Here is a 113,821-nt window from a genome sequence, read left to right on the forward strand (position 1 = left end):
CTGCACCGCAGCAGCTTCACTCATGGACGGACCTCAGCGACGAGCGACCGGATTGGAACGCCGACAGCATGTGGTCGGCGCTCCGGTCGTCGAGCAGGAGGCACGCCGCTGCGCCGAACATGATGTCGGGGAGCAGCTCGGGGCGCTCTTCGCCGAGGCTTCCCGCGAGGTCGCGCGCGGCGATCTGCTCGTGCACGGCGTCGGCCTCGACGTGCTCATCGAAGTAGTCGGTCACCTCGCCGCCGAAGCCCAGCCGCCGGAACGCATCACCGTACAAGCGGTTGGGAATCGACGACGTCATCTCGAACGCGGCGAGATGCCCGACGATCGCGCCGAGCAGACGACGATTCAGGCCGAACATCGACATCGCGTTCAGCGGTGCGAGCGTGACGGCGGGCACGACATCGACGTAGGAGCCATAGGTGGGGTCGAGGCCTGCGCCGCGCATCGTGCGCCCGAAGATCTCGGCGTGCATGCGCTCCGGACGACCGCCGCCGTATTCGTCGGACTGGATCTCGACCAGGGCGGCCTTCGCTCGTCCGGTCAGCCGCGGAATCGCCCACGAGTGCGGGTCTGCTTCGCGGAGGGTGTAGATGCTCCGCTGCACGAGGAACTCGCGCGCGTGCTCGATCGTGGCCTTCTTCGCGAGGAATCGCGACAGCGACGGACCGGGCGAGGGCGCGGTCAGGTCGAACAGGGCTGCGGCGATGACGGATGCCTCGGCCTCCGGCACGGCGAGCACCTCCGCGTCCCGGCGCAGCGACGCCTCGAACCCGGCCTCGAGGATTCCGCGCGCCTCGACGAGGACCGGATGCCACTCCCAGCCCGGATCGATCCAGTCGAGCGAGCCGTACGCGCTCGCGTACAGCAGGAAGAGCGAGAACTGGATGTCCTCGTCATTCGGCACGTCATCGCTCGCCAGCACGGCGTCGCGGGCGGCGCGCACGAGCGCGTCGCGGCGGTGGGCGAAGTCCGCGTGCATCAGGATCGCGAGCGTCGTCGCGCTCAACGGCCCGCGGGGCGACAATCCTGACGGCGCGGTGGTCTCGACGTCGGCGATCGTCATGGCGTCCTCCTCGGCGCGGCATCGTGGAACCCGCGGGATGCCGCGGCGATCACGTCCGACCTTCTCAGCCGACCGCGGGAGTGTCGCGGGGGTTGACGCCGGCGCGGACCCTCGCTACCCGGTCGGCGAGCAGGCGCGCCCAGCGCCAAGGCGGGAAATCGTGAGGCCAGTGCATGACCACGGTCCGCAGCCCGCGGACCATGCGGCGACCGAACGCGCCGGCATCGCCGAAGGGGCGCATCGACATCCCCATGCGCAGCCCGCGGCGGTACCGGATCGTGTGACGGGCACCGACGTGGAATGACAGATCGAGGTCATCGTGCACCTCGGGGTCGGATCGATGCACGGACGACCGCACGTCGAGCCAGACCGCGCGGCGCAGCCCCATGTTCGAGCCGAACAGCGGCAGATGGCCGAGCGCCGGAGCGGTGGCCGCCGAGTAGGCGAGGAGGTAGACCGCGGCGAGCGGCGCGCGCAGCCACGGCGGCCCGTCCACGAACCGGGAGCCGCCGGTCACTGCGCCGATGTCCGGCGCGGCCTCGAACGCCCGCACCATGTGCTCGACCCAGTCCGGCGACGGCCGGCAATCGGCGTCGAGCCGCAGGATGATGTCGCCGGTCGCGGCGTCGTAGCCCGCGGCACTCGCGGCGGGGATGCCCGGTTCGTCGCATCGGACGATCCGCGCGCCCGTGACTGCCGCCACGCGGGCGCTGTCATCGGAGGACCGGTTGTCGACCACGATCACCTCGTCGGGCGCCCGCGTCTGAGCCGAGAGAGCGCGAAGGCACTCCGCGAGATTCCCCGCATCGTCTTTCACAGGGATGACGGCCGACACCCGCATCCGTCTGCCTTCCGGATGTGCCAGCGTGGCCGTCGATTTCTGCGCCCGCTCCATGACTTCTCCCCACCCACCGGCGGTGCGGGGGTTCAGCTCAGCGCGCGCAGGCGCTCGAGCAGCGGCTCGGCGACCTCGGCGAGGAAGCGCTCCTGCTGCTCGTCGCCGACCTGCACGATCGCGATGTCGGTGAAGCCGGCGTCGACGAACGGCTGAACGCTCTCGGCGAGCGCATCGAGGTCCGGCCCGCACGCGATCGATTCCGCGACGTCGTCGGTGCGGACGAACCGGCTCGCCGCCTCGAACCCGGCCGGCGTCGGCAGGTCGGCGTTGACGGGCCAGCCGCCCCCGAACCACCGGAACTGATCGTGGGCGCGGTCCACGGCGGTCTGCATGTCGGGGTCCCAGGAGATCGGCACCTGGCCGATCTTTCGCGAGGGCTCGTCGTGCGCGGCATCCCATCCCTCCACCAGCGCGGCGTCCGGTTCGACGGCGATCATGTGGTCGCCGAGCGGTGCGAAGCGCTCGATGGACTCCTCGCCGGAGACGGCGATCCCGATCGGAACCCCCTCGCCGGGAACGTCCCACACCCGTGCGGAGTCGACGCGGAAGTACTCGCCGTCGTACGTCACGAGCTCGCCCGTGTGCAGTGCGCGGATGATCTCGACGGCCTCGACGAGCATCGCCTGACGGGTGGCGACCGAAGGCCAGCCGTCGCCGACCACGTGCTCGTTGAGGCTCTCGCCCGACCCGAGCCCGAGAACGAACCGGCCTTCCGAGAGCAGCTGCATCGTGGCGGCTTTCTGTGCGACGACCGCAGGGTGGTACCGCATCGTCGGGCAGGTGACGTACGTCATCAGCTCCACGCGCGACGTCGCCTGTGCGACGGCACCCAGGACGCTCCACGCGTAGGGGGCGTGCCCCTGGGAGGTGAGCCACGGGGAGTAGTGGTCGCTCGACACCTCGAAGTCGAATCCGGCGTCCTCGGCCGCCTGGGCGTAGCGCACGAGGGCCCGAGGACCGCTCTGCTCCGTCATGAGGGTGTAGCCGAATCGCACCATTCTCGTCTCGCTCTCGTCGCGGTTCCGCCGCCGATCGCGGCACCCTTCGAGCCTGGCGAGGCGATCCCGCTGCCGCGACGGGCTTGACAGCCCGAGGGCCGCTGTCTAGTCCGACGACGGCGCGTCGAGCTCGACCGTGTACGCCGGAACGAACTGCGCGGTCACGCGGGAGGGGTCCACTCCGGCGTCCTCGAGCGCCGCCGTGAGACTCGATGTCTCGGGCTCGGACGAGGCCCCGGTGAACAGCACCTCGGCCGTATCGTCGTTCACGGTGATCCCGGCGATCAGCCAGCCGTTCTCCTCTGCCCATGGCGTGGCGGCCGAGCGGATCTGCGACTCCAGGTTCGTGTCCTGGGTCGCCTGCAGCGACGTGACGGTGAGCGGCACGGCGATGATGAGCAGCGTCACCGCGATGAACGCGATCGACCGCCGCGGCGAGCGCGGCCGAGCCGCAGGCGTGACGCCGGCCGACGCATCCGCCCGCGCACGCACGCGATAGACCGCGAGCACCACGACCCCCGACGCGAGGATGGCGGCGACGTTCGTCACGAACAGCAGGAGCGCCCCGAGGGACTGGTCCCATGCCTGCGACTGGGCCGTCAGGCCCACGACGGTCAGGGGAGGCACGAGCGAGATGGCGATCGCGACGCCCGGGAGGGTGTCGGAGATGTCGGACCGCACGAGCGCGATCACGCCGACCGCCCCGGTGGCGAGCGCCGCGAGCAGGTCGATGAGGTCGGGCGAGACCCGCTGCGCGACCTGCGGGTCGGTGGCCGCGATGACGGGTGCGGCGACGAAGAATCCGACGCCGTAGCCGATGGCGATCGCGGTGAGCCCGCCGGCGAACACGAACGCCCACGATCGCAGGAGATTGATGCGGTCGCCGAGGACCGTCGCGAGCACGATTCCGAGGATGGGCGTCATGAGCGGGGCGACGATCATGGCGCCGATCACCGTCGCATCGGAGTCGGCCACGACGCCTGCTGCGGCGATCACGCTCGACAGCACGAGCAGGAGCCAGAACCTGCTGCGCCGGTGGGGCGCCTCCTCCCCCTCGAAGAAGACGGAGTCGCGCATGTGCGCCACAGTGTTCATACAGCCCTCGCTCCCCCGGCCCGAGTACGAGTCGTGCGACAGGATGAAATCTACTGTCGGGCGCCGTTGCGGGCGAGACGGCGCGGCGGCGGTCAGCCCAGAAGCTCGGCGGCGGGCACGACCCGGGCGTACGCGGAACCGAGCGCGGCCATGAATGCGGCGTGCACCTGAGCGCCGCCCACGCGCACGCCGTCATGCTCGAGGTCGGGCGCGGCGCAGGCGTCCGCGGCGACCGTGACGGTGAACCCGAGGTCGGCGGCAGCCCGAACCGTCGCGTCGACGCACATGCTGCTCATCATCCCCACGATGAGGAGATCGGATGCCCCGGTCTCGCGCAGCCGGTCGTGCAGCGTCGTGTCCAGGAAGGCGTTCGGGTGCGTCTTGCGCACCACGGTCTCGCCCTCGAGCGGGGCGACCCTCGCGTCGATCTCGCCGCCGGGCGTGCCCGGCACGAGCATCGACGCCCCCGCTTCGCGGCTCTCGTGCTGAACGTGCACCACCGGCTCCCGGTTCGCCCGGTGGCGGGCGAGCAGCGCGGCGGCACGGTCGGCCGCGGCATCCGATCCCACCAGCGGATACGCCCCGCCGGGGAAGTAATCGCGCTGGATGTCCACGATGACGAGGGTCCGGGTCATGCGTCGCCTCCTGAAGCGTGCGAGATGGTGCGGCCTTCCACCGTAGCCGCGCGCGATCCCGACAGGCTCACACGGGGCTCAGGCCGACCAGTGCGCCCGCCGGCAGGTCGAGCATCGCCTCGACCGACGTCAGCAGGAGTCGCGTGCGCTCGGACGCGTCCTGCCATGCCACGAGGGAGTGGGCGTTGAGTCCGTCCACCATTCCGAGGATCTGACCCGCGATCGCGGCGTGGTCGGCGCAGCGGAACTCGCCGGCGGCACGGCCCTCGTCGATGACGCCGGCGAGGAAGCCGCGCCAGGCGTCCATCTGCTCGCGCACCCGCTCGGCGAGCGTCTCGTTCCGGCCGCCGAGCGACCAGCTCTGCACCCAGATCAGCGTGACCTCGCGGCGGCTCTCGTCGAGGAGGGTTGCGAGCACCGCGGCGAGCGCCGCGGCCGCCGTGCCGCGCGAGCGAGCGAGCTGCGCCACCTCGGCCAGTTCGTCGCCGACGATCGCGGCGAACGTGTCGCCGACCAGCTCGTCCATGCTGGGCACATAGTGCGCGACGAGAGCCGGGGCGACCCCGATCTCGGTCGCGACGGCGCGCAGCGTGACGGCGCTCAGCCCCGCCTCGCGCGCCAGGTCCTGGGCGGCGGCGGAGATCTGCGCGACGCGCTCCGAGGCGGATCGGCGGGTGACTGTTGACGGCATCACCGTCGATTCTGTACCGTGATCCCGAATTGATCAAGTGATCAACAAAGGACGAGAGGACGGCACATGGGCTGGCGGATGCCCTCCGAGACGGCACGACACGAACGCACGTGGATGGCCTTCCCACGCGCCGGGCAGACTCTGGGCGACACCCCCGCCGAGCAGGAGGAGTGCTACGCAGCCTGGACGGCGACCGCCCACGCGGTTGCCGAGTTCGAGCCCGTCACGATGGTGGTCGACCCGACCGAGCTCTCGCGCGCGCGTCGGATGCTGTCGAGCGAGGTCGAGATCGTCGAGGCTCCGCTCGACGAGTTCTGGATGCGCGACTTCGGCCCGACGTTCGTCGTGGACGACGATCGCCCGGGGATCCTCGGCGCCGTCGACTGGATCTTCAACGGCTGGGGTGCCCCGGCGTGGGCCGAGTGGCGGCAGTCGGCCGAGATCGGCCGGTTCGTGGCGGCCGAGGTGGGCGCTGAGCTCATCAGCTCGGTGCTCGTGAACGAGGGCGGCGGCATCCACGTCGACGGCGAGGGGACGGTCCTCCTCACCGAGACGGTGCAGCTCGACCCCCGCCGCAATCCGTTCGCCGACCGAGCGCGGGTCGAGGCAGAGCTCGCTCGCACGATCGGATCGACGCGCGCGGTCTGGCTCCCGCGCGGGCTCACGCGCGACTACGACGACTTCGGGACGAACGGGCACGTCGACATCGTCGCCACGATCCCGTCTCCGGGGCGCCTGCTGCTGCATCACCAGCCCGACGCCGCACACCCCGACTTCGAGGTGACGCGCGAGCTTCGCGCCCTCCTCGCGAACGAGGTCGACGCGGCAGGACGACGGTTCGAGATCATCGACGTCCCGGCTCCCGCCACCCTCCGCGACCACGAGGGCTTCGTCGACTGGAGCTACATCAACCACCTGGTCGTCAACGACGGCGTCATCGCGTGCGGATTCGGCGAGGACGAAGCGGATGCCGCGGCCCGCGGCATCCTGTCGGACGCGTACCCCGGCCGACGCGTCGTCACCGTCGACGCCCGCCCGATCTTCGCGCGCGGCGGCGGCATCCACTGCATCACGCAGCAGCAGCCGGCGGTGTCGTCGTGATTCCGGCGCCCGTGCGCGTTTCGCCTCGCTCCGCTCGCTCGACGACCGGACACGGCCCGGCCCTTGAGCGAGGGAGCACAGCGACCGACGCGAAACGCGTCAGCCGAGGAGGACGGCCGTGATCGAGGTCACCGAGGCGACCATCGCCGAACTGCGTGCCGCGCTCGAGAGCGGCCGGGTCACGAGCGCCGATCTCGTCCGCGCCTACCTCGCGCGCATGGAGGCGTACGACGGGCCCGAGAGCGAGACGAAGCTCAACGCCGTCATCGTGCACAATCCCGAGGCGCTCGCCGACGCCGAGGCATCCGATTCGCGTCGCGCCGCCGGCCGCACGCTCGGCCCGCTCGACGGCATCCCGTACACCGCGAAGGACAGCTACCTCGTGCGCGGGCTCACCGCCGCGTCGGGGAGCCCCGCCTTCGCCGACCTCGTCGCGCAGCGCGACGCCTTCACGATCGAGCGGCTGCGCGCGGGCGGCGCGATCTGCCTGGGCCTCACGAACATGCCGCCGATGGCCAACGGCGGCATGCAGCGCGGGCTCTACGGCCGGGCCGAGAGTCCGTACAACGCGCAGTACTTGACCGCGCCGTTCGCGTCGGGCTCGTCGAACGGATCCGGAACAGCCACCGCGGCGAGCTTCGCCGCCTTCGGTCTGGGCGAAGAGACCTGGTCGAGCGGCCGCGGCCCCGCCTCGAACAACGCCCTGTGCGCCTACACGCCCTCTCGCGGGATCATCTCGGTGCGCGGAAACTGGCCGCTCGTGCCCACCATGGACGTCGTCGTCCCGCACACCCGCAGGATGGCGGACCTGCTCGAGGTGCTCGACGTCGTCGTCGCGGACGACCCCGAGGTGCGCGGTGATTTCTGGCGCGCGCAGCCGTGGGTCGAACTCCCGCGGGCGTCGGAGGTGCGACCGGCGTCGTATCGCGACGAGGGGGAAGCCGCGGCATCCGACCCCGGCGCGACCCTCGCGGGTCGCCGCATCGGGGTGCCCCGCATGTACATCAACGCCGATCCGGATGCCGGCACCGGCGAGTCCCCGGGAATCGGAGGTCCGACCGGCACGCGCATCGACACGCGCCCTTCGGTCATCGCACTGTGGGAGGCGGCACGGAGTGCCCTCGAGGCACACGGCGCGACCGTGGTCGAAGTCGACTTCCCCGTCGTCTCGAACTACGAGGGCGACCGTCCGGGCGCGGCCACCATCTCGAGTCGCGGCTTCGTGACGCCGGAGTTCCTTCGGCGCGAGATCATCGACCTCTCGGCGTGGGCCTGGGACGACTTCCTGCGCGCCAACGGCGACCCGGCGCTCTCGCGTCTCGCCGACGTCGACGGCGCGCAGATCTTCCCTCACCCGGAGGGCGCCCTCCCCGACCGCTACACCGGGTTCGATGACGACATCGCCGAGTACCCCGAGCATGTCCGCCGGCACCCGGTGGAGCACTTCACCGAGATCCCCGAGCTCGAGGGCGGCCTGCGCGGCCTGGAGCACACGAGGCGCCTGGATCTCGAAGACTGGATGGACGCCCTCAGGCTGGACGCCGTCGTCTTCCCGGCAGTCGCCGACGTCGGACCCGCCGACATGGACGTGAACCCGGCATCGGCCGACCTGGGGTGGCGCAACGGCGTGTGGATCGCGAACGGCAACCTCGCGATGCGCCACCTCGGCATCCCGTCCGTCACGGTGCCGATGGGGCGGATGGCCGACATCGGCATGCCGGTCGGACTCACGTTCGCCGGCCGCGCCTACGACGACACGGCGCTGCTGCGCCTCGCTGCGGCCTTCGAGGCGACGGGTGCGCGCCGGCACGCTCCGCCGCGCACTCCGCCACTGGGCGGCTGATCACGAACCGAGCCCGGATGCCGCGGCTCGTGCTCACTTCGGACCGGCGTCGAAGGGCGACGCTGCGCGCGTTCTGAGATAGGTCCGCATGACGCGCTCGGTGACACCGAGATCGAGTGCGACGACGGCAGCATCGTCGGTGACGACGGCCGACTCGGCGACGCGCCGCGGCCGAACCAGCCGGCGCGCTGCGATGCGGTCGGCGCGGTCCTCTTGCATCTCGTCGGCACCGACGTCGCCGTATTCGAAGTGCACGATCTCGTGCGCGATCGCGCACGTCTCCACCGCTCTTCGCAGGTTCGGTCTGACGAAGATCGCACGGTATTCGTGCGCGTAACAGGCGACCATCTCGGGGTCAGGCAGGTCGTCCCGAAAGACGATGGGTATGCCGAGCATGCCAGCGTGAATCCAGGGATCGTAGTCGGACGCTTCGGGATCGTCGTCGAAGCCGGGAACGCCGTACATCCGTGGCGCCGACGAGGCAGGCGAAGGATCGTCCCGGCCCGGCCGCGCGGGGATCGCGTCCTGCGCGATACTCATCTGCCGCTCCCTCAGTTCTCCCCGCGGGCGGGATCGACCGCCGAATCGTCCGTCGACGCCGCGAGTGCGGCGGGGTCGAGCGGCGCCGTCTCGAGATCCTGTCCGCCCCTTCCGACATCGGGCGGAGAGATCTTCGTCACCCGAGCGAGGACGGCCTGGTCGGGGTGTGCGAGGGCAGCATCGGACAGCACCCCGATCGCATCGGAGACAGCCGCGGCTCGGTGTTCCCCTGCGATGCGTCGAATGACCTGCGCCAGCATCTTGGTGTACGGACGCACGTCCAGGTCGTCGTCGCCGTCGACGTCGACATCGAGTGCTCGCAGGAGTGCCAGGATCTTGTCCGCCTGGGGGGCGCTCTTGCCCTGGACGATGTTCCGGATCGTCCGCGCCGTCACGCCCGACGCCTCGGCGAGTTCCTTCTGCAGAAGGCTGCTCCGCTGGATCAGATCCGCGAGCACGGCCGCATAAGACAGTCGCTCGCGGTGATCCGCCTTCTCGATCGCGTACCTGGTGAGAGCCAGGTCTTTCCGCTCTTCGTCGGCCGTCATGTCCGCAAAGCTAGCACTCTTTCCCTTGTGCCGTGGAAATCGGCAACTTCCTTCAGATATTTTCTCCACAGGCTGGGTTCCGAAGAGGAAAAAGCTATATTCTCTTTCCTGTCATGAACCAGACGCCAGGGACCGTGCTCCGCACACTTCGGGAGCGCGCTGGCCTCTCCACGGCGCGAGTCGCGGAGCTGACGAACGTTTCGGAGTCCTACCTGGTTCGCGTGGAATCCGGCGACACGCACGCCTCTGGCGCATGGCTCGGATTCGCTGCATCGGTGCTGTCCGACGCGCTGTTCGACAGCCCCGCAGAGGGGGCCACGCCTCGATCGACGGAGGGAGGCACGACGACGCACTGACCGAACATCCACTTCATGCTCGCGGCCGACGCCGCACACGACACCGCCCACCACATCGAACGAAGAGAGCGCACGTGAACCACCGACGAACCAAGCTGACCACTGGCATCTGCCTGACGACGACCCTCCTGCTGATCGGGAGCGGATCCGCCTACGCCACTCCCGCACCCCCGCCCGGCTTGGGGGTGGCCGACGTGGTGGCCGCCCACGTCGCGGATGTGGCACCCGATCCGGGTCACGTCGTAGACAACCGCGTCTCCGGCGGCGCGTCGGTCACCGAACTGGCCCCGGCAACAGTGGAGGTGCCCTTGGGTGCTCCCGACGAGGTCGTCGTCACGGTGGAAGGGCTCGACGGCGAGATCGAGACCAGCATCGAGCTTCCGGAGGGGTTCGTCTCGGGAGCGGGAGCGGTTGCAGACGACGGCACCGTGGTGTTCGGCGGTGAGGGGTCCACTCGCGGATCCCTCGAAGACGCGATCGCGATCCAGACGCTCGCCGACGGCTCGACCAGGGTGCAGACGATCCTCGCTGACGCCCAGAGCGATCACGAGTTCGGCTATCGCCTGGAGGGATTCGTCCCGCATGTCGCCTCGGACGGCAGCGCATACTTCATCAGCGACGCGGGAGACGTCGTGCCGGTGGGGGCGGCGTGGGCCGTCGACGCGAACGGCGACCCGGTCAGCACCCGCTACGTCGCGCGCGGCGATGAGTTGATTCAGGTGGTGGATGCCCCGGCCGATGTCGCATACCCGATCGTCGCGGATCCATCCTGGCGGTGGATCAACGCAGGATGGGGCATGAAGCTCACCCGCGACGAGACGCGACAGTCCGCGAACTACGCCATGGCGGGGACGATGTGCGCGGCATTCGTGAAGAACGCACCGGCGCTCGGAATCGCGTGCGGAGTCTATGCCGGCTATATCGCAGCGCAGGCCGCGATCGCCAACGGCGAGAATCCCAAGACCTGTCTGTTCTTCAACGCCGTGCCGGCCCCGGGCACGATCTGGCGAGTGACCTGCTGACGAGGCCCCAGCGGGCCGAGCTGAAGGGACTGACACGTGCACCAGCTTCTTGATGCATGGGGCGTCTACACCGCCACCCTCGTTCTGGGGGTGTCGGTGGGGATCAACGCCGCATACGGCGAGCGATGGCCGCAGACCGTGGCCAACGCGGGCACGGTTGCCGTCTTCGTCGCGCTCGCCGTCCCGTGGTCGAACTCCCGGCCGTGGATCGCCCCGATCTTCATCACCGTGGCGATCCTCTCGACAGTGCTCATCACAGCCGCGCGCCTGCGTGACCACCCGCTTCTCCAGGGGGTCGGCTACTGGCGGCGCGCAGCGATGTGGATCCTGCACCCGAGGCGGTTGGCCGAGGTGGACAAGGCCTGCCCCTGACGAGGCCCGCCGAACTGCCGGGTGGGCGGGTGCCGCGGCATCCGCCCACCCGTTCGATCACATGCGGGCGTACCGAGCGCGCGCGAAGCAGAAGAGCCCGTAGATCACGAGGCCGCCGCCGACGACCCACAGGATCAGCACACCGAAGGGAAGCTCGGCGAGCGTGTGAAGAGCGGAGTCCAGGCCGCCCGCCGCCTGGGTATCGTGCGTGAGGGCCGCGACGACGAACAGCACGCCGGTGACGCCGACAGCGATCCCCTTGGCGACGTAGCCGACCGTGCCGAACGCGACGATCCCCTTGCGGGTCTTGCCGTCGGGAAGGTCGAGATGCTTCTCGAACGCCTGCGTGAACCCTCGCACGATGAACGCGATGCCGATCGCCAGGACGCCGAGCCCGACCAGGACGAGCAGCGCGACCCCGCCGGGGGTCGCCATCAGCTGGGCGCTGAAGGTCTGCGTCGAGGAGGAGGAGTCCGATCGCCCGCCGAGCGCGTACACCAGCGCGGTGACCGCGATCGCGATGTAAGCCAGGGCGGTGCCGATGAACTTCGCCCGCCGTCCCCACTTCTTCTTGGTGTCGGGGTCGCGCTCGACGACGGCCTCGGCGATCTGCCACAGCGCGAGGGCGAACAGTCCGAGTGCGATGACCCACAGCAGCAGGACGCCCAGAGGGATGCTGCGGATCTGCTCCATCGCCCCACCCTGGTCGGCGTTCTGTCCTCCGCCCGCGGTGATCGAGACCGCGAGGACCCCGATCACGATGTGGACGATCCCTAGCACGACGTATCCGATGCGGGCGACGGTGCGGAAGACGGTGGAGCTCTGCACGACGTGTGCGGCGGACTTCGCGTTGGTCATGCGGGAACTGTATCCACCGTGAGGATCATGGCGCGAGGACTTGCTTTTCCGCGGGTTTCAGGGGTGACTCCGTCACGCCTCACGCGTGCTGGTCGAGCGGACCGCTCGGCGGTCCCGGAGCGCCTCGACCGCGACCCAGACGAGGGTTGCCACGGCGATCCCCTCGAGCAGACCGGCGATCACGTCGCTCAGCCAGTGGGCGTGCAGGTAGGTCCGGCACCACATCATGTAGATCACCCAGATCACGCCCGCCGCCCACACATACCAGCGGCGCAGCAACAGTCCGAGCGTGACCGCGACCGTCGTCGCGACAGCGGTGTGACCGGAGGGGAACGACGTCGGCACCTGCTCGGCGAGCGAGTCCTGCGGTCGCAGCCGGGCGATGACAGCGGCCATCGGCGCACCGATCGCCACGACGAGCACGATCGCGCTCGCGAGTGTGATCGCGTCCCAGGGCCGTCGACGCCAGAGGAACAGCCCGACGAGCAGGATGCCGATGACGATCATGCCGACGGTGCCGCCGACGATCGCGGGGATCCACGCCAGAAACAGCCCGGCATCGCTCGCGGTGGACTCCATCACCCCGTTCCACCACACATCCATGGGCAGGGGCTGATGGTCCCCCAGCGCGACGACGGTGCGAAGCACGACGAAGGCGACGGTGGCCGCAACCCCGACGACGAGCGCGATGGTCCGCCGCTCGTCGATCTCGGCGATCGTCTCTTCCTGCTCTGCGTCGGCTGCGGCGGCATCCGTCGTCGGACGCCCCGGCCCCTGCGGACCCTCACCCATGGAGGAATCGTCGCAGGCCGCGGGCCGCTCGGCAAACGCCTCCGGCTCGACACGCTGATGTGTATGATCCCGCTCCCTGACCGCGGGCGCGGGCGTCGTGTTACATCGCGGTGTGCGGGAATCGGCGGAATTCATTAGGGTAGGCATGCCTAACCTGAAGGAGAGTCTCGCCGTGCTCGACCTGCTCACGCGCCCCACTGCCGCGGTCTATGGCTCACTCATCGCCGAGACGTCGGCGAGAGTGGCTCACCGGTTCGCGACGACGGACCAGCCCTTCTCGGGAGCCTCGCGCGCCGAGCTTCAGCGCCTGGTCGACGACGTCGCCCTTGACGGCGCGGGTGTCGGTTCGTCCGCCGCCATCCGCGAGATCGACGAGCTGTTCCTCGAGAACGCCGTCTGGTTCCACGACCCTGCGTACGCCGCGCACCTGAACTGCCCGGTGGCGCTTCCCGCCGTGGCCGCCGAGACCGTGCTCGCCGCCGTCAACACGTCCGTCGACACCTACGACCAGTCCGCGGTCGGCACCCTCATGGAGCGCCGCCTGATCGACTGGGCCGCCGGGCGGGTGGGGTTCACGCACGGCGGGGGCGTCTTCACGTCCGGAGGCACGCAGTCCAACCTCCACGCGCTGCTCCTCGCCCGCGAGGCCGCGCTCGGCGAGACCGACGCCCCCCGGCAGCGGACTCTCGGGCGGCTCGTGATCTTCGCCACCGCGTCGAGCCACTTCAGCGTGGCCAAGTCGGCGCTGCTGCTCGGCCTCGCAGACGACGCGGTCATCGAGGTGCCGGCCGATGCCGACGGCCGCATGGGCGCCGCTGCTCTCGCTCACGCGCTGCGGGCGGCCGAGGCATCCGGCCGCGTACCCATGGCTGTCGTGGCGACCGCCGGCACGACCGACCGCGGCGTGATCGACCCGCTGCCGCCGATCGCGCAGGTCTGCGAGGCGCACGGCGTGTGGCTGCACGTCGACGCGGCGTACGGGTGCGGCCTCCTCGTCTCGCGACGCAGGCGCCACCTGCTCGCCGGCATCGAGCGTGCCCGCTCGGTGACGGTCGACTTCCACAAGAGCTTCTTCCAGCCGGTCTCGTCGAGCGCACTGCTCGTGCGCGAACCCCGCGACCTCGCCGCCGGGGCATGGCACGCCGACTACCTCAATCCGGTCGAGAACGACGAGCCGAATCAGGTCGACGTCTCGCTGCAGACCACGCGGCGCTTCGACGCGCTCAAGCTGTGGGTGACGCTCCGCGCCCTCGGCGCCGACCGGATCGGCGAGCTCTTCGACACGGTCATCGACCTCGCCGAGGCGGTGAGCGATGAGATCGACGCCGATCCCGAGCTCGAGCTCGTCGGGCGCACCCAGCTGAGCACCGTGCTGTTCCGCGTGCGGCCGGACGGCGCCGACGACGCGACGCGCGACGCCCTCGTCGCCGGCGTACGGCGCGTGCTCTTCGAGTCGGGCCGCGCGCTCGTCGCGAAGACGGTCATCGACGGACGGCCCTGCCTGAAGCTCACTCTCCTCAATCCAGCGACCACGCTGAGCGACGTCCACCGCATTCTGAACATGGTGAAGGATGCCGCGACCACCCTCGCCGGCATCGCCCCCGACCTCGACGAGGCCTTCGCCGGTGCCGAGGCGACGGCATGAGCGCCCGCGTGCACGACGTGGTCGGCGTCGGCATCGGCCCGTTCAACCTCGGACTTGCGTGCCTGAGCGAGCCGACCGGGCTGGATGCGGTGTTCCTCGACCGCGCCGACGGCTTCCGCTGGCACCACGGGATGATGATCGAGGGCGCCACGATCCAGGTGCCGTTCCTCGCCGACCTCGTCACGATGGCCGATCCGACGTCGCGGTTCTCGTTCGTCAACTGGCTGAAGCACACGGGTCGGCTGTACCCCTTCTACATCCGCGAGAGCTTCTACGCCCTCCGCGCCGAGTACGACGCGTACTGCCGCTGGGCCGCCGCGCAGCTGCCGAACCTCCACTGGAACCAGGAGGTCGTCGCGATCGAGCACGACGCCGCCCTCGACGTGTACGTCGTGCGCGCGATGCGCACCGACACCGGTGAGGAGAGCGAGTTCCTGGCCCGCCACGTCGTTCTCGGAGTCGGCACGCGGCCCGTCATCCCGCCCGCCCTGCGGGGCCTCCGCGGGCTCGCGATCCACAGCTCGGAGTACCTCGACCACCGTGACGCGCTGCGCGCCTCGGGATCCATCACCATCGTCGGCAGCGGGCAGTCGGCGGCGGAGATCTACCGCGATCTGCTCGACGCCGTCGGCGACGGATGCCGCGTCGACTGGATCACCCGCTCGCCGCGGTTCTTCCCGATGGAGTACACCAAGCTCACCCTCGAGATGACCTCGCCCGAGTACACCGATCACTTCCACGCCCTCCCTCTCGGCATGCGTCAGCAGCTCGGTCGCGAGCAGCGCAGCCTGTACAAGGGCATCTCCGCCGACCTCATCGACGACATCTACGACACGCTGTACCGCCTGAGCGCGGGCGGTCCCGTGCCGACGACGCTGCTGACCGACACCGAGGTCACGAATGCCGCGTGGGACGGCGAGCGCTTCCGGCTGCGCCTGCGTCACGGTCAGCTCGACCGAGAGCATGAGCGCGAGACGGCGTCGATCGTGCTGGCCACCGGCTACGCCGCCGAGACACCGCCCTTCCTGGCGCCGATCGCCGAGCGGCTCGACCACGACGCGCTCGGCCGTCTGGAGGTCGCGCGCGACTACACGGTGGACGGCGGGCGCGGCCGCGTCTTCGTGCAGAACGGCGAGGAGCACACGCACGGACTAACGGCGCCCGATCTCGGCTTCGGCGCGTGGCGCAACTCGTCGATCCTCGCCTCGATCCTGGGCCGCGAGGTGTACCCGATCGAGCGGCGCATCGCCTTCCAGGACTTCGGGGTGCCCGTCGACGCGATGGCCGCCGCGGGGGCGTCGCGGTGAGCCGAACACCCACGGCGGCCATCGAGATCGTCGCCGCCGATCCGTCGCGCGACGCCGCCGTCGTCCACGGCTGGCTGACCGACCCGCACGGTGCGTTCTGGGGGATGAGCGACTCCTCCCCCGGCGCCGTCCGTTCCTACCTCTCGTCGATCGCCGCCCACCCGCATCAGAGCCCGTGGCTGGGGCTCGTCGACGGCGCTCCGGCGTTCTACGCCGAGACGTACGATCCTGCCGAGGTGCTGCTGCGCGAGGTCCACGACGCACTGCCGGGCGACCTCGGCATGCACATCCTCATCGCGCCGCCCGGCGGCGACCCGCGCCACGGGTTCACCGACGCCGTGTTCGCCGCCGTCATGTCGTGGTGCTTCGACGAGCTCGGCGCGCGGCGTGTGGTGGTGGAGCCGGATGCCCGAAACGACCGCATCCGCCGCAAGAACGTGCGGGCGGGCTTCGTCGAACGGCGATACGTGTCGATCGACGAGGGCGGCGGGCACCTCAAGACCGCCGTGCTCTCCACCTGCACCCCCGATGACCACCGCCGTTCCGAGTTGGCGGTCGCCGCCAGGAAGTTCTTCGCATGATCTCTTCCGCTTCCCACCTGTCCCCCGCGAACCTCGAGCGCGCACAGCGCCACCTGGTGGCGAAGGCGATCGCCGAGTTCACCCACGAGCGCCTGCTCACCCCCGAGCCGGCCGCGGCGGGCTGGCGCATCGCTCCGATCGCGGGCGTGGAGTACCGTTTCTCGGCGGTGCGCACGGCTCTGGAGCACTGGATCATCGACGAGGCGAGCCTCGCCCGCTTCGTCGACGGACGGCCCGCCGATCTCGACGCGCAGGCGCTCATCCTCGAGCTCCAGCCCGTGCTCGGGCTCTCGGATGCCCTGCTGCCGATCTACCTGGAGGAGATCGCCTCGACCCTGGCGGCGGCATCCTTCAAGATCGCCCGCGGCGGCCCGGCGGCCGACGCGCTCGTCGGCGCCGACTTCCAGACGATCGAGGCCGCCATGACCGAGGGGCACCCCGGGTTCGTGGCCAACAACGGCCGCATCGGCTTCGGGGCCTCGGACTACACTGCGTACGCTCCCGAGGCAGGCCGCCCGTTCCGGCTGGTGTGGCTCGCGGCGCGCCGGTCGAGATCGCACCTCGCGCTCGGCGCCGGGACGGACGAGGCATCCCTCGTCGCGGGCGAGCTCTCCGGGGCCGAACGCGCCCGCTTCACCGCGCGCCTCGAAGAGCTCGGCGAAGACCCGTCCGCCTACCATCTGCTGCCGGTGCACCCGTGGCAGTGGGAGAACCGCATCGCGGTCACCTTCGCCCCCGACCTCGCCCGGCGCGACCTCGTGCTGATCGGCGAGAGCGACGATGAGTACGCGGCGCAGCAGTCGGTGCGCACGATGTTCAATGTCAGCACGCCCGGCCGCATGTACGTCAAGACTGCTCTCGCCGTACAGAACATGGGGTTCCTGCGGGGTCTCTCTCCGGCCTATATGCGCGTGACCCCCGCCATCAACGACTGGGTCGCCGAACTCGTGGCGGCCGATCAGACGCTGCAGGCGGCGGGGTTCCGCGTGCTGCGCGAGTGCGCGTCGATCGGCTACACCGGCGACGCGTATCACCGCACGCCGGCGCCGTCGGCGCACCGCAAGATGCTGGCGGCGCTGTGGCGCGAGAACCCTGTGCCGCGCCTCGCGGCCGGGGAGCGCCTCGCGACGATGGCGTCGCTGCTGCACCGGGACGCCGACGGCCGGTCGTTCGCGACGGCGCTCATCCGGGCATCCGGCGTCCCCGCAGCCGACTGGGTGCACGCGTACCTCGCCGCGTATCTGCGACCGCTCGTGCACTGCCTGCTCGCGCACGACCTCGCCTTCATGCCCCACGGCGAGAACCTCATCCTCATCCTGCGCGAGCACGTTCCGGTGGGCGTGTTCATGAAGGACATCGGCGAAGAGGTTGCGCTCCTCGCCGACCGCGCCGTGCCCGACGAGGTGCGCCGAGTCGTGTCGCCCGTCGATGACGACGAGAAGGCCCTCGCGATCTTCACCGACGTGTTCGACGGCGTGCTGCGTCATCTCGCCGGCATCCTGCACGTCGACGGCACGCTGCCGGAGGCGGAGTTCTGGCGGATCGCCGCGGCGATCATCGACGAGCATGCGGCGGAGCATCCGGATCTGGACTCTCGTGTCGATCTGCGCGCCGAGCGCTTCTCGCACTCGTGCCTCAACCGTCTGCAGCTGCGCAACACACTCCAGATGGTCGATCTCGCGAACCAGTCCGCATCGCTGCTGTACGCCGGGACGATGCCGAACCCGATCGCGCGCTCGCGCGTGCCTGTGCGCCGGCCCGCCGCTGTGGGAGCCTGACCGCATGGCGCAGGTCTATCGCGACGATCTCGGGATCCCGCACATCCGGGCGGCGAACGCCGAAGATCTGGCTGAGGCTCAGGGCAGGGTGACCGCTCGCGACCGGGGCTGGCAGATCGAGGTCGACCGGTTGCGCGCGTCGGGTCGGCTGTCCGAGCTCATCGGCGCGGCCGGGATCGGCTGGGACGTGTTCGCGCGCCGGGCGCGGATCGACGACACCGCTCGTCGGGCGATGGAGAGGACGGATGCCTCGACCCGCGCCTTCGTCACCCGGTACGCCGACGGCGTCCGCTCCGGCATGGCGGCGGGCGGCGGCGCGGCGCCGGAGTTCGGCGAGCTCGACCGGCTCTTCGGCGACTCCCGGCCGCTCGAACCGTGGGACGACCACGATCCGCTGGGCGTCCTCCACGTCGCACACGCCCTGTTCTCACCTTTCACGGTCCTGCTGTGGCGGCAGCACGTCGCCTCGTCGCTCGGCGACGAGTGGGTCGACGTGTTCGCCGGCTACGGCGACACCGGCGGCGAGACGTTGCCGGCATCCGGCAGCAACGCGTGGGCGCTGCACGGGTCGAGGACGGAGAGCGGGATGCCCCTGCTCGCCGGCGACCCGCACCGCATCTTCGAGCTGCCCGGCGTGTACCAGCAGGTGCGCCTCGCGTGCGACGAGTTCGACGTCGTGGGTCTGGCGTTCCCGGGTGTGCCGGGAGTCCCGCACTTCGGCCACTCGGGGAAGGCGGCGTGGGGCGTGACGAACGCGATGGCCCACAGCGTCGACGTGTTCCGGGAGCGGCTGCGCCCCATCGGCGACGGGTACGAGGCGCTGGGCGCCGACGGCTGGCGCACGGTCGACGTCGAGCACTCCACCGTGCGCGTGCGCGGCGGCGATGACGTCGACGTCGAGGCGCTCGAGACCGAGCGCGGCACGATCGTGACCGACCTGCACCACGAGGGGGACGAGCTCGTCGGGTGGAGCGTCCGCATGCCCGCCCGATACGACGGCGATCTCGGGGCGGGCGCTCTGCTGCCGTTGCTGCGCGCGCACACCGCGGAGGACGTCGCGGCGGCGTTCTCGCGCTGGGTCGATCCCGTCAATCGCGTGCTCGCCGCCGACCGCAGCGGCACGGTGCTCTCGGTGACGGTGGGCGTGACACCCGATCGCCCTCGCGCCGAGCGGCGGCTGCCGCTGCAGGCGGACGTCGCGAGATCTGCGGGCGCCCGGGCGGCGGTGGCTGCGGCATCCGTCCCCGACTCCGCCGTGGACGCGAACGAACACCCCGCCCGGCCCGAGATCGACCTCGGCTGGGCCTACCCGGCACCGCATCGCGCGAACCGGATCCGCACACTGATCGCCGAGCTGCAGCCGCGTGCCGTCGAGGACTTCCCGCCGATCTGGGGCGACACCGCGAGCGGGTCGGCCGCCGCGCTGCTGCCGTTCCTGCCGTCCGTCGAGCTTCCCGCCCGCGCCGCGGCGGTGCGGGAGCGGCTCGCCGCGTGGGACCGGAGGATGGATGCCTCGTCCCCCGCCGCCGGCGCGTTCGCCGCGTGGCGCGCGGGGCTGGTTCGGCGAGTGGTCTCGCACCCGGCGCTGGAGCCGCTGCGGGCACCGCACGGGATGGGGGCGGCCGTTGCGCCGTGGCTCGATGTGACGACCCAGGTTGCCGCGGCGCTTCCCCGGCTGCTGGCTCATCCCGCGTTCGCCGGCGAGGTCGACGCGATCGTCTGCGATGCGCTCGACGAAGCCGCCGACGCGGCGGAGTGGGGCGAGACGCATCGCCTTCTGCCACTGCACGTCCTATCGGGCCTGCCGGGCGCGCCGGGCGCGGCGGATCCGGCCGCGGCGCTCGACGTGGCGCTGTCCGGCGACGGAGACACCGTCCGCTGCACGGGGTCGGTTCCCGGCGCGACCGACCGCAGCTGGCGCGGATCGGTCGCTCGATGGGCGTGGGACCTGGCCGACCGGGAGCGGAGCGTCTGGAGCGTGCCGTTCGGCGCATCCGGCGACCCCGCCTCGCCGCACTTCGCCGACCAGCTGCCGGCCTGGGCCGAGGTGAGGCCGCATCGCGTCGTCACCGACTGGGAGCGGCTGCACCTCGACGACGCGGCCGGCGAGTCATGACCGGGACGTCGACCGGCCGCCTCGTGACCGGCGCGGCGGGTGACGTGGTCCACACCGCTGAGGACCCCGCGCTCGGGCGCATCGAGATCAGTGTGCTCGACCCGGTGACCGACCTGGACGTGATCCACCGGTGGGTGACCGCACCGGCCTCCCGTTTCTGGGGCCTGAGTGAGCTCTCTCGCACCGAGCTCCGCGACCTGTACGCCTACGTCGACAGCCTCTCCAGCCATCACGCGTTCCTCGTCCGGCGCGACGGGCTGCCGATCGTGCTGCTCCAGACGTACGAGCCCGAAAACGATCCGCTCGGCTTGGTCTACGAGGCCCAGCCCGGCGATGTGGGCATCCACTTCCTGCTCGGCGATCGCGGAGCGCCGGTGCGCGGCTTCACCACGCGCGTCGGCCAGGCGCTGGCCGCGTTCGTGTTCGCGGCGCCGGGAGCGCAGCGGGTCGTGATCGAACCGGATGTCGACAACGAGCGGGCCGTCGCCCGTGCACGCCTCTTCGGCTTCACCCTCGGCCCTCGGGTCGAGCTGCCGGACAAGTCCGGCCGGCTCGCCTTCCTCACGCGCGGCGACTGGGAAGCGCGGCAGGCTGCGGACGAGCCGGCCACCCGGTCAGCCGACTGAAGCAAGCCTGAAGCGGGTGGCTCCGGATCCCGATTTGCCGGGCTCCGGGAGCTGGAGACGCCACCCGGAGCCCAGCCGACCGTTGTATCCCTCCCCCATGGAGAAGATCGCGGTCTACGGAGCCGGTTCGGGGTTCGGACTCCGCTGCGCGTGCTGGGGACACCCGCGATGCGAACCTATCGGGTCGCAAGCCGGTAGCCCGGCATCCGCGCCACGGCGCGTCGCGCGCCGGCTGATCGCGTCACCCTTGCGAGCGTCCGTCGTCGACGAGTAGCGTCTCGGCTCAACGCTCGCTTCGCACCAAGGGAGAGCGACGAGGATGAGACCGCTTCGATATGCGATCAACGTCACGCTCGACGGCTGCTGTCATCATGAGGCCGGAGTCGCCCCCGACGAGGATTCGATGCGCTACTGGACGGAGAAGATGGGATCGGCCGACGCGCTGCTGTTCGGCCGGGTGACCTACGAGATGATGGAGTCGGCGTGGCGCCGGCCGGACTCGGGCACATGGCCGGACTGGATGCGCGAGTGGGAGGTCCCGTTCGCCGAGACCATCGACCGCGCGAAGAAGTACGTCGTGTCGAGCACCCTGTCCGAAGCCGACTGGAATGCCGAACTGGTGCGCGACGACCTCAGCCAGGCGGTCCAGCGGCTCAAGGACGAGCCGGGCGAAGGCCTGTACGTGGGTGGCGTGACCCTCCCCACGGCGCTGGCGGATCTGGGCCTGATCGACGAGTACGAGTTCCTCGTGCAGCCGGTACTCGCCGGACACGGGCCGACCCTGCTCGCGGGGCTGCGCGAGCGCATCCAGCTCGAGCTCATCGGTCGCCACGAGTTCCGTTCGGGCGCGGTCGCCCTGCGATACCGACCCCGCGAGTGACGCCCTCCTCGTGCCGGAAGTCGTGCCGGCACGCCGGGTCACCGACTCCCTCGTCATCGATCACACGGGGGGACGTCGCACGGTCGGCATACCGTGGGAACCATCGACGAGAGGACATCCCGTGAACCTGACGAGTCTCTATCCGGTGCTGATGACGACGGATGTCGCGACCACCGCCCGCTTCTATCGAACGCACTTCGACTTCGAGGTCACCTTCGAGTCGGACTGGTATGTCAGCCTCAAGCGAGGTACCCACGAGCTCGCCGTCCTGGATGCGACCCATCCCACGATCCCGGAGGGTTTCCGCGGGAGCCCCGCCGGAGGCCTACTGCTGAACCTCGAGGTCGACGATGTCGACGCCGTGCACGCTCGCCTCGTCGACGCCGGGCTCACGCCCGCGCTGCCCCTGCGCTCGGAGGATTTCGGTCAGCGCCATGCCATCTTCGCCGGCCCCGACGGCGTCCTCATCGACGTCATCACCCCGATCCCGCCGACAGGCGAGTTCGCGGACCAGTTCTCGGAATCGGCCCTCGCCGAGACTCGCCGCGGCGACGACGCATAGCCCCGCCGCCCCGCGGCGGCCTATGGCGACAACCGCCGCTCTCCCGGGGTGCGCAAAACAGAGAACCCCCGGAAATCCGGGGGTTTCGACCTGTAGCAGGAGCGGGGCTTGAACCCGCGACCTCACGATTATGAGTCGTGCGCTCTCACCAACTGAGCTACCCTGCCGCGAGGCATCCGGTCGCGAAACTGAATGCTGCGAGCCCCGAGTCAGGATTGAACTGACGACCCCTTCCTTACCATGGAAGTGCTCTGCCACTGAGCTATCGGGGCGTGCTGCCCGCATGCGGGCAACTAGAAGAGGATACCAGAGCAACGGCGCCTCTCTGAATCGGCGTCAGCCTCCGGCGTAGGTGCGCAGCCAGGGCATCGGGTCGATCGCGGTGGTGCCGTTCGCGAGGATCTCGAAGTGCAGGTGAGCTCCGTACGAGCGGCCGGTGTTGCCGGTGAGACCGAGCACCGTTCCCACAGTGACGTGCTGCCCGGGCGTCACCTTCAACGAGCCGTACTGCATGTGGCCGTAGTGGCTCGACACCAGCTGACCGTCGATGACGTGGTCGATGATGACGTGCACGCCGTAGTCGCCGCCGGCCTCGGTCGCGATGCGCACGGTGCCGTCGGCGATGGACTGGATCGGAGCGCCCGACCCGGGCGTGAAGTCGATTCCCTTGTGCAGGCGGCCGTCACGCATGCCGTAGCCGTACGACATCGGAACGCCGACGACGAAAGGCCACTGGATGGCCGCGTTCGGGTCGTTGTGGAACAGGCTCGAGAAGTTGCGGATGCCCGCCTGAGACGCGAGCTCGGCGACGGTCGTGGTGTCGTAATTGCCGCCGCGGTCGAGGGTCTCGGCCTCCACGCTCGCGGGCGCGACGTACGCCTGGATCTCCTCGGCATCGATGCCGGCGACCGACACATCGCCGGGGGCGAGGATCGACGCGGTGAACTCGGTGCCGCTCGCGGCCGCAACGGCCTCGGCGGGAGTCGTCATGCCGACGGTCATGAGACCGACGATGCCCATCACTCCGACGGAGAACGAGGCGGCCGTCACGCGCTTGAATGCGACGCCGCGGCTCACCCGCGGCTTACGGGACGCCTTGTGCGCCGGGGTCGCCTCGGCGGACTCGGACTCGGCCTCCGCTGCGGCCACAAACACCTGGACATCCTCGTCGGATGCGACGGGGAACTCACCGGTGAAGGAGAACAGCCGGGCGGCGGCTTCGAATTCGTCGACGCCGGATGCCTCGGCATCCGTCGCCTCCCTGGTCTGCGCGGCGGGCGCGACGACGGTCGGCACCGCGGCGGTGTCGACCGTCGGCTCGTCGATGATCAGCGTCTCGACGACCTCGACGGCCGGAACCTGCCGGGCCTCGGCCGGAGCAGCCGGGCGGGGCGTGCGGATACGGCGCGACGGACGAGCGGGGGCAGCCTCGACGGTTGCCTCTGCGGGCGCGGGCTCGGCCGCAACGGGCTCAGCCGCAACCGGCTCGGCCGCAACCGGCTCGGCCGCAACGGGCTCATCCACGACAGGGCTCATCGCGACCGTGGACTGCTCCGCGAGGACGGCGGTCTCGGCCTCGACGGGGACGATCTCGGCGGACGCGACAGGAGCGGACGGCGCGACGATCCGCGGAGTGCGTCGTGCGCGGCGGCTGGAGGGCGTGGATGCGGCCTCCACGCTCGCGGCAGCCGCCACCACCGTCGAGACGGCGGCGACCACGTCGACGATCGGCGAGGATTCCTCGACCGGAGCGGGCTGCTCATCCACGTTCGGGGTGATCGGCGCGGCTTCTTCGGCCGCCTTCGGCGCGATGGGCGCGGCAGGAAGATCCGTCAGCGGGTGGGCCGATCCGGCACCGACGGCCCGTCGGCGCAGCTCTGCTCGCGAGAGCCCCAGGGTCTCCGACGACGCCTGAAGAGGCGCGGGGGAGGTGCGGCTGGATCGGCGCGTGCGCGCAGGTTCAGCCATCGGGGCATCAAAAGGCAAGCGGATTGCTCTCGGTCGTGTCGCTTCGGGGGCAACGGTACGGTCGTCGGGCAAATGACCACTTCCGCCGTTCGGGAGGCGAAAGTAACGATCGGGTAAACACTACCTCGACCGTCCTGGGAATGCCATCAACGCTGTGGAAACTGCCGTGCTTTTGTGGCGATTCTTAACAAACCTTCAGGTTCCGTCGGCCAGCGCAACGTCGACGAGGCGCTCGAAGATGGCCGGGCTCGCCGCCACCGTGAGCGGGCGCGGCGTCACCTCGTCCCCCGGAACGAAAAGGAACGAGCCCCCTGCTTCCGTGACGAGCAGCGCTCCCGCGGCGTGGTCCCAGGGGGCGAGCCCCCGCTCGAAATAGCCGTCGAGCCGGCCGGCCGCCACGTAGGCGAGATCGAGGGATGCCGCTCCTCCGCGCCGCAGGTCGCGCGCCATCGGCATCACGCGGGCGACGCGGGCCAGGTCGCCGGCATGGGTCGCCGGGTCGTAGCCGAAGCCGGTCGCGAGGAGGCCGCCGGCCGCCGACACCTCGCCGTTGACCGTGAGCCTCTCGTCGCCGAGCCACGCCCCACCGCCGCGCGCCGCATGGAACACCTCGCCGGCGACCGGCGCGTACACCGCCGCAGCGATCGCCTCCCACTGTCCGGCAACCGGCTCGCCGATGACGGCGGCGATGCTCACCGCGTACAGAGGGATGCCGTAGGCGTAGTTGACGGTTCCGTCGATCGGGTCGACGACCCACGTCACGTCGCTCGTCCCGCGCTCCGCGCCCGACTCCTCTCCGAGGAAGCCGTCGTCAGGCCGGGCCTCGGCGAGCCGTGCCCGGATCAACTCCTCGACCTCGCGGTCGGCGAGCGTCACGATGTCGGCGAGCGCGGACTTCGTCGCGGCGATCGACACTCCTTCGCTGCGACGCGTGCGCGCGAGCTGTCCCGCATCCTGCGCGATGTCGATGGCGAGTGCTTCCAGCTCATGCGCAAGGCTCATGCGTCCACGCTATCGGCCCCGGGTCCGCGGCAACGGGCGAGGCCGGCGTGGTCCGCCGGAGGATATTCGACAGTCGGGGTGGCCGACGGCCGAGGCATCCGTCCCGCCCGGCTAGCGTGGAGGGATGGCCGCTGAAGTCCGCACCGCAACCCATGACGTCGTCATCGTCGGAGGCGGGCACAACGCCCTGGTCGCCGCCGCCTACCTCGCCCGCGCCGGGCGCTCGGTCGTCGTGCTCGAGCGGCTCGACCATCTCGGCGGCGCTGCGGTGTCGGAGCGCCCCTGGGCCGGCGTCGATGCCCGGCTCTCGCGCTACTCGTACCTCGTGAGCCTGCTCCCCCAGCGCATCATCGACGACCTCGGACTGCGCATCGACCTCAAGCGACGCCGCTACTCGTCGTACACGCCCGACCCGAGCGATCCGTCGCGCGGAATCCTGGTGGACACGGCGGATGCCTCGGCCACCGCCGCGTCGTTCGCCCGGGTCACCGGCGGCACGCGCGAGGCCGACCGCTTCGCCGCCTTCTACGACCGCATCGCCCCCATCGCGCGGCAGCTGTTCCCGACCGTGACGGAACCGCTCGCGCGACGCGGTGACCTGCGCGCGGCGCTCGGGGACGACCGGCTGTGGGACGACCTCTTCGAGCGTCCGCTCGGCGAGGTGCTGCGCGATTCGCTCGACACCGACATCGCGCAGGGCATCGCGCTGACCGACGGGCTCATCGGCACCTTCGCTTCCGCCGACGATCAGAGCCTGCGGCAGAACCGGTGCTTCCTGTACCACGTCATCGGCGGCGGCACCGGCGACTGGGACGTCCCGGTCGGCGGCATGGGACGTGTGAGCGGGGAGCTCGAGCGCGCCGCGCGCGAGGCGGGCGCCGAGCTGCGCACCCGTGCAGAGGTGACGGCGATCTCACCGGACGGCGTCGTCGAGGTTGCGCACGCCGACGGACGCACGGAGACGATCGAGGGAAGACTCGTGCTCAGCGGGGTCGGCCCCGCGGTGCTCGCCCGCCTGATGGGAGAGGAGAGCACCGGGCGTCCCGCGCCCGAAGGCGCTCAGGTGAAGGTGAACATGCTGCTGCGCCGGCTCCCGCGGCTGCGCGATGCGAACGTCGCACCCGAGGCAGCCTTCGCGGGCACGTTCCACATCAACGAGACGCTCACCCAGCTCGACGCGGCGCACCGGACGGCCACCGCAGGCGGGATCCCCGATCCGCTCCCGGCCGAGATCTACTGCCACTCCCTCACCGACCCGTCGATCCTCGGGCCGGAGCTGCGCGCCTCGGGCGCCCAGACCCTCACGCTGTTCGGCCTGCAGGTGCCGCATCATCTGGTGAAGGGAACGGATCCGGATGCCTCGCGCCACGCGCTCCTCGAGGCCGCGCAGCGCTCCCTCGACTCGGTCCTCGCCGAGCCGATCGCCGACGTGGTCTACCAGGCCCCTGACGGCCGGCACTGCATCGAGGCGCGGACGACGGCCGACCTCGAGGAGTCGCTCGGGATGGTCGCCGGAGACATCTTCCATGGGCCCCTGTCGTGGCCGTGGGCCGATGACGACGCGCCGCTCGAGACGCCCGCCGAGCGGTGGGGCGTGGAGACGGGGCACGAGCGTGTGCTGCTGTGCGGTTCCGGCGCTCGCCGCGGCGGCGCTGTCAGCGGCCTCGGCGGACACAACGCCGCGATGGCCGCGCTCGAACTGCTCGGGCGCTGACCCGCTCCCCCGCTGAGCAACGTCGCTTCGCGCGCGGCTACGCGGAGCAACGGGCGCGAGAGACAACCGCGAGACTACGGGCGCGGCGGAAGCGGCGGCGGAGGCGGGTAGCCCTCGTACCCCGGATGCGCCGCCGGATCAGCCGATGGCGTGTGCTGCTGCGGGGCAACGAAGACGTGCGCGCCGGGAGTCGGATACCCCGTGTAGTACGCATTCCAGTCGGGCGAGCCGTCGGGCAGCATCGGCAGAGGGGTCGCCCCGTCGACGTAGGTCGGCCACGGGAGGAGCTCCTGCGGCGCGGGCTCGGCGGGGATCGCCGGTTGCGGCGTGGCGGGTGCAGATGCGGTCGCGACGGCCGGAGCGGAGGGCACGGACGCATACGGCACCGGGTAGGGGGCGACGGCCTGGGGCTTCTTCGGAGCGAAGAGTGCGTTCACGAGTGGGAGCAGTGCGGTGCCGACGGCGGCGAGAATCGCGACGGCGACCATCACGCGCCAGTAGATCTCGGGGAGGTCGAGGTACTCGCCGAACATCAGCGGGAGGATCAGCAGCGCCGCCAGCGTCCCGACGAGCACCAGCGTGACGATCGCGACGGCGCGGGTGAAGGCGGTGTCATAGCGCTGGAGCGCCTTCAGGTAGAGGCGCACGTGCAGCAGTCCGAGCTGAAGAATCAAGACGATCAGCAGGAACTGGATGAATCGCGAGAAGCCGCCCCACGTGTAGCGCTCCGGCATCCAGATCATGACGGCCCCGATGAGCAGCGTCGCGATCCACACGCCCATGCTCGCCAGCGCGAACCATGCCGGGCGCCGCGGTGCGAGGTGCGCGTCGAGGATCGTCGCGCCCGCGAAGGCCACCAGAAGGAGGATCGTGAGGAACGCTCGCCCGATGATCCCGTTCTGTTCGCCGATGAGCACCCACACGACGCACACGACCGCCGCCGCGATCAGCGCACCGATCGCCACCCAGATCGCGGCGCGCAGAAGCGACGCGCTCGCCCCGTCGGCACGCTGCGGCGCCGGAGCCGGATACTGCGCGGTCGCGAAGTCAGCCGGCTGGTAGGGAGCGGCGACCTGGTGGTGCGGGGCCGTGACACCCGCCGGCTCGTGGGGCGCCGCGGGATGGGGATCGGGCAACGTCATGGCGGTCCTCTCTCTCGCGGACGTGCGCCCGCATGCTCATCCTGGCACGCGGCCCTCGGTCGCCGGGAGACCGTTCACCGGCCGGTGGGGTCCCCTTCCTCAGCGGCGGCGGGGAGGGATGCCACCTCCGATAAACGCAGAAAGCGCCCCGCGAGGGGCGCTTTCTGCGTTGGTGGCGAGTGAGGGATTCGAACCCCCGAAGTCTAAGACGGCTGATTTACAGTCAGATCCCTTTGGCCGCTTGGGTAACTCGCCAGGCGCACCCGTCCGACTTTTCCAGACGACCGGAGGCGCGATCAACCATCTTACGCTGTGTCGGGCGGTGCTCGAAATCGAGCCGCCGGCCGATCTGCTCAGGTGCCGATGCGGTCGAGATCGAGTCCCTCGAGCACGGCCGGGGTGCGCAGCAGCGCCCCCTCGAACCGGCAGGTCGCCGCTGCCATGTCCATGGCGGATTGCAGCACTTCGCCCCACTCCTCCTCGGTCGCCGGCACGCGTTCGACGAGGGCGGCCACGGTCGCCGCGAAGGCGGCATCACCGGCGCCCATGGTGTCGACGATCGGCCCCGGCAGGTTCGAGATCGGTCGCGTGACGACGACCTCGCCTGCCTCGATGGTCGCGCCGGCGGCGCCCTCGGTCGCGAGCACGGCACGCGCGCCGAGGTCGATCAGCCGGGCCCGCAGCGCGTCGAGCCGCTCGTCGTAGAGGAGCGACGCGTCGTCTTCGCCGACCTTCACCAGCACGCTCCCTCGTGCGAGCGCTTCGAAACCGCGCGCGAACTCGGCCTTGTCGTGCATCATCCCGGCGCGCGGGTTCGGATCGATGGCGACATCGGCGCCCGAGGCGGCGATGGTCTCGGCGAGTTCATCGGACTGCTCGCGGTCGTCGAACGCCACACAGCTGACGACGACGAGCGAGGCATCCGTCATCGCCTGTCTCTCGGCGTCGCCATACCGGATGCGCCGTCGCTGCGCCGCTTCGTTGAAGACGTACTCCGGCTCGCCGCCGCCGCTGCGCGTGCTGACCGCGCGCGCGGTGCCGAGGGCCGACGCCGTCTCGATCAGCTCGACGCCGTAGTCGGCGAGGTACGAGCGGATGTGCCCGCCCGGCTCGTCGTGGCCGACCATCGCGATGAGGGTCGTCGGCACGCCGAGGCGCGACAGCCCGACCGCGACGTTGAGTGCGGCGCCCCCGACGAACTCCCGCACGCCGTTGTCGTCGCGCAGTTCGTCGATGAGCGCGTCGCCCACGACGACGACGCGGGTCATCGGCGGCTTCCGGCGGTCTCGAGAATGCGGCCGACGAACGCCTCGGTGCGCCGCCGTGTGCCGTCGATGCGCAGGTCGACGCTCGCGCGCACTTCGTTCGGTGCGAGCGGCATCGCGAGCCGCACGTTCTCATGGCACGACAGATCCGTGCAGATGTAGGTGCCGACGCTGTCGCCGTGCTCACCGGCGGCGCCGGCCTTTCGCGCCGTGAAGAGCGCCACCTGGTCGGCGGGCTGCATCGTGTGACACAGGTTGCACATGGCCGAGCGGGCGCTCGACGTGCCCTCCGCGGCGCGCATCACGACCCCCCGCGGCTCGCCGTCGACCTCGGCGATGAGGTAGCCGCGTCCGCGGGTGCGCGGATCGCGCCACGCATAGAAGTCGAGGTGATCCCAGTCGGCGAGCAGGAAGTCGGTCGGCATCGCGACGATCCGCAGCTCATCGGGTGAGGCGTTCACGAACGTGGAACGCACATCTTCTTCGGTCAGTGGGCGCATGGCACCTCCTCGCGCCCCCAGTCTACGAACGACGGATGCCTCCGCTACCCCGCACGGGCGGCTGAGGCATCCGCCCGCCTTCACTCTCGGGCTGATGCGGCAGGCTTCGCGGCCGGCTCGGCCGGAAGCTCGTCGGATGGCTCGACGGCGCCGCGCTCGCGGATGAGGAACCCGAAGCCGAAGGCGATGAAGAACATCAGCACGCCGTAGACCGCCGCAGGCAGGCTGAGCTCAACCGAGTTCAGGACGGTCTGCGCGATGACGATCGCGAGCGTCGCGTTGTGGATGCCGATCTCGAAAGACGCCGCGATGGCCTGCCGCTTGCCGACCTTGAGCAGGCGCGGCACGAGATAGCCGACGGTGAGGCTGATCACGCAGAAGAGGACCGTGATGAGCGACAGGCGCGCGAAGTTCTCGACGAGGAGCGCCCAGTTCGAGGCCACCGCACCGGCGATCACGACCACGAGGATCACGATCGACGCGATCCGCACCGGCTTGTCCATCGCCTTGGCGAAGCCCGGCCAGAGATGCCGCACGACCATTCCGATCGCGACGGGCACCAGCACGATGGCGAACACCTCGAGCACCTTGGACCACTGCATGCCGAGCTGGCTGTCGAACGGGTCGAAGTACACGATCGCGAGGTTCGTGATGATCGGCAGCGTCACCACCGAGATCACCGAGTTCACCGCGGTCAGCGAGATGTTCAGCGCGACGTCCCCGCGGAACAGGTGGCTGTAGAGGTTCGCCGTCGTTCCGCCGGGCGACGCGGCGAGCATCATCATGCCGACGGCGAGCACCGGCGGCAGCTGGAAGGCGAGAACGAGGCCGAAGCAGATCGCGGGGAGCAGGATCAGCTGGCACAGGAGCGCGAGGATCACCGCCTTGGGCTGCTTCAGGACGCGCGCGAAGTCGCCGGGAGTGAGGCTCAGTCCGAGCCCGAACATGATGATTCCGAGGGCCACGGGCAGGCCGATGGTCGTCAACGCTGACATGGGACTCAGTGTGCCGGATGCCGCGACCCCGTGTCACGCGGCTGTGGAGAGTCCCGCCGCCTCACCAGCCGAGCCGGCGGGCCACGGCGTCCGCCGCGGCCGTCGGGAAGTCGTCCCACCCCGGCTCGAGGATCTCGCGCGCAAGGCCGAACACGGCGCGAGCCGCCTCCTCCGCCGGCTGAGCGACGGCGTCGGCGATCCGAGCACCCCACTCGGGAAAGTCCCGCTCGAAGCGCCGCATCGGGTCGATCGTGTCGCGCAGCGAGGTGGATGCCTCGGCGAACCGCCCGCGGATCGCCCGCACCAGCAGCTGGACCGCCCACTGACGGATGAACTGCCCGCCGTTGAGCTCCTCGCCGCGTCGCACGCGCCCGACGCCGATCAGGAGCTTGACGAGCACGAGCCGCACGTCGTTCGACGGATCGAACCGGTCCCCCGCCTCCGCACGCGCGCGGGAGGCCGCGATGAGCGTCGCCGTGGTCCCGGCCGCATCGTCCACGACCACGGTCGCCTCGCCCGCGAGCGCGCCGGCGAGCTCCGAGGCATCCGAGAAGGCGAACTCGAACACGTGCCCGTCGTCGTACACCGCCGCGAACCCGATCTCCCCCTCACGAGCCGTCAGCACCAGCCGGTCCTGGTCGGGCAGCCACGCCAGGTCGGGGCGGATCTCGTGACCGAGTCCGGCTTCGGTGATCGCGAAGAAGTCGTGATCGGACCATTCGTCGCGACGAGCGGATGCCTCATCCGACGCCGACCCGAGCAGCACGAGACCGATCAGCCCGTCTCGCTCCCTCACGCCGCGCGCCAGGGCGGCGCTGAGCTCGTCGAACCGCTCGGGCGAGGTCACGAGGCCTTCACCTCGTCGGCGGGCGTCACGTCGCCTGCGTCGACCACACCGCGCGAGACCTCGGCGACTTCGGGCTCGGCGCTCGTCGGCGGGGCGTCCACGCCGGGAAGCGTCCACACGGCGAACGCCGGACCCTCAGCGGACAGCAGCACGGCGCCGTCCTCCGACACCGCGAGCATCGCGTCGCCGAACAGCGCCTCCGCGGATGCGGCACCCGGGAGCGAGCCGGCCGGGATCGAGGCATCCGTGTCTCCTCGCGCGGCCAGCACGAGAAGGGTCTCGTCGGCCGACTCGCGGACGAAGGCGACACCGTCGTCGTCGATGTGCACCCAGCGGAAGCCGCCCGTCTGCAGCGCGGGATGAGCGGTGCGCAGAGCGATCAGGTCGCGGTACAGCGCGATGCGCTCGGCGACCGCCGGCTCGCTCTCGGTCCCCCACGGCATCGGCGTGCGGCTCGCCTCGCCGTCAGCCCCGGTGAGCCCGAACTCGTCGCCGGCGAACACGACCGGCAGGCCGGGCATCGTCAGCGACAGGCCCACGGCCACCGGGATGGCACCCGGCGCGGCGTTCGTCGCGAAGCGGCCGGTGTCGTGGGTGTCGAGCGGCTGCATGTTGCCGAGCCTCACGCGCCACGGGATGCCCGCCGTGAACCGGGTCACCGCGTCGGCGAACTCCCGCGCGGTGTACCGCGGGATGCCTCCGATCGGCTGGCCGAAGAACCACGACTCCGTGACCTCCGCCCCGTCGGCGTCCTGGTAGGGCGTGCCCGTCGGCTCGCTCAGCCAGCCCCACAGCGGGCGGGTGAAGGACGGGTAGGTCATCGCGCCGTGCCAGCCGTCGCCCTGAAGGTCGCTCGCCGCGTCGTTCGTCGACTCGCCGAGCAGGATCGCGTCGGGGTTGATGCGCAGCATCGTCTCTCGCAGCAGCTGCCGCACCTCGGCGTTGAGGTCGACGCTGCCGAGGCGACCGGTCATGTTCGCCACGTCGATGCGCCAGCCGTCGGCGTTGTACGGCGGGTTGAGCCACTTCGCCACCACCGAGTCGTCGCCCGACACGAACCGGCGGCGCAGCTCCTCCGACGACCAGTCGAACTTCGGCAGGCTCGCGTAGCCCAGCCACGAGACGTACTCGGTGTTGCCTTCGTCGGTGAAGTAGTAGAACTCCTCCTCCGGTGCCCCGGGGTTCGCGTACGCCGCCCGGAACCACTCGTGGCTGTCGCCGGAATGGTTGCTCGTGAGATCTCCGATGACCCGGATGCCCCGGGCGTGCGCCGCCTCGATGAGCCGGACGTACGCGTCGTCCCCGCCGAGCAGGGGATCGATGCGGTCGAACGTGCTGGCGTCGTAGCGGTGATTCGACTCCGCCGGGAAGACGGGCGTCAGGTACAGCAGGTTGACGCCGAGCGAGACCAGGTGGTCGAGCTTGTCGATGATCCCCTGGATGTCACCGCCGTAGAACTGCTGCGACCGTGCCGGCATCACCGGGTCCACCGGGTCGGACCAGGTCGCGGGGATCGCCCACTCCGGCGTGGGGTGCGTGTCGGCCTGCGCCGAGCGGGCGAACCGGTCGGGGAAGACCTGGTAGAGCACGGCCTCGTTCAGCCACGCCGGCGGCGCCGGGTACGCCACGAGCGCGAAGTCCTCGGCGTCCAGCGTCTCGATGCGGTGGAGCCCGGTCTGGTTGAGCCACTCGACGCGACCGTCGGCATGGCGCAGCATCCATCGATATCCGTGCCGCGGATTGCGCACCGTGAGGGGCGCCTCCCACCAGTCCCACCCGTCGACCGTGCCGATGCGGCGCGCATCGGTCCACTCCGGCTCGTGATCGGGGTTGGAGCGGGTGCGCACCGCGTCGAGCGGTCCGTACCCTTCCGGAATGCGCAGGCGCACCCGGACGACGTCACCCAGGGCCGGCGCCGCGTCGGAGACATACAGCGCCGAGCCGTCGTGATGGGGAGCGAGGGTCATGACAGGCCTTTCGTGGGTCGGCAGCGCGCGCCGCCGGATGCGACGTGGTTGCACGGCACGAGGCCATGACAGAGCCCTTGAGTTATCTGATTCAGGATGCCGCGGCTCGCGGCATCCGTCTACTTCACGCTGCCGGCGACGAGACCACCCGCGATGTAGCGCTGCAGCAGCAGGAACAGGATCATGACGGGAAGCGCGGCGAGCACTGCACCGGCGGCGAAGATGCCCCAGTTCTGCGACTGGAAGCCGGAGACCAGCTGGAAGAGGCCGATCGCCAGCGTCTGGTCGCGCGGATCGGTCAGCAGAACGTTCGCGATCGCGAACTCGCCGATGAATCCGATGAAGCTCAGGAGCCCGATCACGGCGAGCACCGGCGTGACCAGCGGCAGCATGATCGTGAAGAACACGCGCGCATGGCCGGCGCCGTCGATCTTCGCGGCCTCGTCGATGGCGGTGGGGATCGTGTTGAAGAACCCGTACATGAGGAACGTGTTCACGCCCAGCGCGCCGCCGAGGTAGACCATGATGAGGCCGGCGTGGGTGCCGAGGCCGACCGCCGGGAAGACGTCGGTGATCCAGATCATCGTGAGGAAGATCGCGACGATCATGAGCAGCTGCGGGAACATCTGCAGGATCAGCAGCGCCAGGAGGCCCGTGCGACGGCCGCGGAAGCGCATGCGCGAGAAGGCGTAGGCCCCCATGGCGCACAGCAGAACCGTGAAGGCGCTCGAGACGATCGAGATGACGAGGGCGTTCCAGTACCAGGTGAGGTAGATGCCGCCGTCGCGGGTGAGGATCTCGATGTAGTTGTCGAGCGTGAAGGCGCGGAAGAGCTGGTTCGAGCCCGTGAGCGTGCCGATCGGGTTGAGAGAGGCCGACAGCACGTACGCGAGGGGCAGCAGCGCGAAGATGATCGCGGCGATGGCCACGAGGTGGCGCCACCCCTTGTCGACGAACCACTTGCCGAACGGCTGGCGCCGGTCACCGCGCACCGGCTTCGGCGGCTGGGAGGCGAAGTCCGCCATTCCGGCCATCGTGGTCACGCCGTCGGCGCGGCCCATGCGGTTCTCGAGGAGCTGGTCCTCTTTGATCTGGCGATCGATGGAGTCGGACATCAGTGCAGATCCTCCAGTGACTTCGTCGAACGGAAGGAGATGGCCGCGATGATCGCGACGATGATGAAGATCAGGATCGACAGGGCGCTCGCGAGGCCGTAGTCACGGCCGCCGCCGCTGCCGAACGCGATCTTGTAGACCATCGTGATCATGATGTCGGTGGCGCCGATCGGCAGCGTCGTGTCGGGGAACCTCGGATTACCGCCGGTGAGCATGAAGATCACCGCGAAATTGTTGAAGTTGAACGCGAACGTGGCGATCAGCAGCGGGGCGACCGCGACGAACAGCAGCGGCAGCTTGATCGACCGGAAGATGCGCCAGGCGCCGGCGCCGTCCATCTTGGCCGCCTCGATGACGTCGTCGGGGAGCGACTGCAACGCGCCCGTGCACACCAGGAACATGTAGGCGTAGCCGAGCCACATGTTCACCAGCAGCACGCTCAATCGCGCGAGCCAGGGATCGCTGAGCCAGGGTATGTCTGCGCCCCCGAAGAGCACTTCGTTGATGAAGCCGAACTCCTCGTTCAGCATGCCCGCCCACACCAGGCCCGTCAGGTACGTCGGGAACGCATACGGCAGGATCACCAGGATGCGGTAGATCTTCTTGCCGCGCAGGGTCGGGTGGTTGAACACGATCGCGAGGAAGAGTCCAAGGGCGAAGCAGAGCAGCGTCGAGAAGAACGCGAACGCGAAGGTCCAGATCGTCACCCGGATGAGCGGGTCCCGGATCTGCTCGTTCGTGAACGCGTAGGCGTAGTTCTCCCAGCCGACGACCACGCGCCAGCCGGGCGTCAGCGCCTGACCGTCCTCGGCGCGGAAGTTGCCTTCGCCGTCGTCGACGTACACCACCCCGCTCTCGGTGTCGGTGAAGGTGTCGGCCGCTTCGTCGTACTCGAGCGTCGACGTGAACACGAAGGCGGTGGATCCGTCCGGTGTGCGCAGGGCGCCGTCGTTGATGTCGTCCGAGATGGGGACGCTGAGGGCGAGGACCTCGTCCTGGAAGCGGAGCACCTGGTTGAGGTCGAGCTTCTCCCAGCCGTCGGGGGCACTCGTGGCCTCCTCGAGAGGCTGCTCGTTCGTGCCGAAGGAGGTGGTGCCGCCGGGCTCGGCGACGAGCATGCCGTACTGGTCGGCCTGCCGGTATATCTCCACCGCGTAGGTCGGCGAGTCGGGCACACGCTCCTGCGAAGTGCTGATGATCTGGGCGATCGCGTCTTCCTTGGTGCTGTTGTGCGCGTCGCCGTAGTTGGTGAACGAGATGTACCCGGTGTAGAAGATCACGAAGACCTGGAAGATGGCGAGGAAGAACAGACCGGGGGTCAGGTACTTCGCCGGCAGCACGCCGGGCTTCAGGTAGATGTAGTTGACGAGGCCGACGACCGCGACGAGCAGCGCCGCTGCGACCCAGTCGCCCTTGCCGACCAGGACATACAGCCCGAACACGGCGAGTGCGTCGATGATGCCGAGCAGCACCACCTTGATCACGAGGGCGAGGATGCCGCCGCTGGTCAGCTTCCGCTGGGGACCGAACTCGGGCGCGCCGCCCCGGGGCGGTGTGGGCTTCGCGGGCGGGGCCTGAGTCTTTACGTCAGCCATGGACGCTCCCTCTTCGCAGTGTCAGGGTCAGGGTAGAAGGATGGGCGGGGCTCCCGGAAGAGCCCCGCCCATTCAAAGACGGATCAGCCGTCGATGCTCGCCTGGACGTTCTGGGCCGCAGTGGTCCAGATCTCGGCGGGCTCGCCGCCCTCGCCCTTGATGATCTGCAGCTCGGCGTTGCCCCAGTCGGACCACACCGAACCCATCTCGGGGATGGCGGGCATCGGGGCACCGGTCTGGCCGATAGCACCGAACGCCGCGACGTCAGGGTCGTCAGCCGAAGCGGCCTCGTAGGCCGAGATCAGTGCCGGCGGGCGACCGCCGACCTCGAACAGGCTCAGCTGAGCCTCTTCGGTGCTGAGGTAGTTGACGATGTAGTTCGTCGCCGCGAGCGCGTTGGTGGACTTGCTCGAGAGGAAGAACGCGTTGACACCGATGAAGGGCTTCGCCTCTTCGCCACCGGCGCTGGGGAGCGGGTCGATGGCGTAGTTGATGCCGCCCTCGGAGATCGCGGGGATGTTCCACGGACCCGTCAGGTAGTAGGGCGACTCGCCGGCGATGAAGAACTCACGCGCCTTCTCACCGTCGATGTTGGCATTGAACACGCCCGAGCCGGCAGCGCCCTGCGTGCCGAGCCACGTTGCGAACTCCTGGCCGGCCTCGTCACCGAGGACGAGCTGCGACGAGTCGTAGCTGCCGTCGTCGTTCTGCGCGAAGACCTGCGAGCCGAACGACGTCTGGAACGGGTACAGGTGGTACGGGTCGCCCTGCTCAGGCGACAGGCCCACGAGGAACGGGTACTTGGTGCCGGCGGCCTTGCCGTTGGCGATGACCTCGTCGTAGGTCTCGGCGGGCTCCGGGACCAGGTCGACGTTGCGCACGAGGGCGACGTTCTCGATCGAGTACGGGACGCCGTAGACCTTGCCGTCGTACGTCACCGCGGCGAGGGCTGCCTCGCTGAAGCCCTCAGCGACATCGCCGAGCTCGAGCGGCGCGACGACGCCGGCGGCGTAGTAGGCGCCGAGCTTGTCGTGGGGGCTGACGATGACGTCGGGACCCTTGCCCGTGGGGACCTGGCTGATGAAGTCCTGGTCGACGGTCGCGAAGTCCTTGGTCACGAGCTTGACCTCGATGCCGGTCTCCTCGGTGAACTGCTCCGAGATGGCCTCGAGCGCGGGCTCGCGCTCGATGTCGACCCAGACCGTGATGGGGGTGGTGTCCTCGTTGTTGCCGCTGTCGCCGCCGTTGTCGCCCGAGTTGCCTGCGCAACCGGAGAGCACGAGCGCGCTGCCCGCGATGAGCGCGCTGATGCCGAGCACGCTCTTCTTGTTCACCTTCATCGGTGTGTGCCTCTCTGAAGTGCTGTTGGGATTCAGACCGGCCGTGCCGGCGCTGGGCACCGTTGAAGGCCGTTCTTCCGCTCGCCGAAAACTGCAAGCGCTTACATTGTTACCACGATGGGTCCAGAATGCAACCCGTCAACGGGACTTTCGATACGAGTTCGTGACTTGCGAATATCGCGGTTCACCCGCGAAATACCCCCAACCTGCAAGCGCTTCCAAGTGCTCCGGATGCCCCGCCCCCTTGTCCGCTCGCGGATAGACTGCCCGCTATGGCTGATTCTTCCTTTGACATCGTCAGCAAGGTCGACCACCAAGAGGCCGACAACGCGCTCAACCAGGCCCGCAAGGAGGTCGAGCAGCGCTACGACTTCAAGGGCACCGGCGCCTCCATCGAGTGGAGCGGCGAGGCGATCCTGATCAAGGCGGCAACCGAGGAGCGTGCCAAGGCGGTCCTCGACGTCTTCCAGTCGAAGCTGATCAAGCGTGGCATCTCGCTCAAGAGCCTCGAATCGGGCGAGCCGGTCCCGAGCGGCAAGGAGTTCCGCATCACCTCCACGCTCAAGGACGGGATCTCGTCTGAGAACGCGAAGAAGATCTCGAAGATCATCCGCGACGAGGGCCCCAAGTCGGTCAAGTCGCAGATCCAGGGCGACGAGTTGCGCGTGCAGTCCAAGAGCAGGGACGACCTCCAGGAGGTCCAGCGCCTGCTCAAAGCAGCCGATCTCGACGTCGACCTGCAGTTCGTCAACTACCGGTAGCGCTGGACCTCCCTCGCGGTATCTATCGGCGAGCATCCTCTCGAAGGTCCGCCGCGGGAGCGACGGAGATGACGGATGCGCGAGGCCATGTCCAGGCTGAGCGAATGATGAAGGCCAGGAGCAGCACCTCGATCCCGATCGAGATGCCGTAGAAGAACGCCCACTCCCACGTCCCCCCTGCCGCATTGAACAGCGAGTAGGGGATGTAGAGAGATCCCACGACGAGGTTGGCGGCCCGGTTCACCCGTGCCGGCAGCGCGATCGAGAGCACGACCATCAGTCCTGGGATCGCCACGGTCGCGAGCATGATGGTCAACAGCGTCGCGCTGACGTCGAACCTCCAGACCATCCCGTCGAGGATGCTGTCGACCACACCGGGCTTGTAGAAGTTCACGATGTCGACGTAGACGTAGAGGAACATGAAGCTGGTCCAGGCGGCGGCGAGCTTGACCCTCACCGGGATCGGCGGGTTGTCGAGCTGGTTCGGGGTTGTCGTCGGGGTGTTCATCGGGTCTTCTTTCTCGGTGTTGATCCGTCCGCCGGTCGGCGGCAGGTCTGGTTTGCGGACGCGTGGGATGTGTCGTTCTCGTCGGTGCGGTCGTCAGACCGTGACGACGACCTTTCCTCGGGTGTGGCCGGCGCCGACGTGGCGCAGGGCGTCGGCTGCTTCGTCGAGGGGGTAGATCCGGTCGATGACGGGCGTGACCATCCCGGTCGCGAGCAGGTCGGCCAGGGCGAGAAGGTCCGCCCGCTTCCCGAAGGACGTGAAGGGCTTCAGCCGCTGACGGGTGAAGCCGGACAGGATGCGCGCCTTCGCGATCCGGCCGAGGGGGCCCAGCCAGCGGCTGCCGCGTCCGCTGTTGGGGATCAGAGTGCCCGTCGGCGCCAGTGCTCGGCGCATTGCAGCCAGGGGCTGCGCTTCGACGTTGTCGAGGATGACGTCGTAGCGCTTGTCGGCGCGAGTGAAGTCGGTCGTCGTGTAGTCGACGACGTGATCGGCGCCGAGGGATCGGACCATGCCGATGTTCCGCGTGCTGCACACAGCCGTCACCTCGGCCCCGAACGCCTTGGCGATCTGTACCGCGAAGGAACCCACGCCGCCCGACGCGCCCGTGACGAGCACCGACTGACCCGGTCGAACCTCCGCGATATCGCGCAATGCCTGCAACGCCGTCATGGCCGACGTGGGCACGGCCGCCGCCGCCGTGACCGACACGTCGGCAGGCACGAGCGCCAGGTTGCGCTCCGGCACGCGGGCATACTGGGCGAGCGTTCCCGTGGTGCTCCACCCGAACACCTCGTCTCCGGGGCGGAGCGCGCTGACCCCCGCCCCGATCGCTGTCACCACGCCGGCGAGGTCTCGCCCGGGGATGCCGTGCCGAGGCCGACGAAACCCGTACACCAGGCGCACCAGGTACGGCACACCGGTCATGACGAAGTAGTCGCCGGGATGCACCGAGGCCGCGCCCACCCGGACGAGCACTTCCCCTTTGCGCGGCAGCGGCAGCTCGACCTCGGACGGCTCGACCACCGAGGGCGGTCCGTAACGGCGCTGGAACGCAGCCTGCATCGTCGCCGCCCCGCGCCGAGTTGCCGCGAGGCGTGCTCCGTCGTTCGATCGCTGTTCGACTCTCACAAGAAGCTCCTCATGTTGCTCGCCGATTCGGCTTCGTACACTGTACGTCGTACGTTGTACGATAGGACGTACGCTGTACGATTGTCAAGCCGTTCGAATCAGCGAGGAGACCCGTGCCGAAGAGAGAACGCCCCCGGGACGGAACAAGCGGCGGTCTGAGCAAGCGACGGGTCGCGCTCGAAGCGGTGCGACTCGCCGACCGCGAGGGAGTCGACGGGCTGAGCATGCGCCGGCTGGCGACGGCGCTCGACGCGGGCGCGATGTCGCTCTACCACTACGTGGCGAGCAAGGAGGAGCTGCTCGACGCCATGATCGACATCGTCTTCGAGGAGATCGAGCTCCCCTCCGAGAAGATCGACTGGCAGTCGGCGATGCGACAGCAGGCGGTATCGTCCAGACAGGCCCTCGCACGCCACCCGTGGGCGATCAGCTTGATGGAGTCGCGAACCACTCCAGGGCCCGCCAACCTCCGGCACCGCGAAGCCGTCACCGCCTGCCTGCGGAAGGCGGGTTTCTCCGCGCTGATGGCGACGCACGCCAACTGGCTCATCAGCAGCCAGGTGTACGGGTACGCCCTGCAGGAAGCCAGTCTGCCGTTCGACACGGCCGATGAGCTCGCCGACATGACCGAGAACGTCTATCTGCCCCAGCTTCCTCCCGAGGAGTTCCCCTACCTCAACGAGTCCGCCGCAGCGCTCCTCGCGGTGGGCTACGACCCCACCGAGGAGTTCATCTTCGGCCTCGACCTCGTCCTGTCCGCCCTCGAGCCTCTGAGAGGCTCCGAGTAGCGCGCACTGCCGCGACAGATCGATCCCGCAGATCCGCATCCGGGTGCGCGCAAGGGACTTTCGCCCCGGTCCGATCGATGGCCACAGGACACGCTGTGCGTCATGTCCCGATCGCACGAGGTCGTCAGCTTTCTCACCCGTGTCACGCTCGCCCACGTCGTCACCTACTTCGCGGTCGGCCTGATCGCCGCGACGGTGCTCGATTACGAGAGCCTTCTCGCGCAGCCGATCGTCCGGGACTTCATGCGCCCGTTCGGCTCGGTCGCGGTCATCGTCGGACCGCTCCTCCAGGTGCTCCGCGGGATCGTCATCGCAGCGGTGCTCCTGCCCTTCCGGTCCGTGCTTGCGCAGCGCCTGGGCTGGCTCTGGCTCTGGTTGCTCTTCGTGGGAATCGGGATCATCTCCACCCCCGCGGCGGCACCCAGTTCGTTGGAGGGAGCGGTCTACAGCCAACTCCCCTGGTGGTATCACCTGGTGGGGATGCCGGAGATCCTGGTCCAGACGCTGGTCTTCAGCATCCTCACCGGCCTCATCGCGCGCCACCCGGATGGAGTGCTGGCCGCGCTGCCGCCCGTCTTCTCGCGCATCCTCCGTGCGGTCGTGGTCGCGTGCTTCTCGTTCGTCGGTTACGCAGTCGTCTCCGTGTCGTTCGCACTGGCCGCCGGGGCGGCCGTGGGATCGGCAGAGAATCTGTCTCCGGCCGTGCAGGGCCTCTTCGCGGCGCCCCTGATCGCCAATGCGACGATCGCCTTCTTCGCAACCTCCGGCGGCGGAGCGCGCAGGGCACTGCCGGCCGCCGCCCTCTCCTATGCCGTCGGAGCGCTCTCCATCCTCGGCTATCAGGCGATCGTCTTCGGGAGCGCCGACCTGCTCTACGGGCTGATCGCGCCGATCCTTCCCGCGCTCGTCCTCTGGTTCGCGACCTCCCGCGTGCGTCCCGCCGAAAACGCGACGCGCGCGAAGACCCCACCGCCGGCGACCCGAGTGGATTCGGCACCCTGAGTCAGACGCCGCCGACGTCGCGTCACGGCACGCTTCGCGCAGAACCGCGGCCGCTGCCCTCCACGAGCGCCGCCGATACCTCGCGGAACTCCTGAGGCGTGATCTCCCCGCGCGCCAGCCTCATCTCCAGCAGTTCGCGCGCCTGGCCCCCCGTGCCCGCATCTCGACGGCGCTCGCCTTCGGAGCGCATCAGCAGCACGAGCACGACGACCAGCGCGCCGACGAGGATGAGCGGAACCAGAATGCCGATCACCCACATCCACCAGCCGCCGGTGGCGTATCCCCACATCATCGCGCCCTCCTTCGCTCGCGGAATCAAGTCAACGCCGCCCCCGCTCGGGTCGTCGGGACTTTCGACCCTTCCCCCGCAGACGCACCACGGCGCCGCTCACGCCGCGGGACCATCGACCCATCCCCCGCCTGCGGCCCCGGAGCATCCTGATGATGCCCAGCCTCGAACCTCGTCGCGGGCAGCCACGAGTCGCCGAACGGCGAGCGCAGCCGAAGGAGAATGATGATGACGATCGACGTCCACGTCACGCACCACGTCGCGGTCGATACAGCGGGCGTGCGCCGGGCAGTCCCGATGGACGCGTTGACGGACTTCTTCGCCGAGGCGTTCACCGAAACCATGCGCGTCCTCGAGATGCAGGGCATCCCGCCGGTCGGTCCGCCGTTCGGCAAGTACTACGGCATGCCCGGCGCGACGGTGGACGTCGAGGCGGGGTTCCCGGTAGCGGCCGCCATCGCCTCCTCCGGGGAAGTGGTGCCCGGACGACTCCCGGACAGCAGAGTGGTCGAGGCCGAGCACGTCGGGTCATACGACACGCTGGAGGAGACGTATGCCGAGATGCAGCGATTCATGGCGGGCGAGGGCCTGACCGGTGGCGATGTGATGTGGGAGAGCTATCTCAACGGCCCTGCCACCGAGCCGGATCCGACGCAGTGGCGCACTGTCATCTCCATTCCGCTCGCGGATCAGGAGACGACCGCGACGCCGGATTCCGCCGCAACGCCGTGAGTACGGCTGGCGCGCGGCTACCCAAGGACGAAGGTCCCGTTGCGCGGTCGGCCCGCGACGTAGCCTCCCGCCATGAGCGCCTCAGCGCCGACTCGCTGGCCGACGATCACCAAGGACGCCGCCTCACTCCGGGTCATCCCGAATCTGCGGGACTACGACGAGACCCGTCGCGCCTTCAGCTGGGACGAGGAGCGCCGCACGCTGTCGGGACTGCCGGGCGGCCACCTCAACATCGCGCACGAGGCCGTCGATCGTCACGCGGCAGGCGACCGCCGCAGCCACCACGCCCTGCGCTTCATTCGCCCGGATGGCACCACGCACGCAATGACCTACTCCGACCTTGCAGAGACGACTGACCGCTTCGCGAGCGTCCTGCGGGACCTGGACGTCAGGCACGGCGACCGGGTCTTCTCGCTTCTCGGGCGTACGCCCGCGCTCTACTCCGCCGCGCTCGGCACGATGAAGAACGGCTCGGTCTTCTGCCCGCTCTTCGCCGCGTTCGGGCCCGAACCCGTCGGGCAGCGCCTGCGCCTCGGGTCCGGGACCGTCCTGGTGACGACCAGGGCGCTCTACAGGAAGAAGGTCGCTCCGCAACGCGATGTCCTCCCTGACCTGCGCCACGTCCTGCTGGTCGACGCGGACGGTGCACCCGAGGCCGGCACCCTCGACCTTTGGGAACTGATGGCACGCGCACCCGCATACGGTCCGATCGCCGCGACATCACCTGAGGACATGGCGCTCCTCCACTTCACCAGCGGCACCACCGGGCGACCCAAGGGGGCCGTGCACGTCCATGAAGCCGTCACCGCGCACTCTGCCACGGGCCGATACGCGCTCGACCTCCATCGCGACGACGTGTACTGGTGCACCGCGGACCCGGGGTGGGTCACGGGCACGTCGTACGGGATCATCGCTCCGCTCGTGCACGGAGTGACGGCGGTCGTCGACGAGGACGAACTGCAGGCCGACCGCTGGTACCGGATCCTCGCCGAACAGCGGGTGACGGTCTGGTACACAGCGCCCACCGCGCTGCGCATGCTCATGAAGGCCGGCACCGAGGGCATCCGCAGGCACGACCTCTCGGCGCTTCGCTTCATCGCGAGCGTGGGCGAGCCTCTCAACCCCGAGGTGGTCGTGTGGGGCAAGGAGGCTTTCGGGCTCCCGATCCACGACAACTGGTGGCAGACCGAGACAGGCGGAATCATGATCGCGAACTATCCCGCGATGGATGTCCGGCCGGGATCCATGGGACGCCCGCTCCCCGGGATCGAGGCAGCCATCGTCGCCAGAGACGCCGAGGGTGCGCCCGTCGTTCGCGATGAGCGCGCTCAGCTCGTCGAGGATGCCCATACGGTCGGCGAGCTCGCGCTCCGGCCGGGATGGCCGTCGATGTTCCGCGGCTACCTCGGCGAGGAGGACCGCTATCGCCGGTGCTTTGCCGGCGGCTGGTATCTCACCGGCGACCTCGCCCGGCGCGACGAAGACGGCTACTTCTGGTTCGTCGGGCGCGCCGACGACGTGATCAAGTCCGCGGGCCACTTGATCGGGCCGTTCGAAGTGGAGAGCTCCCTGATGGAGCATGGCGCGGTCGCCGAGGTCGGCGTGATCGGGGTGCCGGACGAGGTCGCCGGCGAAGTCGTGAAGGCGTTCGTCGAACTCAAACCCGGATTCGAGGCATCCGACGACCTCAAACGTGAATTGATCGGGTTCGCCCGCAAGCGACTGGGCGCCGCCGTCGCGCCACGCGAGCTGGAATTCACCGCTTCGGTCCCCAAGACGCGCAGCGGGAAGATCCTTCGCCGCCTGCTGAAGGCGCGAGAGCTCGGCCTTCCCGAGGGCGACACATCGACACTCGAGGCTGCACGATGATCACCGAGCGCGCCAGGGTCGCCATCGAGGAGGATCCCGAGCACGCTCGGGACCTGCTGCGGCAGATGCTGCGGGTACGGCGCTTCGAGGAGGCGTGCGTCGAGCTCTACAGCGCGACGAAGATCCGGGGCTTCCTGCACGTGTACATCGGCGAAGAGGCCGTGGCCACCGGAGTCATGTCGGTCGTGGGGCCGGATGACTCCGTCGTGGCGACGTACCGCGAACACGGTCACGCGCTGCTGCGCGGCATTCCGGCAACAGCGATCATGGCCGAGATGTTCGGCCGCGTCGAGGGGTGCTGCCGTGGGCGAGGCGGATCGATGCACCTGTTCGACCGGGAATCCCGATTCTTCGGCGGGAACGCCATCGTCGCCGGCGGCCTTCCCTTGGCGGTGGGTCTCGCACTGGCCGACAAGATGCGCGGGCGGGATGCGGTCACCGTCTGCTTCTTCGGCGAGGGCGCCGTCGCCGAAGGCGAGTTCCACGAGAGCATGAACCTCGCTGCGCTCTGGGACCTGCCCGTGCTGTTCTGCTGCGAGAACAACCTCTACGCGATGGGGACGGCCCTCGACCGCTCCGAGTCGCAGACGGACTTGGCGCTCAAGGCCGCGGGGTACGCGGTGGCAGCGTGGGCTGTCGACGGTATGGACGTCCTCGAAGTGGAGTCCGCCGCTCGTCGGGCGGTCGACGCCATCCGCGCCGGCTCCGGGCCCCACTTCCTGGAACTGCGCACCTATCGGTTCCGCGCGCACTCCATGTTCGACCCGGAGCGCTACCGATCCAAGGCCGAGGTGGAGCAATGGATGGGACGCGATCCCGTCGCACAACTGAAGGCTGCCCTCGAGACCGCCGACGAGCTGCCGGACGACACATGGTCGAAGCTTCAGAAGGACGTCGACGATGAGGTGCGCGAAGCGATCGCTTTCGCCGAAGCAGGGCACCTGGAGCCCGTCGATCAGCTCGAGCGTTTCGTGTACAGCGATCGGGTGGCGCCGACATGACGACCTACCGGGAAGCGATGCGAGCAGCGATCCGTGAAGCGCTCCAGCGAGACGATCGCGTCTTCCTGCTGGGAGAGGACGTCGGACGGTACGGCGGCGGATTCGCGGTCAGTCTCGGTCTGCTCGAGGAGTTCGGCCCTTCACGCGTCCGTGACACGCCGCTCTCGGAGGCGGGCTTCGTCGGCGCGGGCATCGGGGCGGCACTCGGCGGCATGCGCCCGATCATCGAGATCATGACCGTCAATTTCAGTCTCCTCGCACTGGATCAGATCGTGAACAATGCCGCCACCCTGCTCCACATGTCGGGAGGCCAGTTCAACGTGCCCGTGGTCATCCGGATGACGACGGGCGGCGGCCGTCAGCTCGCCGCGCAGCACTCGCACAGTCTCGAGGGGTGGATGGCGCACATCCCCGGCCTGCGGGTGCTCGCACCCGCGACCGTCGAGGACGCCCGCGGGATGCTCTGGACGGCGCTGCAGGACCCCGATCCGGTGCTGATCTTCGAGCACGGGTCGCTCTACAACGTCGCGTCGGACCTCGCCGACGACGCCGGTGCGGTCGACATCGATCACGCAGCGATCCGCCGCACGGGCGCGGACGTGACGATCATCGCGTATGGCGGCACGGTGCCGACCGCGCTCGATGCGGCGGAAGCGCTGGCGGCTGAATCGGTCGACTCCGAGGTGCTCGATCTCCGCACGCTGCGTCCCCTCGATGACGCCGCGATCCTGACGAGCGTTGCGAAGACGCACAGGGCGGTCGTCGTCGACGAGGGCTGGCGCACCGGAAGCCTCGCCGCCGAGATCTGCGCGCGAGTCATGGAGTCGGCCTTCTACGACCTCGACGCGCCGGTCGCCCGAGTGTGCAGCGCCGAGGTCCCGGTGCCGTACGCCAAGCATCTGGAGGCGGCAGCGCTTCCCTCGGCCGAGCGCGTGGTCGCGGCGGTACGCGAAGTGGTCGGCGCGCATGTCTGAGTTCCGGATGCCGTCCCTCGGAGCCGACATGACCGAGGCGAAGGTCGTGGAGTGGCTCGTCAAGCCCGGCGACCGGGTTCACCGGGGTGACGTCGTGGCCGAGGTCGACACCGAGAAGACCGTGATGGAGATCGAGGCGTTCGAGGATGCCGTCGTCTCGCGGCTGCTCGTGCCGCTCGGCGAGACCGTTCCCGTCGGCACCCCGATCGCCCTCTTCGACCCGGTCCCTGGGGACATCACCGGGCCCGGCCCGGACACCCCGCAGGCGCCATCCGGGACGCAGCCGTCGAGCGAGGGTGGGCACGAGCCAGCGCAGCCCTCTCGAGCGGCGCCTCGGGTGGCACCGCCGGTGCGGCGCCTGGCCCACGAACTCCATGTGGAGCTGGGCCAGGTTCGCGGGACGGGTCAGCATGGAGCCATCACCCGCGCGGACGTGGAGACCGCAGCGCATGGTGCCGCGCCTCCCGCACCCGCCCCGTCTCCGGCCCTCCTCGCTCCGCAGGCGGATCGTTCGGTGACACCTCGCGTGCGTTCCTCACCCCGCGCCCGTCGGCTGGCATCGGAACGCGGCCTCGATCTCGCGGCCGTCCATGGCACGGGTCCCGGCGCGGCTGTGACGGCCGCCGACCTCACCCGCGAAGTGTCCGCTGCCCGGCCATCAGCGACAGGAACGACCCCGGGCGTCGGCGAATCGCCGCCCGAACGCGAACCGGGCGAGGCGACCGAGGGCCCCGCGGCGCGCTCCGCCAAGCTGCGCCGCGCGGTCGGCGCGCTGATGGCTCGTTCGAAGCAGGAGATTCCGCACTACTACCTCAGTGCCGCCATCGATCTGGGCCCGTCGATGGAGTGGATGCGACGGGTGAACGCGCAGCGTCCGATCGCCGAGCGTCTGGTCCCTTCCGTGCTCCTTCTGGCCGCGGCGGCGAAGGCGGCCAAGGCGGCACCCGGTATGAACGGCTTCTACCGCGAGGGCGCCTTCGAGCCGAGTGAGCGAGTGCACCTCGGGGTGGCAGTCGCCCTTCGCGGGGGAGGCCTGATCGCGCCGGCCATTCTCGACGCGGATTCACTCACCGTCGATGAGTTGATGCGCACGCTGCGTGACCTGGTCGCCCGTTCGCGGGCGGGGCGCCTCCAGCGCGCTGAGATGACCGAGCCGACGATCACCGTCACGAACCTGGGAGACCTCGGCGTCGACACGATCTTCGGTGTGATCTATCCACCACAGGTCGCCCTCGTGGGGTTCGGTGCCGTCCGGGAGGCCGTCGTCGCGCGCGACGGGTGCATCGGCATCCGTCCCATGGTGAGCGCGACGCTTTCGGCCGATCATCGGGTCAGCGACGGACTGGCCGGCATCCGCATGCTGACCCTCATCGAAGAGCGGCTGCAGAATCCGGAGGAATTGTGAACGAGCAGGATGCCCGCAATGCTGTGCTTGCCGCGATCGGTGAGGTGGCACCCGATGTCGAGGCATCCGACCTCGATCCGCGCTCGCGGCTGCGCCAGGATCTCGAGCTCGACTCCCTGGACTTCCTGCGGCTGGTGCAGCTGCTCGCGAACCGGACCGGAGTCGAGGCACCCGAGGAGGACTACCCTTCGCTCACGACCGTCCAGGCGGTGGTCGACTACATCGCCGCGCGGGGGTGAGCGGCACGAGGATCGCGTCGATGTCGACCCTGACGCCGACGCGGGACCGTGGATTCCGGTCCCCTCCCTCACGAGGTCCCGCGGTCGATCACGAGCGATCCCGCAGCGCGTCCGTCGCGGAGGTCGGCGAGAGCCCGGTCGGTCTCACGATCGGCGTAGCGGGTGATCGTCGCATGCAGACCCAGGTTCGCTGCCAGGCGCAGGAATTCTTCGCCGTCGGCTCGGGTGTTCGCGGTGACGGTGCGCAGATCACGCTCCTGGAAGAGGTGCGGGCCATAACTCATCGCGGGGATGTCCGACATGTGGATTCCGGCGAGGACCACGGTTCCTCCGGGCTTGGTCGCCCTCAGCGCGACGGGCACGAGCTCCCCGGCGGGGGCGAAGACGATCGCCGAGTCGAGCGGCTCGGGGGGCTGCTGGGCCTCCTCGCCCACGAAGCCGATCCCGGACGCGCGGGCGAGCGCGCGGTTCTGCTCTCCGCGCGTCATGACGTGCACTGTCGCGCCCGCGGCGCCGGCGATCTGGGCGGTGAGGTGAGCGCTCGAGCCGAAGCCGTACAGCCCGAGGACTCCCCCGCCCGGAAGATGCGCTCGGCAGAGCGCCCGGTAGCCGATGATTCCGGCACACAGGAGGGGCGCGGTTTCCACCGGGTCCAGCGCCTTCGGCAGCGGGTAGGCGAAGCGCTCGTCGACGAACGCGAACTCGGCGAAGCCGCCATCATGGTCCCAGCCCGTGAACGTCGGTGCCGCGCACAGATTCTCCCGCCCGCCCACGCACCACGGGCAGCTCCCGCACGTGCTCCCGAGCCACGCAACCCCGATTCGGTCGCCGAGGCGGAATCTCTCAGACCCCGTTCCTGCCTCGACGACCTCGCCGACGATCTGATGTCCGGGCACCACCGTCTCGTGGTGACGCGCCAGGTCCCCGTCGATGACGTGCAGGTCGGTACGGCACACGCCGCACGCGATCACGCGGATCACGACCCCTCGAGCGACCGCCGCCGGGCGGGGTATCGTCACGCGTTCGAGATCCCCCGTTCCCCGCGTCACCCAGGCGCTCATCTGGGCTGCCCTCATATCCGCGCCTCCGTCTGCGCGCTCATCCGAAGACCGCCACGAGGGCGCCGCTCACCAGGTTCATGAGAATGAAGCCAGCCACGACCAGCCCGCCGATGATCAAGGGCACCCAGGCCCCGGGCTGCCCCAGGGCGGCTGCCTTTCGACTGAAGTGAGCCGTGAGCAGAAGCGGCATCGCAAGAACCGCGGTGGCAACGACGAGGGCGATTGCGGCGATCCACCACGGCACGGCGGCGACGCCGTCGCTGTATCCCACAGAGGCGGGCACGCCTTCGCCCGCGATGAACGCGATCACGATGGAGAAGGGGTAGAGAATCAGCGACCACCACGCCCAGGACCACGCGCGCTTCGCACCTCCAGCCCCTACTCGCCCCGTTTGCGCACTCATGAGGACCTCCGCCTCCGTCCAGGCCTAGCGCACACGCACCGGCTGCCCGAGATCACAGTGTCTCGCTCGCGGTGGTGAGGGACCGAGGACCTTGGTCCCCCGGGCGCCTCGCCGGTGGTCGCCCTCTGGTGTCGACCGCCGCGCCGGTCCGACGATCGCCGAGGGCGGCGCGTCAGCTCGCTCCCGAGCCCGGAGGAACGCCACGTCGCATTCGTCCTGACCTCACCCCGCCACCTCGGCCAGCGCGGGTGTGAGCTCGGCCGCGAGTTCTCGAGCGAGGAACCCGATGCCCATCCGCCCGGTCAGCCGATCGCCGGCCCGCGCGTGCACCCAGCTGCCCCATACGGCCGCGCGGGCGGGCTCGACGCCACGGGCAGCGAAGCCCGTGATCGCACCCGCCAGAACGTCGCCGCTGCCCGACGTGCCCAAGCCCGCTCCACCGTCGGCGATCGAGAAGCGCGCCCCGTCCGGATCGGCCACGTCGCCGTAGCAGTTCACGACCGCGTGGTAGCGCTGCGAGATCTCGCGGAGACCGGCGGTCGGGTCATCCGGATCCAGTTCGCGTCCGAGAAGAATCGCGGCCTCCTCGCGGTTCGGATTGAGGATCAGCCGGTCCGGGAGCCTGTCACGGTCGATGTCGGGCAGCACACGGAGGCCGAAAGCGTCGAGAACGAGGCAGGCCGGGTCCCACGCGGCGACTGCAAGCACCGTTGCCCTGGTCTCCCCGGGGTTGTCGAATCCCGGTCCGACGAGCACCGCATCGGCTGCCTTCACGTCCTCGCCGACCGACGGCGGAAGGGGGTCGCCTGAGTCTTCGGGCAACGCCAGCACGGCCGCTTCCGGGATGACGACACCGAGCTGCGCCTCGATCGACGCGGGTACCAGCAGCCCGAGGCGCCCCGCACCCACGCGGAGCGCCGCCTCGCCCGCCAGCGTGACGGCCCCGGGCGTGCGGCGGGATCCGCCCACCACGACGATCTGCCCGCGCGATTTCTTGGATTCACCCGGGTCGGGCAGCCCCCACGAGCGCAGCAGCTCGCTGGTCACCTGCTCACTCGGGCTCGACATCGGGACTCCCGGGGTGAACGGTGACGGGCGCACCCTCGGCCGAGAGGTGCGAGACATCGGAGAACTGCTCCAGCGACCACCCCTCCCGAGTACGGACGAGGTGCGTGACCGAGGCGTTGAGAACGGTGTGGGATGCCGCGAACTCGAGGAGCGCGGGCTCATCCAGAGGCAGCAGGAGCGCGACGATCAGCATCACCACGGCGTCATGGGCGACGATCAGGGTATTGGCGTGATCGGTCGCCGCGAGGTCTGCGAGGAACGAGCGCAGGCGCAGCGCGACGTCCGCCCACGACTCGCCGCCGGGTGGGCGGTGGTAGTACTTGCCGAGGTGCCGCCGCCGCTCGGCCTCCTCGGGATGCCGCCGTGCCACTCCGGTGCGGGTCAGGAGATCCAGGATGCCCAGCTCGCGGTCGCGCAGGCGCTCATCCACGATCACGACGCCGTCGGCTTGGCCGTCGAGTGCGATGCTCAGCGTCTGCCTCGCGCGGCGGTAGGGCGACGAATAGAACGCGGTGATCGCGTCGCTGTTGGCGGCCAGCCACTCGGCAAGCGCGGAGGCCTGCTCGCGGCCGACGTCGGAGAGCGGAACGTCGGCGTCACGGATGTCGAGGGGGATGACGTCCAGCCCCTCGCGCTCCGCGCGCGTCGCGGCGACGTTGCCGATGCTCTCCCCGTGTCGTACGAGCCAGAGATGCGTCGCCGTCATGTCGTCAGGCTACGCAGCCGGCGATCGTCGCTGACACGGGTTGACAAGGCGGTAGCGATCGCCCTTGACCTGTGGTTTCTTATGTCCATGAGCGGAAGCGGCACGGCAGCCGACCCGTGGGTGCTGAGGACCGCCCCGGGCACGTCTGAGTACACGATGCATCGGGACGGTGATGTTCTGGTGTGCCAGGTGGGGTCGACCAGGCTGACCTACCACGCGTCGGCCATCGACGACCTGCATGCATGGTTGATGGAGCAGGGCGATTGGGTTCCGCTCGGTGCGGCAGATGAGCAGAAACCCGCAGCGGACGGGACAGTGGAGGCGTGGGGCCGCTCCGAGTCCAATCCGGTCGGCGGCTGGTACGGGACGCGCAAGGGATATCGGGGCCGGTTCGGGATGTATCTCCCGCCGCTCCTCGAAGAGCTGGGCCTGGCGGAGCTGGAGCACAATCCGCGCAACAATCGGGTGCGTGCGAAGGCTCGCCCCTGATCGCGACGCCAAGAAGGGGCGCCGCCTGACGGCTGCGCCCCTTCTCGTTGCGTCGAAGTGGTGCTCTGCGCCGCTTACAGGCCCAGACCCGTGAGCAGGCGGTTGAGCAGCGCGGCGATACCCGTCAGCGGGCCGTCGCCGTCGAGGAGTCCGGCAACAGCGCACAGCAGGTTGCCGAGGAGGTTGCCGGCACCCGGCACAGCGGTGATGTCGAGCTGGACCTCGTTCAGATCGACCACGAGGCCGAGCAGGTCGAGATGCAGGGGCCCGAGATCGAGATCGAGGATGGTGCACGCGTCCGAGACGGCGAGGTCCTGGACGACGGTGGTGAACGGCGTTGCGGCGATGTTCTGACCATTCAGGACACCTTCGATCACACCGGTGAGCTCGATGCCGCCGTCGACGGCACGCGCCGTGAGGTCACTGATCTGACCCACGAACCCCGTGCCCGTGACATCCAGCACCTCCGGAGCGGCCACCTTCTGGGCGACGGATGAAGCCGCGGCACTCGGCGGTGCTGCGTTGGCGGCCATCGCCGGCATCACGCCGAGAACAGCAGAAAGGGCGAGGGCGACTCCGGCGCCAGCGATCTTGCTTCTGCGCATCATGACTTGCACTTCCTTTCCTTGGCCCCGCCTCCCCCAACGGGACACGAGGCGATCGCTCGAGGAACGAGACGATCGACCGGCCACGTTACGTATCGGCTTCCGACACGCACATGGGGTTACGCGAACGGAGCCGCCGGGTTACCATCCGCAGCCACTGCCATCAGGAGCCGCGCTGTTTCCTGCTGCCGGCGCAGATGCTTCTGCGCGCGACGTTGTTTCCAGCGCGCGACCGTTCCCGGCACGCGCGGAAGAAACGGGTTCGCGCGGTCGGATCCTGCACGCGCGGTCGGAAAAGACTGCAGCGCGAGCAGGAAACGACAGCGCTTCGGCAGGTGGGGCTGGGGCGGGGCTGGCCTCAGTCATCCTCCTGCTGCTCTTCGCGCTTCTTCTGCTCTTCCTCGGCCTGCTTGCGCCGCTCCTCCTCGAGCTTCTTGGCTTCTTCCTCGGCCTTCTTCTGAGCCCTCTCCGCGGCCTTGCGCTCCTCCTCGGTCAGGCCCGGGTCGTCGACGACGTCGGTGCCCGTGTCCTCCTCCGCAGGTGGCGCCTGAGACGGGTCGGTCTCGGAGGGCACCGTCGTCACCGGCTCCGGCGTCGGCTGGGCGTTGAGGGCCGAGACGCCGACGATGGCGGCGACGGTCACCGCAACGGCGGCGAGCGCGCCTCCGACGGTCGCCAGCAGACGCCGACGACGATTCCTGCCACGCGGCGCGGTCGCGACGGGCACCGCTTGCGGATAGATCGCGGTCGGCGCCACGGCGCCGGCCGCCGCTGACGTCGCGCCGATGCCGGGGGCGGGCGCGACGAGCGTCGGCGCGGTGAGCGGGGCTGTGACCCCGGTCGCCGGAATCGGAACGCTCGCCGCGGGTGCGCGCTCGGTGAGGCGCTTGGCTGCCGCGGCGACCTCGGCCGCCGCGGGTCGCCGCGTCGGCTCCACGTCGAGCATCCGCGTCAGCAGCTCGGACCACCGCGGGTCCAGCGACGCCGGGATGCGAGGCGGACTCTCCAGCCTCGCGAGTGCCGCGGCGATGCCGGTGCCGGGCGGGTGGACTCGCTCGCCCGTGAGCGCCTCGAGCAGCACGAGGCCCAGCGAGTAGATGTCGGATGCCGGGGCCGGCTCGCCACCGCGGATCTGCTCGGGTGAGAGATAGGCCACGGTGCCGATCACCAGACCGGGCGATGTCAATCGAGAGGTGTCGAGGAGGTAGGCGATCCCGAAATCGGCAAGCTTCGCGCGCGGGCGAGCGCCCGGCAGCTGCGCGGGGCTGAGGAGCACGTTCGAAGGCTTGATGTCGCGATGCACGATGCCGGCCTTGTGCACGACGTGCAGCGCCTCCGCCAACTCGGCTGCCAGATGCGCGACGAACTCGGGAGGCAGCGCGCCCGACGAGAGGCGCGCACCGAGCGTCGGCCCGTCGACGAACTCCATCGCCAGGTACTCGGGCTGGCCGGGCACGAGACGGGCGTCATAGAGGGTGACGAGCGACGGATGGTTGAGCGAGGCGAGCACCGTCATCTCGCTGCGAGCGCGGTCGGTGGACCCGCCCTCGACTCCCGGGCGAATGAGCTTGATGGCGACCGTGCGCCCCAGCATGATGTCGTCGGCACGGTAGACCCGCGCCATGCCGCCTTCTCCGACGCAGTCCCGGAGCCGATATCGGCCGTCGAGCAATGGCGTCGTCTCGTCGACATCCTCGGCTGTCATCGGATCCTCCCGTCGACGCGGTCGGGCGAGCGCGGCGACTCCTACGAAACTACCCGCCGACGTCGGATGGGGCACACCGCTGAAGCATCAGCGCCAGACCGAGCATCAGCGATCCGGCACCGCACCGGATCGGCCGTCCCCTCACCAAGGGTGGGGTGACGACGGATGCCTCGGCACGAGGCATCCGGTCATCCATCGTTCCAAGACGGCGTATACCGCCGCCCGAGGCTTCGGACGCGAGAGGAAGACGTCGTGGATCGCGCCGTCGATGCGGCCCACCGTGACGAGGGCGCCGATGCGGGTGGCGCTGCGCGCGATCTCGTCCACGACCAGCACCGAGTCGGACGACGTCATCTCCTCGTCCCACGCGATCGGCGGCGTCGATCTGGCCGACAGCAGGACCAGGGCCGGACAGCCGACGTCGACGCGGCTCGCGACGCGGCGGTGACCGTCCAGGATCGCCGCCAGCCACGCGGGGCGGGTGGCGAACCCGCGCTCCGGCCGCCAGTCCGGCTCGTCGATCGGTAGCGGGAGCGCACCGACCTCGGCCTGCGCGCGGGTGTAGAACCCGAGATCGACCGCGGGCTGCGTGCCCCGCGGGTCGAGCCGTGCCCGCGCGTTCACGAGCGGCGCGATGGCTTGGCGCGCGATCGCGCCGAGCTGCAGTTCCAGCCAAGGGCTGTTCAGGACGAGCGCCGACGCGCGGCCCCGATGCCGGTCGGCCCACAGCGTGAGGACGAGGCCTCCCGTCGAGTGGCCGAGCAGGACGAGACGGCGGGAGGGCGGGGCATCCGCCCCATGCCCCATCGCCGTGAGGGCGGCCTCGATGTCGGCGTCGTACTCGTCGAGCGAGTCGATGAAGCCGGGAACCTGGCCCGCCCGGAGGCTGCGCCCGTACCGCCGCAGGTCGAGTGCGTGGAAGCGCGCGCCGAGGCCGTTCCAGAACCGGGCGAGCTCGACCTGGAAGAAGAAGTCCGACCAGCCGTGCACATAAAGCACGTCGACGTCGCGCAGCGGCTTCGCCCACGACGTGACGGGATTCGGGATGCTGCGCACCAGCGTCGCCACGAGCGGTCCGGTGTCGTCCTCGACGCCGAGGTCGAGCGTCAGCTGCTCGAACGGCTCCCCGAGCACATCGGGTTTCCAGTCCCCGGCCATGCGCCGAGCCTAGCGAAGGCCGCCCCGGCGCCGGCCCTCGTCAGTCGCGGGAGATCGAGACCATCTCGTCGCGCGGGACCACCTTGATGCGGGCACGGCCGTGCGGCGCACCGAGGCCGATCTCGTGCGAGTCGAGACGGTGCCAGCCGTCGAGGTCGGTCCAGATGATGCCGCGCGAGGCGAGCAGAGCCGGAATCGCGTCCTCGGACGGGTCCTCGGGGTTCCACCATGAGCCCTGGTCGTTGATGACGTGGCGGATGGTCTCCATCGCGTCGGATTTCGTGTGCCCGATCAGGCCGACCGGTCCTCGCTTGATCCAACCAGTCGCGTACACCCCCGGCACACGCTCGTTGGAATCCTTGTGCAGCGCCTGGCCCTCGTGATTCGGGATGACGCCGTGCCGCTTGTCGAAGGGCACACCGGGCAGCGGCGAGCCGAAGTAGCCGACCGCGCGGTAGAGGGCCTGGATCGGCACTTCGCGGATCTCCCCCGTGCCGACGACGCCGCCCTCGCCGTCGGGGCGGGTGCGCTCGTACCGGAACGCGGCGACTCGCCCCTCGTCGTCCTTCACGACCTCGAGCGGCTTGGCGTAGAAGTGAAGGTGAAGCCGGCGCGAGGCCGTTCCGCCGGCGTTGTTGACGGACGGGCGCTGACGCCACGACTGCAGCACGCGGTCGATCACCAGGACCTGCTTGTTGCTCGCGATCGCCGCCTTGGACGCCTCGTCGTAGTCGAAGTCCTCGTCGTAGACCACCATGTCGACGTCGCGCAGTTCGCCGAGTTCGCGCAGCTCGAGGGGCGTGAACTTCACCTGCGCCGGGCCGCGCCGGCCGAACACGTGCACGTCGGTCACCTTCGACGCGGCGAGGCCCGCGTGCACGTTGTCGGGGATCTCCGTCGGCAGGAGGTCCTCGGCGTGCTTGGCGAGCATGCGGGCGACGTCGAGCGCGACGTTCCCGTTGCCGATGACGGCGACCGATTCGGCCCCGAGCGGCCACTCGCGCGGCACATCGGGGTGGCCGTCGAACCAGCTGACGAAATCAGCCGCCCCGTACGACCCGACGGCGTCCATCCCGGGGATGTCGAGACTCGCATCGCGAACCGCGCCCGTCGCGAAGATCACCGCGTTGTAGTGGCGCTTGAGGTCTTCGAGAGTGATGTCCTGCCCGTACCGCACGTTGCCGAAGAGACGGATGTCACCGCGGTCGAGCACCTCGCGCAGCGCCGTGATGATCCCCTTGATCCGCGGGTGGTCGGGGGCGACGCCGTAGCGGACGAGGCCGTATGGCGCCGGCAGCTGCTCGAAGAGATCGATCGACACGTCGAACTTGCGCTCGGCCTTGAGGAGGATGTCGGCCGCGTAGATTCCGGCCGGGCCCGCGCCGACGATGGCGAGTCGGAGCTTGGTCATGGTGGTCCTTTCGGGAAGGCGGGAAGAACGGATGCCGCGCCCGGCGCGCCCTCAGCTGGAGCGGTCGGCGACGGCCTGGGCGAAGCGCGTGAGCGCCTCGCGCACCGGGCCGTCGGGCAGCGGGGCGAGGGCGTCCACGGCCTCGCTGGACCAGGCGTGGGCGAGGTCGAGGGTCGCCTGCGTCGCCTCGTGCTCCCGCAGTTCGGCGAGCGCATCGTCGAGGACGGCGGGGTCGGCGCCGTCGGCGATGCTCTCGACGCCCGCGTCGATGCGATCGCGCAGGGCGCGGGCCGAGGCATCCGTCCGCTGCGACAGCACGAGATACGGCATCGTCGGCACACCGGCGCGAAGGTCGGTGCCCGGCACCTTGCCGGTTTCGTCGGGGTCGGCGGACAGGTCGATGACGTCGTCGAGGAGCTGGAAGGCCACGCCGGCCTTCTCGCCGAAGGTGACCATGGCCGCCTCGAACTCCTCGGGGCCGTTGGAGAAGATCACGCCCGCCTGCGCGGCCGCCGCGATGAGCGAGCCCGTCTTGTCGGAGAGCACCTGCAGGTAGAACGCGACACGGTCGTCGCCCTCCTGAGGTCCGACGGTCTCGTGCATCTGCCCCAGGACGAGGCGCTCGAAGGTGTCGGCCTGCAGGCGGATCGCGCGGTCGCCGTAGCGGGCCATGATCTGACTCGCACGCGAGAACAGGAGGTCACCGGTGAGGATCGCGACGCTGTTGCCCCACACCGCGTGAGCGCTCGGCACGCCACGGCGCTTGTCGGCGGCGTCCATGACGTCGTCGTGATAGAGCGAGCCGAGGTGCGTCATCTCGAGGGCGGTGGCCCCGTCGATCACTTCTTCGGTGGCGCCGTCGCCGAGCTGGGCGGTCAGCAGGGCGAGCACCGGCCTGATGCGCTTGCCCCCCGCGTCGAACAGGTAACGGCTGGTCGCGTCGGCGAGGGCGTCGGTGACACGCAGCTCGCGCTCGAGGGCGGCGTCGACCCGCTGCAGGCCCGCCTCGACCGCCGAGAGGAGCTTGCGGGACCGGGGTCCGGCGAAGATGCGGTCGGTGAGGCCCAGCTTGCCCGCAATATGCGAGCCCGGCGCTGAGGGAGTCACGCTCCCAGCCTACCGGGGCTGCGTTTCGTCTCGGTTCGCTCGCTCAACGACCGGATGCGGGCGGCTTCGTCGCGCGGTGGAGCGCGACGATTCCCAGCGAGAGGTTGCGGTGGGCGACGTCGGCCCACCCCGCCTCGCGGATCCACGCCGACAGCGTGCGCTGGTCGGGCCAGTCGCGGATCGACTCGTTCAAGTAGTCGTAGGCGTCGGCGTTCGAGCTGATCGCCTTCGCGACGACCGGGAGCACACGGTCGTTGTAGAAGCGGTAGAGACCGTTGAAGGCGGGCGACGGGGGGTGGGAGAACTCGCAGATGACGAGGCGTCCGCCCGGACGCGTCACGCGGAGCAGCTCGGCGAGCGCCTTCTTCGGATCGTTGACGTTGCGCAGCCCGAACGACATCGTGACGGCGTCGAACTCGCCGTCGGCGAAGGGCAGATCGGTCGCGTCCGCCTGCACGAAGGACAGGTTCGCGATACCGCCGTGCCGGCGCTTGCCCTCGGCGATCATGCCGGGCGAGAAGTCGGCCGCCACGACGGTCGCGCCGCTGCGCGCGAGAGCAACGCTCGATGCGCCCGTCCCCGCCGCGAGGTCGAGGATGCGCTGCCCTCTGCGAGGTGCCACGGCTCGCGTCGTCGCCGCACGCCAGAAGCGGTCGTTGCCCATGCTCAGCACGGTGTTCGTGCGGTCGTAGGCCGGCGCCACCTGGTCGAACATGCCGCTCACACGCGACGGGTCCTTGTGCAGGTCGGCGCGGTTGTGCCCGTGGTCGGAGGGGTCGGTTGCCACGCGTCGAGTCTAGGCGGCGCGGCGAGCCTCAGCTGAGGCCGAGCGCACCGAGGCGCTCGAACCACGCCGCGGGCGTGGCGTCGTCGAACGGCGCCTCCCCCGCGACGACCCGGCGCTCGAGGTCGACGGCGAGCGCCTCCAGCCGTTCCACGACGTCGTGCGGATAGGCGTACGCGACGCGGTGCTCGTCCCACTCGTCGCGGTCGTCGATGTAGACACCCGCGTCTTCACGGTCGACGACGTCGAGATCCATGTCGATGCCCGCCGGCTCGCCGTCCAGCCACCCCACGTCCCACGAGAGGTCGATGTAGGTGCGGGTGCGGTGGGGTGCCGCGTTGCGGGTGAAGACCCAGTCGCCGGTGGGCGGGACGAGGGTGACATTCGGGTGCTGCGGCAGGAACGTGCGACCGGGGCGCGAGCTGTCCCACCCGGGGAGCTGCCCGAACCAGTCGCCCCAGTCGTCGCTGCCGAGGTAGACGCACTCGTGGATCCAGTGCGGTGAGCCGTCCCATTTGCGCCAGTGGAAGAGCAGCCGGGTGCCCGGCTGAGGGCGTTCGGGGACGGCGCTGTCGGTCACCCCGCGAGTCTAGGCTTGTCTCGTGAGCTTCCCGCACCGCCCGCCTCAGCTGGTGGTCGAGACCCGCGAGATCGACCCGATCGACGACCTGCTGGCGTTCACCGACCCGCGTTCGCCGCTCGCCTGGCTGCGCCGTGGCGACGGCATCGTCGGTGTGGGTCGCATGGTCGCCGGCTTCGAGCAGGGCGGAGCGACCTCGATCGCCGAGGCGCCCCTCTCGGCCGCCGACACGTGGCGCGCGCTGTGTGCGGAAGCCGAGGTCGATGACCCCGTCGGACTGCACGGCACGGGTCTCGTGGCCTTCGGCACGCTCGTCTTCGACTCCCGCTCGGCCGCCTCGAGCCGCCTCATCGTCCCGCAGGCGATCATCGGCCGGCGCGACGGACGCTCGTGGATCACGCGGATCCGGGCGGCCGGGGTCGAGGCATCCGTTTCCGCTCTCGACCCGGTGCCCTACGGGCCGTACTGGTCCGCGACGCTCGGACCCGGCGCCCTCGACCCGGAGGGATACCAGGCGGCGGTCCGCACCGCACTGGATGCGATCGCCGCGGGCGAGGTCGAGAAGGTGGTGCTCGCGCGGGATCTCGTGGGCACGGTGCCCGCGAGAGCCGATCTGCGGCGGCTCGTGCGCGCGCTCGCGACCGGCTATCTCGACACGTGGACCTTCGCGGTCGACGGCCTCATCGGTGCGAGCCCCGAGACCCTGGTGACCGTCTCCGGCGGCGAGGTCACTGCGCGGGTGCTCGCCGGGACCATCCCGCGCGGGGCCGACAACGAGGACGACGACGCGGCGTCCTTCCGTCTGGTCCACAGCGGCAAGGACCTCGACGAGCACCAGTACGCGGTGCAGAGCGTGCTCGACGCACTCGAGCCCCACACGACCTCGCTGCGCGCCGACGACGAGCCGTTCGCCCTCGAGCTGCCGAACCTGTGGCACCTCGCCACGGATGTCGCGGGCGACATCGCCGACCATGCCTCCGCCCTCGACCTGGTCGCGGCACTGCATCCGACCGCGGCAGTGGCGGGAACGCCGACGGATGCCGCGGTCGAGGTCATCCGCCGGGTCGAGCCGTTCGACCGTGGCCGGTACGCGGGCCCCGTCGGATGGGTCGACGCGAGCGGCGACGGCGAATGGGCGATCGCGCTGCGCTGCGCCCAGATCGGCTCCGAGCCGGTGCGCGGGTTCGCCGAGTCCAGCGACACGATCCCGGTCGTCGCGCACGCCGGGGCGGGGATCGTCGCGGGGAGCGACCCCGAGACGGAGCTGCTCGAGACCCGGGTGAAGTTCCGGCCGATCGTCGACGCGCTCGCCTGAGGCGCCCGCCCGAGACCGGCTCGGACGGGGCGACTCAGACGGCGTGCGCGACGTCCGTGCGCCGCACGCGGGCCGCCTGCGGGACGCGAAGGACCAGCACCGTCAGGACTTCTTCTCGGGTGCGAACAGCATCCGCGCGAGGACCAGCATCATCAGGGCGAAGCCGCCGGCGAAGGCGACGGGTGCCCACCACCAGCCGACGGTGAAGACCAGCACCGCGATGACGGCGAACGTCACCAGCCAGATCGCGGCCGTATAGATCCCGAACCGCGCCGCGGTCTCGGGCTCGCGCTCGAACCGGTTCGGCGGCTCGTTCGCGTGGGCGTGCCGGGTCCAGGCCTTGTGGCGGTTGGTCTGCGTGGCGCCGAGGAACGCGAAGAGGATGATCGAGGTGATCACGCCGAGGGCGGCGAACACGATCCCCCACACCGGCATCGATCCGAAAGCGACGAGGGCGCCGAAGCCCAGGCCGTACGCACCGAGGAACGTCGCCAGCGCGAATCCGCCCGCGCGCTCCGGCGGCATGGGGTGGTTCGTCGTCGTCTCCTGCGAGAGCGAGTCGCCCACGAGCAGGCCGAGCGCGGTCGAGGCGAAGCCGAAGAGCGCGACCTGACCCCACACGATGATCGGCAGGACGCCGGCCGCGCTCAGGATCGCCAGCGCGAGTCCGACGACGGCGATGGCCGACCACACGACCACGCGGACCACGAAGCCCGGCTTCGGGCGGATGCGGTGCTTCTGCTGCAGGGCCGCGTAGCCGGCGAGGCCGGGGCGGGGCGCGGCATCCGTCTCCGCCAGCAGCTCGCGCACGTCGCCCAGCTCGCCGACCGCCAGGCGCGCGGCTTCGGAGGGGGTGCGCCCGGATGCCTCGAGCTCCGCGGCGCGAGCCAGCAGGTTGGCGCGGACCTCCTCTTTCAGGTCCTGCGCGTCAGGGGTCATGGCGATGCCCTGGAAGGCCTCGTCGAGGAGGCGATGGATGTCGGTGTTCTCTGTCATTTCTCCGTGCCCTTCACGTCGAGGAGCGAGTCGATGATGCGGCGCGTGGCGTTCCAGGCCGCGACGTTGCTGCTGAACACGGCGCGCCCGGCGTCCGTGATGCGGTAGTACTTGCGGCGGCCGCCCTGCGTCTCGTCACCCCAGTAGGACTCGACGAGCCCGTCCTTCTCGAGCCGCCGGTAGGTCGCGTAGAGCGTCGCCTCTTTGATCTCGTGGTCGCCGCCGGTGGCGTCGCGGATCGTCTTGTAGATCTCGAAGCCGTACCTGTCGCCGCGACGGAGCACGCCGAGCACGATCGTGTCGGTGTGGCCGCGCAGCAGATCGGCTGCGAACGCGTCATTCTTTGTCATGTCGAGTACTGTATCACATCTAGTACTCCATGAAACACTCATCTATACCGCATCAGATGACCGGAGCCTAGACTCCGACGCATGTCGTTCGACGTCGCCGCCGAAGCCTACGACCGGTTCATGGGCCGCTTCTCGTCGCCCCTCGCCGAGACCTTCGCCGACTGGGTCGACCTGCCGCCCGATCCGCGCGTGCTCGACGTGGGGTGCGGGCCCGGCGCCCTGCTGGGCGCGCTCCATGACCGCGTCGCGCCGGACCAGCTCGCCGGCGTCGACCCGTCCGAGAGCTTCCTCGCCGCCGCCCGTGCGCGCTTCCCGTGGGCCGACCTCCGTCATGGTTCCGCCGAAGCGCTCCCCTTCGACGACGACGCGTTCGACGCGGCTCTCGCCGAGCTGGTCGTGCACTTCATGACGGATGCCTCGGCAGGCCTCCGCGAGATGGTGCGCGTGACCCGCCCGAAGGGCGTGGTGGCGGCCTGCGTGTGGGATTTCGCCGGTCGGCGAGCGCCGCAGAGCACGTTCTTCGCGGCGCTGCGGGACGTCGTCGCCGACATCGACGACGAGTCCGGACGCGCCGGGGCGAGGCGCGGCGACCTCGGCCGGCTCCTCCACGATGCCGGGTGCAGCCACGTGGAGGAGTCCGAGCTGACCGTCGCGGTCGACTACGCGAGCTTCGAGGAGTGGTGGGATCCGTACACCCTCGGGGTCGCTCCCGCGGGCCGACAGCTCGCGGCCCTCGACGAGGCCGACCGGGAAAGGGTGCGCACGCGCTGCCTCGAGCTGCTCCCGCCCGCGCCGTTCACGATCGAGGCGACCGCGTGGGCCGCGCGCGGCACGGCGAGCGTCTAGGTCAGCTGCAGGCGCTTCTTCTCCGCCTCGACGTCGAAGGTCGCCGCGGGCCAGCGCGGATTGATCTCCTCGAGCGTCTCGAGCAGCAGGTGCTGCACCGCGAGCCGCGCGTACCATTTGCGGTTGGCCGGCACCACGTGCCACGGGGCGTGGTCGGTCGACGTGCGGTCGAACACCTGCTGGTAGGCGTCCATGTACATCGGCCACAGCCGGCGCTCGTCGACGTCCCCCGGGTTGTACTTCCAATGCTTGTCAGGCCGGTCCAGTCGCTCCGTGAGCCGCGACTTCTGCTCGTCCGACGAGATGTGCAGCATCACCTTGAGGACGCGGGTCCCGGCATCCGTCAACTGCTTCTCGAACGTGTTGATCGCACCGTACCGGCGCTCGATCTCGTCGTGAGGGGCCAGCTCCCGCACGCGCCCGATGAGGACGTCCTCGTAGTGCGAGCGGTCGAAGACCCCGATGATGCCCGGCTCGGGCACGCGCTTGGCGATGCGCCACAGGAAGTCGTGGTCGAGCTCCTCGGGCGTGGGCTTCTTGAAGGCCGTGATCGCCACGCCCTGCGGATCGACGGAGCCGACCACGTGACGCACGATCCCGCCCTTGCCCGCGGAGTCCATGGCCTGCAGCACCAGCAGCACGGCCGCGTTCGTCGCATCGACACGACTCTGCGCGAACAGTCGCTCCTGGAACTCGTCGAGCTGCTGCGCCCCGGACGCCAGGTCTTCGGCGGCCTGCGCCTTGTCCTGCTCGTAGCCGGGGGTGCCGGACGGGTCGACTTCGGCGAGGACGAAGCCCTCGTTCACGCGCAGAAGCTCGCCCACGTCGCCCGTCCAGTGCTTCTGGCTGATCGCGATCATGTGCCTATCATGCCGAGCCGACGCCGTCCAGGCGAGGAAAGGACCCTTACCGCTCCAGCGGAACCTCGATCAGCTGCCGGCCGCCGGCGGGCGACGTGAGCGCCTGGTCCAGTGCCGACCGGGTCGTCACGCGCGTGTACTCCCAGCCATAGGCGAGCGCGAGGTGCTCGAGCCGCACCGCGTGGGGGGTGAGGAGCACGCGGTCCATCGCGTCCGCGCCGGCGATCGCCGCGACCTCGAGTCCGTCGAAGATCGTGCCGCCGTGGTCGTTGCCGACGATGACCTGCATGCGCGGTTCGTCCTCCCCCGGGGGGAGCAGCAGTGCGCCGACGTCGTGCAGCAGCGCGAGGTCGCCCAGCAGCACGCGCGTGACACCGGGATGACCGTCCACCTGACTGGCCACCGCGACGCCGGTCGCCGTGGCGATCGTGCCGTCGATCCCCGCGAGGCCACGGTTGGAGTGCACCGGCACCTTCTTGCCGCCGAGCAGTTCGTCGGCGACCCGCACGAGGCGGGACGAGCCGAACACGAGGCGGTCGTGCGGCCAGGTCGCCCGCCACACGGCGTCGACGAGGGCGCCGCGGTCGAGCGGTGCGCGCACCACCGCGAGTTCGGCCGCGATGGCGCCGAGGCGCTCGTGCGGCACCGCCGAGGCGAGGCCGTCGGCGTCGGGCGCGGGCGGGGCGAGGTCGACGGATGCCTCGCGAGAGGCGTGCATCCACGCGCCGAGCCATTCCCGGTCGGCCTCGCCGCTGGCGACAGCGACCGCGTCGACGGCGGTCGTCACGCCATTGAGGTTGAGCGGCTCGCCGGGCCCGCGCAGCGCGATGACGTCGACCTCGGGATCGGTCAGGAGCGTCGCGACCTCGCGGCTGAGCGTCGGGTGCCCCAGCACGACCGCGCGCTCGATCCGGCCCCCGAGGGCGGGGTCGCGCAGCAGCGCCCGGTATCCGTGCACGAGCTGACGCCCGAAGCGCGCGCCGCTGACGATCTCGGCGATGAGCGGCCACGAGCCGGCATGCGCGAGCTGCTCGGCGTCGGGCCCGGCATCGGCTCCGGCGACGACCACCGTGCGCGGCCCGCGCACCAGCACGAACGGCGCGTCTTCGGGATCGTCGGGAACGTCGGACTCGCCGATCCCTCCTCCGCCCTGGTACAGGGCGCCGGATGCCTCGTCCTCCGGACCGTCGTCGGCGGGCGCGGCGTCGGGATGGCTCTCGGTCGCCACCTCGAGCTCGGCCGCAGGCATGCCGAACCACGCCGGCAGGTCGCCGGCGAGCGGCTCACGGAACGGGAGATTGAGGTGCACGGGACCCGGTGGCCGCAGCCCCACGCCGAGCGCGGCGGCGAAGGCCTCCTCGGCGACGCCGCGGAACATGAGGCTCTGCTCGCCGTCGCCGAGGTCGTCGCGCAGATCGGGCACGGGGAGGTCCGCCTCGTACCGGACACTCGGGGCGAACATGCCGGGCTGTCGCGTGGTCTGGTTCGCACCGACACCGCGCAGCTCCGGGGGGCGGTCGGCCGTGAGGAGGAGCAGGGGCACGCCGGCGTGATGGGCCTCGAGTGCGGCGGGGAGCAGGTTCGACACCGCGGTCCCCGACGTGCAGACGACGGCCGCCGGCATCCGTGTCTCGCGTCCGATGCCGAGTGCCGTGAAGCCCGCGACGCGCTCGTCCACGCGGACGTGCAGCCGCACAGTGCCGCGACGCTCGAGTTCGGCGGCTGCGAGCGCGAGCGCCTGGGACCGTGAACCCGGGCTCAGGACGACATGGCGCACGCCGAGCTCGACGAGACGCGCGAGGAGTGCCGCGGCCGCGTCGGTCGCCGCGGAGGCGAGTCCGCGCTCCTGTCCCGCCACGGTCAGCCGACGGCCCCGCGCTGCCCCCGCTCGTCGTCGCCGTCGTTCGGGCGCGCGGGCGGGTCGGCCGGGGTCTCGGGCGTCGAGGCCGCCGCGCCGTCGGCGGTCTTCGACTCGGGTGACGCCTCCGCAGATGTGCGCGGGGCGTCGTCCTCGGCGTCGAGCTGAGCGAGCTCCTCCTCGAGGCGGCGGATGCGCTCGTCCTGGTCGGAGATCGCGCCGATGCGCCCGAGGAACTCGGGATCGTCATCGGGTGCTCGCCGAGCAGCCGCCGTCGACTTCCGCATGCGACCCACGACGAGCCACAGGATGCCGCCGAGCACCGGGAGAAGGACGACGATGAGGATCCACACCGGCTTGCTGACGCCGCGGTGGCGGGTGGCCGGCTGCACGGCGCAGTCGACGATGGTGAAGATCCAGAAGGCGATCGCCACCAGGCCGAGGATCAGCAGCAGCCGAGGCATACAGCCATCCTAGGCGGGCGCGGCGGGACGCGGCTCTCTCGTGACCGAACCGTCGCCTGCGCCGGGCGGCCGGTGTCCGGGCTCGCCTACGATGGAGGGGTGAAAGTCCGCTCTGCCCTGGTGTACACGGTGCTGCGGCTCCTGGCGTTCCTCGTGCCCTTCGGGATCCTCATGCTCTTCGAGGTCATGCGCGACTACTACTGGCTGGCCGCGATCTTCGCGGCGCTGATCGGGCTGAGCCTCTCGATGCTCTTCCTGCGCCGCCCCCTCGACGAGATGACGGCCGGACTGGCCGAGCGGCGCGCGCGTTCGCGCCGGCAGACGAGCGATGAGGACGTGGAAGATGCCGCGACCGGCGCTTCCCGCCCGGCCGACGCCGACTGAACCCGCTCAGCCCACGAACGCCCAGAAGAGGAACGCCCCGTAGGCGACCGATGTCAGCGACGTGAGACCCAGCGCGACGACGAGTTCCCGCGGATCGCGGTAGGTCCACACGATCAGGATCGCCGGGAGCGCCGCGAGGAGCACGAGCAGCGTGAGCCACGCGATCGGGTAGAACAGCGCGAGGAACACGGCGATCCCGAACGGCACCAGCACGAAGACCGTGAACAGCCAGCGCGTCGCCGTGCGACCGATGAGCACGGTGAGGGTGCGCTTGCGGGCGGCTCGATCCTGGTCGATGTCGCGCAGATTGTTGGCCAGCAGCACCGCGCACGCGAGGAGCCCGGCACCGACCGCCCCGAACCACGCCTCCTGCGGCAGCGCGAACGCCTGGACCCACGTGGTCCCGAGGGTGGCGACGAGCCCGAAGAAGACGAACACCATGAGCTCGCCGAGGCCGTAATAGCCGTACGGCCGCTTGCCGCCGGTGTAGAACCACGCGGCTGCGATGCACACCGCGCCCACGGCGAGGAACCACCACTGCTGCGTGCGGATCGTGATCGCAAGGCCGGCGATCGCCGCGATGGCGAAGAACAGCAGCGCCGCGGTCAGCACCGCGCGCGGCGACGCCTTGCGCGATGCGGTGAGGCGCGCGGGTCCGACGCGATGATCATCGGTGCCCCGGATGCCGTCGCTGTAATCGTTCGCGTAGTTGACGCCGATCTGCAGCGACACCGAGACGATGAGGCAGAACAGCGCGATCACCCAGTGGAACCGGTCCACCACGAGCATCGCGGCCCCGGTGCCGATGAGGACCGGGGTCACTGCCAGCGGGAGGGTGCGCAGGCGCGCGGCAGAGATCCAGTCGCCGGTCGTGGCGGGCTGGACCGCGCGGGGATCGCGCGGCTGGTGAGATCGCTGCGGGTTGCCGCGCGCGGACTGCTTCTTCGGAGCGGGGTGCTTGCGCTTCTTGCTGGGAGTGCCTGCCACGAATCGCCATCCTAGAGGTCGAGTCGATGTCGTCGGGGCAGCAGCGGCGGAGTGGACAGTGCGCGGCGCGCAAGCCCCTCCCCCGCCGTCGGCGACCCGGCGAAGGATGTCATCATGCTGAGCATCGGAACGATCGTGCTGACCGTCGAGGACATCGATCGCGCCGCCGCCTTCTGGCGGGAGGCGCTCGGGTATGTGAACCGGGGGGAGCCGAGCGACGACTGGCTCATCCTCGACCCTCCCGACAAGCCGAACTGGGCGGCCCCGGGGGCCAGCCTCGCCCTGTCGGTGACCGGCTACCCGCAGCACTACCCGCCGCGCATCCACCTCGACCTCTACGCCGAGGACCAGGAGGGCGAGGTCGAGCGCCTGCTCGGCATAGGTGCGCGCGAAGTCGACTGGGACGACTACCCCGACGACGCCGACTGGATCGTCCTCGAAGACACCGAGGGCAACCGCTTCTGCGTCGTGGACGTCGGCGACTTCTCCGAGGCCTGATCGTCCTAGTGGAGCGCGGCGACCGCCCGGCGGATGGTCTCGCGGTCGGGCTTGCCCGACGGCAGCGTTGCGAGCTCGTCGACGAGCACCAGACGCGCCGGCCGCGCATACGGACCCAGCTCGAGCTTCACCGCGTTCCTCGCCTCCTCGAGCTGCACCGATTCGCTGCGCCTCAGCGCCTCGCCACGGGTGGCGACGACGACGGATGCCTCGCCCCACCGCTCATCGGGCACTCCCACGACCACGGCTGAGGCCAGGCCGGGAATCGTCCGCACGATCCGTTCGACCCGGTCGAGCGATACGTTCACACCCCCCGAGACGATCACGTTGTCGAGTCGGCCGCGCACGCGCAGGATGCCGTCTTCGAGCAGTCCGGCGTCGCCGGTGCGATACCAGCGCTTTCCGTCGGGTGCGCGCAGGAACGAGGCATCCGTCCTCTCCTCTTCGCCCAGATAACCGTCCGCCAGGATCGGACCCGACACCTGGACCTCGCCGTGCGAGATGCGCAGTTCCACGCCGCGCAGCGGGACACCGTCGTACACGCAGCCGCCCGACGTCTCGGTCGAGCCGTACGTCCGCACGACACGGACGCCCGCGTCCTGGGCGCGCTCGAGCACGGAAGGGGGCAGCGCCTGCCCGCCGACGAGGATCGTCTGGAACGAGCGCAGCGCCGACAGCACGGAGGGATCCTGGCCCGCGGCATCGAGCAGCTTCGTCAACTGGGCGGGCACGAGCGACGTGAAGGTGGGGACACGCGCGCCGCCCTCGCTGGAGGCCATCATGAGCGCGGTCGCGGCGAAGGCCTGCGGGGTGAACGCGCCCGCCATGATCGCCGGCTCACGATCGGCCACGAGCGAGCGGACGAGCACCTGCAGCCCGGCCACATAGCTCGCCGGCAGCGCGAGGAGCCAGGCGCCGTCGCCGATGCGGTCAGCGGTCGCCAGCGCGCTCGCGATGAGAGCGTCGCGGCTGAGCACGACGCTCTTGGGGATGCCCGTCGATCCCGAGGTCGTCATGACCACGGCTGTGCCGGCGCCGACCTCGCCGGGGAAGGCGCTCACGAGCCCGAGCCCGAGCGCCGGACCGGCGCCGTGCAGCGCGCCGCGCAGGCTCCGGAGGATGTCGCGGGGGTCGTCGCCGACGACCGGTTCGAGTTTCACGGGGCTCCTGGGAGTTCGACGAGCCCCGCGTCGCGGAGCACTCTCCATCTTGACCCCGCAGGCGGCACGGCCGCTACGCGGTCATGCCCCGCCGCGCGTCAATAGTGCCAGGGGTACGGCGACCAGTCGGGCTCGCGCTTCTCGAGGAAGGAGTCGCGACCCTCGACCGCCTCGTCGGTGCCGTACGCGAGCCGGGTCGCCTCGCCCGCGAACACCTGCTGCCCCACGAGCCCATCGTCGACCGCATTGAAGGCGAACTTGAGCATGCGGATCGCGGTGGGCGACTTGGTGAGGATCGTCCGCGCCATGGCGACCGCCTCGCGCTCGAGGTCGGCATGCGGCACGACGCGGTTCACGGCGCCCATCTCGTATGCGCGCGCGGCCGAGTACTCCTCCGCGAGGAAGAAGACCTCGCGAGCGAACTTCTGACCGATCTGCCGCGCTAAGTACGCCGACCCGTAGCCCGCGTCGAAGGACCCCACGTCAGCGTCGGTCTGCTTGAACCGACCGTGCTCGGCCGACGCGATCGACAGGTCGCAGACGACGTGCAGCGAGTGCCCTCCGCCGGCGGCCCACCCCGGGATGACCGCGATGACGACCTTCGGCATGAAGCGGATGAGTCGCTGCACCTCGAGGATGTGCAGCCGCCCCGTCGCCGCCGCAGCAGTCGCCTCCCCCTCCGGTCGAGCAGCCGGCGTATCGAGACCGGCCTCGGTCTCGGAGTACTGGTAGCCGTCGCGGCCCCGGATGCGCTGATCACCCCCGGAGCAGAACGCCCAGCCGCCGTCCTTGGGGCTCGGGCCGTTGCCGGTCAGCAGCACGACGCCGATGCGCGGGTCCTGGCGCGCCGCATCGAGGGCGCGATAGAGCTCGTCCACGCTGTGGGGCCGGAAGGCGTTGCGCACCTCGGGGCGATCGAAGGCGATGCGCGCGATGCGCCCGTCTCTCGACACGTGCGAGGTGATGTCGGTGAAACCGGCGGCGCCGGGTGCCGGCATCCATTCGGCTTCGTCGAAGAGCTCCGAGACCATCTCCCCAGCCTATTGCGCCGTGCCGCCGCGACTCAGGCCGCGTTCTTGGCGTCGCGCCAGCGAAGCCAGGAGCGGACGAGATCGAAGTCCCAGTCCGGGCCCTGGAAGGCGAGGGTGAAGAGCCGCACGCCCGCGTCGTAGAGCTCGTCGCCGAAGTCCTCGCCGCGCTGGTGCAGCTCATTCGAGATGACCAGGTCGGACGTGTCGCGCTCTTCGCGCTCGGCCCAGCGCTCGATCACGTCGAGCTTGTGGGCCAGCTCGTCGGGGCGCACGAAGCTGTGCCAGATGTCGGCGTGGCGGGCCACCAGGCGCAGCGTCTTCTGCTCGCCCTTCCCGCCGATCATGACGGGGATCTCGCGGGTCGGCGCGGGATTGAGCTTCGCCCAGCGCGCCTCGATCCGCTCGAGGCCGGCGGCGAGGTCGTCCAGCCGCGATCCCGCGGTGCCGAACTCGTAGCCGTACTCCTCGTAGTCGCGGGCGAACCAGCCCGACCCGGTCGCGAAGATGAAGCGGCCCACGCCGTCCTTCGCCGAGATGTGGTCGATGGTGCGGGCCATGTCGGCCTGCAAATCGGGGTTGCGGTAGCTGTTGCAGTTGACGAGGGCCCCGAACTCGACGCGCTCGGTCTGCTCTGCCCACGCCGCCAGCATCGTCCACGACTCGAAGTGCAGGCCGTCGCGGTCGCCCGACAGCGGGAAGAAGTGGTCCCAGTTGAAGAGGATGTCCACGCCCATCTCCTCGAGCCGCAGCACGGCGTCGCGGAAGGCGGAATAGGGGGCGTGCTGCGGCTGGAGCTGCACGCCCAGGCGCACCGGAGTGTCGAGCAGAGGCATCCCTCCACCCTAGGCTCGCGCCGCCTGCGCGGGCGCGCCCCGCGCACCGCATCGCACGCAGAATCGCGCCGAACTCGCACCCGGGGACGGGGATTCTGCGAGATCGGCGCGATTCTGCGACGTTCGTGCGGTCTGCGGCGTCAGGCCGTGCGTGCCCGCACCGCCTTGATGGCGGCGTCGGCGGTGTCCCACACGGCGATGCCGGCGATCACGAACCCGCTGACGATCGCGACGATCGCGCCGACCTCGGCACCTTCGGGGCCGATGATCGTCGGGAAGTACTCCGGGTTGATGAGCCGGCCCTGCATGAGGAGCCAGATCGCGGGGATCGCGATGGCGGCGTTCAGCAGGCCGTTGACCACGGCGAGCCAGATCGTCCAGCGACCGACGGCGTAGACCGCGATCGCGAGCCCGGCCTCGAGCGCCATGAGCACGAACAGGCCGAGGATCCAGCCCGGCCACAGCGCGGGGTCGAGGAACGACAGCCCGGGCTGGGTCGGCACGAAGCCCACGAACTGATCCCACAGGATCGCGCCGGCGGCGATCACGAGGAACACCAGCGAGCCGATGAGGTCGCTGAGTCCCGCGCCACGGGGCCGCGGCTCGGGCAGCTGATCGACGGTCCACGGGTCGAGGATGCGCTCCCTGCCGCGTGCCTCGGTGCGCTCGACGATCGCGAACATGAGCGTCGTCCAGAACGCGACGTGAACGCCGACGGTGAGAGCGAGGGGCCAGACCGCGCCCATGATCTCGCCGAACGACGCGCGGTCGAGCACCATCGCGAGCGAGACGCCGAACACGGCGCTCGGGATGACGATCCACCACAGCAGCTTCAACAGGCGCCACCACTGCAGGAAGTAGCGGGGACCGATGAGCCAGAGGGGCCGGTCGGTGTAATCGGCGGCGAGCTTGTCGGGGTCGCCGAGCTCGGTGAGCACCGCGCGCTCGGCGGCGCTGCGCACCTCGCCCTGCTCGACGCGCGCCTCGATCTGGTCGTCGATCGACGCGCGAAGCTCAGCGGCGAGGTCGGAGCGCTGCGCCTCGGGCACCGTCCGCATGGCGGCGTCGATGTAACGGTCGGTGAGGGTAGCGGCAGTCATGTCAGTCCTCCTTCGGGAGTCCGTCGATCGCGGTGGCGATGGCGCGGAAATCATCGGTGAGAGCGGACGCCAGCCGGGCGCCCGCGTCGCTGGTGCGGTAGAACTTGCGGGGTCGCGCCTCGTCGGTGTTCCACTCGCTGGTGAGGTGCCCCTGCTTCTCGAGGCGGCGCAGGAGCGGATACAGCGTGTTCGCGTCGGTGGGGAATCCTCGCTCCCCCAGCTCTTCGAGCAGCCCGTATCCGTACCCCGGCTGCTCGAGCAGGCGCAGGCACGCGAGCACGATGGTGCCGCGCCGCAGCTCCTGCAGGTGCGTGTCGAGGATCTCGGATTCGCTCATGCGTCACACTGTACTGTGTGACACACACTATCGTCAACCGCACATTGCTCTTGGGCTCGCGATGTTGGCGATGCGCCTTCTCTCCGGGCTCGCAAGTGCCTTGAGCGACCGCAGCGCACCGCGAAGACTCGGGGAATGGTTCTCGTCGGCTACCACGCCTCCCACGAGCAGTTGCCGCCCAGCGCCCTGCTGCGATCCGTCGTCGCCGCCGAACAGGCCGGATTCGACGGTGCGATGTGCTCCGACCACCTCGCCCCCTGGGGCGTGAAGCAGGGGCATTCAGGATTCGCCTGGTCCTGGCTCGGCGCCGCCCTCGCCTCGACGTCGTTCTCGCTCGGCGTCGTGAACGCACCCGGCCAGCGGTACCACCCGGTGATCATCGCTCAGGCGATCGCGACCCTCGAGGAGATGTTCCCCGGACGCTTCTGGGCGGCCCTCGGCAGCGGCGAGGCCATGAACGAGCACGTCACTGGCGACCCCTGGCCGCCGAAGGATCATCGGAACGCCCGGCTCGCCGAGTCGCTGACAGTGATCCGGCGCCTCCTTGCCGGCGAAGAGGTCTCGCACGACGGCGCCGTGCGCGTGCATCGCGCGCGGGTGTGGTCGCGCCCGGAGTCGGCGCCCCCGCTCCTCGGCGCCGCGGTGAGCGCCGAGACGGCCGGGTGGCTGGCCGGCCGGGTGGACGGCCTCGCGACCGTCGCGCAGGAGCCCGAGGCGCTGCGACGCGTCGTCGAGGCATACGGCGACGCGGGAGGCGAGGGACCGTGCGTCCTGCAGGTGCACCTGTCTCTGGCGGAGACGGATGCCGCGGCCTTCGCCCTCGCCGAGGACCAGTGGCCCAACGGGCTCATCGGCCCGCCTCGCGCCTGGGACTTCGACCAGCCGGAGGACTTCGACGCAGCGATCCGCGATCCGGACGAGGCCGAGCTGCGCAAGTCCGTGCTGGTGGACGCGGATGCCGCAGCCCTCGCGCAGCGCATCGCCGAGCTGGTCGCCATCGGCTTCGACCGCGTGTACCTGCACCACGTCGGCAAAGACCAGGAGACGTATCTGGCGCGAGCGGGCGAGGAGCTCCTGCCCGCGCTCAGGAGAGCACTGTGAAGATCACCGACACCAGCGACCTGTGGTGGAAGACCGCCGTCGTCTACTGCCTCGACGTCGAGACGTACTTCGATCACAACGGCGACGGCATCGGCGACCTCACGGGCCTCGCCCGTCGCATCGACTACCTCGCCGACCTGGGCGTGACGTGCCTGTGGCTCATGCCCTTCTATCCGACCACCGACCGTGACGACGGCTACGACGTCACGGACTTCTACGGCGTCGATTCGCGACTGGGCACCCACGGCGACCTCGTCGAGGTGATCCGCACGGCCCGGGATCGAGGCATCCGGGTCATCGTCGACCTCGTCGTGAACCACACGTCCGACAAGCATCCGTGGTTCGTGGCCGCCCGGCGCTCGAGGACCTCACCCTTCCGCGACTTCTACGTATGGCGCGACGAACCGCCGGCGAACAACGTCAACGCGGTGTTCCCGGGCGAAGAGAAGACGCTGTGGGAGCTCGACGAGAAGACGGGGCAGTACTACCTGCATACCTTCTACCGCCACCAGCCCGACCTGAACATCGCGAATCCGACCGTTCGCGACGAGATCGCCAAGACGATCGGCTTCTGGCTGCAGCTGGGCATCTCCGGCTTCCGCGTCGACGCCGTGCCGTTCCTGCTGGAGGTCCCCGAGGGCAGCGACATCGGCGACCCGCACGAGTACCTGCGGGACCTCCGCCGGTTCCTGCAGCGGCGCGAGAAGGAGGCCGTGCTGCTGGGCGAGGTGAATCTCCCGTATCGCGACCAGCGCACCTACTTCGGCGGCGGCAAGGGTGAAGAGCTCACGATGCAGTTCGATTTCGTCGGGATGCAGGCGATCTACCTTTCCCTCGCGCGCTCCGATCCTCGGCCGCTCACGAAGGCGCTGCGCGGACGTCCGTCGATCGCGCCGGAGGCGCAGTGGGCGAACTTCGTGCGCAACCACGACGAGCTGACGCTCGACAAGCTCACCGACGCCGAGCGCCAGGAGGTGTTCGAGGCGTTCGCTCCCGACGAGCGGCAGCGGGTCTACGGTGGCGGCATCACCCGCCGTCTGCCGACGATGCTCGGCGGCGATCCGCGCCGGATCCGCATGGTCTACAGCCTTCTCTTCTCGCTGCCCGGCACGCCCGTGCTGTTCTACGGCGAGGAGATCGGCATGGGCGAGAATCCCGAGGTCCAGGGTCGACTGGCCGTCCGGACCCCGATGCAGTGGACGAGCGGCCGCAACGGCGGATTCTCCTCGGCGGCGCCGTCCCGCCTGGCCGGACCGGTGCCCACCGGAGGCTATGCGCCGGAGCACGTCAACGCCAGCGACCAGGTCAACGACGAGGGGTCGCTGCTGCACTTCATGCGCCGACTGACGTCGCGGTACCGCATCTCGCCCGAGATCGGCTGGGGGGAGTTGGAGATCCTCGAGCACGACGCGCCCGCGGTGCTGGCCCACTCCGTGCGCGCGGACGTCGGCCGCATGGTCGCGCTTCACAACTTCGGCGACGAACCGGCGCGCGTGCGCCTGGAACTCGCCGACGAGCCGGAGGGGACCGAGCTGAGCGATCTCTTCGGCCCCGGCCGGATGCCGCTCGACGGGCGCGGGCGCGTCGAGGTCGAACTCGGCGCGTACGGCTGGACGTGGCTGCGCGTCGCCCGGCCCGGGGACGGCCGCATCGGCTGACCGGAAAGTGATTGCCCGCCAGCACGTCGCATGCGACGATGGCTCGAAGGAGGCCCTCATGACCGCCAAACCCTCGCTTCTCACCCGCATCCGCCACGCCGTCTTCGGCAAGCCGCTGAGCCACGAGGAGGCACGCGCCCGCCACGAGGCGGCCGTGGCCACGACGCGCAGCGCGGCGCCCGCCGAGAACGGCGCGCGGGCGCACTCGGTGCAGAGTCAGACGTATTGGTTCTGACACCGGCATGATGGGTGGCGTGAGCAGCGCCGCCATCCCCCTCCCCCCGCTGACCGAGATCCTGGCCAGCGCGCACGTCGTCGCGCTCCCGCTCGCAACCCGCTTCCGCGGCGTCGATGTGCGCGAGGCCGTCGTGTTCGAGGGTCCCGAGGGATGGACGGAGTTCTCCCCCTTCGCCGAATACGAGGACGCCGAGGCCGCCACCTGGCTGGCCGCGGCCATCGACTTCGGGTGGGCACAGCAACCCTCTGCGGTACGCCAGGCCGTCCACGTCAACGCGACGATGCCGGCGGTGGCCGCCGTGGACGTGCCCGGCGTCCTCGCCCGATTCGACGGCTGTCGCACCGCGAAGGTCAAGGTCGCCGAGCCCGGACAGCGACTCGCGGACGACATCGCGCGGGTCGCAGCAGTGCGCGAGGCTATGGGTCCCGAAGGGCGGGTCCGGATCGACGCCAACGGGGCGTGGAACGTCGATGAGGCCGAGCGCGCCCTTCACGCCCTCGCGGAGCACGACCTCGAGTATGTCGAGCAGCCGTGCGGGAGCGTCGAGGAGCTCGCCGAGCTGCGGCGGCGCGTGAAGTACATGGGCATCCCGATCGCAGCGGATGAGAGCGTGCGCAAGGCGACCGATCCGCTGGCGGTCGCGCGGGCCGGCGCGGCAGACCTCCTCGTCGTGAAGGCCCAGCCGCTCGGAGGCGTCCGGCGAGCGCTGGCGATCGTCGCCGAGGCGGGGCTTCCTGCGGTCGTCTCGAGCGCCCTCGACACGTCGGTCGGCCTCGGCATGGGTGTCGCGCTGGCAGCCGCGCTGCCCGAGCTCGACTACGACTGCGGTCTCGGAACCGCATCGCTGTTCACGGCCGACGTCGCGGCGCCGGCACTCGTGCCGCAGGCCGGAATGCTGCGCGTCGGGAGAGTCGCCCCCGACCCGGCGCTGCTGACCGCGCACGAGGCATCCGCCGACCGTCGCGACTGGTGGCTCGCGCGCCTCTCGCGCTGCCACGCGCTGCTGGCCGCAGCGGACTGAGCTCTCAGGCCCCGGGCGACTCGATGAGGAGCTGCGCGACGCGCGCGAGCTCTTCGTTGGTGAGGCGGCACATCTCCTCGTGGTCGTGTCCGGCCATCACCGAGCGGACCGCTGTGCTCTCCCACACGGTGAGCATGAGCCGCGCCGCGGCGTCGGGCTCGAGCCGGAAGCGCAGCACGTTGGCGCGGCCGATGTCGTCGATGATCTGCGCCACGCTCCCGCGCATCTCGTCGTCCTGCGCGAGATACGCGGCGGCGAGATCGGGGTGGCGCAGCGCGTGGATGCGGATCTCGTTCATGAGGAGCACGCCCAGGCGGTCGTCGGCCGACACGTCGAGGACCTGCTGGATGATCTCGAAGGCGTTGCCGCCCGCGTCGGCGAAAGCCCCGCTGCGCTCGAGTTCGGCCACCCGCTCGCGCACGGTCGCGACGCGCGAGCGCGCCACGTTTCCGGCCAGCTCGAGGAAGAGCTCGTCCTTCGTCTCGAAGTTGGAGTAGAACGCGCCGCGGGTGAATCCGGCGCGGTCGCAGATCGCCTCGACGGAGGCGCCATCGAGGCCCACCTCGGCGAAGACCTGGGCGGCGGCATCCATCAGCTTCTGGCGCGTCGCCTCGCGGCGTCGCGAGGTCACGACCGTATCCGTCATCCCGCGCTCGTCTCCCTCTCGTCGCCGCCGGGCCCAAACGCACACCGACTGCTCAGCTTGCGATCCCGATTCCGTTCTACGATACACTGGTGTATCCGATACAGCGCTGTATCGAAATTCCGACCCGACTGTGACGCGGAGGCGCTGTGTCCACCCTGCTCTACGCCCTCGGCCGCTGGTCCTACCGCCACCCGTGGCGGGTTCTGGTGGCCTGGCTGCTCCTCCTCGCGATCGCCGGCGGCAGCGCGGCGGTGTTGATGAAGGGCACCGACAACGCCTTCTCGATCCCCGGCACCGAGGCGCAGGAAGGCATCGCGCTGCTCGACCGCAGCTTCCCTCAGGCGAGCGGCACCAGTGCGCAGCTCGTGATCGTCGCCGACGACGGGGACGTCGTGACCGACGAGCCGTACGCCACCGAGATCGACGACACGATCGCCCAGCTCGAAGACCTCGACGGCATCATCGCCGTCACCGACCCGTTCAACGAGATGGTGACGGGGCTCGTGTCCGACGACGAGTCCGCCGCGATCATCCGCCTCCAGTTCGACGGACAGGCCACCGACGTCTCGGACGAGACCAAGGACTCGCTCGAGCAGGTCGCCGACGACCTTCGCGAGGCCCTGCCCGACGGCTCGCAGGTCGCGATGGGCGGCGACCTCTTCTCGACCTCGGTCCCCGCACTCTCGCTCATCGAGGCGGTCGGCGTGCTGATCGCGCTCTTCGTGCTCATCGTGACCTTCCGCTCGTTCGCGGTGGCGTGGTTCCCTCTCGTCTCGGCTCTCATCGGGGTGGCTCTCGCGATCGCGCTCATCTACGCCTCCACCGCGTTCGCGTCGATCTCCTCGACCACGCCGATGCTGGCGATCATGCTCGGCCTGGCGGTGGGCATCGACTACGCCCTCTTCATCGTCGCCCGCCATCAGGACCAGGTGCGGGCCGGCGTCGAGCCCGAGGAGTCGGCGGCGCGCGCCACCGGCACGGCGGGCTCGGCCGTCGTCTTCGCGGGCGTCACGGTGCTGATCGCGCTGATCGGTCTCGGATTCGCGGGCATCCCCTTCCTCACCACGATGGGCATCGCGGCCGCCGTCGCCGTCGCCATCGCCGTGGTCGTGGCCGTCACGCTCACGCCCGCGCTCCTCGGACTCGCGAAGGGGCGCGTGGCGGGGTGGGGCCATGGCCGGGGCCGCCGCGGCGTGGCGCTGCGCTCGCGGCGACGGCGGGGGGCGGATGCCTCGGCCGCCGCAGCCGCCGAGGACGACGCACCGGCACCTCCGGCACCCGCGCCCGCCAAGAAGACGAACCGCTGGGTGCAGCTCGTCACCGCGCACCCCGTCGTCACGACGGTCGCGGTCATCCTGACGCTCGGCGTCATGGCGATCCCCGCGGCGAGCCTCGGCCTCGCCCTTCCCAACGCCGGCCAGCAGCCCGAGACGAGTCAGGCGCGCCAGGCGTACGACCTCACCGCCGAGCATTTCGGTCCCGGTTCGAACGGTCCGCTCATCATGACCGGCACCATCGTGACCTCGACCGATCCGCTCGGGCTCATGGCCGACCTCGCCGGCGAGATCGAGGATGTTCGGGGCGTGAAGGAGATCGCGCTCGCGACGCCCAACGAGACCGCCGACACCGGGCTGATCCAGATCGTGCCCGAGACGGCGCCCGACGACCCGGCCACGGCCGAGCTCGTCCGGGACCTGCGCGCGCTCGCCCCCGAACTCGAGGACGAGTACGGCGTCGACCTCAAGGTCACCGGATTCACCGCCGTCGGCATCGACATCTCCGACCGTCTCGGCTCGGCGCTCCTCCCCTTCGGCGTGTTCGTCGTCGGGCTGTCGCTGGTGCTCCTGATGATCGTCTTCCGGTCGATCTGGGTGCCGATCAAGGCCGCGCTCGGATACCTCCTCTCGGTGCTCGCGGCGTTCGGCGTCGTCGCGGCCGTCTTCGAGTGGGGCTGGGGCGCCGACCTGCTCCACGTCACGCGCGAAGGTCCCGTCATCAGCTTCATGCCGATCATCCTCATGGGGGTGCTGTTCGGCCTCGCGATGGACTACGAGGTGTTCCTCGTGAGCCGCATGCGGGAGGACTACGTGCACGCGCGGCGAGGAGCCGCCTCGCACCCCACGCGCAGCGATCGCGACATCGCGGTAGGAGCGGTGCGATCGGGCTTCACCGCTTCGGCGCGCGTCGTCACCGCCGCCGCCGTCATCATGATCGCCGTCTTCGCGGCGTTCGTCCCCGAGGGCGATTCGTCGATCAAGCCGATCGCCCTCGGCCTCGCCGTCGGAATCGCGGTCGACGCCTTCCTGGTCCGCATGACGCTCGTGCCCGCCGTCATGGCGCTGCTCGGCGACAAGGCGTGGTGGATGCCGCGCTGGCTCGAGCGGGCCCTCCCCCACTTCGACATCGAAGGCGAGGCGGTCGAGCGAGAGCTCGCCCTCGCCGACTGGCCCGAGCCGGGTACCACCGCCGTCGTCGTGGGTGAGGCCGTGTCGGTGCGCGCCGACGACGGCACGGCGGGCGAGGTCGCGCTGTTCGAGGGCGCGACGTTCCGCGTCGAAGCGGGCGGCTCGCTCATCGCCACCGGCGACCCGCGCGCCGCGCGCGCGTTCGGGCTGACCGTCGCCGGTCGTCTGGCGCCGAGCGACGGACGCCTGCGCGTGGCGGGCCACCTGCTCCCCGAACGTGCCGCGTGGGTGCGGGCGCACGTCGGCGTGGCGCTCCTCGCGGAGGCGGACGACCGCCTGCGCGAGTTGCGCCGCGCACTCGCCGGCCGCGCGTCGCTCGTCGTCATCGACGGCATCGACGCGCTCGACAGCGCCGAGCGCGACCAGGCGGCCGCGCTCCTCCGCGACGCCGACGCGGCGTTGCGCGCCCGCTCCGACGACGCCTCCGCCGGACGCCTGACCGTCGTGGCGACCGCGAAGTCCGACGGCCCCGCCATCTCGCTGCTCTCCGACGCCCGACGCCCCGACGTGAGCTCGCTCGCGCTGCGGTCGGGCGCGGCATCCGCTTCTCCCATCACCGAGGTGAACGCATGACCCTCTCCATCGAACGCGCACGCACACGGCGCCCCGTCACGTGGCTCACGCTCATCGGCGTGCTGCTGCTGCCGGTCGTCATCGGCGGCATCCTCGTCGCGGCGCTCTACAACCCGACCGAGCGGCTCGAGTCTCTGAACGCCGCGATCGTGAACGAGGACGAGGCGGTGACCATCGACGATCAGCTCGTGCCCCTCGGGCGCCAGCTGACCGCCGGCCTCGTCGAGGGCTCGGAGGAGCAGCCGAGCAATCTGACGTGGACGCTCTCCAACGCCGAGGACGCCGAGTCCGGCCTCGCCGACGGCACCTACGCCGCCGTCATCACGATCCCCGAGAACTTCTCGGCCGCGGCGACCTCGACCCAGCCGGGCGAGACGCCCGAGCGGGCCACGATCGTCGTGGAGACGCCGCCGGACAGCCTCATCGTCGATGACGCCATCACCGCCCAGGTGACCGCGGCGGCGGCATCCGTCATGGGCGAGCAGCTGTCGGAGCTCTACCTGCAAAACGTGTTCCTCGGCTTCACGACGCTGGGCGACCAGCTCGGCGAGGCGGCGTCGGGCGCGCAGTCCCTCGCAGACGGTGCCGCACAGACGGCCGACGGCGCGACGCAGCTGGCCGACGGAATGCCTCAGCTGGCGTCCGGTGCGTACGGACTCGCCGGTGGCGCGGGCGACCTGCAGGGCGGACTCGGACAGATCGCCGGCGGCATCGAGGCTTCCGCCGACGGGGCGAACGATCTCGCGGCAGGAGTGAACAACGGCGCTGCGGAACTCGAGCGGACGGGCGTCGTGCCTGATGAGGTGACGAAACTGGCCGCCGGCACCGAGACCGCCACGGCGCTGGCCGCGTCGGAGGCGTCCAAGACCTTCACCACCCTGCAGCAGCTGGCGGGCCAGTACTGCGCTCCGGGCGCTCCTCCCGCGCCGTTCTGCGCGACCCTCGGGGAAGCGCTCACGTCGGCGGGCACGGCATCGGTCGTCCTGAACGGCGACGGCACCGAGGCGAACCCCGGCGCCGCTGCGCTGACCGGATACACCGCCGACGCGATCGCCGGGCTCGACTCGGGCATCACCGCGGAGTTCGCGAAGCGGTTCCGCGAGATCGGCGCGGGCGCCTCCGCACTCGGTTCGGGCCTCGACCAGCTCGCCGCCGGCACGTCGCAGTCCGCCGCGGGCGCGGGCGAGCTCTCGACCGGCGCCGCCCAGCTCGGGGACGGCATCACCCAGGCCGGCGACGGCGCGACCTCGCTGGCCGACGGGGTGTCGCAGCTCGCGGACGGCACATCGACACTCGCCGACGGGCTGGGCGAAGCATCCGGCGCGCTTCCCTCCTACACCGACGCGGAGGCGACGAGCCTGGCCGACGTGGTCGCGAACCCCGTCGAGGCCGACGGCATCGGCACGTCGCTGTTCGGAGCCTCGGCCATCCCGCTGCTGTCGACCCTCGCGCTGTGGTTCGGCGGCCTCGCGACGTTCATCGCCCTGCAGGCGGTCTCACGTCGCGCGCTCACGGCGCGCGAGCCGTCGGCGCTGCTCGCCCTGCGCGGGTTCGCCCCGGCCGCCGCTCTCGGCGCCGCGCAGGGCCTGCTCGTCGCCGCCGTCGTGCAGCTGGCCGCCTCCTACGAGTGGGGCCAGTGGGGGGCGTTCGCCGGGGTGAGCATCGTCGCCGGCATCGCGTTCGCTGCGGTGAACCAGGCGCTCGTGGCGGTGTTCGGCGGAGGCGGTCGCTGGATCTCGGCGCTCATCGGGGTTCTCGCGGTCGCGACCGGCGTCGTGTCGACGGTGCCTGGCGTGCTGTCGCAGGTCGCCGCGCGCATGCCCACGTCGCCCGCCTACAACGGGATGCTCGCCGCCCTCACCGAGACCGACGGCATCGGTGCGGCACTGGCGGGCCTCCTCGTGTGGTCGGTGCTCTCCTTCGCCGCGACGGTTCTCGCCGTCGCACGCCGTCGCGGTACGTCCGCCCGCGCCGTCGTGCGGGGAGCACACGCCCCCGCCTGAGCCGCTTCGCAAGCCGGAGACGCCTCCGGTCAGATGTGCGCGTGCGACGGGGCTCGGCCGCAAGGCCGAGCCCCGTCGGCGAGCACCGTCAGGGCGCTGCGATCTCGAACCAGTTGAAGTTCCACCCGCTCGCGGTGGCCTTGAGCCGGATGGTGTGCTGACCAGCCGGGAGCGATACCGTGTCGGTCACCGTCTGCCAGCTCTGCCAGCCGCCCGTAGTGGGCAGGCTCGTCACCTTGTGGGAAGCGCCGTCCACGAGGAAGTCGACCCCACCTGTATACCCGCTGTTGACGGCTACACGGTACTTCACCGTGTACGTGGCTGCCTGCGGAACGTAGAGCTGATACTCCATCCAGTCGTTTGCTTCGATGTAACCGACGTGCTTCGCGCCGTCTCCCTCCGTTGCCACGGACGAACCAACCTGGATCCCTGACATGCCGTCGAAGCTCTCCGCCTCGAACGTGCCCGGGACGGCACGGCCGACATCGCGGAGGGTGACCGCGTCGAGATTCCACCCGTTGGACGTCGCCTTCAGCCTCAGCGTGTGCCGCCCCTCGGCGAGCGGGACCACCTGAGGTGCCGTGACCGTCGCCCAGTTCTCCCAGCCACCTGTCGATGCCAGGGAGGTCGTGACCTTACTGACGCCGTCGACCAGGAGTTCGACCCCGCCCGCGTACCCGGCGTGGACAGCCGCCTTGTAGTCGATTGCGTAATTGCTGGTCTTCGCGACGTGGATGTCGTATTCGATCCAGTCATCCGCGTCGATGTAGCCCACATGCTGTCCACCCGCCGCTGAGTTGGACACCTGGATGCCTGACATCTTGTCGAACTGCTCCGCTGCGATGACTCCCGGCACCGCATGCCGGCCCGCGTAGGTGAATTCCACCCAGTCGAAGTTCCAGCCATTCGCGGTCGCCTTCAGCCGGAGGGTCTGCGGCCCGCCCGGAAGGGTGACATAGTCGGTGACGGTCGCCCACGACTGCCAGCCGCCGGTCGACGGTAGGGCCGTGGTCTTGACCGGCGTGCCGTTGGCCTGCAACTCGACTCCGCCGACGTATCCCGCGTTGACGGCCACCCGGTAGTCCACCCGGTAGACCCCGGGAGCATCTGCGTACACGCTGTAGTCCATCGTGTCGTTCGCGTCGATGTAGCCCACGATCGGGCCGGACGGTCCGCTGCCCTTCTGGATGCCGGCCGCTGCGTCATGCGCCTCTGCCTGAATCCTGCCCGGGACGCTCTTGCCGCCGTACGTGAACGCGGCGGACTTGAAGTTCCACCCGTTCGACGTCGCCTTCAGCCGGATCGTGTGCAGTCCAGCGGTGAGCGGTACCGAGTCGGTCAGGTCCGCCCACGACTGCCACCCGCCGGTCGAGGGGAACGAGGCCGAGGCCTTGGTGACACCGTCGACCACGACGTCGACGTTGCCGACGTAACCTGGGTTGACCGCGACGCGGTAGTCGACCTTGTACGTTCCCGTCTTCTTCACGTTCACGAAGTACTCCAGGTAGTCCCCCTGGTCGATGTACCCCGCCATCGTCCCATTCTCGGGAGCGGGAGCCGTCGAGATCGTGAGGCCCGACTGCGTATCGAAGTTGGTTGCATCGAGCGTACCGTCGACCACCATCGGCTGGACGACATCACCCGGGGCGGGCGCGGGGTCGCCGCCATGGATAACGAGCTCGTCGAAGTACGCGCGCCCACCCTCACCGGTCGGATCGCCCATGCTGACGAAGTCGAACGACGTCGCGGGAAGTGTTGCCACGATGGTTCCGTCGATGGACATCACGACCTCGGTACCCGACGTATAGTCCCAAGTGAACTCGTGCCAGCCGAAAGCACGCGGCACGTCGGTGATTGTCGTCGTGTCTCCGTCCTTGACCAGGAAGAAATCCGTCGACACGCGCCCGTCGGCGCCGATGGCACGCTGAGTGACGCCATCGTCGGCGCGCCCGAACGAGTTCGGCAGGTTCGGCTTCTCCTTGTCGGAGTATGCGCGGTCGTTGCGCTTGTCGAAGTACTTCATCGTGACGACCTTGTTGAGCTGCGTCCCGAACGTACGACTGAGAAGGGTTCCTTCGGGGTTGTCGATCGGATCGATCGACAACGACTTCTTGCCGTCGAACGGACCTTCCGACATGTAGATCGTCGACTGCTCGGGCGTTCCCCGCTCAGCGATCCACTTGTCCGTCAGGTCGATCGAAGCGCCCTCGAAGTCCTCCTCGAAGTAGACGTCGTCGTATTCCTCTTCTTCCACGGTCCCCAAAGCGAACTCTGCAGGGAAGTCGTCCTTGAGGCCGATCTTGTCGTACTCCATTCGGGAATCGTCGAACGTGTCGACGCCGGTCCAGTCCTCATTCTCGTTCATCAGGTTGTAGTTGACGTTGTCGAGATCGTGCCACGGCCGAGCCGAGATCGTGAAGCTCTGCGAGTTCGTTGCCTTGACATCGGTGAAGCGCAGACCGGTGGCCCGCATCGCGAAGTCCATCCCGAGGACGGTGTTCTTATCGTGCATCGATGGGTTTGCGCCGGGGCTGTCGATGATGATCTGCTCGAAGCGGTTGTACTTGTTCTCCGCGACCCGGTCCGTCCCGGTCAGCTGCATCACCCGATCGCGGTGCAGCAGAATCCAGCCGAAGATCGCGCTATCTTCACCCGCGTCCTGCTGGGTGTGGTGAACGTAGATGTATGAGAAGTCATTGTCGACCGTGTACATGTCCTCGAGCGGATTGAAGCCTGTATCCGCGGTGTTGCGGATCCATCCGGCGTTGAGCAGGATCCCACGCCGCGGGGCGTTGAAGATCTCGAGGTGGCTCAGCTTATTGTGGCCGGTGCTCATGAGCGTTACGCCCGGCTGGTGTCCAACAAGCTGCCCGACATCGTGGATCAAATTGTTCGTGATGACGTGGTTGCCGTTGAACGCACCAATGCCGGGATAGCCTCCGTCGATGTTTATCCCGCCCATCCCGGTGTTGTCGATCCTGCTGTTGCGGATCGTGATCGAGTCGTTGTCGCGGAACAGCTCGATCGCATTCATGCCGACATTGGTGATGCGGGAGTTCTCGATCGTGATGTGGTTGGCGTCGGTCATCGTGATCGCGCCGACGTGGTATTCGATACGGTCGGTGTTCTCGCTGTACGAAGGATTGGAACTTCCCGCCGCCTCATCTGGGAACTTCTGCATACCGTACGCGTCATAGGCATTCCACGCGAAGAGGTACGAATCGGCGAAGTCGGTCATCTCCACTGTCAGGCCGTCGAGCACGATGTTTCGCACCTGTGCGCTCGCGCTCGGTGCGGCAGCGAGGTCGGTCTTGGCGTTTCCCTTGAAGTTGATCGCCTTCTGCATCGTCGGATAGACGACCTCGGCTTTGAGCGTGTCCCCGCTTACCTGCGATGACTCGGGGTAATAGTAGAGCATCCGCGTCGTCGGGTTGAAGTAATACTCGCCCGGGCTGTCGAGGAACGACAGGTCGTTCTGCAGGAAGTAGCGGTATCCAGGACCGTGGGTCCAGTGCGTGCGGTTGAGCTCGATCTTCGCGGGATCCTTGACCGCGGTGATGTTCTTGTTGGCCGGGTTGATGGCGCCGATGGGCACAGTCTCCTGGTACCAGTCCGAACCGCCCGTGGCATACCCTGACCAGATCACGAACTGCGCATTGAGGTGCCCCTGGGCTTGCGAGTACGCAAGCCCGTCGATTGCACTCTGGGCGAGATCGTTCCCGTAGACGATGTTGTACTGCCCGCCCGCGGCGGTGATCAGGAAGTTGTCGTCGCTCGTGCCGTCTGCCGCAGGGAATCGCTCATCGTGCTCGTAGTTCTTCGTCCGTGCCGTGATGGCTCGCGTGCCGTCGACATAGAGGGTGTTGAAGTCTGTTCCCACAGGCAGCTGCTTCTTGAACACGTGCGCCTTCGATGCCTCGGGGAGCTTCGCGTTCACGTCCGACGTCTCCGCCTTCGTCCATGCGCCGGCGATCTTCTCACCGCCGATCACGTGGACCGAGCCCTTCGTTCCCGCCGCCCGGTAGATCACGTCATGACCGTTCGATCCGGAATCCTCCACCCCGAACGTGAGCGTGTCGTCGAGGTAGTAGTCGCCCGGTCGGATGTTGACGACGATGTCGCCGGTCATTGCGTCGTTGAGGTCGCGCACCCTGTCGCGCGCGGCCTCAATGGACCTGAGCGGACTCGACTCGCTGCCGGTATTGGCATCGTCGCCACCGCTCACGTCCACCCACAGGGTGTGCTGCGCTTCCGCCGCCGAAGCGGGGCCCACGCCGATGATGAGTGGAACGAGGAGGGCGATGACCCCTCCCGCACACACCGCGCTCAGTCTCTTTCGAGAACCGGTCGGGGTCATATTCGGTCTCCTTTCGTGGCACCATCGCCAACACAGGCGGAGCGATACTATCGATAATCGCCTGAGAGAAGATTGGCGGTCGAAAGGAGAATTGTCAATCTTTTTGCGTTATGGACCGTGCATGTCCCCGTGCCGGGAGTCAACTCAGGCCGGAGTAGGCGTGGAGCCCTTTGAAGAACATGTTGACGATCGTGAAGTTGAAGATCACCGCAGTGAAGCCGATGATCGACAGCCATGCCGAGCGCGAGCCACGCCATCCTCGCGTGGCGCGCGCGTGGATGTATCCGGCGTAGAGCACCCAGATGACGAACGTCCACACTTCCTTGGTGTCGAAGCCCCAGTAGCGTCCCCACGCGTCGTTCGCCCAGATCGAGCCCGCGATGAGCGTGAAGGTCCAGAAGATGAACCCCAGGATCGCGAACCGATACGCCAGCGACTCCAGCGCATCGGCGCTCGGAAGTGTGCGCAGGAACCCCGGGCCCTGCTTCGCACCGTCCGCGTCCGATGCGACGGCCGCCGCCGCCACGCGGCGCTCACGGCGAGCCTGCATGAGCTGGAGCACCGACAGTCCGAAGGCGAGCGCGAAGAGCGCGGTCGCCAGCGAGGCGACGAAGACGTGGATGACGAGCCACACCGACTTGAGCGGGTCCATCAGCGGGACGATGTCGGTGTAGAACCAGATCGCGGTGCCACCGAGCAGCACTACGACGAGCCCGGTGATGAAGGTTCCGAGGAACCGCAGGTCGTAGCGGAAGAGCACGCCGAGATACACGGCAACGATGAGCAGCGTGCCGGTCAGCGCGAACTCGTACATGTTCGACCACGGCACGCGCCCGGCCGCGACTCCGCGCGTGATGTCGGCTCCGAGGTGGAAGAGGAAGCCCAGCACGGTGAGCGAGGTGCCGATGCGCGCCCACACGAGTCGGGGGCGCTGCGAGGGCGGCGCGTTCAGCGCCGCTTCGGAAGCCCGCTCCTGCGCCTGCAGCTGCGCGACGGCGCCCTCGCGAGCGGCGCCCACCGCGGCGAGCTCGCGCACCTGCGCGTCCTTCGCATCGACGGCGACGGCACCGCGGCGAGCCAGGTCCACCGCGTAGGCGACGAACGCCAGCGCGTAGACCGCGATCGCGGTCCAGACCAGGAGCACCGAGACCGAGTCGAGCGAAAGGGCGGTGGTTTCGGGCATGTCCTCAGTCTACGCGGGGGGTCGGAGGGGTCTGGAGGCTCTCGCCGTGACGCTGCGCGAACTGCGCGACAGCGCCCTCGAGCGTGGGGTCCTCGCCGCGCGCGAGGCCCGCGTACTCGATGCGGAGGGTGTGGCCCTGCGGCGTCACCTTCACCCACATGCGTCGACGGGGCACGAACAGCGCGGCGAGCAGGCCGGCTGTCGCCAGCACCGCGAAGACGAGCACCCACGCGGCGCCCGCGTCGCGGTGGATGGACAGGGACACGTAGCGCTTGACCGAGCCCTCGTACCCATCGGCGGAGTCGGATGCCTCGTTCTCGAACGTGATCGAGCCGTAACCGCCGGGGAGCTCGGCCGTGTCCCCCGGTGCGAGCTCGAGCGAGGCGACACCGGTTCCTCGGCCGGCGAGCTTCTCCATGCCGCTCGGGTCGAGCGTGTACACGGAACGCGGGGTGCCGTCGTCGATGCCGAGGTCGCCGACATATACGTCCAGGGAGAGCACGGGCAGGACGAGATCGGGATACGCGGATGTGAACGCGCCGGAGTCGAGCGGCGCCTGCGTCGGATAGAAGAAGCCCACGAGGCCCATCTGCTCCGACAGGCCGTCCGGCACCTTGACCACGCCGAGGGAGGTCATGTTGGTGTCCTGCGGCAGGAAGGGCACCGACTCGGAGAAGACCACTTCGTCATCCGCGTTGCGGATCGTGATCGTCGGGGCGTAGCCGTTGCCCATGAGGTAGATGCGGTCCCCCGCCATCTCCAGCGGGTGGTTCACGCGCACCTCGCCGGACTGCGGCTCCTCCCCCGCCCGCTGGGTCGTGAGGTTGGCGACGAAGTCGCCCGCCTGGCCCGAACCCTGCGATCCGTACGGCTGATACGTCACGTCGAAGCGGTCCAGCGTGAGGGAGTACGGCGAGAGCGCGTTCTCGTCGACGAAGCGTCCCGGGTTGAACGACGTGTAGTCGAGCATCGAGTTGACGAACGTTCGCCCCTCGATGATCACGGTCTGCCCCGTGTAGGTGAAGCCGCCGCCCACCCCGACCGACAGCAGCACGCCGACGAGAGCCGCATGGAAGACGAGGTTGCCGGTCTCCTTGAGATACCCGCGCTCGCCCGACACCGACAGCGCAGACGCGGAGTCATAGCGCTCGACCCGGTAACCGGCCCTCTTCAGCTGCTCCCGGGCGCGTTCGACCGCCGACTCGGCGGCGGCGGAGGCATCCGTCCCGGGCGCCAGCTCGACCACCTCGCAGCGGTGCCCGTCCAGCCGCGACAGGCGTGCGGGGGTGCGCGGCGGCTTGGCGCGCAGGGCCTTCCAGTGATGCTTCGTGCGCGGGATGACGCACCCGATCAGCGACACGAACAGGAGGATGTAGATCGCCGAGAACCAGGGCGACGTATAGACGTCGAAGAGGCTGAGGTTGTCGAGGATCGGCGCCAGATCGGGGTTGTCGGCGAAGTACTGCGTGACGCCGTTGGGGTCGGCGCTGCGCTGCGGCACGAGCGATCCCGGAACGGCTGCGATCGCGAGCAGAAGAAGAAGCACGAGCGCCGTGCGCATCGAGGTGAGCTGGCGCCAGCCCCACCGCAGCCATCCGACGAAACCCAGCGCCGGCTGGCTCACCTCGGCCGCCGAGTCGGCGTGATCGGCGGGACGCATCGGCTCGGAGGCGTCGAGACCGGGTCCGTCAGAGAGGGAGCGGGACACTCGCGAACACCCCCTGCAGCCTGGCCATGATCTGCGTCCACACGCCGGTAACCATCAGCAGGCCGAGCACGATGAGCAACACCCCGCCCGCGATGTTGACGGCGCGGATGTGGCGGCGCACGAAGGCGACCGAGCGGGCCGCCCAGCCGAAGCCCAGCGTGATCAGGATGAACGGGATGCCCAGACCCAGCGAGTACGCGACCCCGAGGAGTGCCGCGCGACCCGCCGACCCGGCGTCGAAGGCCATCGTCAGGATGACGGCGAGGGTCGGGCCGATGCACGGAGCCCACCCGATTCCGAGAGCGATGCCGAGAAGCGGCGCGCCGATCAGACCGAGGTTGCCGCGCACCTGCGGACGGGCGATGCGCTGCGCCCTCCCGAAGAAGCCGATGAACACCAGTCCCATCGCGATGACGACGACACCCAGAACGCGGGTGATCGCGTCGGCGTACTCAAGCAGGAAGCGCCCGAGCGTGCCGCCGAGCATCGCGATGCTGACGAACACCACCGTGAAGCCCGCGATGAACAGCAGCACGCCCAGGAGCAGCCGGCTGCGCGTGGGACCGGCGGGCGGGGCATCCGTCTTCACCGACTCCGCGGAGTCGAGCGCGACACGCCCGCTCTCGGCGGACGACTGCGAGCCCCGCGCGTCGTCACGTGCGGCGCGCGGCTCACGGGGCGTCACCGCGCCCCCGATGAACCCCAGGTACCCGGGAACGAGCGGAAGCACGCACGGCGACAGGAAGGAGATGAGGCCCGCCAGCACGGCGATCGGGATCGCCACCAGCAGCGAGCCGTCCGCGACGACGGCTGCCGGGTTCACGACTCCTCCAGCGCGTCGCTCACGAGCGTCTCGAGGATCGAGGTCTCGCTGATCTGGCCGATCACACGCGCCGCCACGCGTCCCTCGCGGTCGAGCACGAGGGTCACCGGCACGGCGTTGAGCGGGGTCTGCCCCGCGAACGCGAGCTTGATCGAGCCGTCCTCGGTTGCGAGCGCGCTGGGGTAGTCGACGCCGTAGGTCTTGGCGAACGCCTGCGAGGCCTCGGCGCCGTCGTACAGGTTGACGCCGAGGAACGACACGTCATCGCCCGCGAACGCCTGGTTCACCTCTTCGAGCAGCGGAGCCTCGACACGGCATGGCGCGCACGCCGCGTACCAGAAGTTCACGACGAGCACCTCGCCGCGGTAGTCGTCGCTCGTCGCCGTGTCGCCGGTGTCGAGGACGGCGTCGAAGTCGACCGGCTCGGTGCGGTCCTCGGGGGCGATCTCGACGACCTCGAACCCGTCGGCGGCGATGAAGCCCTTGCCGTCACCCGAGCGGTACTGGTCGGCGAGAGGGTCGCTGGTGCACGCGGCCAGGCCCGCCACGAGCGAGAGAGCCACGAGAGCGGATGCCGTGACCCGCGTGCGCCGGAACCGGGACGGACCTGGCATCACACCGCCCCCACGTCGACCGCGCCCGACAGCGATGCCGGCTCGGCGTAGGCGATCTCGGTCCACTTTCCGCTGTCGTCCATCTCGAAGCTCGTGACGCTCGACAGCGCGCAGCGGCGATCGCGCGGATCGTGGCGCGAGGGCAGTCCCGCCACCGCGAGGTGCGTCACCCAGATCGGCAGCTGGTGCGACACGATCACGACGTCGCCGGCGTCGACGGACTTCCAGGCCTCGGTCATGGCGCGGTTCATGCGGCCGATGACGTCGGCGTACGGCTCACCCCAGCTCGGGAGCGCGGGCTTGCGCAGGTGGCGCCAGTTCCACGGGTTGATGAGGGCGAGCACCATGCGCTTTCCCTCGAAGACGTTGGTGGGCTCGATGACGCGCTCGTCGATGCGAGGCTCGAGGCCGAACACCTCGGCGAAGGGCTCGGCCGATTCCTGGGTCCGCTGCAGCGGCGAGCACACCAGGCTCGTCACCGGCCGGTCGAGAGTCTTCACGTAGTCGGCCGCCTGCTGCGCCATGCGCCGCCCGTCAGCGCTGAGACCGAATCCCGGAAGTCGTCCGTAGAGCACGCGTCGGGGATTGTGAACCTCCCCATGGCGCACGAGATGGAGGCGATCGGCGGGCACGCGTCCAGTCTACGGTGGCCGGTTCTGTGGGGCGGCTGAGCGTCAGTCGACCGACGCGCCCTCGCGTTCGCGCTCCTGCGCCGGTTCGGGGACGGCGCGGGACGCCGCCACCCCCGCACGTACGCGAACCGCGACGAACCACACGGCCGCCACGGCGACGGCGCCGATCACGAGGTACTGGAGCACGTCGACGTAATGCTCCACGATGTGCCAGGACTCGCCCAGGAGGAAGCCGGACATCACGAAGATCGTGTTCCACAGGAGGCTCCCCGCCGCGGTGAGCAGGGCGAACCGCCACAGCGGCATGCGCGTCACTCCCGCGGGGATCGAGATGAGACTACGGAAGATGGGGATCATGCGGCCGAAGAAGACCGCCTTCCCCCCGTGCCGGTGGAACCACGACACCGTGCGGTCGATGTCCTCCGACTTGAGGAGCGGCACGCGCGCGGCGATGGTGCGCAGGCGGCCGACGCCGAGCCAGGCGCCGAGACCGTAGAGAAGGAGAGCACCGACGATGGAGCCGGCGGTCGTCCAGGCCAGCGCCTCGAAGAGCGAGAACGAGCCGCGGCTCGCGGCGAGGCCGGCCATGGGCAGCACGACCTCGCTGGGCAGCGGTGGGAACAGGTTCTCGAGCGCGATCGCGATTCCGGCTCCGGCGGGCCCGATGACGTCCATGAGCGAGACGGACCAGTCGAGCAGGGCTCCGAGCCAGGAGCCGTCGGGGGAGGTTTCGGTCATCGGGGGCTTCGCCTTCGGTGATCGGATGCCGCGACCCGGCCGGACACGGCTCCCTCCACGCTAAAGGCGGCACATGTGTCGTTCCTGGGTGCAGGCCCCCCGATCCGGGCGTGGGACGACCCCCTCGGCACCCGGGACTGCGGCGTCCGGGCCCGCGTCGAACCCCGGCTTCGCGGCGTCGGGACGCGGCGTGACGCCCACGTAGACTGATCCCTCGTGAGTGAACGCGTTCTCGTCAAGCAGCTGCAGGGTCTCGCCGACGGCCCCGTCTTGGTCTCGGGCTGGGTCGAGACCGTCCGCGATCAGAAGAAGGTGCAGTTCGTCATCCTGCGGGATGAGACCGGCGCGGTGCAGCTGGTGAATCCCGCGACGCGCCCCGCCGAGGACGGCTCCGAGCAGGATGCCGCGGCCCTCGCTCTCACCGAGACGATCTCGAACCTCGCCACCGGGACCTTCCTGACGGTCACGGGCGACCTCAAGCACGACGAGCGCGTCAAGCTCGGCGGCGTCGAGATCAAGATCGGCGCGCTCGACATCGCCGCCGCGGCGCTTCCCGAGACGCCCATCGCGGCCGACTCGGGCCTCGACAAGCGCATGGACTGGCGCTTCCTCGACCTGCGCCAGCGTCGCAACAATCTCATCTTCCGCGTGCAGACCACGCTCGAGCACGCCTTCCGCTCGTACTGGATCGAGCGCGACTACATCGAGGTCCACTCCCCCAAGCTGATGGCGTCGGCCTCCGAGTCCAACGCCGAGCTTTTCGAGGTGCCGTACTTCGAGGAGAAGACGGCGTACCTCGCGCAGTCGCCGCAGTTCTTCAAGCAGATGGCGCAGGTCGCCGGCTTCGGCAAGATCTTCGAGATCGCGCCCGCCTTCCGCGCGGACCCCTCCTTCACGTCCCGTCACGCGACGGAGTTCACGTCGATCGACGCCGAGATCAGTTGGATCGACTCCCATGAGGACGTCGCCGCGATGCAGGAAGAGCTGCTGCAGACGGCGTTCCAGGCGGTCAAGGACAAGCACGGCGCCGAGATCGAGGAGCTCTTCGGCATCGAGGTGCGGGTGCCCGCCATCCCGTTCCCGCGCATCCCGCTCGCCGAGGCGCGCGAGATCGTGAAGGCCCGCGGCTACGACATCCCCCGCACCGACGGCGACCTCGACCCGGAGGGTGAGCGCCAGATCTCCGCGCACGTCGAGGAGACGTACGGCCACCAGTTCGTCTTCATCACCGACTACCACCCCGAGATCCGCGCGTTCTATCACATGCGCGACGAGGAGACCGGGCTGACGAAGTCGTACGATCTGCTCTTCAAGGGGGTCGAGATCACCACGGGCGCGCAGCGCGAGCACCGCGTCGACGTGCTGATCGAGCAGGCGAGGGAGAAGGGCCTGGAGCCCGAGCACCTCGACTTCTACTTCGACTTCTTCCGCTACGGAGCCCCGCCGCACGGCGGATTCGGCATGGGCCTGGCCCGCGTGCTGATGCTCCTGCTCGGCCAGGACTCGATTCGCGAGGTCACGTACCTCTTCCGCGGCCCGACCCGCCTCGCGCCGTAGCCGCCGACCGCACCTCACCCGCCTCGCGCCGTAGGCGGCGGGGCGCCGACGCCAGCCGCGCAGGAATCTCCGTCGCGCGCAGGTGCAGCTGCGCGCGACGCAGGAATGTGCGCGGTGGGCCGCGTCAGCGGGCGGCAGTCGCTTCGCGCAGCGCCGTGCGCAGGCGGTCGGGCGACACGCGCCAGTGCCCGTGAAGCGATCCGTCGATGAGCACGACGGGGATCTTCTCCCACCACTGCGCGTAGAGCGCGGGGTCCTCGGCGATCGAGCGCTCATCGACGTCGACCGCGTCCTCGGGGAACTCCGCGACGACCGTCTCGACCACTTCTCGCGCCACGTCGCACAGGTGGCAGTCGGGCTTGCCGATGAGCGTGAGAGTCGTCACGCCCTCAGTTTAGGAGCGGGTCCGGATGCCTCGGCGCGCCCCTCGTCGGGGGCGACGCGCGTTCAGTTCTCGACGGGATACCCCGCAGCGATCCACTCGTCGGTGCCGCCGTCGACGTTCGTGGCGTCGTAGCCACGCGCGACCAGTGCTTCCACGACGCGCCCGGACCGGCCGCCCACCTTGCAGATGACGGCGAAGGCGCCGTCGGGGAGCTGGTCGAGCTGCTCGCCGATCGTCGACATGGGCAGGTTCACGGCGCCCGGCACGCGACCGGACTCGAACTCCCACGGCTCGCGCACGTCGATGACGGGTGTGGCGGGCTGCTCGCGGAGCTGGTGTACGGAGATCGAGGGCATGCTGCCTCCTGTCGGGCTGACCGGTTGGGGATACACGAAGCGCCCGTCCGAAGACAGGCGCTTGGTGTCGATGGCCGCTTACTTCTTGTTGCGGCGCTGGTGGCGCGTCTTGCGAAGCAGCTTGCGGTGCTTCTTCTTCGCCATGCGCTTGCGGCGCTTCTTGATGACAGAACCCACGGAAAACCTCACAATGTCGGGGTCTGGGCGCAGCGTGCGCGCCCGGGAACGGGCAGATCGGAAAATGCCTCGGGACAGTCTAGCCGACGTCGGCGATGGGTCGTTGCAGTGCCTCTGTCACCGCCGACTCCGGCACGCGGTAACTGCGGCCGAAGCGGACCGCCGGCAACTCGCCCGAGTGGACCAGCCGATAGACCGTCATCTTCGAGACGCGCATGAGCTCGGCGACCTCGGCGACGGTCAGAAAGCGCACGTCAGGCAGCTCCGCCATGTCATCCCTTTCCCCAGAAGTGCTTGCCACACTCTAGAGCCGCGACGGGACGCGTGTAAACCTGTGTGACCCATGAGAATGCTGAGATATCCCCGGGTCAGGTGCCGGCACGCGGGCGCGCCTGACGCTCGCGGGCGTCCCGCGCCGCCTGCCGCTGGAGCTTCCGGGCATCTCGCAGTGCCTTCTCGGCATCCCGAACCGCCTTCTGCGCCTCCCGGAACCGCTTGTCATCGGCGATGTCGCCATCGTCGGAGCCCGCCCACGGCGCGCGAGGTGCTCGTCCCCCGCGGGCCGCCGGCTCGATACAGGCGGCGACGCCGTCGAGGCTCCGCTCGAGGCCGAAGGTGAAGGGGTCGGACTCGTCCCCATCCTCGTCGTGGCGTTCGCGTGGGGCGGGTGGCTGTTCCGGCGCAAGGCCGGACGTCGCTAGCGGCCGGGGAACTTCTTCAGCGCCGTCGCGACCGCATGCTTCGCCGAGGCCGCGGCCCTGCCCACCACATCGGCCGCGTGCGCCGCGGAGTCGGGCAGGGTCGATGTCGTCGCGCCGCTCTCGCCGTCATCGTCGCCGAGGAACGGCACCAGCCAGTCGTCGACCTCGTCGAGCGGCGCCGCCGACAGGCTGTAGTAGCGGTGCTGGCCCTCCTCGCGCACCGAGACGAGGTGCGCCTCGCGCAGCACCTTGAGGTGCTTCGAGACCGTCGGCTGACTCGCTCCGAGTTCGTGGACGATGTGGGACACGCTGGTTCCGCGCTCGCCTGCGGCCGCTCGATCGAGAAGGAGCCGCAGGATGTCGCGACGCGTTCCGTCCGCGATCACGTCGAAGATGTCCGCCATGTGCTCAGATTAGTCATGAGCCCCGCGGAGTACCATGAGGACGACCGCCGGACCGTCGCATAGGGAGGACCCCGCATGTCGGAAGGCTGGCGTGTCGTCGGCGGACGCCGCCTGCATGCGCTCGGCCATGCGGTGATGGAGTTCTTCCGCGAACTCACCCAGCGCTCCCCCGCCCGGTTCGCGATCATCATCTTCCTCTCGCTGATCCTGATCTTCACGGGTCTCTTCTCACTCCCCATCGCCGCGGCCGATGGCCAGGTGACCCCGTTCGCCGACGCGTTCTTCACCGCCGTCTCGACGATCTGCGTCACGGGCCTCGCGACCGTCGACATGGCGACCTACTGGTCGCCGTTCGGTCACGTCCTGGTGTTCATCGGCGTGCAGATCGGCGCACTCGGCGTGCTCACGCTGGCGTCGATCCTCGGCCTCGTCATCTCGCGCCGGCTGGGCCTGCGTGCGAAGCTCATCGCCGCGAGCGATTCGAATCCGCTGCGCACCCACGGCGGTCCCGTCAACGAGGGCCAGACGGTGCAGCTCGGGCAGATCGGCGCGCTGCTGGCGACGGTCGCCCTCTCGACCCTCGTCATCGAGGCGATCGTCGCGATCCTTCTCTTCCCCGGGCTCATCGTCGCTGGAGTGCCGTGGCAGGTGGCGCTCTGGGAGGCGCCCTTCTACGCCGCGATGGCGTTCACCAACACGGGCTTCACCCCCAACGCCGAGGGTCTGACGCCGTTCGCGAACGACTACTTCTTCCTCAGTGTCCTCATGATGGGCGTCTTCCTCGGCTCCATCGGATTCCCCGTGATCTATACGCTTCGCAGGCACTTGTGGCACGTGCGCAAGTGGTCGCTGCACACGAAGCTCACCCTGATCACCACCGTGGCTCTGTTCTTCGCGGGCGGTGTGGCGTTCCTCATCCTGGAGTACGACAACCTCCTCACCCTGGGACGCGCAGACGCGTGGGACACAACGTTCCAGGCGTTCTTCCTCTCGGCGATGACCCGGTCGGGCGGCTTCGCGATCCTCGACATCGGCGAACTGAATCAGTCCAGCCTGCTGGTGGGCTGCATGCTGATGTTCGTGGGAGGCGGGTCGGCGTCGACGGCCGGTGGCATCAAGGTCACGACGCTCGCCGTGATCGCCTTGGCCGTGTGGTCGGAGGCGAAAGGCCGAGCCTCGAACCAGGTCTTCGGCCGCCGCATCCCGAGCGACGTCCTGCGCGTCGCCCTCTCCGTGGTGGCGTGGGGCGCGACGATCGTCGCGGTCTCGACGATCATCATCACGCAGATCACGAAGGCCGATCTCGGCGACGTCCTCTTCGACGTCATCTCGGGGTTCGCCACGGTGGGACTGTCCACGGGGCTCACCGCGGAGCTACCCGACAGCGCCATCTACGTCATGGGCATCACGATCATCATGGGTCGCGTTGGTACAGTGACACTCGCCGCGGCCGTGGCCGCGTCATCCCGTTCGCAGCTCTACTCGCTGCCCGTGGAAAGGCCCATCGTTGGTTGAACGGATCCGCAGCGACGCCCCGGTCCTCGTGATCGGACTCGGGCGCTTCGGTGCTGCGTGCGCCGGCGAGCTCGACCGCCTGGATCGCGAGGTGCTCGCGATCGACGACAACCTCGAGCTCGTCCAGAAGTGGTCCGAGCGCGTCACCCACACCGTCCAGGCGGATGCTCGCAACATCGATGCGCTGAAGCAGATCGGCGCCCAGGACTTCCAGGTCGCCGTCGTCGCCGTGGGCTCGTCGATCGAGGCATCCGTCCTCATCACCGCGAACCTCGTCGACCTCAAGGTGCCGCAGATCTGGGCGAAGGCGGTCTCGCAGTCGCACGGCAAGATCCTGGCCCGAGTGGGGGCGAACCACGTCATCTACCCGGAGCGTGAAGCCGGCGAGCGCGTCGCCCACCTGGTGAGCGGGCGCATGCTCGACTTCATCCGCTTCGACGACGACTTCGTGCTCGCAAAGATGTACCCGCCGAAGTTCATCCGCGGCGTCGGCCTCAACGAGTCCGGTGTGCGCACCAAGTACAACGTCACCGTCGTGGGCGTGAAGAGCCCGGGCAAGCCGTTCCGCTACGCCGAGGCGGCGACCGTCGTCACCAACCACGACCTGATCATCGTCTCGGGCACGAACTCCGACATCGAGCGCTTCGCCGCCCTCGACCGCTAGCGGACGCGGCCCCGCACCTCACGCGCCGGCGGCAAGTTCCTTCGCGCGGGCGAGCGCGGCGGCGGTGGCTGCGGCGAACGTCTCGTCGAGCCGCGCGTCGCGGAGGACGGCGATCGCCCGCTCGGTCGTCCCCTTGGGGCTGGTCACCTTCCGGCGCAGCTCGGCCGGGTCGTCTCCGGATGCCTCGAGCAGCGCCGCAGCACCGATGAACGTCTGCTCGGCCATGACGCGCGCCTCCTTTTCACCGAACCCCTGCCCGATCGCAGCCCTGGTGAACTCCTCCACGACGAGGAAGAAGTACGCCGGGCCCGAGCCCGAGATCGTCGACAGCGGATCGATCTGCGCCTCCGGCACCTCGATCACCGTGCCCACCGTCTCGAACAGGCGGCGAACGACCGCGACGGCCGCGGCATCGGCGCGGGAGCCTGCCGCCAGACCGGTGACGCCCTTGCCCACCAAGGACGGCGTGTTCGGCATCGACCTCAGGACGGCGACATCGCCTCCGAGAATCGACTCGAACGTCGCGATGGTGACGCCGGCGGCAAGGCTCACCACGATGGTGCCCGGCCGCACTACCGGAGCGATCTCGCGCAGCAGGTCGGGGACCATGGCGGGCTTGACCCCGATCAGGACGATGTCGGCGGCTGCCGCGGCATCCGTGTTCCCCGACCTCTGCTCCTCGAGGGCGATGCTCGTGACACCGTCGAGTTCGGCAAGCAACCGCGCCTTGTCGGACGTGCGGTTGGTGACCGTCACCCCTCCGGCGGCGAGCCCCGAGCGGACGAGGCCGTGGAGGATCGCACCGCCCATGGAGCCGGCTCCGAGGATGGCGACGGGAGGAAGCACAGAAGGATCGGTCATGGCGCCATCCTAGATTCGCTCATCTATCGGTCTTGACTTATATAAGTAGCCGTGCAAGCATTGCGCTGTGCACGCGCTCGACATCCTCGGCGATCCGGTGAGGCGACGTATCCTTGAGCTCCTCGCGGACGGCGAGCGCAGCGCCGGCGAGATCGGCGATGTCGTGCAGCGCGAGTTCGGCATCTCGCAGCCGGCGGTGTCCCAGCACCTGCGGGTGCTGCGGGACGCCGGCTTCGCGACGGTGCGCCCCGCAGGCACGCGACGCCTCTACGCCATCGACCCCGAGCCGCTCTCGGCGGCGGCCGCCTGGTTCGACCCGTTCCGACGGTTCTGGCAGCCGCACCTCGACGCGCTCGGCACCGAACTCGCACGCGGACGCCGGCAGCGGCGGCTCGCGGCCGAAACGGAAGCCGAAGCAGGAGCCGGCGAGGACTCCTCTGAGCAGCAGACAGACCCACCGGAGCACCAGGAGGAATGACCATGGTCGACGTACGACGACAGCTGGACGCGGTGAGCCGCGACGTCCAGGCCCGCGAGATCGACGGCGCACCCACGCACGTGCAGACCCTCGCCCAGACGTATCCGTCACCGATCGACGACGTCTGGGACGCCCTGACCAGCCCCGACCGCATCGCGCGATGGTTCCAGCCGATCTCCGGCGACCTGCGCCTGGGTGGGCGGTACCAGATCGAGGGCAACGCGGGGGGCGAGGTCCTCGAGTGCGCAGCTCCCGCGAACGGCACCGCGCACTATCGCGCGACCTGGGAGTACGGCGGCGGAGTGACGTGGCTCAGCGTGCGGCTCGTGGCCGAGGACGACGGCGCGACGCGCTTCGAACTGACCCACATCGCGCGCGTCGGCGACATCCCACCGGGATTCTGGGACCAGTTCGGCCCCGGAGCGACCGGCGTCGGCTGGGACGGCGGCCTTCTGGGTCTGTCTCTCCACCTCGGCGGCGCGGGCGACGGTCCGAGCCCGGCGGAGGCCGAGGCGTGGGCCGCGACCGACGAGGGACGCGCGTTCTACCGCGGCGCCGCCGACGCCTGGGCGCACGCTCACGCCGCATTCGGCGCTGACCCGGAATCCGCGCAGCGCGCCGCAGACAACACCTTCGCGTTCTACACCGGACAGCCGCCGGCGGGCGCGTGACCCATTGACGGCGGATCGCGTCTGCTGGGAGCATGTGTGCCAGCCGGCGCGATCCGTGGGGGACGGGCGCGCCCGAGCCCCGGGGGTCGGCCATGGGTCGCACGCGCGACGAGAGTGCACCGTCGATCGAGCAGCGGCGTGGCGCGCCGCCGCTCGGACGCGGCGGCGGCCGGGGCATCCGTCTCCTGGCCCTCGGAGCCGCCGCCGGGGTCGTCGCGGCGCTCGCGGTCGCCGCGCCGGCGTACGCGGACGTCGAGTTCGTCGACGCCCCGACGCGGCTGTACCTTCTGCCGAACGCCGCCGGCCCGCTTCCCGCACCGATCCCGTTCCCGGTCGTGCCCGACGGCGTGCTGCTGTTCGACGACTCGACCGACCTCATCTCGCAGGACCTGCGCAAGATCGAGGTCGTGTCGGAGGAGACCGATTGCGTCTTCGGCGAAGACTACGACCTCACCGGATGCACCGCGGTTCAGCTCGACGTGACCCACGGTCTCCTCGACTTCACGACGGCCCCGACCCGCATCGAGTACGACGCCGAGAACGACGGCACGAACGACGACGTCGTCTATGAGCTGCCCGGCGGCGCACTCGTGCGCGACATGGACTCCGACGATGATCTCCCCGCCCTCGCGACAGCCGTGATCGGCACGACGGATCAGGTGAACGCTGCGCTCGACCTGCTGCGCTACACACCCGACGCCGACTACTTCTACGACGGCTCGAACCCCGAGACGCTGTCGGTGGATATCGTGCCGGGATCGGGGGCGGGCTCGCTCACGCAATCCGTCGACATCCGCGTGCAGGACCTCAATGACTTCCCGGCGGTCGCGGTGCCGTCGACGGTCTACGCCGTCGCACCCGGGGACGAGGTGGTGCTCGCGCCACCCGCGGCGTGGGAGGTCACCGACGACGACAACGACGAGCCCGACGGCGACGGCACCCTCGACGGCCCCGGCGAGGAGTTCATCGTCGTTGCGTGGGCGTCGTGCGGATACTTCCATTTCCAGGGAGCGAGCGGAATGGCGCTGCGCGACGACCTCGAGGAGGTCATCGCGTACGCCCTCGACCTCGACCCCGCGATGGACCCGGCGTGGCGCCAGACGATCGTCGACGCGTTCCTCGCGGTGATCCCCGATGACGTCGAGGCCCTGCCCTTCGCCACGGGCAACCCGAACGAGTACGCGACCGCGTTCGCCGGCGTGACCGACGATCTCGACTGGCTGAACTACCACCTCGACGAGATCACCTTCGCCGCTGTCACGGATCCGGCGACGATGACGCCGCTCGCCGACACCCTGTGCGATGTGCGGTTCCTCGTGACCGACATCGGCAACAACGGCCTCCCGCTGCAGTACCTCGGCGACCCGCCCGAGGGGATCGAGGTGCCCTTCTTCGGGTTCGACGTCGACACCAACGACGCACCGGCGGTCGAGCTCGTGCAAGTGCAGGTCGGCGACGGCCAGGAACTCGAGGTCTCCCTCGCCGACGAGACCGTTCCCGAGGGGTCGACCGGGGCCGTCACGGCGACCGTCTCACCCGCCGACCACCCCGGCTTCGACCTCACGGTCTCGACCGCCGACGGCCCTGACGCCGTCGCGGGAGCGGACTACACCGCCCTGACCGACGTCGTGGTGACGGTGCCTGCGGGGGCGGGAACGGTCGACATCCCCGTCGATGCGATCCAGGACGCCGAGTACGAACAGCCCGACGAGACCTACCTGCTGACGGCGGCCGCCCCCGTGACGGACCCGCCCGGTTATCAGGTCACGATGACGGATGCCTCGGCCGTCGTCACGATCGACGACGACGACCCGCTCCCCGACACGACGGACCCATCCGTCACGATCGATCAGGCGGTCGCACAGCCCGACCCGGCGACGACCCTCGCGCCGGTGCTCTTCACCGCGGATTTCGACGAACCGGTGACAGGGTTCGACAGCGCCGGAGACGTCGACGTGACCTTCACCGGCACGGGAACACCGGTGGCGACCATCGTCGCCGTCGACAGCGAGGTCTACACGGTGTCGGTGTCGGGGATGACGAGCGGCGGAGTCCTGACCGCGAGCATCCCGTCGGGGGCGGCACAGGATGCCGCAGCCAACCCGAGCGCGGCATCCACCAGCACCGACAACACCGTCACGATCGCGATCGACGACCCCGACGACGTTCCTCCGACGGTCGCCATCGATCAGGCAGTGGGACAGATCGACCCCGCGACCACCCTCGATCCCGTCGTGTTCACCGCGGTGTTCGACGAGAACGTGACAGGCTTCGACGCTCCCGCCGACGTCGACCTCGCGTTCACCGGAAGCGGCACCGTCGCCGCGACCATCGTGCCGGTCGACCCGCAGACGTACAGCGTCTCGGTCACCGGGCACACGAGCGGCGGCATCCTGACCGCCACGATCCCCGCCGGCGTCGCCGTCGACCTCGCGGGCAACGCGAACGAAGCGTCGACGAGCACCGACAACACCGTGACCGTGACCCTCGGAGATCCGATCGCGAACGATCCGCCCGTGCTGACGGTGACCGCCACCGCCTCGACGCCGCCGAACACACCGGTCGCGGTGCCGGCGTCGGGATCCGATCCGGATGTCGGCGCCGGGACGATGGAGATCGAGATCGACGTCTCGGCCATCGGCGGAAGTGTGACGGCCGGCGGCACCTTCACGTGGCCGCACGGCAGCGATGTCACGAGCGACCTGTTCGTGGGCACGCTCGCCGAGGTGAACTCCGCCCTCTCCGCGCTCATCTTCACACCCGGGCCCGGCCAGACCGGCGTCGCCAGGCTGGTGATCGAGCTCGACGACCAGGGCAACACCGGCACGGGCGGAGTGCTGAGCGACACCGCCTTCACGCTCGTCACGATCGCCTCCGACGGCGACCCCGATCCCGAGGTCAACGATCCGCCGGTGCTCACCCTCGCCGCGACGGCGACGACCCCGATGGACACGCCACTGGGGATCCCCGCGTCGGTCGCCGACCCCGACGTGGGCGGCGGGACGATGGACATCGAGATCGACGTCGCCGCGATCGACGGCACCACCGTCACGGCGGACGGCACCTTCACCTGGCCCGCCGGCGTGGGAGTCGCGTCCGACACGTTCACCGGCACTCTCGCCGAAGTCAACACCGCCCTCGCGAGCGTGGTCTTCACCCCTGCCGCAGGCGCCACGGGCACGGCGCGGCTCGTGCTCGAGATCGACGACAACGGCAACTCCGGCACCGGCGGCGAGCGCTCGCACACCCGCTTCATCGACATCGAGATCACCGACGTCGACGAGACCCCGCTGACGATCGATGTCCCCGATGACATCGTCGTCGACGCGCCGCCGGGAGAACCGGGCGCGGTGGTGACCTTCGACGCGCCGACCGCCAGCGGCGGCATCCCGCCGGTGACGGTGGAATGCGACCACGCATCGGGCGACGTGTACCCCATCGGCGTCACCACGGTCACCTGCACCGCGACCGACTCGACGCCCGATGACATCGTGCTCTTCGCGGTGGTGAGCGACTCGTTCACGATCACGGTCAACGCGACGGAGGATCCCGGTACGGGTCCGCTGACTCCCGGCCCGGCCGCCGGTCCTGCGCTTGCGCCGACCGGTGCCGTGCCGGCCATCGCGGTGGCCGTGGCGGCTCTGCTGCTCCTGGCCGGAGCGGCGGTGCTCCGGGTGGCCCGTCGACGACGCGCGGCGGCGCTATCATCGTGAGATCGGGGGCGAGGGCGCCTCCGCGTGGACTGTGGGAGGCCCCGGAATGACCCTCTTCGACGGCATCGCGGCACGCGTCATCGAGACGCCCCGCCTGAACGTCAGCATCCTCGAGCGCACCGCCGACGACCCGGCGACGCCACCCGAGCGCACGGTCGTGCTCATCCACGGCAACGTGTCGTCGTCGCTCTTCTGGCAGGAGCTGATGGAGGACCTCCCCAGCGACCTGCGAGTGATCGCGATCGACCTCCGCGGCTTCGGTGACACCGAGCACGCCCCCGTCGATGCGACGCGCGGCGTGCGCGACTTCAGTGACGACGTTCATGCGCTGCTCACGGCGCTCGACATCCCCACCGCGCACTTCGTGGGCTGGTCGATGGGGGGCGGCGTCATCATGCAGTACGCGCTCGACCACCCCACGCTGAGCCTCACGCTGCAGTCGCCGGTGTCGCCCTACGGTTTCGGGGGCACGCGCCGTGACGGATCGCGGCTCACCGACGACGACGCCGGCTGCGGCGGCGGCGGCGCGAATCCCGACTTCGTGCAGCGGCTGATCGACCACGACGAGACGGACGAGGCGGCGACGTCGCCGCGGAGCGTCTTCCGTTCCGGCTACGTCGCGCCCGATTACCGGAGCGAGCACGAAGACGTGTGGGTGGCGTCGATGCTCACCACCTCGACCGCGACCGGCAACTACCCCGGCGACTCGGTCACCAGTGAGAACTGGCCCGGCTTCGGCGCCGGCGCGATCGGTGTGCTGAACACGATGGCGCCGAAGTACTTCGACGTCTCGGGCATCGTCGACCTGCCCGAGAAGCCCCCGATCCTGTGGGTGCACGGCACCGCCGACGCGATCGTGTCGGATGCGTCGTTCTACGACTTCAACAACCTCGGAAAGCTCGGCATCGTGCCGGGCTGGCCGGGCGACGACGTCGCGCCGCCGCAGGAGATGGTGTCGCAGACGCGGGACGTCCTCGCCCGCTACTCCGCGGCCGGCGGCGAGGTCACCGAGGTCAGCCTCGACGGTGTCGGTCACTCCGCCCACCTCGAGCGGCCGGCGGAGTTCCGTCACGCCCTGCTCACGGTGATCGGATATGTCGGTCCGTCGGCCCACCCTGCTCCGCCGACCGAGGCCATCATCCTGCGATCGTCGGATTGACCTGGCGTCAACTCCCCCACGGACGGAACGCGCGCGTCCGTAGACTCATCGCATGAGTGCTTCCGGCGGCGGCAAGGCGATCATCGCGGCGTTCCTGGCCAACATGGGCATCGCCCTCGCGAAGTTCGTCGCATGGATCATCTCCGGCTCGGCGTCGATGCTCGCCGAGGCGATCCACTCCGTGGCCGACTCCGGCAACCAGCTTCTGCTGCTGCTGGGCGGCCGCCGCGCCAAGAAGCGCGCGGATCGCGAGCACCCGTTCGGCTACGGCCGCGAGCGGTACGTGTACGCGTTCGTCGTGTCGATCATCCTGTTCTCGGTCGGCGGCCTGTTCTCGATCTACGAGGGCATCGAGAAGCTGACGCATCCGCACGAGATCACCAACTACTGGGTGCCGATCATCGTGCTCGTCATCGCGATCGCGCTCGAGTCGTTCTCGCTGCGGACCGCTGTCAGGGAGAGCAACCTCGTGCGGGCTCGCGGCCAATCGTGGGTGTCCTTCGTGCGCCATGCCAAGGCGCCCGAGCTGCCCGTTGTGCTGCTCGAAGACATCGCCGCCCTCCTCGGCCTCGTATTCGCCCTGTTCGGCGTCGGCATGACCTGGCTGACGCACAACCCGCTCTTCGACGCCATCGGCACGCTCATGATCGGCACGCTGCTGATCCTCGTCGCCATCACGCTCGGCATCGAGACCAAGAGCCTCCTCGTCGGCGAGGGCGCGACCGAGTCCGACCACGACCGGATCGTCGACGCGATCACTCACGGGGGCGAGATCGAGAAGCTCATCCACATCAAGACGCTCTACCTCGGCCCCGACGAGCTGCTCGTGGCGGCAAAGCTCGGCTTCGCCTCGGATCGACCGCTCGCCGCCGTCGCCTCCGACATCGACCGGATCGAGACGCGCGTGCGCGAGGCCGTTCCGACGGCACGTGTCATCTACTTCGAACCCGACATCTACCGGCCGGGCGACGACCCGACGCCTCCGACCGAGGACTTCGTCATCCGGTCGGTGGACTGACAGCATGCAGTACTGCGTCTTCACCGAGCCGCAGCAGGGCGCCGGCTACGACGACCAGCTGGCGTTCGCCCAGGCGGCCGAGCGGCTCGGGTTCGACGGCTTCTTCCGATCGGACCACTACCTTCACATGGGCGACGGCGACCCGTATCCCGGCCCGACCGATGCGTGGACGACACTGGCGGGCCTCGCGCGTGAGACCTCGCGCATCCGCCTCGGGACGCTCGTGTCGTCGGTGACGTACCGCCACCCCGGCATCCTCGCGATCCAGGTCGCGCAGGTCGATGCCATGTCGGGGGGACGTGCCGAACTGGGCCTGGGCACGGGGTGGTTCGAGCGCGAGCACCGCGCCTACGGCATCCCGTTCCCCGCGAAGCGCTTCGGGCTCCTCGAGGAGCAGCTCGCGATCGTGACGGGCCTGTGGTCGACGCCCGAAGACGAGCACTTCAGCTTCGCGGGCGCGCACTACACGTTGACGGATGCCCCACCCCTGCCGCGCCCGGTGCAGAAGCGCGTGCCGGTGATCGTCGGCGGCGCGGGGCCGCGACGTACCCCCGAGCTCGCGGCGCGGTTCGCGACCGAGTTCAATATCGGATTCCGTTCCGAGCACGAGATCGCCGAGAAGTTCGCCGGCGTGCGCGCCGCGTGCGAGCGGATCGGCCGTGACCCCGCGACGCTGCGGCTCTCGGTCGCGCTCCCGACGCTTGCCGGGGCATCCGCCGCCGAGCTCGACCGACGCGCGCTCCGCATCGGCCGCACGGTCGACGAGCTGCGGGGAGACGTCAACATCGTCGGAACCCGGGACGAGATCGTGGCGAAGGTCGGGCGGCTCGCCGCGCTCGGCGCCGACCGCGTGTATCTGCAGCTGCTCGACCTGCAGGATGTCGGGCACGTGGAGTACCTCGGGAACGAGGTGCTGCCGCACCTGCCGCGCTGATCCCCGCGCTGCGCGTCAGGCGCGCCCCACGGGCAGCCGGTACGAGGGCAGTCCTCGCCGCCGGATGAGCCACTCGGCGACGACGAGGTTCGGCAGCCAGCAGAGGAACGGCACGGCGGCATACGCGTTCGCGAACGCGGCGTCGAACTCCCACGGGCGCCCCAGCACGAGCGGCGCGAGGAGGAGCAGCGGCAGCCAGAGGCGCAGCGTCACACCGGCGTAGGTCAGGGCGTAGTTGCGGATCATCCACGCCTGGTGGCTCGGCACGTCGCGCCGGCGGATCGCACGGTACGCCCGCCATGCGGTCCCGAGCCACAGCACCGCGAGCGCGCCGAAGCCGAAGAGGCCGACATAGCCGGCGGGACTGGACGGCGCGATGACGAGACCGCCGAAGCCGCCGACAGCGACGCCCAGCAGGTATGCCCGGCCGATCCAGCGATGCACCTGCGGCAGCCGCTCCCGCAGTCCGCGCCAGAACTGGAGCGCACCGCCGACGAGGGCGATCGCGCCGCCGGCGACGTGCGCGTAGAAGGCCGCCTGCACGAACGCTGACGCGTCGGCATACGTCGGGGCGAGGCCGACCTCCGCGCCGGCCAGATCGCGCAGCGTCGCGGTGAAGTACGGGGCGGCCGAGAAGGCGACCACGGCCAGAGCCGTGAGCAGGACGAACGTCCAGCCGATGCGCGCGGCGACGCGACCACGGTGGCGCGTGGCCGGTGCGCTGCGGACAGGTTCGATGAGGCGGGTCACGCGGCTCACGCTAGGCCCGGGGCGCGGGCGGCGGGCAGGGGGCTGACCCCCCGGCATGCGGCCGTCAGCCCCCGGATCGCGCGTCAGCGGCGGGCGTCGAAGAAGTCGCGAAGGAGAGCGGATGCCTCGCCCTCCCGCACACCGGCGACGACCTCTACGCGGTGAGGCAGGCGGCGGTCGCGCACGACGTCGTACACCGACCCCGCGGCACCGGCCTTCTCATCCCACGCGCCGAAGACCAGCCGGGAGATCCGCGACTGCAGCACGGCACCCGCGCACATGATGCACGGCTCCATGGTCACCACGAGCGTGCACCCTTCGAGGTTCCACGATCCGAGGGCGAGGGCGGCCTCGCGCAGCGCCACCACCTCGGCGTGCGCGGTGGGGTCGTGGGTGCGCTCGCGCAGATTGCGTCCCTCGCCGATGACCCTCCCCGAGGCATCCGTCACCAGGGCCCCCACCGGAACGTCGCCCGCCTCCCCCGCCACGCGGGCGAGGACCAGCGCGCGCGCCATCGCGTCGAGGTCGGCGGGGTCGAAGTTCACGACACGAGCGTACGTCGCGGGCGCCCGCGCGCGAACTCCCCCCGGGGCACGCGCCGCACACGCACTAACCTGTCCTTATGCGCCTGCACGTCGCCGACCACCCGCTCATCACCCACAAGCTCACGGTGCTGCGCGACCACCGCACCCCGTCGCCGGTCTTCCGCCAGCTCACCGAGGAACTGGTCACGCTCCTGGCGTACGAGGCCACCCGCCACGTGCAGGTGTCGCCGATCGAGATCCAGACGCCGGTCACCACCACGACCGGGGTGAAGATCAGCGAGCCGCGACCGCTCGTCGTGCCGATCCTGCGCGCAGGACTCGGCATGCTCGAGGGCATGGTCAAGCTCATCCCGACCGCCGAGGTCGGATTCCTCGGCATGGTGCGCAACGAGGAGACCCTCGAGCCGTCGACCTACGCCGAGCGTCTGCCCGACGACCTCAGCGACCGCCAGTGCTTCGTGCTCGATCCGATGCTCGCCACGGGTGGATCCCTCGGGGCGGCCATCGACTTCCTCTTCGCACGAGGAGCCCAGGACGTCACGGCGATCTGCCTCCTCGGGGCCCCCGAAGGCGTTGCCGCGATCGAGAAGCAGGTCGATGGCCGCGATGTCACACTGGTCCTCGGAGCACTCGACGAGCGTCTCAACGAGAAGGGGTACATCGTGCCCGGTCTCGGTGACGCAGGCGACCGCCTGTACGGCACGGTCTGACGAGACCTGGTCCCTCCGACGCCCGCGTCGCGGATCGCCCCGGAGCCACCGCAGCGGGGCGAGCGCCGCCCGGGAGCGCCGGAAGAAGACGGTGCGGCACCCGCCCCTCGCCGAACGAATGCCGCACCCGCGCCTATCCGACGCAGGTTCCACGGTACGGGCTGAAACGAATTGGGCCGACGGGGTTGACAGGCCCGCGAGCGGCGTTTAGTGACCCGGGATCACGTGTCGAGGAGAGGGTCCTGCGGGTTGCGGCGGCCGGTTTCCTGCTCCCAGAACTCCAGCTGCTGGGTAAGCGCTTTCGCTAGTTCGAACACCTGCTCCGGAGGAATCCGGATGCGGCTGACGACGCGCGCCGGCACGATCGTGTGCCGCTCCCCCGTCTCGGGGTCGACCTGCTCTCGAGGCGGCTGCGCGAGCGTGAGGAAATCCATCACGAACACGGTGGGCGTGTGCCACACGTTCGCGAAGTCGGCGTACGCGCCGCCGATGTGCTCGGGGGGCAGGTCGATCTCGAATTGCCGGGGTGCTTCGTCGGCCATCGCCGCCTCCTCTTCGCCGTGAGCGCGAGTCTACGCGGGCGTCATCCGGCCCGGACGAGCCGGGCGAATCCGCTCAGACGGGCGACCCCTTCCGGCGTCCAGGGCAGATCGTCGAGCAGCGCGGGCGAGTACACCAGGTATGCGGTGTGCTTCGCCCGCGAAACGGCCACGTTCAGGCGGTTGCGAAGGAGCAGGAACTCGAGACCGCGCGGGGCGTCTCGCCCCGACGAGGCGGCGAGCGACACGATCGCGACCGCTGCCTCCTGACCCTGGAACTTGTCGACCGTGCCGACCGGCACGTCGGCGAAGCCCGCAGCCGTCAGCGCTTCCTCGACGGCGACCTGCTGCGCGTTGTACGGCGTGACGACGATGATGTCCCGGGCTTCCAGAGGACGCTGCGGGCACACCGTCGCTGTGTCGGTGTCGTCGACGTCGACGTCGGTCCACGCGCGCCCGACGAGGTCGCGGACCAGATCGACGACGGCGGCCGCCTCTTCGGGCGAACGGGTCGCATTGCCGCGGTGGCGGACCGGGACGGGCACGAGACCCGTGGCGACGCCGTCGATGCGCCGCAGCGTCGTCGACGGGTGGGCCTCGAGCCGGCCGCGGTACGACAGGTGCGACACCGGCTCGGCCACGTCGGGATGCATGCGGCGGGTGCGAGCCAGGAAGTAGCCGTACTCCGGCGGGATCACATCGGCGCCGTCCATCACCCAGCCGAGGGCCGACGTGTCGACCGGCTCGGGATGCGTGCCCTGGCTCACCTGCGGGAGCTGCTGAGGATCGCCCAGCAGGAGCAGGCGCGGCGAGGCGACCGAGACCGCCACGGTGGAGGCGAGCGAGAACTGGCCGGCCTCGTCGATCACCAGCAGATCGAGGCTCCCGCGCGGGATGCGCCCCTGGTGGCTGAAGTCCCACGCGGTGCCCCCGACGACGAACCCCGCCTGGGCATGCTCGGCCGTGAACGCCGCGACGCCGTTCTTCGGGATCGCCGTGAACGCCCGGTCGGCCTCGACGTCTTTGGGCGCTTTCGCCACAGCCTGCGGCGGAACGCCCGCGGCGACCACGCGGTTGAGCAGCTGCTCCACGGTCGCGTGCCCCTGGGCGACCACGCCGACCTTGAAGCCGTGCTCCCGCACGAGCCGTGCGATCACGTGCGAGCCGACATAGGTCTTGCCTGTTCCCGGCGGCCCCTGCACGGCCAGGTAGCTGCGATCGAGGTCGAGCACGGCCCGCACGATGGCGTCGACGTCGTCGCCCGTCGACGGAGGGAGCCGACCCGCCCTCGTGCGCGGCGGGCGTCGGCACAGGACGTCGGTCGCCGGGTCGGCCGGCAGCTGGGGTGCGGCGTCGATGACGGCGTCGGCCCACGCGTCGATCGCCGACTGCTGGTTGCCGGCTGACGGCGGCGCGACGGGCGTCAGGGCCAGCGGCAGTCGCGACCAGGTGACGCCGTCGACGGCCGTCTCTTCGACGATGGCACCGTCGTCGAGCACCTCGAGGACGGTGATCGTGCGGTACGAGTGGATCCATCGGACGGATGCCTCGAACGGATACGGCGCGGGCAGCTCGTACAATGCGAACGGGTTCGCTCCGACGCTCAGCCGCGTTCCCGGCGCGAGCTCGCCGCGCAGCTCGATCGTGCGCCGCTCGCCGCCTCGGCCGCTCTCGGCGAAGTGCCAGTCCTCGACGACCCGGCTGCGTGCGGGATCGATCACGACGACGTCGCGTGTGTCTTCCCACAACGAGACCGGCTCGCGCAGCCTCAGGAAGTGCGTGGCCCAGAACGTCTTGGCCTCGCGCGGGTAGTAGTCGATGGCGGCGGCGCCGAGCCGCAGCGACTGGGCGTCGGCCGAGCCGGCGTGGTGCTCCCTGGCGAGCTTCTCGAGCATCACCGCGCGCGGCGACGGTTCGTAGGCCCGCTCGTCGGGCTCGGGGTTCGGCGACGGGCGCATGCCGGTCTCTCGGGCACGATCGACGAGCCAGTCACGCAGGCGCCGAGTCGACACGCAGTCGTATCGGTTGTAGTCGGCGAGATCGTCGAGGATCGCCCGGGCACCGCCTTCGTCGCCGTCTGCCTCGAGCGCGCGCGCCTCGACGTAGCGCACGATCGAGTCGTCGCCCTTCTGCACGTCGCTCGTGCGCACCTCGGCGCCCATGTACAGGGGCTCGAGCTTCTTGATCGAGTACGACCGCGATCCGACGCGCAGCGCGCGCCGCACGATGGGATACAGGTCGACGAAGACGCCGTCGCGGAGGAGCCGGTCGACGTCGGCCTCGCGCACGCCGTGCCGCGCCGCCATCGCGAGCAGGTGCGTCGGCTCATACGGCGCGTAGTGGTAGATGTGCATGCCCGGGAACTGCGCGCGCCGCAGGTTCACGATGTCGAGGAACGTCTCGAGTGCCCGCTTCTCGTCCGCGAAGGAGTGCGCCCAGAGGGCGGTGTACTCCTCGCGCGAGTCGACCCACCCGAAGAGGTAGTCGATGCCCCACTGCGTCGGCTCGCCCTCGCGGCCCGGCGGGTTCGGCTCGGTGTGCAGAGGATCTCCTTCGAAATCGAAGAACAGATCGCCGTGGTCGGGCCGCGGCAGAGCGCCCAGTGCCGTCGGCGCGACGACGCGGTAGGTCGGCACCGGCGGGGCGTCGTGCTTCTCGGGAGGCAGGACCAGGGGCGGAGTGCCCGCCGGGCTCTCGAGCTGGAGCCGCGCCTGCGTCCGCAGCATCCCGAACGTGTCGGGATTCATTCCCGCCGGACCGGCGGGCGCGACGGCGAGCGCGTCGATCGTGAGCACGCCGGCCTCGCGCAGGCGCGCGCGCTGCACGGGCCGCATCCCCGCGACGAGGAGCAGGTCGCGCGATGCCACGACCTCGGCGTCGCACGTGGCGCACCGCCCGCACGCCATGACGTCGAGCTCGCCGCGAGCGTCGCCCCACGCGATGGCCTCGCCGGCGCCGCGCAGCTCGACGTGTCGGTCGGCGATGAGCGCCGCCAGCCGGCGGCGCCGCAGCGCGAAGACGGGGAGCAGGTCGTCGACTTCGTGCTCGCTCACGGTGCCGTCGCCGAGCAGCAGCTCGACGCGACCGGCCCGGGGCACGCTCAGCCGATCCAGCTGATCGACGTACGCGGCGAGCTGCATGAGCGCGGTCACGCGGGCGTGGCGAGCGAGCTTGGTGTCCTGCACGATCCACCGGCGGTCGGCATCGCGCACGAGGAAATCGGCGAAGCCCACGAAGTCGGCGGTCGCGAAGGCGGCCTGGTAGACGACCTCGGCGTCCGACGCCAGCGCGGCGTTCGTGAGCGCGACGGCGTCGGCGAGGGCCGGGGCATCCGACGACCGCGTCTCGGGGATCTCGACGACCCCGCGACCGAACCGCTCGACGTAGGCGGCGAGAACCGTGCGCTCGTGCGCGGTGCCGAGGCGTCCGGCTCGCTCGAGCGTGAGGTCTTCGGGTTCTTCGACCGCCTCGACTCTCCCGAGCTTGGCGTCGATGGCGCGAAGCCACGCGAACTCGCACTCGGCCGCCGCCTTGAGGTCGCTCGCGCTCCAGACGATCCGGCCTTCGTCTTCGATGTATCGCATGCCCGCCTTTCCTCCACGACCCTAGCCGCGGCATCCGACAACCCCTGCCCTCGGCGCCGCGGGACGACGCCTGCCAGGATGGGAGCATGAGCCTCCCCTTCGAGAGCGCGTACCGGCACGGGTTCGCCCGCGTCGCGGCCTGCACGATCCCGATCGCCATCGCCGATCCGGCCGCGAACGCCGACGCGGTGCTCGCGACGGCGCGGGAGTGCGACGCCGACGCCGTCGCGGTCGCTCTCTTCCCCGAGCTGTGCCTCACGGGCTACTCCATCGAGGACCTCGTCATGCAGGACCCGGTGCTGGACGCCGTCGAGGCCGCTGTCGAACGGCTCGTCGAGGCATCCGCCGACCTGTTCCCCGTACTCGTGGTGGGTGCGCCGCTGCGGCATCGGAACCGCCTCTACAACTGCGCTGTGGTCATCCACCGCGGAGAGCTCCTCGGCGTCGCGCCCAAGTCGTACCTGCCGAACTACCGCGAGTTCTACGAGCGCCGATGGTTCGCGCCCGGCGACGACCAGTTCGGCCAGGACATCCGCATCGGCGAGCTCGAGGCGCCGTTCGGCCCCGACCTGCTGTTCGAGGCGCTCGACGTTCCCGGGCTGGTGGTGCACGCCGAGGTGTGCGAGGACGTGTGGGTGCCGATCCCTCCGTCCGCCCCGGCCGCCCTGGCCGGAGCGACCGTCCTTCTCAACCTGAGCGGGAGCCCCATCACGATCGCCCGCGCCGAGGACCGCAAGGACCTGTGCCAGTCGCAGTCGCTGCGCTGCCTCGCCGTCTACGCGTATGCC

The 113,821-nt window shown here is 69.9% G+C and carries 110 protein-coding genes and 3 tRNA genes (2 of these 113 cut by a window edge); 45 read left to right on the forward strand and 68 right to left on the reverse strand.

The features are described from left to right. The 7 genes from HF323_RS06750 to HF323_RS06780 form a co-directional block, all read right to left on the reverse strand. Positions 1–24, reverse strand: the 5' end (the start) of a protein-coding gene (locus HF323_RS06750) for a CDGSH iron-sulfur domain-containing protein (protein WP_169581799.1). Its footprint begins 201 nt before the window's first position; the window shows 24 of its 225 coding nt (coding positions 1–24); its start codon is at positions 22–24; its stop codon lies beyond the left edge, outside the window. After that, a complete protein-coding gene (locus HF323_RS06755) occupies positions 17–1,066 on the reverse strand; it encodes an iron-containing redox enzyme family protein (RefSeq protein WP_169581800.1) in 1,050 nt (349 codons plus the stop codon). The genes HF323_RS06750 and HF323_RS06755 overlap by 8 nt, the downstream gene beginning before the upstream one ends. Positions 1,067–1,130: 64 nt before the next feature. Continuing rightward, the gene (locus HF323_RS06760) at positions 1,131–1,901 is read right to left on the reverse strand and encodes a glycosyltransferase family 2 protein (RefSeq protein ID WP_317451019.1); all 771 of its coding nucleotides are present in this window, start codon (positions 1,899–1,901) and stop codon (positions 1,131–1,133) included. A 92-nt stretch (positions 1,902–1,993) separates the two neighbouring features. Continuing rightward, on the reverse strand, positions 1,994–2,962 hold the full coding sequence (locus tag HF323_RS06765) for an LLM class F420-dependent oxidoreductase (RefSeq protein WP_169581802.1): 969 nt from the start codon (positions 2,960–2,962) through the stop codon (positions 1,994–1,996). A gap of 105 nt (positions 2,963–3,067) precedes the next feature. Further along, complete coding sequence (locus tag HF323_RS06770) at positions 3,068–4,039, reverse strand: DUF389 domain-containing protein (protein ID WP_211160322.1); 972 nt, start codon at positions 4,037–4,039, stop codon at positions 3,068–3,070. Between the two features lie 110 nt (positions 4,040–4,149). After that, complete coding sequence (locus HF323_RS06775) at positions 4,150–4,692, reverse strand: cysteine hydrolase family protein (RefSeq protein ID WP_169581804.1); 543 nt, start codon at positions 4,690–4,692, stop codon at positions 4,150–4,152. A gap of 67 nt (positions 4,693–4,759) precedes the next feature. Next, on the reverse strand, positions 4,760–5,383 hold the full coding sequence (locus tag HF323_RS06780) for a TetR family transcriptional regulator C-terminal domain-containing protein (RefSeq protein ID WP_169581805.1): 624 nt from the start codon (positions 5,381–5,383) through the stop codon (positions 4,760–4,762). Positions 5,384–5,449: 66 nt separating this feature from the next. Between HF323_RS06780 and HF323_RS06785 the strand changes: the two genes are divergently transcribed. Further along, the gene (locus tag HF323_RS06785; protein ID WP_169581806.1) at positions 5,450–6,484 is read left to right on the forward strand and encodes an agmatine deiminase family protein; all 1,035 of its coding nucleotides are present in this window, start codon (positions 5,450–5,452) and stop codon (positions 6,482–6,484) included. Between the two features lie 118 nt (positions 6,485–6,602). After that, complete coding sequence (locus HF323_RS06790; RefSeq protein WP_169581807.1) at positions 6,603–8,327, forward strand: amidase; 1,725 nt, start codon at positions 6,603–6,605, stop codon at positions 8,325–8,327. Between the two features lie 33 nt (positions 8,328–8,360). On the opposite strand, the gene HF323_RS06795 is transcribed toward HF323_RS06790, so the two are convergent. Continuing rightward, on the reverse strand, positions 8,361–8,867 hold the full coding sequence (locus HF323_RS06795) for a hypothetical protein (protein WP_169581808.1): 507 nt from the start codon (positions 8,865–8,867) through the stop codon (positions 8,361–8,363). A gap of 11 nt (positions 8,868–8,878) precedes the next feature. Beyond that, the gene (locus tag HF323_RS06800; RefSeq protein ID WP_169581809.1) at positions 8,879–9,415 is read right to left on the reverse strand and encodes a helix-turn-helix transcriptional regulator; all 537 of its coding nucleotides are present in this window, start codon (positions 9,413–9,415) and stop codon (positions 8,879–8,881) included. A gap of 32 nt (positions 9,416–9,447) precedes the next feature. Here HF323_RS06800 and HF323_RS06805 point away from each other — a divergent pair, with 32 nt between their 5' ends. The 3 genes from HF323_RS06805 to HF323_RS06815 all read left to right on the forward strand — a co-directional run bounded on the left by HF323_RS06805 (position 9,448) and on the right by HF323_RS06815 (position 11,165). Then, complete coding sequence (locus HF323_RS06805) at positions 9,448–9,771, forward strand: helix-turn-helix transcriptional regulator (RefSeq protein WP_169581810.1); 324 nt, start codon at positions 9,448–9,450, stop codon at positions 9,769–9,771. Between the two features lie 74 nt (positions 9,772–9,845). Further along, entirely contained in the window at positions 9,846–10,793 is a 948-nt protein-coding gene (locus tag HF323_RS06810) for a hypothetical protein (protein ID WP_169581811.1), read from the forward strand. Between the two features lie 36 nt (positions 10,794–10,829). Next, positions 10,830–11,165, forward strand: coding sequence for a hypothetical protein (locus HF323_RS06815; RefSeq protein WP_169581812.1), 336 nt, complete (start codon positions 10,830–10,832; stop codon positions 11,163–11,165). A gap of 57 nt (positions 11,166–11,222) precedes the next feature. Here HF323_RS06815 and HF323_RS06820 read toward each other — a convergent pair whose 3' ends face one another. Next, a complete protein-coding gene (locus tag HF323_RS06820; protein WP_169581813.1) occupies positions 11,223–12,023 on the reverse strand; it encodes a DUF1206 domain-containing protein in 801 nt (266 codons plus the stop codon). Positions 12,024–12,095: 72 nt separating this feature from the next. Beyond that, positions 12,096–12,815 (reverse strand): phosphatase PAP2 family protein, encoded by a 720-nt coding sequence (locus HF323_RS06825; RefSeq protein ID WP_169581814.1) that lies wholly within the window; start codon positions 12,813–12,815, stop codon positions 12,096–12,098. 145 nt (positions 12,816–12,960) lie between these two features. Between HF323_RS06825 and HF323_RS06830 the strand changes: the two genes are divergently transcribed. From HF323_RS06830 to HF323_RS06865, 8 genes are all read left to right on the forward strand, one after another. Further along, positions 12,961–14,460, forward strand: a complete 1,500-nt coding sequence (locus HF323_RS06830; protein WP_169581815.1) for a pyridoxal-dependent decarboxylase — start codon at positions 12,961–12,963, stop codon at positions 14,458–14,460. Continuing rightward, positions 14,457–15,767: a SidA/IucD/PvdA family monooxygenase gene (locus HF323_RS06835; RefSeq protein WP_169581816.1), complete on the forward strand. Its 1,311-nt coding sequence runs from the start codon at positions 14,457–14,459 to the stop codon at positions 15,765–15,767. The genes HF323_RS06830 and HF323_RS06835 overlap by 4 nt, the downstream gene beginning before the upstream one ends. Beyond that, positions 15,764–16,348, forward strand: coding sequence for a GNAT family N-acetyltransferase (locus HF323_RS15710; protein WP_169581817.1), 585 nt, complete (start codon positions 15,764–15,766; stop codon positions 16,346–16,348). The genes HF323_RS06835 and HF323_RS15710 overlap by 4 nt, the downstream gene beginning before the upstream one ends. Further along, positions 16,345–18,126, forward strand: a complete 1,782-nt coding sequence (locus tag HF323_RS06845; protein ID WP_169581818.1) for an IucA/IucC family siderophore biosynthesis protein — start codon at positions 16,345–16,347, stop codon at positions 18,124–18,126. Before HF323_RS15710 ends, HF323_RS06845 begins: the two co-directional genes overlap by 4 nt. A 4-nt stretch (positions 18,127–18,130) precedes the next feature. Next, entirely contained in the window at positions 18,131–20,242 is a 2,112-nt protein-coding gene (locus tag HF323_RS06850) for a penicillin acylase family protein (RefSeq protein WP_169581819.1), read from the forward strand. Beyond that, positions 20,239–20,868 carry a GNAT family N-acetyltransferase gene (locus HF323_RS06855; RefSeq protein WP_169581820.1) on the forward strand — a complete coding sequence of 210 codons (630 nt, stop codon included), beginning with the start codon at positions 20,239–20,241 and terminating at the stop codon, positions 20,866–20,868. Before HF323_RS06850 ends, HF323_RS06855 begins: the two co-directional genes overlap by 4 nt. Positions 20,869–21,187: 319 nt before the next feature. Next, positions 21,188–21,748: a dihydrofolate reductase family protein gene (locus HF323_RS06860; RefSeq protein ID WP_169581821.1), complete on the forward strand. Its 561-nt coding sequence runs from the start codon at positions 21,188–21,190 to the stop codon at positions 21,746–21,748. 121 nt (positions 21,749–21,869) lie between these two features. Beyond that, the gene (locus tag HF323_RS06865; protein ID WP_169581822.1) at positions 21,870–22,310 is read left to right on the forward strand and encodes a VOC family protein; all 441 of its coding nucleotides are present in this window, start codon (positions 21,870–21,872) and stop codon (positions 22,308–22,310) included. A 93-nt stretch (positions 22,311–22,403) separates the two neighbouring features. Here HF323_RS06865 and HF323_RS06870 read toward each other — a convergent pair. The 4 genes from HF323_RS06870 to HF323_RS06885 form a co-directional block, all read right to left on the reverse strand. Beyond that, a tRNA-Met gene (locus HF323_RS06870) sits at positions 22,404–22,477 on the reverse strand. A gap of 33 nt (positions 22,478–22,510) precedes the next feature. Next, positions 22,511–22,582 (reverse strand) — tRNA-Thr (locus HF323_RS06875). 64 nt (positions 22,583–22,646) lie between these two features. Then, complete coding sequence (locus tag HF323_RS06880) at positions 22,647–24,278, reverse strand: M23 family metallopeptidase (RefSeq protein ID WP_169581823.1); 1,632 nt, start codon at positions 24,276–24,278, stop codon at positions 22,647–22,649. Between the two features lie 195 nt (positions 24,279–24,473). Continuing rightward, positions 24,474–25,280 (reverse strand): inositol monophosphatase family protein, encoded by an 807-nt coding sequence (locus tag HF323_RS06885; protein WP_169581824.1) that lies wholly within the window; start codon positions 25,278–25,280, stop codon positions 24,474–24,476. Positions 25,281–25,404: 124 nt separating this feature from the next. On the opposite strand from HF323_RS06885, the gene HF323_RS06890 reads away from it, so the two are divergent. Beyond that, positions 25,405–26,994, forward strand: coding sequence for an NAD(P)/FAD-dependent oxidoreductase (locus tag HF323_RS06890; RefSeq protein WP_169581825.1), 1,590 nt, complete (start codon positions 25,405–25,407; stop codon positions 26,992–26,994). Between the two features lie 74 nt (positions 26,995–27,068). Here the strand turns inward: HF323_RS06890 and HF323_RS06895 are convergent, their stop codons facing one another. From HF323_RS06895 to HF323_RS06940, 10 genes are all read right to left on the reverse strand, one after another. Continuing rightward, the gene (locus tag HF323_RS06895) at positions 27,069–28,136 is read right to left on the reverse strand and encodes a hypothetical protein (protein WP_223169215.1); all 1,068 of its coding nucleotides are present in this window, start codon (positions 28,134–28,136) and stop codon (positions 27,069–27,071) included. A gap of 170 nt (positions 28,137–28,306) precedes the next feature. Then, a tRNA-Tyr gene (locus HF323_RS06900) sits at positions 28,307–28,391 on the reverse strand. Positions 28,392–28,489: 98 nt separating this feature from the next. Further along, positions 28,490–29,404, reverse strand: a complete 915-nt coding sequence (locus HF323_RS06905; protein ID WP_169581826.1) for a PfkB family carbohydrate kinase — start codon at positions 29,402–29,404, stop codon at positions 28,490–28,492. Further along, a complete protein-coding gene (locus HF323_RS06910; RefSeq protein ID WP_169581827.1) occupies positions 29,401–29,901 on the reverse strand; it encodes an FBP domain-containing protein in 501 nt (166 codons plus the stop codon). Before HF323_RS06910 ends, HF323_RS06905 begins: the two co-directional genes overlap by 4 nt. A gap of 80 nt (positions 29,902–29,981) precedes the next feature. Further along, a complete protein-coding gene (locus HF323_RS06915) occupies positions 29,982–30,896 on the reverse strand; it encodes a bile acid:sodium symporter family protein (RefSeq protein WP_169581828.1) in 915 nt (304 codons plus the stop codon). Positions 30,897–30,957: 61 nt separating this feature from the next. Continuing rightward, the gene (locus HF323_RS06920) at positions 30,958–31,743 is read right to left on the reverse strand and encodes a hypothetical protein (protein WP_169581829.1); all 786 of its coding nucleotides are present in this window, start codon (positions 31,741–31,743) and stop codon (positions 30,958–30,960) included. Beyond that, positions 31,740–33,710, reverse strand: coding sequence for a glycoside hydrolase family 13 protein (locus tag HF323_RS06925; protein WP_169581830.1), 1,971 nt, complete (start codon positions 33,708–33,710; stop codon positions 31,740–31,742). Before HF323_RS06925 ends, HF323_RS06920 begins: the two co-directional genes overlap by 4 nt. A 119-nt stretch (positions 33,711–33,829) precedes the next feature. Then, positions 33,830–34,744 (reverse strand): sugar ABC transporter permease, encoded by a 915-nt coding sequence (locus HF323_RS06930; protein WP_169582146.1) that lies wholly within the window; start codon positions 34,742–34,744, stop codon positions 33,830–33,832. Between the two features lie 80 nt (positions 34,745–34,824). After that, on the reverse strand, positions 34,825–36,420 hold the full coding sequence (locus HF323_RS06935; RefSeq protein WP_169581831.1) for an ABC transporter permease subunit: 1,596 nt from the start codon (positions 36,418–36,420) through the stop codon (positions 34,825–34,827). 83 nt (positions 36,421–36,503) lie between these two features. Continuing rightward, positions 36,504–37,760: a maltose ABC transporter substrate-binding protein gene (locus HF323_RS06940; protein ID WP_169581832.1), complete on the reverse strand. Its 1,257-nt coding sequence runs from the start codon at positions 37,758–37,760 to the stop codon at positions 36,504–36,506. Positions 37,761–38,032: 272 nt separating this feature from the next. Here HF323_RS06940 and HF323_RS06945 point away from each other — a divergent pair, with 272 nt between their 5' ends. Further along, positions 38,033–38,521 carry a YajQ family cyclic di-GMP-binding protein gene (locus HF323_RS06945; RefSeq protein ID WP_169581833.1) on the forward strand — a complete coding sequence of 163 codons (489 nt, stop codon included), beginning with the start codon at positions 38,033–38,035 and terminating at the stop codon, positions 38,519–38,521. 22 nt (positions 38,522–38,543) lie between these two features. On the opposite strand, the gene HF323_RS06950 is transcribed toward HF323_RS06945, so the two are convergent. Continuing rightward, positions 38,544–39,029, reverse strand: coding sequence for a DUF6326 family protein (locus HF323_RS06950; protein ID WP_169581834.1), 486 nt, complete (start codon positions 39,027–39,029; stop codon positions 38,544–38,546). Between the two features lie 93 nt (positions 39,030–39,122). Further along, a complete protein-coding gene (locus HF323_RS06955) occupies positions 39,123–40,157 on the reverse strand; it encodes an NAD(P)-dependent alcohol dehydrogenase (RefSeq protein WP_317451020.1) in 1,035 nt (344 codons plus the stop codon). Positions 40,158–40,270: 113 nt separating this feature from the next. Between HF323_RS06955 and HF323_RS06960 the strand changes: the two genes are divergently transcribed. Beyond that, the gene (locus HF323_RS06960) at positions 40,271–40,945 is read left to right on the forward strand and encodes a TetR/AcrR family transcriptional regulator C-terminal domain-containing protein (RefSeq protein WP_169581835.1); all 675 of its coding nucleotides are present in this window, start codon (positions 40,271–40,273) and stop codon (positions 40,943–40,945) included. 102 nt (positions 40,946–41,047) lie between these two features. Then, the gene (locus HF323_RS06965; RefSeq protein ID WP_169581836.1) at positions 41,048–41,947 is read left to right on the forward strand and encodes a hypothetical protein; all 900 of its coding nucleotides are present in this window, start codon (positions 41,048–41,050) and stop codon (positions 41,945–41,947) included. Between the two features lie 22 nt (positions 41,948–41,969). Here the strand turns inward: HF323_RS06965 and HF323_RS06970 are convergent, their stop codons facing one another. After that, positions 41,970–42,239, reverse strand: a complete 270-nt coding sequence (locus HF323_RS06970) for an SHOCT domain-containing protein (protein WP_169581837.1) — start codon at positions 42,237–42,239, stop codon at positions 41,970–41,972. 225 nt (positions 42,240–42,464) lie between these two features. Here HF323_RS06970 and HF323_RS06975 point away from each other — a divergent pair, with 225 nt between their 5' ends. The 6 genes from HF323_RS06975 (at position 42,465) to HF323_RS07000 (ending at position 48,456) form a co-directional block, all read left to right on the forward strand. Further along, the gene (locus HF323_RS06975) at positions 42,465–42,968 is read left to right on the forward strand and encodes a GyrI-like domain-containing protein (protein ID WP_169581838.1); all 504 of its coding nucleotides are present in this window, start codon (positions 42,465–42,467) and stop codon (positions 42,966–42,968) included. A gap of 72 nt (positions 42,969–43,040) precedes the next feature. Then, on the forward strand, positions 43,041–44,837 hold the full coding sequence (acsA, locus tag HF323_RS06980) for an acetate--CoA ligase (protein WP_169581839.1): 1,797 nt from the start codon (positions 43,041–43,043) through the stop codon (positions 44,835–44,837). Next, the gene (gene pdhA / locus HF323_RS06985; RefSeq protein ID WP_169581840.1) at positions 44,834–45,838 is read left to right on the forward strand and encodes a pyruvate dehydrogenase (acetyl-transferring) E1 component subunit alpha; all 1,005 of its coding nucleotides are present in this window, start codon (positions 44,834–44,836) and stop codon (positions 45,836–45,838) included. The genes acsA and pdhA overlap by 4 nt, the downstream gene beginning before the upstream one ends. After that, positions 45,835–46,812: a pyruvate dehydrogenase complex E1 component subunit beta gene (locus HF323_RS06990; protein WP_169581841.1), complete on the forward strand. Its 978-nt coding sequence runs from the start codon at positions 45,835–45,837 to the stop codon at positions 46,810–46,812. Before pdhA ends, HF323_RS06990 begins: the two co-directional genes overlap by 4 nt. Before the next feature lie 7 nt (positions 46,813–46,819). Then, positions 46,820–48,217, forward strand: coding sequence for a 2-oxo acid dehydrogenase subunit E2 (locus HF323_RS06995; RefSeq protein ID WP_317451021.1), 1,398 nt, complete (start codon positions 46,820–46,822; stop codon positions 48,215–48,217). Further along, on the forward strand, positions 48,214–48,456 hold the full coding sequence (locus HF323_RS07000) for a phosphopantetheine-binding protein (protein ID WP_169581843.1): 243 nt from the start codon (positions 48,214–48,216) through the stop codon (positions 48,454–48,456). The genes HF323_RS06995 and HF323_RS07000 overlap by 4 nt, the downstream gene beginning before the upstream one ends. A gap of 68 nt (positions 48,457–48,524) precedes the next feature. Here HF323_RS07000 and HF323_RS07005 read toward each other — a convergent pair whose 3' ends face one another. The 4 genes from HF323_RS07005 to HF323_RS07020 form a co-directional block, all read right to left on the reverse strand. After that, positions 48,525–49,532, reverse strand: coding sequence for a zinc-dependent alcohol dehydrogenase family protein (locus HF323_RS07005; RefSeq protein ID WP_169581844.1), 1,008 nt, complete (start codon positions 49,530–49,532; stop codon positions 48,525–48,527). Positions 49,533–49,554: 22 nt separating this feature from the next. After that, positions 49,555–49,920: a hypothetical protein gene (locus HF323_RS07010; protein WP_169581845.1), complete on the reverse strand. Its 366-nt coding sequence runs from the start codon at positions 49,918–49,920 to the stop codon at positions 49,555–49,557. Between the two features lie 222 nt (positions 49,921–50,142). After that, the gene (locus HF323_RS07015) at positions 50,143–50,988 is read right to left on the reverse strand and encodes an ADP/ATP-dependent (S)-NAD(P)H-hydrate dehydratase (protein WP_169581846.1); all 846 of its coding nucleotides are present in this window, start codon (positions 50,986–50,988) and stop codon (positions 50,143–50,145) included. Then, complete coding sequence (locus HF323_RS07020) at positions 50,972–51,694, reverse strand: histidine phosphatase family protein (RefSeq protein ID WP_169581847.1); 723 nt, start codon at positions 51,692–51,694, stop codon at positions 50,972–50,974. Before HF323_RS07020 ends, HF323_RS07015 begins: the two co-directional genes overlap by 17 nt. An 87-nt stretch (positions 51,695–51,781) precedes the next feature. On the opposite strand from HF323_RS07020, the gene HF323_RS07025 reads away from it, so the two are divergent. Beyond that, positions 51,782–52,183 carry a DUF6855 family protein gene (locus tag HF323_RS07025; protein ID WP_169581848.1) on the forward strand — a complete coding sequence of 134 codons (402 nt, stop codon included), beginning with the start codon at positions 51,782–51,784 and terminating at the stop codon, positions 52,181–52,183. Positions 52,184–52,257: 74 nt separating this feature from the next. Here the strand turns inward: HF323_RS07025 and HF323_RS07030 are convergent, their stop codons facing one another. The 7 genes from HF323_RS07030 to HF323_RS07060 form a co-directional block, all read right to left on the reverse strand. Beyond that, a complete protein-coding gene (locus tag HF323_RS07030; protein ID WP_223169216.1) occupies positions 52,258–52,791 on the reverse strand; it encodes an ABC transporter substrate-binding protein in 534 nt (177 codons plus the stop codon). A 355-nt stretch (positions 52,792–53,146) separates the two neighbouring features. After that, positions 53,147–54,493 (reverse strand): serine/threonine-protein kinase, encoded by a 1,347-nt coding sequence (locus HF323_RS07035; protein ID WP_169581849.1) that lies wholly within the window; start codon positions 54,491–54,493, stop codon positions 53,147–53,149. A 141-nt stretch (positions 54,494–54,634) separates the two neighbouring features. Further along, a complete protein-coding gene (locus tag HF323_RS07040; protein WP_169581850.1) occupies positions 54,635–55,651 on the reverse strand; it encodes an alpha/beta hydrolase in 1,017 nt (338 codons plus the stop codon). Positions 55,652–55,691: 40 nt separating this feature from the next. Next, on the reverse strand, positions 55,692–57,062 hold the full coding sequence (locus tag HF323_RS07045) for an FAD-dependent oxidoreductase (protein ID WP_169581851.1): 1,371 nt from the start codon (positions 57,060–57,062) through the stop codon (positions 55,692–55,694). Between the two features lie 51 nt (positions 57,063–57,113). Further along, on the reverse strand, positions 57,114–58,169 hold the full coding sequence (locus HF323_RS07050; RefSeq protein WP_169581852.1) for a polyprenyl synthetase family protein: 1,056 nt from the start codon (positions 58,167–58,169) through the stop codon (positions 57,114–57,116). A 43-nt stretch (positions 58,170–58,212) separates the two neighbouring features. Further along, on the reverse strand, positions 58,213–58,956 hold the full coding sequence (locus HF323_RS07055) for a demethylmenaquinone methyltransferase (protein ID WP_169581853.1): 744 nt from the start codon (positions 58,954–58,956) through the stop codon (positions 58,213–58,215). Positions 58,957–58,984: 28 nt separating this feature from the next. Continuing rightward, complete coding sequence (locus HF323_RS07060) at positions 58,985–59,533, reverse strand: YgaC family protein (RefSeq protein WP_169581854.1); 549 nt, start codon at positions 59,531–59,533, stop codon at positions 58,985–58,987. 22 nt (positions 59,534–59,555) lie between these two features. On the opposite strand from HF323_RS07060, the gene HF323_RS07065 reads away from it, so the two are divergent. Next, a complete protein-coding gene (locus HF323_RS07065) occupies positions 59,556–60,848 on the forward strand; it encodes an isochorismate synthase (protein WP_317451022.1) in 1,293 nt (430 codons plus the stop codon). A gap of 102 nt (positions 60,849–60,950) precedes the next feature. On the opposite strand, the gene HF323_RS07070 is transcribed toward HF323_RS07065, so the two are convergent. Together HF323_RS07070 and HF323_RS07075 are read right to left on the reverse strand one after the other, a co-directional pair. Next, entirely contained in the window at positions 60,951–61,844 is an 894-nt protein-coding gene (locus HF323_RS07070; RefSeq protein ID WP_169581855.1) for a permease prefix domain 1-containing protein, read from the reverse strand. Further along, entirely contained in the window at positions 61,841–62,194 is a 354-nt protein-coding gene (locus tag HF323_RS07075; protein WP_169581856.1) for a PadR family transcriptional regulator, read from the reverse strand. The genes HF323_RS07070 and HF323_RS07075 overlap by 4 nt, the downstream gene beginning before the upstream one ends. Positions 62,195–62,275: 81 nt before the next feature. On the opposite strand from HF323_RS07075, the gene HF323_RS07080 reads away from it, so the two are divergent. Beyond that, the gene (locus tag HF323_RS07080) at positions 62,276–63,040 is read left to right on the forward strand and encodes a methyltransferase domain-containing protein (protein ID WP_169581857.1); all 765 of its coding nucleotides are present in this window, start codon (positions 62,276–62,278) and stop codon (positions 63,038–63,040) included. On the opposite strand, the gene HF323_RS07085 is transcribed toward HF323_RS07080, so the two are convergent. Genes HF323_RS07085 through HF323_RS07095 form a run of 3 tightly spaced genes read right to left on the reverse strand, consistent with a single transcriptional unit; the run spans position 63,037 to position 66,222 of the window. Next, positions 63,037–63,900: a polyphosphate kinase 2 family protein gene (locus HF323_RS07085; protein WP_169581858.1), complete on the reverse strand. Its 864-nt coding sequence runs from the start codon at positions 63,898–63,900 to the stop codon at positions 63,037–63,039. The two genes, HF323_RS07080 and HF323_RS07085, sit on opposite strands and share 4 nt — an antisense overlap. A 46-nt stretch (positions 63,901–63,946) precedes the next feature. Next, positions 63,947–65,758, reverse strand: coding sequence for a 2-succinyl-5-enolpyruvyl-6-hydroxy-3-cyclohexene-1-carboxylic-acid synthase (gene menD, locus HF323_RS07090; protein ID WP_169581859.1), 1,812 nt, complete (start codon positions 65,756–65,758; stop codon positions 63,947–63,949). Between the two features lie 2 nt (positions 65,759–65,760). Next, the gene (locus HF323_RS07095; protein ID WP_169581860.1) at positions 65,761–66,222 is read right to left on the reverse strand and encodes a PLD nuclease N-terminal domain-containing protein; all 462 of its coding nucleotides are present in this window, start codon (positions 66,220–66,222) and stop codon (positions 65,761–65,763) included. A gap of 99 nt (positions 66,223–66,321) precedes the next feature. Here HF323_RS07095 and HF323_RS07100 point away from each other — a divergent pair, with 99 nt between their 5' ends. Then, complete coding sequence (locus HF323_RS07100) at positions 66,322–66,606, forward strand: DUF4229 domain-containing protein (protein ID WP_169581861.1); 285 nt, start codon at positions 66,322–66,324, stop codon at positions 66,604–66,606. A gap of 6 nt (positions 66,607–66,612) precedes the next feature. On the opposite strand, the gene HF323_RS07105 is transcribed toward HF323_RS07100, so the two are convergent. Beyond that, positions 66,613–67,593 (reverse strand): 1,4-dihydroxy-2-naphthoate polyprenyltransferase, encoded by a 981-nt coding sequence (locus HF323_RS07105; protein WP_169581862.1) that lies wholly within the window; start codon positions 67,591–67,593, stop codon positions 66,613–66,615. Between the two features lie 114 nt (positions 67,594–67,707). Here HF323_RS07105 and HF323_RS07110 point away from each other — a divergent pair, with 114 nt between their 5' ends. Next, the gene (locus HF323_RS07110) at positions 67,708–68,091 is read left to right on the forward strand and encodes a VOC family protein (RefSeq protein ID WP_169581863.1); all 384 of its coding nucleotides are present in this window, start codon (positions 67,708–67,710) and stop codon (positions 68,089–68,091) included. A gap of 5 nt (positions 68,092–68,096) precedes the next feature. On the opposite strand, the gene HF323_RS07115 is transcribed toward HF323_RS07110, so the two are convergent. From HF323_RS07115 to HF323_RS07135, 5 genes are all read right to left on the reverse strand, one after another. Then, the gene (locus HF323_RS07115; protein ID WP_188241661.1) at positions 68,097–69,251 is read right to left on the reverse strand and encodes an AMP-binding protein; all 1,155 of its coding nucleotides are present in this window, start codon (positions 69,249–69,251) and stop codon (positions 68,097–68,099) included. A 98-nt stretch (positions 69,252–69,349) separates the two neighbouring features. After that, on the reverse strand, positions 69,350–70,282 hold the full coding sequence (locus tag HF323_RS07120) for a 1,4-dihydroxy-2-naphthoyl-CoA synthase (protein ID WP_169581865.1): 933 nt from the start codon (positions 70,280–70,282) through the stop codon (positions 69,350–69,352). A 32-nt stretch (positions 70,283–70,314) separates the two neighbouring features. Then, positions 70,315–71,115, reverse strand: coding sequence for an LLM class F420-dependent oxidoreductase (locus tag HF323_RS07125; RefSeq protein WP_169581866.1), 801 nt, complete (start codon positions 71,113–71,115; stop codon positions 70,315–70,317). A gap of 140 nt (positions 71,116–71,255) precedes the next feature. Then, positions 71,256–72,215: a permease prefix domain 1-containing protein gene (locus HF323_RS07130; RefSeq protein WP_169581867.1), complete on the reverse strand. Its 960-nt coding sequence runs from the start codon at positions 72,213–72,215 to the stop codon at positions 71,256–71,258. A gap of 1 nt (position 72,216) precedes the next feature. Further along, positions 72,217–72,552, reverse strand: a complete 336-nt coding sequence (locus HF323_RS07135) for a PadR family transcriptional regulator (protein WP_169581868.1) — start codon at positions 72,550–72,552, stop codon at positions 72,217–72,219. Positions 72,553–72,687: 135 nt separating this feature from the next. Here HF323_RS07135 and HF323_RS07140 point away from each other — a divergent pair, with 135 nt between their 5' ends. From HF323_RS07140 to HF323_RS07155, 4 genes are read left to right on the forward strand one after another with little or no spacing between them, the layout of a single operon-like run. Further along, positions 72,688–73,653, forward strand: a complete 966-nt coding sequence (locus tag HF323_RS07140) for a TIGR03885 family FMN-dependent LLM class oxidoreductase (protein ID WP_169581869.1) — start codon at positions 72,688–72,690, stop codon at positions 73,651–73,653. Continuing rightward, positions 73,650–75,311 (forward strand): alpha-amylase family protein, encoded by a 1,662-nt coding sequence (locus HF323_RS07145; protein ID WP_169581870.1) that lies wholly within the window; start codon positions 73,650–73,652, stop codon positions 75,309–75,311. The genes HF323_RS07140 and HF323_RS07145 overlap by 4 nt, the downstream gene beginning before the upstream one ends. A 58-nt stretch (positions 75,312–75,369) precedes the next feature. Then, positions 75,370–75,546, forward strand: a complete 177-nt coding sequence (locus HF323_RS07150) for a hypothetical protein (RefSeq protein WP_169581871.1) — start codon at positions 75,370–75,372, stop codon at positions 75,544–75,546. A 34-nt stretch (positions 75,547–75,580) separates the two neighbouring features. Then, positions 75,581–76,570 carry an o-succinylbenzoate synthase gene (locus HF323_RS07155; RefSeq protein ID WP_317451029.1) on the forward strand — a complete coding sequence of 330 codons (990 nt, stop codon included), beginning with the start codon at positions 75,581–75,583 and terminating at the stop codon, positions 76,568–76,570. Between the two features lie 4 nt (positions 76,571–76,574). On the opposite strand, the gene HF323_RS07160 is transcribed toward HF323_RS07155, so the two are convergent. Continuing rightward, positions 76,575–77,216: a TetR/AcrR family transcriptional regulator gene (locus HF323_RS07160; protein WP_169581873.1), complete on the reverse strand. Its 642-nt coding sequence runs from the start codon at positions 77,214–77,216 to the stop codon at positions 76,575–76,577. A gap of 146 nt (positions 77,217–77,362) precedes the next feature. On the opposite strand from HF323_RS07160, the gene HF323_RS07165 reads away from it, so the two are divergent. Together HF323_RS07165 and HF323_RS07170 are read left to right on the forward strand one after the other, a co-directional pair. After that, positions 77,363–80,254 (forward strand): MMPL family transporter, encoded by a 2,892-nt coding sequence (locus HF323_RS07165; protein ID WP_169581874.1) that lies wholly within the window; start codon positions 77,363–77,365, stop codon positions 80,252–80,254. Next, the gene (locus HF323_RS07170; RefSeq protein WP_169581875.1) at positions 80,251–82,257 is read left to right on the forward strand and encodes a YhgE/Pip family protein; all 2,007 of its coding nucleotides are present in this window, start codon (positions 80,251–80,253) and stop codon (positions 82,255–82,257) included. Before HF323_RS07165 ends, HF323_RS07170 begins: the two co-directional genes overlap by 4 nt. 88 nt (positions 82,258–82,345) lie before the next feature. Here HF323_RS07170 and HF323_RS07175 read toward each other — a convergent pair whose 3' ends face one another. From HF323_RS07175 to HF323_RS07205, 7 genes are all read right to left on the reverse strand, one after another. Beyond that, entirely contained in the window at positions 82,346–86,614 is a 4,269-nt protein-coding gene (locus HF323_RS07175; RefSeq protein ID WP_169581876.1) for a carbohydrate-binding protein, read from the reverse strand. A 139-nt stretch (positions 86,615–86,753) separates the two neighbouring features. Beyond that, positions 86,754–87,797: a c-type cytochrome biogenesis protein CcsB gene (gene ccsB / locus HF323_RS07180; protein ID WP_169581877.1), complete on the reverse strand. Its 1,044-nt coding sequence runs from the start codon at positions 87,795–87,797 to the stop codon at positions 86,754–86,756. A gap of 4 nt (positions 87,798–87,801) precedes the next feature. Further along, positions 87,802–89,457, reverse strand: a complete 1,656-nt coding sequence (locus HF323_RS07185; protein ID WP_169582150.1) for a cytochrome c biogenesis protein ResB — start codon at positions 89,455–89,457, stop codon at positions 87,802–87,804. A gap of 28 nt (positions 89,458–89,485) precedes the next feature. Then, on the reverse strand, positions 89,486–90,328 hold the full coding sequence (locus HF323_RS07190; RefSeq protein WP_169581878.1) for a cytochrome c biogenesis protein CcdA: 843 nt from the start codon (positions 90,326–90,328) through the stop codon (positions 89,486–89,488). Further along, entirely contained in the window at positions 90,325–90,942 is a 618-nt protein-coding gene (locus HF323_RS07195; protein WP_169581879.1) for a TlpA disulfide reductase family protein, read from the reverse strand. The genes HF323_RS07190 and HF323_RS07195 overlap by 4 nt, the downstream gene beginning before the upstream one ends. Then, positions 90,942–91,574: a histidine phosphatase family protein gene (locus HF323_RS07200; RefSeq protein ID WP_169581880.1), complete on the reverse strand. Its 633-nt coding sequence runs from the start codon at positions 91,572–91,574 to the stop codon at positions 90,942–90,944. Before HF323_RS07200 ends, HF323_RS07195 begins: the two co-directional genes overlap by 1 nt. Before the next feature lie 42 nt (positions 91,575–91,616). Further along, positions 91,617–92,312 carry a DedA family protein gene (locus HF323_RS07205; protein WP_169581881.1) on the reverse strand — a complete coding sequence of 232 codons (696 nt, stop codon included), beginning with the start codon at positions 92,310–92,312 and terminating at the stop codon, positions 91,617–91,619. 216 nt (positions 92,313–92,528) lie between these two features. Between HF323_RS07205 and aspS the strand changes: the two genes are divergently transcribed. After that, complete coding sequence (gene aspS / locus HF323_RS07210) at positions 92,529–93,869, forward strand: aspartate--tRNA(Asn) ligase (protein ID WP_169581882.1); 1,341 nt, start codon at positions 92,529–92,531, stop codon at positions 93,867–93,869. Positions 93,870–93,993: 124 nt separating this feature from the next. On the opposite strand, the gene HF323_RS07215 is transcribed toward aspS, so the two are convergent. From HF323_RS07215 to HF323_RS07235, 5 genes are all read right to left on the reverse strand, one after another. Then, on the reverse strand, positions 93,994–94,254 hold the full coding sequence (locus HF323_RS07215; protein WP_169581883.1) for a glutaredoxin family protein: 261 nt from the start codon (positions 94,252–94,254) through the stop codon (positions 93,994–93,996). 62 nt (positions 94,255–94,316) lie between these two features. Then, a complete protein-coding gene (locus tag HF323_RS07220; protein WP_169581884.1) occupies positions 94,317–94,610 on the reverse strand; it encodes a rhodanese-like domain-containing protein in 294 nt (97 codons plus the stop codon). A gap of 78 nt (positions 94,611–94,688) precedes the next feature. Further along, entirely contained in the window at positions 94,689–94,787 is a 99-nt protein-coding gene (locus HF323_RS07225; protein WP_003792170.1) for an AURKAIP1/COX24 domain-containing protein, read from the reverse strand. Positions 94,788–94,866: 79 nt separating this feature from the next. Next, positions 94,867–95,058 (reverse strand): helix-turn-helix domain-containing protein, encoded by a 192-nt coding sequence (locus HF323_RS07230; protein ID WP_019182077.1) that lies wholly within the window; start codon positions 95,056–95,058, stop codon positions 94,867–94,869. 426 nt (positions 95,059–95,484) lie between these two features. Then, on the reverse strand, positions 95,485–95,892 hold the full coding sequence (locus HF323_RS07235; protein ID WP_169581885.1) for a metalloregulator ArsR/SmtB family transcription factor: 408 nt from the start codon (positions 95,890–95,892) through the stop codon (positions 95,485–95,487). Between the two features lie 135 nt (positions 95,893–96,027). On the opposite strand from HF323_RS07235, the gene HF323_RS07240 reads away from it, so the two are divergent. Both HF323_RS07240 and HF323_RS07245 read left to right on the forward strand, forming a co-directional pair. Further along, a complete protein-coding gene (locus HF323_RS07240) occupies positions 96,028–97,407 on the forward strand; it encodes a potassium transporter TrkG (RefSeq protein WP_223169266.1) in 1,380 nt (459 codons plus the stop codon). Next, complete coding sequence (locus tag HF323_RS07245) at positions 97,400–98,071, forward strand: TrkA family potassium uptake protein (RefSeq protein WP_169581887.1); 672 nt, start codon at positions 97,400–97,402, stop codon at positions 98,069–98,071. Before HF323_RS07240 ends, HF323_RS07245 begins: the two co-directional genes overlap by 8 nt. An 18-nt stretch (positions 98,072–98,089) precedes the next feature. On the opposite strand, the gene proC is transcribed toward HF323_RS07245, so the two are convergent. Then, positions 98,090–98,932, reverse strand: a complete 843-nt coding sequence (proC, locus tag HF323_RS07250; protein WP_169581888.1) for a pyrroline-5-carboxylate reductase — start codon at positions 98,930–98,932, stop codon at positions 98,090–98,092. 67 nt (positions 98,933–98,999) lie between these two features. Between proC and HF323_RS07255 the strand changes: the two genes are divergently transcribed. From HF323_RS07255 to HF323_RS07280, 6 genes are all read left to right on the forward strand, one after another. Continuing rightward, positions 99,000–99,410, forward strand: a complete 411-nt coding sequence (locus tag HF323_RS07255; RefSeq protein ID WP_317451023.1) for a metalloregulator ArsR/SmtB family transcription factor — start codon at positions 99,000–99,002, stop codon at positions 99,408–99,410. A 2-nt stretch (positions 99,411–99,412) separates the two neighbouring features. Then, on the forward strand, positions 99,413–100,081 hold the full coding sequence (locus HF323_RS07260; RefSeq protein WP_169581889.1) for an SRPBCC domain-containing protein: 669 nt from the start codon (positions 99,413–99,415) through the stop codon (positions 100,079–100,081). 92 nt (positions 100,082–100,173) lie between these two features. Beyond that, entirely contained in the window at positions 100,174–103,794 is a 3,621-nt protein-coding gene (locus HF323_RS07265) for an HYR domain-containing protein (RefSeq protein WP_169581890.1), read from the forward strand. A gap of 46 nt (positions 103,795–103,840) precedes the next feature. Then, positions 103,841–104,953 carry an alpha/beta hydrolase gene (locus tag HF323_RS07270; RefSeq protein ID WP_169581891.1) on the forward strand — a complete coding sequence of 371 codons (1,113 nt, stop codon included), beginning with the start codon at positions 103,841–103,843 and terminating at the stop codon, positions 104,951–104,953. A gap of 52 nt (positions 104,954–105,005) precedes the next feature. Next, complete coding sequence (locus HF323_RS07275; RefSeq protein ID WP_169581892.1) at positions 105,006–105,971, forward strand: cation diffusion facilitator family transporter; 966 nt, start codon at positions 105,006–105,008, stop codon at positions 105,969–105,971. 4 nt (positions 105,972–105,975) lie between these two features. After that, positions 105,976–106,905 (forward strand): LLM class F420-dependent oxidoreductase, encoded by a 930-nt coding sequence (locus HF323_RS07280; RefSeq protein ID WP_169581893.1) that lies wholly within the window; start codon positions 105,976–105,978, stop codon positions 106,903–106,905. 15 nt (positions 106,906–106,920) lie between these two features. Here HF323_RS07280 and HF323_RS07285 read toward each other — a convergent pair whose 3' ends face one another. Together HF323_RS07285 and tadA are read right to left on the reverse strand one after the other, a co-directional pair. Next, the gene (locus HF323_RS07285) at positions 106,921–107,655 is read right to left on the reverse strand and encodes a DUF2306 domain-containing protein (protein WP_169581894.1); all 735 of its coding nucleotides are present in this window, start codon (positions 107,653–107,655) and stop codon (positions 106,921–106,923) included. An 83-nt stretch (positions 107,656–107,738) separates the two neighbouring features. Next, positions 107,739–108,170 carry a tRNA adenosine(34) deaminase TadA gene (gene tadA / locus HF323_RS07290; protein WP_169582151.1) on the reverse strand — a complete coding sequence of 144 codons (432 nt, stop codon included), beginning with the start codon at positions 108,168–108,170 and terminating at the stop codon, positions 107,739–107,741. A 107-nt stretch (positions 108,171–108,277) separates the two neighbouring features. Here tadA and upp point away from each other — a divergent pair, with 107 nt between their 5' ends. Continuing rightward, on the forward strand, positions 108,278–108,910 hold the full coding sequence (upp, locus tag HF323_RS07295) for a uracil phosphoribosyltransferase (protein WP_169581895.1): 633 nt from the start codon (positions 108,278–108,280) through the stop codon (positions 108,908–108,910). 221 nt (positions 108,911–109,131) lie between these two features. Here upp and HF323_RS07300 read toward each other — a convergent pair whose 3' ends face one another. Beyond that, positions 109,132–109,452, reverse strand: coding sequence for a DUF3467 domain-containing protein (locus HF323_RS07300; RefSeq protein WP_169581896.1), 321 nt, complete (start codon positions 109,450–109,452; stop codon positions 109,132–109,134). 41 nt (positions 109,453–109,493) lie between these two features. Then, positions 109,494–113,033, reverse strand: a complete 3,540-nt coding sequence (locus HF323_RS07305) for a bifunctional RecB family nuclease/DEAD/DEAH box helicase (RefSeq protein WP_169581897.1) — start codon at positions 113,031–113,033, stop codon at positions 109,494–109,496. Between the two features lie 86 nt (positions 113,034–113,119). Between HF323_RS07305 and HF323_RS07310 the strand changes: the two genes are divergently transcribed. Next, a protein-coding gene (locus tag HF323_RS07310; RefSeq protein WP_169581898.1) for an NAD(+) synthase crosses the window boundary here: on the forward strand, positions 113,120–113,821 show its 5' portion. It continues 1,353 nt past the right edge of the window; the window shows 702 of its 2,055 coding nt (coding positions 1–702); the start codon lies at positions 113,120–113,122; its stop codon lies beyond the right edge, outside the window.

Origin of the sequence: Microbacterium sp. MF43, from assembly GCF_012847295.1 — a bacterium.
In the GTDB taxonomy this organism is placed as follows: domain Bacteria; phylum Actinomycetota; class Actinomycetes; order Actinomycetales; family Microbacteriaceae; genus Microbacterium.

Coding starts and splice junctions, on each gene's coding strand:
- HF323_RS06755 (WP_169581800.1), bottom strand. CDS start 1,066: ATGACGATCGCCGACGTCGAGACCACCGCGCCGTCAGGATTGTCGCCC.
- HF323_RS06765 (WP_169581802.1), bottom strand. CDS start 2,962: ATGGTGCGATTCGGCTACACCCTCATGACGGAGCAGAGCGGTCCTCGG.
- HF323_RS06770 (WP_211160322.1), bottom strand. CDS start 4,039: ATGCGCGACTCCGTCTTCTTCGAGGGGGAGGAGGCGCCCCACCGGCGC.
- HF323_RS06775 (WP_169581804.1), bottom strand. CDS start 4,692: ATGACCCGGACCCTCGTCATCGTGGACATCCAGCGCGATTACTTCCCC.
- HF323_RS06780 (WP_169581805.1), bottom strand. CDS start 5,383: ATGCCGTCAACAGTCACCCGCCGATCCGCCTCGGAGCGCGTCGCGCAG.
- HF323_RS06785 (WP_169581806.1), top strand. CDS start 5,450: ATGGGCTGGCGGATGCCCTCCGAGACGGCACGACACGAACGCACGTGG.
- HF323_RS06795 (WP_169581808.1), bottom strand. CDS start 8,867: ATGAGTATCGCGCAGGACGCGATCCCCGCGCGGCCGGGCCGGGACGAT.
- HF323_RS06800 (WP_169581809.1), bottom strand. CDS start 9,415: ATGACGGCCGACGAAGAGCGGAAAGACCTGGCTCTCACCAGGTACGCG.
- HF323_RS06820 (WP_169581813.1), bottom strand. CDS start 12,023: ATGACCAACGCGAAGTCCGCCGCACACGTCGTGCAGAGCTCCACCGTC.
- HF323_RS06825 (WP_169581814.1), bottom strand. CDS start 12,815: ATGGGTGAGGGTCCGCAGGGGCCGGGGCGTCCGACGACGGATGCCGCC.
- HF323_RS06830 (WP_169581815.1), top strand. CDS start 12,961: ATGCCTAACCTGAAGGAGAGTCTCGCCGTGCTCGACCTGCTCACGCGC.
- HF323_RS06835 (WP_169581816.1), top strand. CDS start 14,457: ATGAGCGCCCGCGTGCACGACGTGGTCGGCGTCGGCATCGGCCCGTTC.
- HF323_RS06845 (WP_169581818.1), top strand. CDS start 16,345: ATGATCTCTTCCGCTTCCCACCTGTCCCCCGCGAACCTCGAGCGCGCA.
- HF323_RS06850 (WP_169581819.1), top strand. CDS start 18,131: ATGGCGCAGGTCTATCGCGACGATCTCGGGATCCCGCACATCCGGGCG.
- HF323_RS06855 (WP_169581820.1), top strand. CDS start 20,239: ATGACCGGGACGTCGACCGGCCGCCTCGTGACCGGCGCGGCGGGTGAC.
- HF323_RS06860 (WP_169581821.1), top strand. CDS start 21,188: ATGAGACCGCTTCGATATGCGATCAACGTCACGCTCGACGGCTGCTGT.
- HF323_RS06880 (WP_169581823.1), bottom strand. CDS start 24,278: ATGGCTGAACCTGCGCGCACGCGCCGATCCAGCCGCACCTCCCCCGCG.
- HF323_RS06885 (WP_169581824.1), bottom strand. CDS start 25,280: ATGAGCCTTGCGCATGAGCTGGAAGCACTCGCCATCGACATCGCGCAG.
- HF323_RS06890 (WP_169581825.1), top strand. CDS start 25,405: ATGGCCGCTGAAGTCCGCACCGCAACCCATGACGTCGTCATCGTCGGA.
- HF323_RS06895 (WP_223169215.1), bottom strand. CDS start 28,136: ATGACGTTGCCCGATCCCCATCCCGCGGCGCCCCACGAGCCGGCGGGT.
- HF323_RS06905 (WP_169581826.1), bottom strand. CDS start 29,404: ATGACCCGCGTCGTCGTCGTGGGCGACGCGCTCATCGACGAACTGCGC.
- HF323_RS06910 (WP_169581827.1), bottom strand. CDS start 29,901: ATGCGCCCACTGACCGAAGAAGATGTGCGTTCCACGTTCGTGAACGCC.
- HF323_RS06915 (WP_169581828.1), bottom strand. CDS start 30,896: ATGTCAGCGTTGACGACCATCGGCCTGCCCGTGGCCCTCGGAATCATC.
- HF323_RS06925 (WP_169581830.1), bottom strand. CDS start 33,710: ATGACCCTCGCTCCCCATCACGACGGCTCGGCGCTGTATGTCTCCGAC.
- HF323_RS06930 (WP_169582146.1), bottom strand. CDS start 34,744: ATGGCCGGAATGGCGGACTTCGCCTCCCAGCCGCCGAAGCCGGTGCGC.
- HF323_RS06935 (WP_169581831.1), bottom strand. CDS start 36,420: ATGGCTGACGTAAAGACTCAGGCCCCGCCCGCGAAGCCCACACCGCCC.
- HF323_RS06940 (WP_169581832.1), bottom strand. CDS start 37,760: ATGAAGGTGAACAAGAAGAGCGTGCTCGGCATCAGCGCGCTCATCGCG.
- HF323_RS06945 (WP_169581833.1), top strand. CDS start 38,033: ATGGCTGATTCTTCCTTTGACATCGTCAGCAAGGTCGACCACCAAGAG.
- HF323_RS06950 (WP_169581834.1), bottom strand. CDS start 39,029: ATGAACACCCCGACGACAACCCCGAACCAGCTCGACAACCCGCCGATC.
- HF323_RS06965 (WP_169581836.1), top strand. CDS start 41,048: ATGTCCCGATCGCACGAGGTCGTCAGCTTTCTCACCCGTGTCACGCTC.
- HF323_RS06970 (WP_169581837.1), bottom strand. CDS start 42,239: ATGATGTGGGGATACGCCACCGGCGGCTGGTGGATGTGGGTGATCGGC.
- HF323_RS06975 (WP_169581838.1), top strand. CDS start 42,465: ATGACGATCGACGTCCACGTCACGCACCACGTCGCGGTCGATACAGCG.
- acsA (WP_169581839.1), top strand. CDS start 43,041: ATGAGCGCCTCAGCGCCGACTCGCTGGCCGACGATCACCAAGGACGCC.
- pdhA (WP_169581840.1), top strand. CDS start 44,834: ATGATCACCGAGCGCGCCAGGGTCGCCATCGAGGAGGATCCCGAGCAC.
- HF323_RS06990 (WP_169581841.1), top strand. CDS start 45,835: ATGACGACCTACCGGGAAGCGATGCGAGCAGCGATCCGTGAAGCGCTC.
- HF323_RS06995 (WP_317451021.1), top strand. CDS start 46,820: ATGCCGTCCCTCGGAGCCGACATGACCGAGGCGAAGGTCGTGGAGTGG.
- HF323_RS07005 (WP_169581844.1), bottom strand. CDS start 49,532: ATGAGGGCAGCCCAGATGAGCGCCTGGGTGACGCGGGGAACGGGGGAT.
- HF323_RS07010 (WP_169581845.1), bottom strand. CDS start 49,920: ATGAGTGCGCAAACGGGGCGAGTAGGGGCTGGAGGTGCGAAGCGCGCG.
- HF323_RS07015 (WP_169581846.1), bottom strand. CDS start 50,988: ATGTCGAGCCCGAGTGAGCAGGTGACCAGCGAGCTGCTGCGCTCGTGG.
- HF323_RS07020 (WP_169581847.1), bottom strand. CDS start 51,694: ATGACGGCGACGCATCTCTGGCTCGTACGACACGGGGAGAGCATCGGC.
- HF323_RS07025 (WP_169581848.1), top strand. CDS start 51,782: ATGAGCGGAAGCGGCACGGCAGCCGACCCGTGGGTGCTGAGGACCGCC.
- HF323_RS07030 (WP_223169216.1), bottom strand. CDS start 52,791: ATGATGCGCAGAAGCAAGATCGCTGGCGCCGGAGTCGCCCTCGCCCTT.
- HF323_RS07035 (WP_169581849.1), bottom strand. CDS start 54,493: ATGACAGCCGAGGATGTCGACGAGACGACGCCATTGCTCGACGGCCGA.
- HF323_RS07040 (WP_169581850.1), bottom strand. CDS start 55,651: ATGGCCGGGGACTGGAAACCCGATGTGCTCGGGGAGCCGTTCGAGCAG.
- HF323_RS07045 (WP_169581851.1), bottom strand. CDS start 57,062: ATGACCAAGCTCCGACTCGCCATCGTCGGCGCGGGCCCGGCCGGAATC.
- HF323_RS07070 (WP_169581855.1), bottom strand. CDS start 61,844: ATGACAGAGAACACCGACATCCATCGCCTCCTCGACGAGGCCTTCCAG.
- HF323_RS07075 (WP_169581856.1), bottom strand. CDS start 62,194: ATGACAAAGAATGACGCGTTCGCAGCCGATCTGCTGCGCGGCCACACC.
- HF323_RS07080 (WP_169581857.1), top strand. CDS start 62,276: ATGTCGTTCGACGTCGCCGCCGAAGCCTACGACCGGTTCATGGGCCGC.
- HF323_RS07085 (WP_169581858.1), bottom strand. CDS start 63,900: ATGATCGCGATCAGCCAGAAGCACTGGACGGGCGACGTGGGCGAGCTT.
- HF323_RS07095 (WP_169581860.1), bottom strand. CDS start 66,222: ATGCCTCGGCTGCTGCTGATCCTCGGCCTGGTGGCGATCGCCTTCTGG.
- HF323_RS07110 (WP_169581863.1), top strand. CDS start 67,708: ATGCTGAGCATCGGAACGATCGTGCTGACCGTCGAGGACATCGATCGC.
- HF323_RS07120 (WP_169581865.1), bottom strand. CDS start 70,282: ATGGTCTCGGAGCTCTTCGACGAAGCCGAATGGATGCCGGCACCCGGC.
- HF323_RS07125 (WP_169581866.1), bottom strand. CDS start 71,115: ATGCCTCTGCTCGACACTCCGGTGCGCCTGGGCGTGCAGCTCCAGCCG.
- HF323_RS07130 (WP_169581867.1), bottom strand. CDS start 72,215: ATGACTGCCGCTACCCTCACCGACCGTTACATCGACGCCGCCATGCGG.
- HF323_RS07135 (WP_169581868.1), bottom strand. CDS start 72,552: ATGAGCGAATCCGAGATCCTCGACACGCACCTGCAGGAGCTGCGGCGC.
- HF323_RS07140 (WP_169581869.1), top strand. CDS start 72,688: ATGGTTCTCGTCGGCTACCACGCCTCCCACGAGCAGTTGCCGCCCAGC.
- HF323_RS07150 (WP_169581871.1), top strand. CDS start 75,370: ATGACCGCCAAACCCTCGCTTCTCACCCGCATCCGCCACGCCGTCTTC.
- HF323_RS07160 (WP_169581873.1), bottom strand. CDS start 77,216: ATGACGGATACGGTCGTGACCTCGCGACGCCGCGAGGCGACGCGCCAG.
- HF323_RS07170 (WP_169581875.1), top strand. CDS start 80,251: ATGACCCTCTCCATCGAACGCGCACGCACACGGCGCCCCGTCACGTGG.
- HF323_RS07175 (WP_169581876.1), bottom strand. CDS start 86,614: ATGACCCCGACCGGTTCTCGAAAGAGACTGAGCGCGGTGTGTGCGGGA.
- ccsB (WP_169581877.1), bottom strand. CDS start 87,797: ATGCCCGAAACCACCGCCCTTTCGCTCGACTCGGTCTCGGTGCTCCTG.
- HF323_RS07185 (WP_169582150.1), bottom strand. CDS start 89,457: ATGCGTCCCGCCGATCACGCCGACTCGGCGGCCGAGGTGAGCCAGCCG.
- HF323_RS07195 (WP_169581879.1), bottom strand. CDS start 90,942: ATGCCAGGTCCGTCCCGGTTCCGGCGCACGCGGGTCACGGCATCCGCT.
- HF323_RS07205 (WP_169581881.1), bottom strand. CDS start 92,312: ATGACCGAAACCTCCCCCGACGGCTCCTGGCTCGGAGCCCTGCTCGAC.
- HF323_RS07220 (WP_169581884.1), bottom strand. CDS start 94,610: ATGCCCTCGATCTCCGTACACCAGCTCCGCGAGCAGCCCGCCACACCC.
- HF323_RS07230 (WP_019182077.1), bottom strand. CDS start 95,058: ATGGCGGAGCTGCCTGACGTGCGCTTTCTGACCGTCGCCGAGGTCGCC.
- HF323_RS07235 (WP_169581885.1), bottom strand. CDS start 95,892: ATGGCGGACATCTTCGACGTGATCGCGGACGGAACGCGTCGCGACATC.
- HF323_RS07240 (WP_223169266.1), top strand. CDS start 96,028: ATGGAGTTCTTCCGCGAACTCACCCAGCGCTCCCCCGCCCGGTTCGCG.
- proC (WP_169581888.1), bottom strand. CDS start 98,932: ATGACCGATCCTTCTGTGCTTCCTCCCGTCGCCATCCTCGGAGCCGGC.
- HF323_RS07260 (WP_169581889.1), top strand. CDS start 99,413: ATGGTCGACGTACGACGACAGCTGGACGCGGTGAGCCGCGACGTCCAG.
- HF323_RS07265 (WP_169581890.1), top strand. CDS start 100,174: ATGGGTCGCACGCGCGACGAGAGTGCACCGTCGATCGAGCAGCGGCGT.
- HF323_RS07270 (WP_169581891.1), top strand. CDS start 103,841: ATGACCCTCTTCGACGGCATCGCGGCACGCGTCATCGAGACGCCCCGC.
- HF323_RS07275 (WP_169581892.1), top strand. CDS start 105,006: ATGAGTGCTTCCGGCGGCGGCAAGGCGATCATCGCGGCGTTCCTGGCC.
- HF323_RS07280 (WP_169581893.1), top strand. CDS start 105,976: ATGCAGTACTGCGTCTTCACCGAGCCGCAGCAGGGCGCCGGCTACGAC.
- tadA (WP_169582151.1), bottom strand. CDS start 108,170: ATGGCGCGCGCGCTGGTCCTCGCCCGCGTGGCGGGGGAGGCGGGCGAC.
- upp (WP_169581895.1), top strand. CDS start 108,278: ATGCGCCTGCACGTCGCCGACCACCCGCTCATCACCCACAAGCTCACG.
- HF323_RS07300 (WP_169581896.1), bottom strand. CDS start 109,452: ATGGCCGACGAAGCACCCCGGCAATTCGAGATCGACCTGCCCCCCGAG.
- HF323_RS07305 (WP_169581897.1), bottom strand. CDS start 113,033: ATGCGATACATCGAAGACGAAGGCCGGATCGTCTGGAGCGCGAGCGAC.